Here is a 113,642-nt window from a genome sequence, read left to right as displayed (position 1 = left end):
TGGGTAAGAAAGTCCTGGAAAAAATGCCGACACTGACCGCGCAGTCCGCGCAACTGACTCAGGGCAAGCTGGAAGCAGCCGTGCCCAAGGTCAACCAGCTGTTGGCAGAAATGACCACCAAACTGACTCCAAAGAAGCCCTGAGTGACAGTCCCTATGCCGAAGATCGATTTGTTGCAGGCCGCTCTGGCGAGTCTGCAACCCCAGCACCTCGATGTGCTGGATGAAAGCCATATGCACAGCCGTGGCCTGGAAACCCACTACAAGGCAGTGATCGTCAGCGAGCAGTTCGCTGGCCTGAATGCGGTCAAACGCCACCAAAAGGCCTATGCCGCCGTAGGTGAGCTGATGGGTCAGATCCATGCGCTGGCGCTGCATACCTACACCCCGGAAGAGTGGTCGCAGCAGGGCGTGGCTCCAGCTTCGCCGACCTGCAAGGGCGGCCACTGAGAACCTGCTTACGATCTCGCGAGCTAGAGACCAGCAAGGCGCTACGTCAGTAACAGCCACCGGCTGGTCAAAGCAGGCGAGGAGGCGGACTGGGCTCGCACGCGAGTGTACGAGTTGTACATGAGCATCCGAGACGTCGTGTCCCGGCCTGCTTTTAACGCAGCAGGGCCGACGCGCAGCAGATCGTAAGCAGGTTCTGAGGCAATTCGCCTCTACACGGCGCTTCTCAAGGGCAGTAAACTGCGCATCTCGCCGGCCTCGCGCCGGCGGTTTTGTTTGTGGCCCGCCATCCATGGCGGCCACCCCTGTGGGGCCGTCGCGGAGCGACGTCAAAAATTGCTCCAGACAATTTCTTGTGGTCCGCCAGCAAATTAATTCGCTGCTGGCCATTTTTATATCCCAGTCCGCCCTTTACGTGGGCGACTACTGAAGGACATGCACATGACTGAGAAGATCGTTGTCGCCGCGCTGTATAAGTTCGTTTCCCTGCCGGATTTCCATGAGCTGCGCGAACCTCTGCTGCAAGCCATGCTGGATAACGGCATCAAAGGCACGTTGTTGATTGCTGAAGAGGGCATCAACGGCACCGTGTCTGGCAGCCGCGCTGGGGTCGACGGGCTACTCGCTTGGTTTGGCCTGGATCCGCGTCTGGCCGATATCGACCACAAGGAATCCTACTGCGACGAGCAGCCGTTCTATCGCACCAAGGTCAAGCTGAAGAAGGAAATCGTCACCCTGGGCGTACCCGGCGTTGATCCGAATCAGAAGGTCGGCACCTACGTTGAACCCAAGGATTGGAATGCGTTGATCAGTGATCCGGAAGTGCTGCTGATTGATACGCGCAACGATTACGAAGTGTCGATTGGCACCTTTGAAGGCGCGGTAGACCCGAAAACCAAGTCGTTCCGCGAGTTTCCCGATTACATCAAAGCGCACTTCGACCCGGCCAAGCACAAAAAAGTCGCAATGTTCTGCACCGGCGGTATCCGCTGCGAGAAGGCCTCCAGCTATATGCTCGGTGAAGGATTTGAGGAGGTGTTCCACCTTAAGGGCGGCATCCTCAAGTACCTCGAAGAAGTGCCGCAGGAACAGACTAAATGGCAGGGCGACTGCTTTGTATTCGATAACCGGGTTACCGTGCGCCATGACCTCAGCGAGGGTGACTACGACCAGTGTCACGCCTGCCGCACGCCGGTGTCGGTGGAAGATCGTCAGTCCGAACTCTATACCCCAGGTGTCAGTTGCCCGCATTGCTGGGATTCGCTGCCGGAGAAAACCCGTGCCGGCGCCCGTGAGCGCCAGCGTCAGATAGAACTGGCGAAAGAACGCAATCAGCCGCACCCGCTGGGCTACAACCCCCGACAGAACCGCGAGGCTTAAGCATGCAAGCACGCCTGCTCTATGTGATGGACCCGATGTGTTCATGGTGCTGGGGCTTTGCCCCGGTGCTGGAGTCCCTTGCAGAACAGGCCGCTGAGGCTGGCGTGGGACTGGAGTTGGTGCTGGGGGGGCTACGCCGTGATGGCGTGGCCATCGATGCCGCAGCACGGGTGCGTTATCTGGGCTATTGGCAGGCGGTCAATGCCAGCACCGGGCAGCTGTTCAACTTCAATGCAGGCTTGCCCGAGGGGCTGGTCTACGACACCGAGCCGGCCTGCCGTGCATTGGTCACCGCGCGCAGTCTGGCCCCCGAGCTGGTCTGGCCGCTGACTCAGTTGATTCAGCGGGCGTTCTATACCGAAGGGGTGGATGTCACCCGCGCCAGCGTGCTGGTGGAGTTGGCCGAGCGCGCCGGGATTCCGCGCATCGTATTTGCCGAAGCGTTCGACAGCGCCGCGCAACGCGCAGCAACTGCTGCCGATTTCAGCTGGACTCAGGATCTAGGCATCGCCGGTTTTCCCACTCTGCTCGCTGAGCGCAACGGCCAAGTGGCGCTGTTGACTAACGGCTATCAACCTTTAGATGTGCTGCAGCCTTTGCTTGCGCGTTGGCTGGAGCGGGTTACCCATGCCTGATCGTTTGAGTTGGGCGGAAATTCGCCGGCTGGCCCTGCAACATAAAAAAGCCCTGATCCTGGCTAATCTGGTGGCGGTATTTGCCACTCTGTGTAGCGTGCCGATCCCGCTGTTACTGCCGCTGCTGGTCGATGAAGTACTGCTCAATGACGGTGATGCCGCGCTCAAGGTAATGGACAACTTCCTGCCGGCTCATTGGGAAACCGCCGCAGGTTATATCGGCCTGATGCTGGTGCTGACGTTTTTTCTGCGCGGTGGCGCGCTGATCTTCAATGTGCTGCAGGCGCGGCTGTTTGCCCGGCTGTCGAAGGATATCGTCTACCGCATCCGTATTCGTTTGATTGAGCGCCTCAAGCGGATTTCCCTCGGCGAATATGAAAGCCTCGGTGGCGGCACGGTGACCACTCATCTGGTTACCGATCTGGATACGCTGGACAAATTTGTCGGCGAAACCCTGAGCCGCTTTCTGGTGGCGGTACTGACCCTGGCCGGGACCTCGGCGATCCTTATCTGGATGCACTGGCAGCTGGCGTTGTTGATTCTGTTGTTCAACCCGCTGGTGATCTACGCCACGGTGCAGCTCGGCAAGCGGGTCAAGCACCTGAAAAAGCTGGAAAACGACAGCACCTCGCGCTTTACCCAGGCGTTGACCGAAACCCTCGAAGCGATTCAGGAAATTCGCGCCGGCAACCGTCAGGGCTTCTTCCTTGGTCGCCTCGGTGGCCGCGCTAAGGAAGTGCGCGACTACGCCGTGGCCTCGCAGTGGAAGACTGACGCTTCCAATCGCGCTAGCGGCCTGCTGTTCCAGTTCGGCATCGACGTGTTTCGCGCTGCGGCCATGCTTACCGTGCTGTTCTCCGACCTGTCGATCGGGCAGATGCTCGCAGTGTTCAGCTACCTCTGGTTTATGATCGGCCCGGTCGAGCAACTGCTCAGCCTGCAATACGCCTTCTACGCCGCAGGCGGTGCGCTGACACGGATCAACGAGCTGCTGGCGCGCAAAGACGAGCCGCAATACCCCTGCCGCGTCGACCCGTTTAAAGGCCACGATACGGTGGGTATCGAAGTCAGCGGGCTGACTTTTGCCTACAACGATGAGCCAGTGCTGGATCACCTCAACTTGAGCATCGCGCCAGGGGAGAAGGTCGCTATCGTCGGCGCCAGTGGCGGTGGCAAGAGCACCTTGGTGCAGTTGCTACTCGGGCTGTATACGCCGCAGGCCGGAACCATCAGCTTTGGTGGCAGTAGCCAGGAAGAGATTGGGCTGGAAGCGGTGCGCGAGAATGTCGCCGTGGTGTTGCAACATCCCGCACTGTTTAACGACACAGTACGCGCCAACCTATGTATGGGCCGTGAGCGCACGGACGAGTTCTGCTGGCGTGCCCTGGAAATCGCTCAGCTGGCCGACACCATTCGCGGCTTGCCGCAGGGGCTGGACAGCATCGTCGGCCGCTCCGGCGTGCGCCTGTCGGGCGGCCAACGTCAGCGTCTGGCAATTGCTCGGATGGTGCTAGCCGAGCCGAAAGTGGTGATTCTCGATGAAGCCACCTCGGCGCTGGATGCCGCAACCGAATACGCCCTGCACCAGGCACTCAACCAGTTCCTGCGCGGCCGCACCACACTGATCATCGCCCACCGCCTGAGCGCGGTAAAACAGGCGGATCGGGTGCTGGTATTCGATGGCGGCAGCATCGCCGAAGACGGTGGCCATCAAAAGTTGATCGCCGACGGCGGGCTCTACGCCAAGCTGTATGGACATCTGCAGCACTGATAGCCGCGCTGGGAAAACCGTAGGGTGGATGACGTTCTTTTCATCCACCGTGAGGTCGCATTGGTGGATGGGTGAAGTGTCACCCATCCTACGGCACCTGGCGAAAACAACACTTTCTCGCGGGCCTGGCCCGCTCCTACGGACAAACCCTGATCGTAGGCGCGGGCCATCCCCGCGATTTGTTGCGGGTTTCAACTAGGTTAGAAGCGTTGCTGCCCTGCACCTGGCAGTTAAATCGACCGCTTTGTAAATCTTTCGTTACGCAATGCAGGTGTTTGCAGTCAGCAAACACGCTGTTTTTCTGGGTGTATTGAAAACTTGCCGAAAGCCTGGGCCAAGGCTGCGGCAGGGTGCTCTGGGGCCGCTTGTTAGCGGGGCTGCGCTCGGTTGTTATGAGGTCAATCCGCGCCGTTGCATAACGCAGCGGTTGATCAAAACAACAACGAGGAGGCGCAATGAACGCCGTGAACAAGATCGAACAGCACAACCCTATCGGCACCGACGGCTTCGAGTTCGTCGAGTACACCGCGCCGACCCCGGAAGGCATTCAGCAGCTGCGTGAGCTGTTCACCGCCATGGGTTTTACCGAAACCGCCAAGCACCGCTCGAAAGAGGTCTGGCTGTTCCAGCAGCACGACATCAATTTCGTGCTCAACGGCAGTCCCACCGGGCATGTGCGCGAGTTCGGTTTGAAACACGGCCCGAGCGCCTGCGCTATGGCCTTCCGCGTGCAGAACGCGGCTCAGGCTGCTGCTTATGTCGAATCCCAGGGCGCCAAGCTGGTGGGCAGCCACGCCAACTTCGGCGAGCTGAATATCCCCTGCGTTGAGGGTATCGGTGGTTCGCTGCTGTACCTGGTGGATCGCTTTGGCGACAAGAGCATCTACGACGTTGATTTTGAGTACATCGAAGGCCGCACGCCGAATGACAACTCGGTTGGCCTGAGAGAGCTGGACCACCTGACCCACAACGTTAAGCGCGGGCAGATGGACGTCTGGTCCGGTTTCTACGAGCGCATCGCCAATTTCCGCGAAATCCGCTATTTCGACATCGAAGGCAAGCTCACCGGCCTGTTGTCCCGCGCTATGACCGCGCCGTGCGGAAAGATCCGCATCCCGATCAACGAGTCGTCTGACGACAAGTCGCAGATCGAAGAATTTATCCGCGAATACCAAGGCGAAGGTATCCAGCACATCGCCCTGAGTAGCGAAGATATCTACGCCACCGTCCGCCAACTGCGCGCCAATGGTGTGGACTTCATGGTTACCCCTGGCACTTATTTTGACAAGGTCGACACCCGCGTGGCCGGGCACGGCGAGCCGACTGATGTGCTGCGCGACCTGAACATCCTGATCGACGGTGCACCAGGTGACGACGGCATCCTGCTGCAGATTTTCACCAATACGGTGATTGGTCCGATTTTCTTCGAAATCATTCAGCGCAAGGGTAATCAGGGCTTTGGTGAGGGCAACTTCAAGGCGCTGTTCGAGTCCATCGAGGAAGACCAGATCAAGCGCGGCGTGATCAGCGCCGACTGATCGGCAAACCGTAGGGTGGGGACACGTGGCGCTCACGCACCGCAATAAACGACCCATCAGGGCTAGCGCTGCTAGCCCACCCTACGCCAGCGTTGGATTGAGGAGATACCGGCCATGAGCCGTAACTGGATCAGTTTCCCCCTGCGTGAAGGCGAATGCTCACGCCAGGCGCACTGCGATTTTCCCGAGGGCACCTACGAGCGTGAGATGGGCCGCGAAGGGTTCTTCGGCCCCACCGCTCACCTGCACCACAAGCATCCGCCGACTGGCTGGATCGACTGGCAGGGGCCGCTGCGCCCGCATGCGTTCAACTTCAACGATATTTCCAGTGAGCGTGATTGCCCGCTGGCCGCGCCACTGACCCTGCATAACAGCGATGTGAAGCTGCGCGTGTGGAAAACCCACGGCGCCATGCGCCATTTGGTACGCAACGCCGACGGCGATGACCTGCTGTTTATTCATGAGGGCGCAGGGCACTTCTACTGCGATTTCGGTCATCTGACCTATCGCGACGGTGATTACTTGCTGATTCCTCGCGGTACGGCTTGGCGCATCGAGGCTGATGAGCCGACCTTTATGCTGCTGATCGAAAGCACCGACGGCGCCTATCAGCTGCCGGACAAAGGTCTGGTTGGCCCGCAAGCGATCTTTGACCCGGCGGTGCTCGATCATCCGCGTATCGACGAGGCTTTCAAGGCGCAGCAGGACGAAAACACCTGGCAGATCCGCATCAAGCGGCGCGGCCATATCAGCACAGTGACCTATCCGTACAACCCGTTGGATGTGGTCGGCTGGCATGGCGACAACACCGTGGTACGGCTCAATTGGCGCGATATTCGTCCCTTGATGAGCCACCGCTACCACCTGCCACCATCTGCGCACACCACCTTTGTCGCCAATGGATTTGTGATCTGCACCTTTACCCCGCGACCGGTGGAAAGCGACCCCGGCGCGTTGAAGGTGCCGTTCTATCACAACAACGACGACTACGACGAAGTGCTGTTCTACCACCGTGGCAACTTCTTCAGCCGGGACAATATCGAGCAGGGCATGGTCACTCTGCACCCGTGTGGCTTCCCTCACGGTCCGCACCCCAAGGCGCTGAAAAAAGCCCAAACCGATCCGGCGACCTTTATCGATGAAGTGGCGGTGATGATCGACACCCGCCGCGCCCTGGAAGTCGGCGAAGCCGCTGCTGGGGTGGATGTTCCCGAATATGTAAATTCCTGGCGTGCGCCGGGCAAGGAATCCTGATGAAACTCGCATCACTGAAGCAAGGCCGCGACGGTGTACTCGTCGTGGTATCGCGCGATCTAAGCCGCGCCACCGAAGTCCCGGCGATTGCCGCCACCCTGCAGGCCGCGCTGGATAGCTGGGTAGTTGCCAAACCCAAGCTGGAGGCGGTGTATCAGCGCTTGAATGATGGCCTGGAGCAGGGCGCATTTGCCTTCGATCAGGCGGCCTGTCACAGCCCGTTGCCGCGCGCCTATCACTGGGCCGATGGCAGTGCCTACGTCAACCATGTGGAGTTGGTACGCAAGGCGCGCGGCGCTGAGATTCCGGAAAGCTTCTGGCATGACCCGCTGATGTATCAGGGCGGCTCCGACTGCTTTATCCCGCCGCACAGCCCGATTCAGATGGTCGACGAGACCTGGGGCATTGATCTGGAAGCTGAGATCGCGGTCATCACCGATGACGTGCCGATGGGCGCCAGCGCTGCCGAGGCTGCCGGGCATATCCAGCTGTTGATGCTGGTCAACGATGTGTCGCTGCGCAATCTGATTCCTGGTGAGCTGGCTAAGGGCTTCGGCTTCTATCAGAGCAAGCCGTCGTCGAGCTTCTCGCCGGTAGCGATTACCCCGGATGAGCTGGGCGATACCTGGCGCGATGGCAAGGTGCATCGGCCGCTGGTGTCGCATATCAATGGCGCGTTGTTCGGTCAGCCGGATGCTGGTGTGGACATGACTTTCAACTTCCCGACACTGGTCGCCCACGCCGCCAAGAGCCGGCCGTTGGGCTGCGGCACCATTATCGGCTCCGGCACCGTGTCGAACTACGACCGCAGCGCGGGTTCCAGCTGCCTGGCGGAAAAACGCATGCTGGAAATCATCGAAAGTGGCGAGGCGAAAACCCCGTTTCTCAAGTTCGGTGACCGCGTGCGTATCGAGATGTTCGACGCCGCTGGTCATAGCCTGTTCGGCGCTATCGACCAGGCGGTAGAGCGCTATGAACACTGAGTTGACGCTCTACGGCTACTGGCGCTCCAGCGCAGCCTACCGAGTGCGTATTGCGCTGAACCTCAAGGGCCTGGCGTACCAGCAAGTACCGGTGCACCTGGTCAAGGACGGCGGTCAGCAGCATAGCGCCGAGTATCAGGCGCTAAATCCGCAAGAGCTGCTGCCCTTACTGGTGGACAAAGGCAACGGCGGGGTGCGTATCGCCCAGTCGCTGGCGATTCTCGAATACCTCGATGAGGTATTTCCTGCACCGGCGCTGCTGCCCACTAATCCTGCGCAGCGCGCTCAGGTGCGTGCCTTGGCGCTGCATATCGCCTGCGACGTGCACCCGCTGAACAACCTACGGGTGCTGCAGTACCTGAGCGGTGAACTGGGGGTAGGCGAGACAGCCAAGGATGCTTGGTACCGCCATTGGTTGCATAAGGGGCTGAGCGCCGTCGAGGCTGGGCTGGCGGTCTTCAATGATCGCCTGTCGCTCGGCGAACGGCCCGGATATCTGGAAGCCTGTCTGGTTCCACAGCTGTATAATGCGCGCCGTTTTAACTGTGACCTTGATGCGTACCCACGCATCCTCGCCATGGCGGCGCGTTGTGAGTCTCTGGATGCCTTTAAGCAGGCTGCGCCGGAGGTGCAACCCGACGCCCAGTGATCCCAGCCGGCTTCGCCGCCACTGGGGTCTGGCGAATCCGGTTTTGCAGAGCGTGCTCGGTGGCCAGATCGGCTGCCTTAAACCCTCTGGATGCCTTGCCACTCCGCTGCGCCACAAGCGCTGCGGGTTCTATTTCGTCACAGATAAAAACAAACAGGTGACGCATGACCCGTGAAAAACCCAAGAATCTCTGGCTCTCGCGCTGGGGTTTTATCCTTGCTGCAACTGGCTCCGCTGTGGGGCTGGGCAATATCTGGAAGTTTCCCTACATCACCGGCGAATACGGAGGTGGTGCGTTTGTATTGATGTACCTGGCCTGCATCCTGGCCATCGGTATTCCGGTGATGATGACCGAGATCGCCATTGGCCGACGCGGCCGCGGTAGCCCGATTGATGCTATCAGCCGGGTGGTCAAAGAGAGTGGCGGCAGCCAGCTATGGAAGGCTGTAGGCGGCATGGCCATGCTCGCCGGTTTTATGATTCTGTGTTTCTACGTGGTGGTGGCGGGTTGGGCGTTTGCCTATACGGTGAAAATGCTCGATGGCTCCCTGGCAGCCACTAGCGTGGAAGCCCTCGGCGGGGTATTTGAAGCGCACAATGCCAACCCCTGGCAGCTCGGCGGCTGGAGCGTGCTGGTGGCACTGCTGACCCTGTGGATTGTCGCTAAAGGCGTGCAAAAGGGCATCGAAAATGCCGTGCGCTGGATGATGCCGGGCCTCGCCGTCATGCTGCTGATTCTGGTCGGTTATGCCTTTACCAGCGGTGGCTTCAGTGCCGGCTTTGATTTCCTGTTCACCTTCGATGCCTCGAAAATAACCGGCGAAGCACTGCTGGCTGCGCTGGGTCATGCCTTCTTCACCCTGAGCTTGGCCTCCGGCGCGATCCTCACCTACGGCTCCTACTTGCCGGATGGCCAGTCGGTGGCGCGCACCACCTTTGTCGTGGCCATCTGTGACACCTGTGTGGCGCTACTGGCCGGTCTGGCGATCTTCCCGATTATCTTTGCCAACGGCATGAGCCCAAGCGCGGGCCCAGGCCTGATCTTTATGAGTCTGCCGCTGGCCTTCCAGCAGATGCCGTTTGGTACAGCCTTTGGTGTGCTGTTCTTCGCCATGGTCTCGATTGCCGCACTGACCTCGGCCATCTCCATGATCGAAGCCACTGTGGCCTACCTGAATGAGAAGTACGGCGTGAGCCGCTTCAAGGCGGCGGCGGCTTCTGGTGCGGTGCTGTTGGTGATCAGCTTGCTGGCGATGCTCTCGTTCAACCTGATGTCAGGCTGGACGCCCATGGGTAAAAACTTCTTCGATTGGCTGGATTACCTGACTTCGCGTTGGATGATGCCGCTGGGCGGGATCTTTATCGTGCTGCTGGCCGGCTATTCACTGCGCAGCGACATCATGCGCGATGAGCTAAATCTGCCACCGCTGGCTTATGCGCTCTGGTTGTTTATGGTGCGCTATGTGTGCCCGGTGCTGATCATGGTGGTGTTCCTGCATGCGCTGGGCTGGTTGATGTTTGACCCGGTGGCGCAGTGGTACTGGATTGCTGGTGCAGTCGGCCTATTGGCTGTGCTGGGCGAACTGCTTCGGCCACGTGTCGTGCTGGCGCTCGCCGGGCGTTAATTCAGCCAAGCTAAGCCGCAGTGGAAGAGGGCGTACGGTGAAAACCGTGCGCCCTTTTTGCTGGCGGCGGAAATAGTTGGTTATAACCTCAGTACGTATTTTCTGGCGATAACTCGCCATCCTCGATAAAGAATCAGCGGAAACCTGCCGATAGGTTGGGGGGTTAGCGCTGTGCAATTTGATTGGTTTGTCGCGCAGAACAACCGCCAATGCCTCTAGCTCAGGCCTTGGCGTATTCATCTGCTGCCGAGCCATGCTCTGGCGCAAGGGTTGCAATAAAGCGGGACTAAACTGCCATCAGTAGTTCATGTGCTTGCCTGGCCGCTATCCGCCGCCTTGCTGCGCTCGATAATAAAAATGGAGTCGTTGTTATGTCCTCTTCTGCCGCTCGCCTGTTCGCCGACCTGTCTGTCGGTAAAAAGCTTATGTGTGGCTTCGGCCTGGTGCTGTTGCTCACGGTTGCGGTTACCGGCAGTGGCTTTCTCGCGGTACAAGCCGTGCTGGAGGGGCATAACAGTACCAGTGGCCTGTCGGACATCGACTCGAAGGTGTTACAGGCGGGTCGTGCCGAGCGCGATTTTGCGTTGCGCCAGAACAATGAAACGGCTGTTCAAGTACGTGAGCAGTTGGACCGTGTCGATGTAGCGCTTGCTCAACAGTTGACGGTCGCATCCAGTGCCGATCAGGCACGCCTGAAAAGCATGCAGCAGGCCATCAACGACTATCGCCGTCAGTTCGACAGCTTTGTCGAGCAGCAAGGCAAAGCCCGCGCGGCGCGTACGCAAATGCGCGAAGCGGCCGGTGAGGCGCGTGATCAGTTTGATGTGATTGAACTGGACATGTACGACGCCGTGCGTGAGTTGCGCTTGGCAGGTGACAAGCTGCGCGGCAGTGATCCGCTGACCTTGGCAGAAACCGCCTCGGGCCTGAGTAAGCGCATGCTCGATCTGCGCGGTCATGAAAGCCAGTTCATCATTGATGGTTCGGCCGAAGCGCTGGAGGAATGGACCTATATCAACGATGACCTGCAAACCGTCGCGCGCAGCCTGATGGTCTGGCTCGACGACAGCCAGAAAGGTGCCATCGAAACCGCGTTGCAAGCCCTGACGCTCTATCAGCAAGCGTTCACCAATTACCAGCAGGTGCGCGGGCAGAGTCAACAGAGTGAGGCCGCGATGGTAGAGCGTGCCCAGGCAGTGTTGGCCTTGGTGGATGAAGCCAAGGCCCAGCAAGAGCAGGCAATGGCCGATGACAGCCACCAGGCTCTGTTGATGCTTGGGGCCATGGGCATTGCCGCGGTTATTCTGGGCATGCTGGCTGCGCTGATTATCTCCCGCCTGATTGTTGCGCCCTTGCAGCAGACCGTAGTGTTTGCCCAGCGCATTGCCGCCGGCGACCTGACCCACGATTTACCCCAGGATCGCCGCGATGAGCCCGGCCAGTTGATGGCCGCCATGCAGGTGATGAGTGTGAGCCTGCGTACCTTGGTTGGGCGGATAGGTGGTGGCGTCAGCCAGATTGCCGCCGCTGCTGAACAGCTGTCGGCAATCACCGCGCAAACCAGTGCCGGCGTACAAAACCAGAAAATGGAAACCGAGCAGACCGCCACTGCCATGCATGAAATGGCTGCAACTGTGCAGGAAGTGGCGCAGAACGCCGAACAGGCATCTCTGGCCGCCCGCGCCGCCGATCAGGAGGCGCAGCAGGGTAATCAGGTGGTGCAACAGGCAGTCAGCCAGATCGGCCACCTGGCCACTGAAGTGGATGAGTCCGCCGAAGCCATTGCCGCGCTGAATCAGGAAAGCGCGCGGATTGGTGGTGTGCTGGAGGTGATTCGCAATGTTGCCGAACAGACCAACTTATTGGCGCTGAATGCTGCAATCGAAGCCGCGCGGGCCGGTGAGCAGGGCCGCGGTTTTGCCGTGGTGGCTGACGAGGTACGTGCCCTGGCTAAGCGCGCACAGGACTCTACCGAGGAAATCGAAGGCCTGATCGCCAGCCTGCAGCGCTTGGCCAAGGGCGCAGTGGAGAAAATGGACAGTAGTCGCAGCCTGACTCAACGTACCGTAAGCCTCGCTGGCGAAGCAGGCGCTGCACTGGGGCGTATCACGCAGGCGGTGAGCACTATTGAGCAGATGAATCAGCAGATTGCCGCCGCCGCTGAAGAGCAGAGCGCTGTAGCGGAAACCATCAGCGAAAGCGTGACGCGGGTACGTGATATCGGCGAGCAAAGTGCCAGTGCCAGTCAGCAGACTGCGTCATCCAGTGCTGAGTTGGCACGTCTCGGAGTCGAGTTGCAGGGGCTGGTGGCGCAATTCCGCAGTTGATGCGTAGTTGATTCGCAGGCTGTTGAAAAACCACCTAGGTTTTCAACAGCCTGCTAAGCGTCGTGTTCAGGTCTGAAACTGCAGTACGGCGCTCTGCATGCTGCGCGCCACGCGATCTAGGCTTTGCGCGGCATTGGCCATTTCATTGACGGTGAGGCTGTTTTGCTGTGACATCTGCGCGATGTGTTCGACCTGCTGCGCCACCTCGCTACTGGCGCGGCTCTGTTCACTGATGGTCTGAGATATTTCCTCGACTACCTCGGCCGCGCGGTGTGCGCCGCCGCGGATCTCACCAATAGACTCGCCAGCTTGGCGGGCCAGCGCCACGCCATCGCTCACCCGTGTGACCCCTGTTTGCATGCTGTTTACTGCCTGTGCGGTGCTGCTGCGGATGCGCTCGATCATCCCGGTGATTTCCTGGGTTGATTGCGCTGTGCGCGCCGCCAGGTTTCGGACCTCATCGGCGACCACAGCAAAGCCGCGTCCAGCTTCACCCGCGCGTGCAGCCTCGATGGCGGCATTCAAGGCGAGCAGGTTGGTTTGCTCTGCAATGCTATTGATCACCTGAATGATCGAATGGATCTCCTCTGACGACTCTCCCAGCGCGGTGATAGTCGCGCTGGACTCGTTGACCGCCTCGGCGATCCGGCTCATGCCATCAACCACGCTCATGATGACCTGGCCACCGCTGCCGGCGAGTTGTTCTGATTGTGAGGAGATGTCCTGGGCGTTGCGTGCGTGACCGGCAATCTGGTCAATGTTGCGGATCATCTGTTCCATGGCTGCTGCCATGCTGGCGGCGCTGTCAGATTCATCGCTGGTACTGCGCACAATTCGTTCTGATGCCCCGGCGAGGCTTTGCGCAGTTTGCTGCAGCTGCTCGCCTTCATGGCGGATGCTGCCGATCATTTGTCGCAGGTTATCTTGCATGTCGGCCAGGGCCTGTTGCAGCTGGCCAGCCTCGTCACTGCTGTCGACATTAATCACGCCGCGCAGATTGCCCTGGGCAATGGCGCGGGCAGCCGCAATGACTTTTTCCAATGGGCGCAGTACTGCCCGCATCAATTGGTTGGTGAGCAGGCAGAGCAGGACGCAGACGGCAATAATCCCACCGATCAACAACCAGGCTGCTTGTCTGACGGCTGCCTCGCTGTCGCTGCGGGTTTCTGCTGAGTGGGTTTCGATCAGGCCGCTGAGCGCTTCGTTTTTTTCCTCCAGCTCGCCAAAGCTGGTATCGAAAGCCGCCATTTGCTGGCGCGCCGCTTGCGGGTCACTAAGAGCTAGTTTGACGATGCCCTCGGCTTGCTGGATGTAGGCTGCCAGAGCCGGTTGAGACTCACTGATCGCCTGACGAATATCCGCGCTGAGCGGCAGTTTGGCGTTGTCATTAAGGGTGCGGGTAAACCATTCGCTGTGCTCGCGCAAATCAGTGCGGACCTGCTCGACGGCAGCGCTGTCGGCCGGGTCGATATAGAAGGCAGCGAGTACATCGGCGCGCAGGGCGTCGTGCATCATGTCGCCTTCCAGGTGGTTGCGCAGGGCGCTGACACTCAGCTGGTTTTCATTAAGAGCGCTGGCCAGGCGGGTTTGTCCCCAGAAACCGATGCTGCCCAACAGGGTTGCTGCCAGTACGCTGATCGCACCGCAGGCGATCATTTTCTGCCGGATGTTCATGGTCAGGCTCCAACGGGTAAAGGTTGGAATTCAGCCTAGCCTATGCGTGGCGTATCTGTAGTACCGGCCCCTGCGGGCCGGTAGACGCTGTTATGGCACGCGGCTGCTGGCTAGCGGCGTTTTACGCAGCTCATCGGCCCAGGCCAGCAGCGGTACTTGTACTTCAGGTTGCCAGGTACGTGCCCACAGTAACTTCAGTCGCGAGAGGTCACCACGCTCGGTTGGCAGGCGCTGGATGTCGTCATACACGCGCCATTGGCCGTTTTCCAGGGTCGCGAAGTCGAAACGGAAGGGGTGGAAACCGGTCATGCCCAAGCGGATATCGGTGACGACCAACTCCTCGCCCAGCTGGTCGTAACGCAGTACGCCGTTGGTAAACCAGGCCAGGCGTGCATACGCCGGCGAGTCGGCTAGTGCTGCCGCCAGGTGCGTGCCACGGGGGATGCGTTCCAGTTGCGGCGCAGTTTCGTCGAACCAGCTGACCAGTGCTTCGTGGTAGTCCTCGCCATCCAGCACAATCACTCGCCACAACAGGCTATTGAAAGGCGTCGGTGTGCTGAACAATTGCTGCGCTTCGATGCCCTGGCGTGCCAGCTCAGCTTCCACACGCTGCTCTGCCATGTATTTGCCGCCAAGGGTCGAGGCCAGGTACAGCGAGGACACCAGTAGTGCCAGTGCCGGAGCCTTGGCTGCCTTGTCCCGCAGGCCATACAGCAATCCCAGTGCCACGGCGATACATAGCGGCACGGTGTACAACGGATCGATGATAAAGATGCTCGACCAGGCGGTGGGAATCGGCGTCAGCGGCCACAGCAGCTGTGTGCCATAGCTAGTAAACGCATCCAGCAGCGGGTGGGTAATCAGCGCCAACCAGACCGCCAGAAACAAGCGTTGCGCTGAGTAGCCAGGGTTATGCCGGAAGCGTCGGGTCAACCAGGTTAACAGCAGCGCGACGCCAGTCAGCACAAACAGCGAATGGCTAAAACCACGGTGGTAGGTCATATCGGCCACGGCGTCGCCATAATCAATGACCACATCCAGATCCGGCAGGGTGCCGAGCATGGCTCCATACAGCAGTGCCTTGCGCCCCTGCCAGCGGCCGAGCAGTGCGCCCTGAATACTGGCACCAAGTACCGCCTGGGTTATCGAGTCCATGACTGATCTCTGAGTTAAACAGGCGGCTAAATTAGTCGAACGCCCAGGTTTTGGCAGCGGCTAATGTTCAAGCAAAGGTTTCAATGGGCTGCGGCTGTTTGCGTTGCTAGCTCGCCCAGGCATACCCAGACCAGTGAGAGTGGCCTGGGCATGCCTGGCAAAAGACAGCTAGAGCTTGAAGAAGCTGACCTTGTCAGTCAGGCGATTGGCCAGGGTAGCCAGTTCACGGCTGGAAACTGCCACTTGTTCGGAGCCAGCTGAGGTTTCCAGGGTGGCGCTGTGGATACGGTTGATGTTCTGGTTGACCTCTTCGGCCACCGCGCTCTGTTCTTCCGAGGCGCTGGCGATCTGTGCGTTCATTTCGTTGATGGCGGTGACTTCGCTACGAATCTTGTTCAGCGCCGTTTCAGCCTGACCAGTTTGCTCAACGGTCTGCTGGGCCAGTTGGCGACTGTTGCGCATTACCTCGGCGGCTTTGCCGGCACCGTCCTGCAGTTTGCCGATCATGCCGCGAATCTCCCGAGTTGAGTCCTGGGTGCGGGTGGCCAGGGAGCGTACCTCATCGGCAACCACCGCAAAGCCACGGCCATGTTCGCCGGCCCGTGCAGCCTCGATGGCGGCGTTAAGGGCGAGCAGGTTGGTCTGCTCGGCGATGGAGGTAATCACCTCAATGATTTTCTCAATGCTTTCGCTGTCGGTGGACACTTGCTGCACGCTTTCGGCGGCACTTTCCAGGGTTCGCGCCAGGTTCTGAATGGCGCTGGCGGTAGCGCTGACGACTTGATTGCCGGTGGCCACTTCGTTGTCTGCGGTGCGGGTGGCGGAGGCTGCACTGGCGGCATAGTTGGCCACTTCATTGACGGTTGCTGCCATCTGGTTGATGGCGGTGGCCATCTGCTCAGCTTCGCTGGACTGCAGTCGGATCTGCTGATTGTTGCTGGCGGATGTCGTCAGCAACTGACCTGAGGCGAGGGTCAGTTCACTGGCTGCTCCGCGTACTTGGGTAATGGTATCGGCCAGGTGCTTGACCATGTCTTGCAGGGCGCTCATGACGCTCTCCGGGTAGCGGGTTTGGATGCGTTGGTTCAGTTCGCCATTGGCCAGACGCTGGATAACCTCGGCAACCTCGTAAGGCTCGGCTCCCAGGGTGGATTTCAGCTTGTTAATGATGATCAGCGACACGCCAATGCTCAGGAGTACAGCTGCGGCTGTGACCAGCAGAATTAGCAGGCGGAAGCCGCCGGCGGCCTCGCGTACCGCGCCAATATCATTGCCGATCTGTTGTTCCTGATGGTCGATATAGGCGTTGATGCGCTTTAGCCATTCGCCATAAGCCGGCGAGGCTTGCTCCATCAGTAGGCTTTTAGCCGCGTCCGTATCGCCTTGACTGCGCAGGCTGATTAATTGCTCGGTCAAGGCCAGGGTACTGCGCTCAATAGTCTGAATATCACCCAATAGGCGTTGTTCGGTAGCCGTTGGCGCTTGTTCACGGAGCAGGCTGTCCATGGATCGGGCGGACTCCTGATAGAAGTCTTTAAGCCGTTGAATCTCGCTCAGTTGACGGTTCAGCGCCACATCGTTGTCCACCAGCACCGCATCGCGAATGGCGATAGCACGGTCATGCACGCTGCCACGGAAGTTAATGGCATAGCGTTGCTTGAGTGAGGCACCCTCACTGACTGCGGTAAGGGTCTCGTCGATAAAACCAACGCGCAGCACTCCAATCAGGGTAATCAGGACCATCAGCGACAGAATCAAGCCAAATCCAAGGCTCAGGCGTTGCGCAATGCTCAACTGTGATTGCATGAAATCGACTCCTCTTGCCCCTCAGGGCGGCGACTGCTTACTGCATTAAAGGGGAGGCTCAGCAGGTGGTGAGTACTCTCTTATGCATAACTTATACATATATTGTGATTTGTACAATTTATCATTGTCGTTTGCATAATCCGTGCGATGACCGGTCTCGACCTTGCAGGACAGTCCGTGAAATGGCTGTAATGCCCTAAGCAAAGGCCTTTTTGAGCTTTCATGCTGCCACTTAAAGGTTGTGATTATGCAGGTCGCTGCGCACGGCATGCTTGTACTCAAGTTGTACAAGTCGGCGTGCGAGATGGAATTTGGTGGGTGAGTGCGGAGCGCTTACTGGTCTGGCCATGCAGCGGCGGCGGGTCAGAAGGAGGTGAGAATCCGCCCCAGCACCGCCATTGCCTGTTCACTTTGCTCATCCCAAGAATGGCCGTAGTTCAGTCGGGCGCAGTTGCCGAAGCGCCGGGTGGCCGAGAAGATCGGCCCCGGTGCCAGGCTGATACCCTGGGCCAGCGCCAGTTGGAACAGGCGTAATGCATCGACCTGTTCGGGGAATTCGAACCACAGAAAGTAGCCGCCGCTGGGTCGGGTGACCTTGGTGCTGGCTGGGAAGTGCCGTGCGGCTGAGGCCAGCATCGAAGCCTGCTGTGCTTCCAAAGCATGGCGCAGCTTGCGCAGGTGGCGGTCATAGCCGCCGTGTTGCAGGTAGTCGGCCAGAGCGGCCTGGGCCGGTACTGAGGGCGAGATGGTGGTCATCAGTTTGAGTCGGCTGATTTGCTCGGCATAGCGCCCGCCCGCCACCCAGCCGACTCGATAACCAGGCGCCAGGCACTTGGAAAACGAGCCGCAGTGCATCACCAGGCCGTCGCGGTCGAAGCTCTTGACCGGCTTAGGTGGCTGACTGCCGAAGTACAGTTCGGCATACACGTCATCTTCAATCAACGGCACTTGATGGCGTTGCAGTAGCTGATATAACGCCTCTTTCTTCGCGTCACTCATGCTCGCGCCCAGCGGGTTCTGCAGGCTGCTCATAAACCAGCAAGCCTTGATCGGCAGGCCGGTCAAGCGCTCGCTGAGCACATCCAAGTCGATCCCTTCACGCGGATTGACCGGGATTTCCACCGCCTTGAGCTTTAAGCGTTCCAGTACTTGCAGCGTGGCGTAGAACGCTGGCGCCTCGATGGCCACCAGATCTCCGGGTTGAGTCACCGTCTGTAGGCACAGATTGAGCGCTTCCATGGCGCCGCTGGTGATCACCAGTTCTTCCGGTGACAACATCACGCCGCTGACCATATAACGCAGAGCTATCTGTCGGCGCAGATTGGGGTTGCCCTCAGTCATGTCGGCGATCACCGCTTGCGGCTGCATATCGCGCACGCTTTGCGCCATGGAGCGCGCCAGACGCGGCAGGGGAAACAGTTGCGGGCTGGGGAAGGCCGAGCCGAATGGCACGGTGCCGGGATCTTTCAGTGAGGCAAGCACCGAGAACACCAGCTCACTGACATCCACCTCGGTAGTCTGCGTCGGTTGCTGGCTGGTTTCCGGCTCGGCCAAGGAATGTCGCGCCAGCTCGCGCACGAAATAGCCGGAGCGCGCGCGGGCCTGGATCAGGCCGCGGTCTTCCAGCAGGTAATAGCCTTGGAAAACCGTGGACGGGCTGACCCCATAAGTGCGGCTGGCATGGCGCACCGAGGGTACTTTTTCACCCGGAGCGAGCATGCCGCTGCGGATCAGTTCGGCAATCTGGTCGGCGAATTTCTCGTAGCGTTTCATCGTGTCCATAGGTGCGGCCTGCAGATGACCGCACTCTACGGGGAGTTGCCGTGCCATGCGACTGTCAGCGCCCGCGTGGTGAGAGAAAGATGCTCTGCGTCTGTGCCTGTTCGCTGGCATCGGTCAGGTTATGGATCGCGAAGCGCACGGGCAGGGTGCTGGACTCAGCTTGTTCGCTTTCCAGCACGACGGTCACCGGCACGTCGAGGATTTCCCCAGGGTTCAGCTGCAACTGCTGCGGTGCGTCCAGGCGCAGACCGGGGCTGTCGACCAGCGCCAGGCCATAGCGTTGCGGCTGTTGGGTCTTGTTGATCACCTTGAGCAGGTAGGTGTTCTCGATCTGCCCCAGCTGGTTTTCGCGGAACATGCTGCGGTCTTTGGCCGAGTCGATGGACAGCATCGAGCGGTCACTCAGTGCCCAAACGAAGGCGCCAATCATCAGCACCAGGGCGATGCCGTAACCGATCAATCGCGGACGCAACCAGTGGGTTTTGCCGCCTTGCAGTTGCCGCTCGGAGTGATAGCCGACCAAGCCTCTGGCGTAGCCCATTTTGTCCATGATCGAATCGCAGGCATCGATACAGGCGCCGCAGCTGATGCAGTCAATCTGTAGGCCATCACGGATATCGATACCGGTCGGGCACACCTGCACACACATCAGACAGTCAATGCAGTCACCCAGACCTTCGGCCTTGTGGTCGCTGTCCTTCTTGCGTGGGCCACGACCTTCGCCGCGCTTGGCGTCGTAGGCCACCAGTAGGGTGTCATCGTCAAACATCGCACTCTGGAAGCGCGAGTACGGGCACATATGCACGCAGACTTTTTCGCGCAGCCAGCCGGCGTTGAGGTAGGTGGCTGCCATAAAGAACAGCACCCACACCAGCGTACCGCCGTCCAGTTGTAGGTGCAGCAGGTCACTGGTGAGTTCGCGGATCGGCGTGAAGTAGCCAATAAAGGTCAGTGCAGTGAGCAGGCTGACGCTCAACCAGATTGTGTGCTTGGCACTGCGCCGAACCAGCTTGTTAAGTGACCAGGGCGCGGCATCCAGCTTGATGCGCTGATTGCGCTCGCCCTCGGTGACTTTCTCCGCCCACATAAATACCCAGGTCCACACACTCTGCGGGCAGGTATAGCCACACCACACCCGCCCGGCCACCACGGTGATGGTGAACAGGCCAAAGGCGGCAATGATCAGCAGCGCTGAGAGCAGGGTGAAATCCTGCGGCCAGAAGGTCGCGCCGAAGATGTAGTAGCGGTGCTCAGCTAAATTCCACAGCACGGCTTGGCGGCCGCCCCAGTCGAGCCAGGCGGTGCCGAAGAAGATCAGAAACAACAGACCTGCACCGTACAGGCGCAGATTGCGGAAATAACCGCTGAAACTACGGGTGTGGATCGGTCCGCCAGCTTGGGATGGTGTCAGGCGGATTGGATGGCGCGGGTCGATGGTCTCGATGATCTGCGCGGGAATACGTTCGCTCATTACGGGCCTCGTCGGGCTTTATCAGGCGAGGCGAATGATGCGAGCGCAGCTGTTTGGATAACAGACTCAGGTTTTCCAATAAAAAGCGGATCAGATGATAAATAGGCAAAGACACAAGATGGCGTTGCCGACAGCTATCTCACCGCAGAAGGTTCGCTGATCATCACGGTGCTGGAGTGCGTCAGCATCACTCAAGTGCGTGACTATTCAGTCTCCCGCCGCTGCCAACTGTTCCAAAATGCGTGTGTAGTTCTCGACCCCTTGCGCGCCGGTCACAAGATGGCGGCGGTTGAAGATCACGGCAGGGACCCCACTGATACCTTGGCTTATCCACGACTGTTCAGTCGCACGCACTTCGTTGGCGAAGCGTTGATCTGCAACAACGGCCAGCGCGTCGTCACGATTTAGCCCGATTTCTGCGGCCACATCGGCCAGTACGTTGTTATCCGAGAGATTGCGGCGATGGGTGAAGTGCGCGACGAAAAACGCCTGCTTCAAGTCGTGCATGCGGCCCTGTTGATCGGCCCAATGCAGAAGCTGATGAACGTTGAAGGTGTTGTGCATGCGCATGTCATCGGCAAAGCTGAACTCGAAGCCCAGCTCTGCGCCGGCCTGCGTTATCCGCAGACGATTCTCTTGCGACTGCTCCTTGGTCGCTCCATATTTCTCGGCGAGGTGTTCGCGCAGGTTTTGTCCTTCGGGCGGCATGTCGGGGTTTAGCTCAAACGGCTGCCAATGCAGCTCATAGTCGGTGCCGCTGGCTTGCAGGGCCTTTTCCAGCTGCCGGTAACCGACGATGCACCACGGGCAAACCACATCAGAAACGATGTCGATGTGCAGTTTTTTTGAGTTGAGAGTGGTCATGGCCGCTTCCTCAGCGTGAACTTAATGCCTCGTAGAATAGCCCGGTGGATCGCTTTTCAGCGACCGTATCTGGCGGAACATAGCCGGTGTGAATTTCCATACTGCGCCATCCTGAGACATTAACTGAGTCATCTGCTCCGTATTTTTCCGCTGAATCTGCCGCTGTTTCGGTATCAGAGCCACGGGCATAGTGCGGCCATCGACAATAGCCGAGGCCGCCGATGTACCAATACGATGAATACGACCACGCGCTGGTGCATGAACGTGTGGCGCAGTTTCGCGATCAGGTTGAGCGCCGTATCAGTGGCGAGCTGAGCGAGGAAGAGTTTCTACCACTGCGCCTGCAGAATGGTCTGTACCTGCAGAAGCATGCCTACATGCTGCGGGTGGCGATCCCCTACGGGACGTTGGCGGCACGGCAGATGCGTGCATTGGCAAATATCGCGCAGCATTACGACCGGGGTTATGGGCACTTCACTACCCGGCAGAACATCCAGTTCAACTGGATCGAGCTTGAGCAGGTGCCGGATATTCTCGAACACCTGGCCGAGGTGGAGATGCATGCGATCCAGACCTCCGGCAACTGTGTGCGCAATATCACCACTGAAGCCTTCGCCGGGGTCGCTGCCGATGAGCTGCTGGACCCGCGTCCGTTGGCGGAAATCTTGCGACAGTGGTCGACTATCAACCCAGAATTCCTCTACCTGCCGCGTAAATTCAAGATCGCCTTGTGCGCCGCCGAGCAAGACCGCGCTGCGGTGATGATGCATGACATCGGCCTGTACCTGTATCGCGATGAGGCGGGTGAGCTGTTGTTGCGGGTGATGGTCGGCGGGGGTCTGGGGCGTACGCCAATCCTCAGTCAGCAGATTCGCGAGGCGCTGCCGTGGCGGCATTTGCTGTCTTACGTCGAGGCGGTGCTGCGTGTGTATAACCGCCATGGTCGGCGTGACAACAAGTACAAGGCGCGCATCAAGATGCTGGTCAAGGCGCTGGGGATCGAGGCGTTCGCACGCGAGGTTGAGGCTGAGTGGCAGCACATCAAAGATGGCCCGGCCGAATTGACCCAGAAAGAGTATCAGCGGGTGGCCGATGCTTTCGTCGCGCCGGCCTATGAGCAATTGCCTGAGGTTGATCTGGGCTTCGGCACTGCCATGGCGCAGAACGCTGAGTTTGCCCGTTGGGTGTCGCGCAATACCCTGGCGCACAAGGTGCCGGGTTATACCGCCGTAGTGCTGTCGACCAAACCGGGCATCATCGCGCCGCCTGGTGATGTGACTGCGCAGCAGATGGATGTGCTTGCCGATTTGGCTGAGCGCTTTGGCTTTTCTGAGTTGCGCATTGCCCATGAGCAGAACGTTGTGCTGCCCGACATCCGTAAGGCGGATTTGTATGCCTTGTGGCAAGCGGCGGGAGAGGCTGGCCTAGCAACGCCAAATATCGGCTTGCTCACGGATGTGATTGCTTGCCCGGGTGGCGACTTCTGTGCGCTGGCCAACGCCAAGTCGATCCCAATCGCTCAGGCGATCCAACAGCGCTTTGACGATCTCGATTACCTGCATGACCTGGGCGATATCAGCCTGAATATCTCCGGCTGCATGAATGCCTGTGGCCATCATCACATAGGCAACATCGGCATTCTCGGCGTCGATAAGAACGGCAGTGAGTGGTACCAGGTGACCATCGGTGGCTCGCAAGGCAAGAGCAGTGCGCTGGGTAAGGTTATTGGCCCGGCGTTCAGTGCCGAGCAGATTCCCGAAGTGATCGATGGGCTGGTACGCACCTTCACCGACTATCGCGAAGCCGAGGAGCGCTTTGTCGATACCGTGCTGCGAATCGGCCTGGAGCCGTTCAAGGAACAGGTCTATCGCAAGCAGCAGGTGAGCGCATGAACAATCTGATCAGGCTGATTGATGGCGTGCCGAGCATCGTCGAGAACGACCCTTGGTGCTTATTGGCTGACAACCTTGTGCCTCGTTCGTCCGCGCCGCTGATCTTGCCGCTGAACGCTTGGCTTGAGCGGCAGGACGAGAGCGTTTTGCGGGGTGAGCGTTTCAGTCGAGAGGGCGTTTGCCTCGCGCCAGATGATGAGGTGGAGAGCCTGCAGGCTTATCTGCCGATTGTGCCGTTGATCGCCATCGACTTCCCCAGCTTTCGAGATGGGCGTGGCTACAGTCAGGCTTATTTGTTGCGTACGCGACTGGGCTGGCAGGGTGAATTACGCGCGGTAGGCGATGTGCTACGAGACCAGCTCAGCCATATGCGCCAATGCGGTTTCGATGCGTTCGCCGTGCGCGCGGATAAGTCTGTCGAAGATGCGCTTAAAGGCTTGGCGGGTATGAGTGTGTTGTACGGTCGCTCAGCGATAGAGCCGCGCCCTTTGTTTCGTCGGCGAGCTGAAGACCGCCAAGGATGATGCTCAAAGGCCTTACCTGGCTGGTCCTCCTGCAAATATTCGGCAGTCTCGTCAGTGAGCTGTTGCTACCCGTGCTGCCGGGTAGCGTGATTGGCCTACTGCTGTTGTTTGCCTATCTGCTGCTGAGCGGGCAGGTCAGTGAGCCACTGAGCCAGGCAAGCAGCGTTCTGTTGCAGTACTTGCCGTTGCTGTTTGTCGTGCCCGCTGCGGGAATCATGCTGGCCAGCGATGCACTGCTTGCTGACCTGCCGGCAATTCTCACTGCACTGTGTTTGTCGTTACTGGTCACGGTGCCATTGTGCGGCTGGATGATGCAGCGCCTGGCCATTCGTGTTGAGCAGCGGGAGGAGGGGCGCCATGAGTGAGTGGTCATGGTTGGCTGTGGGACGATTGGTGGTTGATCACCCGCTGTTCCCCGTTGGACTGACGCTGCTGGCGTTCCAGTTTGCCCTGTGGCTATACCGGCGCAGCGGTTGGTTGGTGTTGCAGCCTGTGATGGTTAGCATGTTGCTGGTGGTGGGCGCGTTGTTGGTCTGCGACATGGATTACCCCACCTATCGTCAGGGTGCCGCGCCCATTGCCTTTCTCCTCGGCCCGGTGACCATCGCCCTGGCCGTTCCCTTGTACAACAACATCAAACGCATTCGCCTGCTGGCCTGGCCGGTGCTGCTGACGGTACTGGTCGGCGGCTCGTTGACGGTTACGCTGACGCTGCTGATTGCCCATGCAATGGGGGCACAACTGCCAGTATTGGCGAGCCTGTCGGGCAAGTCGGTAACCATGCCGATTGCCATGCTGGCAGCGGAACAACTCGGCGGCCTTGCCTCATTGGCAGCAGTCTTTGTGATGTTGACCGGGGTTATTGGTACGGCATTGGGGCCTTGGTTGCTGGGCGTGTTCAAGGTGACTCACCCGGCGGCGCGTGGGTTGAGCTACGGCATCAATGCTCACGCAATTGGCACCGCACGGGCGCTGGAGGAGGGCTCCGAGTGTGGTGCCTTTGCCGCTCTAGGCATGAGTCTGCTGGGTGTAATCAGCGCCGTACTCTTGCCATTGCTGGCCGGCTGGGCGCTAGCCGGCTTGTGACATACAGACATAAGGCTTGGCGGAGCTGTGTGCAGCCCAATTGAACCGATTGTTTACTTAGACGTTATAAAGCGAAGCACAGGCGGTAATCAGCTTGAGGCTATGTTTTCCGTCTAGTGGAGATTTTTGATGGCTAGCGGGGTGGTTGCGATGGGCTGGTGGTTGTTTCCGAGCCAAAGCGGTAGGTCGCGATAGGCATGAATCGGCCGATTCTGTTGAAAAAGTCCCGTCGCGATTTTTGCTCATGAAAGAGCGTTAGCGACGTTGAAATCTGGTTCACTCAGAAGACGTAGCTGTCTTGGTTTTCAGGTAGCAACGTCGATATCGAGCGTTTTTTAGCTGCCGAAAAGCAGCGCTCTCAAAAACCGACTTTTTCAACAGAATCGGCCAAAAGTTGCGGGTCAAATTTGTCATGACGTCAGGGGCGATTCGACGTCAGGATTTGTAGTTGTGCGCCTGCCGGCCTTGCAAGGTACTTAGCAGGGCAGCGACCAAATTCAATAAAGCTCCCGCGCCAAGGGCAAGCTGGGGCGCAAAGTCGGCGGGGAACAGGTTAAAGAGCAGCGTCATGATGACTGCGCCAGCAGTTTGTCCAAGTAAACGAGCGGTACCCTGTATCCCACCAGCCGCACCACTTCGGCTTATAGGCGCCGCGAGGAACATGTTGCGGTTATTGGCCACGTTAAAGAGGCCAAAGCCTAGACCGCAGAGCATGGTCAGAGGCACAAGTATCGTGAGGTTTTCTTGCAGAGGCCAAAGCGCAGTTCCAGCTAATCCTGCCGAAAGACAAATGCCTCCTAGCGAACAAAACAAGGCAGTCGGCCATCGGTTTGAAAGACGACCCGCTAGTGGCGCTATTAGCGCGACGGTTAAAGGCCAGGGGATCATATAGAGACCTGTCATCAGCACGTCTTGTCCAAGGTTGTGCTGCAGGTAGAAGGGCAGCGCCACCAAGCCTGCGGTCTGCCCAGCAAAGCAGAGCACCGAGGCAATAACTGAAATACGGAATGTGTTTGATCCGAGCAGATCAAGCGGAATCAGTGGCGCCTCCTTCTGCCTTTCCCGCTTAACCAATAGCGTCAGTTGGATGGCAGAGATGGCCAGTAACGCTGCCGAAAGTGCTGCGTGTTCAGTGATGATTCCAGCGGCTATGACCAGTGCTGCAAAGGTTCCGGCATTTAATGCAATGCTCAACAGATCAGCTTTGCGTGCGGTGCCGCCCACAGTTGGTAGCGAGCGGGACGCTAGCATCACCCAGAGCCCGAAAGGGAGCAGCACAGCAAACAGCCATGGCCAGTCTGCCACGCTGAGAATCGCTGCCCCTATTGCGGGGCCCGTTGCTGATGACAGGGCAACCGCAAGTGCATTCCAACCGATAGCGGCTCCCAGTTGCTGGCTCGACACCACTTGACGAAGCAGTGCTATGGCGAGCGCCATGACTTCTGCGCCTCCAAACCCCTGCAGCAACCGCGCGGTAATAAGCCAAGACAACGTAGGAGCCAGTGCGCACATCAGAGTGGCGACTAGAAAGAGTGCCACGCCCCAGCGGAATACCCGGCGGTAGCCAAGGCTTTCACCTAGCGCTGCGCAGGACAGAAGAGCCATTAGGAGCGCCGCCTGGTTGGCAGTAATGATCCAGATGGACAGCGCGGGAGGCACGTGCAGTGATTGGGCGATCGTTGGCAAGGCCATGTTGGCTATTGCCGTATTGAGCACCACCAGCACCATGGCCGCCAGCACGGAGCTGATGGCAGCCCGGTGCCTCGATTGTGCGCGCACTGACAGCGCGTCCACAGCATGCTCTGATGCGGCTGCCTGTTGCGGTTGTTTGCTGAGGTGGCCGGCTTTGGGAGCTGAACCAATCTTCATGACTTAAACCACTCGGGAGCGCATTGGCTGACTGGGACCCAATCACCATCCTGCTCGATATAGCGAGTCAGCTTGCGGGCCTCTTTGTCTTCCTTCTTCAAATCTCGCTCGGTGAAGCGAAAGAGCAAAGCCGGCCCGGAAATGCAGTGTGTATCGTGAATATCACCCGGCAGGTAGACCTGCGTTTGACCAGCGCTAACCGTTGTACAGCCGCGCTTTACCAGTTTCACCTGCCCATCCGCAGCCAGGACCTTGGCATAGGTGCACATCTCTATTTCACCGTGCTGCACCGCGTAAATGACCCAGCCGCGACCGTGATCATGAGGTGGTCGGTAGAGGCCTTCAGGCTCGGTGTGTGCCAGTAGTACAAATCCGTTTACCTGATCTCGGTACATCTCCTGTTGAGGCAGTGCATCCTGGCTTAGGTCAGCCTGCCACTGTTCAGTCAAAGGCGTCTTCAGGAGTTCATCCAATTGCAGCTGGCAGCCTGCGACCACTTCAGAACTGAGCGGGCCCCAAATCGATTGGACACGCTCAACAAATGTGCTCAACGCGTTCATACATCATCTCCTCATCCACTTCGGTACGAATGTGCCGATGGAGAGAACTGTATGCAGCGTACAGACATGGCGGAAGACGCACTGTTTGCACTTTATTGTTGCGTCTAACGCCATGTATTAAGCGAGTTGGGCTAACATCGGACTATGTCGAATCCAGACCTTAATCTGCTCATCACCCTCGACGCAGTGCTCGCCGAGGGGAGTGTTGTGCGTGCAGCCAAACGCCTGCGGCTCAGTCCCTCGGCGATGAGCCGAGCACTTGCACGGCTCAGAGAAAGCACGGGAGATCCGCTTTTAGTAAGGGCCGGGCGCGGGCTTGTGCCTACTCCCAGGGCGATCGAGCTTCGTGATCGCGTCAGTCAACTTGTGCGGGATGCGCAGGAAGTTTTGCGCCCAGCCGAGCTTCTTGAGCTGAAAGAACTCGACCGGACTTTCGCGATCAGAACCAGTGAGGGCTTTGCGGAGAACTTTGGCCCGGCTCTTATCGCACGTGTTGCGGAGCAGGCTCCTGGTGTACGGCTGTTCTTTATGCAGAAGCCGGACAAAGACAGTAAGCCTCTGCGCGATGGAGTCGTCGATCTTGAAACCGGTGTTATAGATCTGACTTCTGCCCCCGAGCTGAGAGGCCAGTCTTTGTTCAGGGATAATTACGTTGGCGTTGTACGCGCCGGACATCCACTGAGCCGCGGCGCAATTACGCCGGAACAGTATGCAGCAGGCATGCATATCTCCGTGTCGCGGGAAGGGGTAGACAAAGGCCCCATAGATGAATCGCTGCAGCCACTTGGATTAGTGCGGAAGATAGTCACCATCGTCGGTGGCTTTTCAATCGCTCTGGGGCTGGCCCGGGGATCAGACCTGATCGCCAGTGTTCCCGAGCGCCATACCGCGAGTTTGCGCGAGGGCATGCATAGTTTCCCGCTTCCTTTCCGTACTGCGGAGTTCAGTGTTTCATTGCTTTGGCATCCACGGTTCAGTGCTGATCCGGCTCATCGGTGGCTTCGAAGTCTGGTTCTTGGTGTTTGTGGAAAGACTCAATAGCGATTTGCTTCTGTGTATATATCGGCGGGCTATGACCGTTTTTGGCGTTTTCTGCAGCTTCCCACTAGCAGTTAGGGCCGATGACTACCGGTCTTGTCATCCGGGCCCGACCGGAGGCATCCACCATCGAGTGGCTAAGAAGCCTGGTACAACTCCAGCTAAGAACATCTACTGAAATTTTTAGTTCATGTGTTGCGTCAACCGGTTGCGCTTACAACCCAAAGGGTATACTCGGAAAACATGGACTGAATGTATGGCGTTGAATCTATGACCACTGAACGCTCCGCAGCCAACACAACAAAAGCTTTGCGACTTGAACAGATCAGGGTCGAACTTAATCAACGCTGGATTGAGCAGGAACTCGAACGCGTTAATGAGGTTTTCTTCTCTGCGCTCAAAGACGCCGTCGAGCACTGTGAGCAACTGCGCAGTGAACTTGTGAGCCAGCAACTGCTGGAGCAGGAAACCAAAGCCAATCTAACCATTGCTGACAAGTTACGTTTTAAGCTCGGTATTCCTTTTTCGTCTGCAAGTATGTCGGCAGCAGCACAACAACTATCGACAATTAGTGAGCGCATTGAGCAGCTGCAAAATGAAATTCTGCTGAACAGCCCAGGCGCTATAGCCACCTCACCTGACACCAGTTCAAAGTTGCTCACAGCAATAGCGCAAAACGATAGAGCATTACGCCTAGCCAAAGCCAGCAACAACAGCACGCGATCCGCCTGGGTCGAGGAACAACTGCAAAACCAGCTAATTGATGAGCGTGTCCAGTTAGATGCCCGACGTAAACAGGTCACTCAAACCAAAGCCGACCGCAAGGCATTGCGTTCTAACGTTGAGCTGATAGTTACAGTCGAAGGCCAGCGCGGCATGTTGACGGGCGTGACTAAAGACATCTCCGACACGGGCGTATTTGTTGAGTTAAAAGATGCCGATAAAACGTTCACTGAAGGTGAATTGCTTACCGTGCAGGTCAAAGACCTACCTGCAGAATCGACGGCTGTTCGTGGCGTGGCGGTGCGCGTTAGCAGCAATGGCTTGGGTGTGCGCTTGATCTCTACTAAAAACACCCTGCGCATGCAGATTGAAAACCAGGATCACTCACAGTAAGCAATCATCGGCCTGTGGATCGCCCAGAACGAGAATTCCACGTTCTGATTGCAGCGGATGACTGAAATGGCCGTTTTCAGTCATTCACAACTGGCTGAAAACTACCTCTCAGAAGCTGCCCATAGAATTTACTTTTCTGCGCCTGAGAAATTGAGTTCGTCAGTTGATCTGAGATTCTGCAGCGCAACGGCTAGCTCTGCTTAAAGTCCTCAGGGCGACTGGTAATGCGAGCAGGCAACTGCCCTACGTTAGCGTTATCCTGATACCCCCTTTGCCGCACTGAAGCCCATCCATGCTGGTTATTTCCAACAGCGTTCATCTGCCTGACGATGAAGTCGAACTGACCGCCATCCGTGCTCAGGGCGCGGGCGGGCAAAACGTCAACAAAGTCTCCAGCGCGATTCATCTGCGCTTCGACATCCAGGCTTCCAGCTTGCCGCCGTTCTACAAGGAGCGGCTGCTGGCATTGCGCGACAGCCGCATCACCGCTGAGGGCGTGGTGGTTATCAAAGCTCAGCAGTACCGTACCCAGGAGCAGAACCGTAGCGACGCGCTGGAGCGTTTGGCCGAGCTGATTCGCGGCGCCGCTAAAACCGAGAAAGCCCGGCGCCCGACCAAGCCAACCCTGGGCTCGAAAAAACGCCGCCTGGAAGGCAAGAGCATCCGCGGTACGATCAAGGCAGGGCGCGGCAAGGTCGACTTCTAGACTTCTAGTGAGTCAGTGGCCGGCGAAGAGTGTGGCGCAACCTGGTTTGGCGGGGCTTTGATGTTGCTGCTTGCCGCAGGAGTGGTGGGCAGTGGTTGCCGTTTACGGCCCGTTTTGGTCACAGCTGAATAGCGGTACTTGCCATCGGGTATTGCCAATCTGCTTTGTGTTATTCGAACCCTAGCGCTAAATATTTTTCCCTCGCCTGTCGATTTGCCATTTTGCCGTTCGACTACCGTATAGAACCCAGCCTTGGGTTTGCGGTCTGCCATTACAGGGCTAAGAAAACTCCGTAACGGTGGGCTGATCAACGGATCACGCGAGGACAGCGGTATGCGTTTTATGGTGATAGTCAAAGCCACTGCAGATTCCGAAGCCGGCTTTATGCCGAGTGAGGAGCTACTTACGGCGATGGGACGTTACAACGAAGAGCTGGTTGAAGCGGGCGTGATGCTCGCCGGTGAGGGCCTGCAGCCAAGCAGCAAAGGCGCGCGAGTGCGGTTCTCCGGCAACCAACGCAGCGTCACGGACGGCCCGTTTATCGAAACCAAGGAGCTGATTGCTGGCTTCTGGATCTTCCAGGTGGCTTCTCTGCAAGAGTGCATCGACTGGGTCAAGCGTTGCCCTAACCCCATGCCAGGCGATAGCGAGATCGAGATCCGGCAGATTTTCGAGGCTGAGGATTTCGGTGACGAGTTCACCCCTGAGTTGCGCGAGCAGGAAGAGCACCTGCGCACGCGGCTTGAGTCGTAAAACCCCAAACCAGTACTAAGGAGAGTGCAGATGAAAATCCATACCTATTTGAACTTCGATGGCCAGTGCGAGGCGGCCTTTAACTACTACGCCGAGTGCCTTGGCGGCAGTCTGGAGCTGATGCGCATGGGCGAAAGCCCGGAAGCTGGCAATGTACCGGAGCAGTTTCACGATCGCGTGATGCACGTTTGCCTGACGGTGGGTGATCAGATACTGATGGCGTCCGATACCTTCCCTGGTATGCCGTACGAGGGCATCAAGGGCTGTTCGGTTTCTCTGCAAGTGGAGAACGTGCCGGAGGCCGAGCGCCTGTATAAGGCACTGTCCGCGGGCGGTTCGGTGCAGATGGAGTTGCAGGCGACTTTTTGGGCCACACGCTTTGCCATGTTCACCGACCGCTTCGGCGTGGGCTGGATGATCAATTGCGATATTGATGCGCAGATTGGCTAGCAGATCGCTTTGGTCTGGCGGGTTACGTGGCGCAGAGACACTTGGCAGTTGTAACTGCCGAATGTTTGCGCCACGCAACCCACCAAGCGGTCATTGGCCTGGGCTATCTGGTGGGTTACGTCTCAACCGACTATGCATCAGTCAATAGCGCGGCCATGCGCCAAACTCACCGTATTACCCCGCTTTAGACATCGCCTAGCCGACCAGCCCCAGAACGCGGTCGAGCTGATCCTGCGGGTCGCTGACAGCGGCGAGGAACTCATCGCCCCAGCGGCGGATATCGTTGTAGCTGACGATATCGAACAGTTCACGCAGTCGGTCCTGAGCTTCAACTTTTGGCATGTTCAGCGCGACATAACAGGTTTGCACCATGTCCACCGGATCATGCGGGTTGGTCAGCAGCGCGCCCTTGAGCTCGGCAGCAGCGCCAGCAAACTCGGACAATACCAGCACGCCACGCCCACCGAGCAAGCCTTGAGCTGCGACGAATTCTTTGGCCACCAAGTTGAGGCCGTCGCGCAGTGGAGTAATCCACATCACGTCGGCCATGGCGTACCAGGCGCTGACCTCTTCGAAGGGCAGGCTGCGGAAGAAGAACTGCAATGGCGTCCAGCCGATGCGGGCGAAGCGGCCGTTAATCCTTCCCACCGCTTGTTCGATCTGCCCTTGCAGCTCGTCATAGATGGTCATTTCCTTGGCGGCGGGTACGCAGACCGTGACCAGGGTGACCTTGCCTAGCAGTTCCGGGTTTTCTTCTAGAAGGCGCTCGTAGGCGTTGAGTTTTTCCAGAATGCCCTTGGTGTAGTCGAGGCGCTCCACGGAGAGGATCAGTTTGACCCCGCTCAATTCCGCACGCAGGCGCTCCATCATTTCCTTGATTTTCGTTGATTCCAGGGCACTGCTGACACGCTTGATATCCAGGCCTACCGGGTGAGCGCCGAGCTTGACCACGCGAGTACCGGTGTCCACGGCCGTGGTCATGCGTTCCAAGCCCACGGCGCAACCATAGGTGATAAAGCGTGGCGCGCAGTTCTGTCGGCTGACGGTTTGCAATGGCATCACACCGCGAGCGGCATCGACAAAATTCTCCACCTGGCGCGGGATATGGAAGCCGATGTAATCGCATTGCAGCAGGCTGCCGATGATCTGCTTACGCCAAGGCAGCACGTTGAACACATCTGCCGACGGGAAGTAGGTGTGGTGGAAGAAGGCGATACGCAGATCTGGACGCAGCTCGCGCAGGTAGCCGGGAACCATCCACAGGTTGTAGTCGTGTAGCCACACCGTGGCGCCCTCGGCGGCCTCCAGAGCAGTGCGTTCGGCAAAGGCGCGGTTGACCTTGAGGAACACCTGCCAGTCGTCCTCACGAAACTGCGCGCGCTCCCAGAAGGTGTGCAGGGTCGGCCAGAAGGCTTCCTTGGAGAAGCGCTTGTAGAAGATGTTGACTTCTTCGTTGCTCAACGCAACCCTTGCGGCGGTCAGCTTCGGGTAGCGTTCGGCATCCACCGTGGTGTGGCTGTCGAAGATTTCGCCGCTGGCTTCATCATGTTCGGCCCAGGCCACCCAGGAGCCCGCGCGGCCATCGCCGAAGAAGCTCAGCAGGGTCGGAATAATGCCATTGGGTGATGTCGGACGGCGGCGTTGCAACTTGCCATCGGCACCACGGAACTCTTCATAGGGCAGGCGGTGATAAACCATTACCAAGTCGGCTTTGCCCGGATCGGCGACTTGCTTGCCTTCGGCGGCGATGCCCTGTTTACCGAGAAAGCCAAAGTGCACAAAGGCCTCAAGAATGCCGCCACAACCGGCGCGCTCGGCATGAAATACCCGTGAATACTGGCGGGTGGCTTGCAGCAGGCCGTCTTCAGAGGCGCCCACGCACACACCCTTGAACTGGCCGCTGAGCATGGACAGATCGTTAAGCGTGTCGCCAGCAGTGAGTACCTGATCGTTGTCCAGCTCCAGCCAGTCGACCAGCGCCTGTAGGCTGCTGCCCTTGTTGACGCCTTTGGGCAGGAAGTCCAAATAGCGATCGGCGGAGTAGAGCAGGTCGCAACCGAGACTTTCGGCTATTTCCAGAAGCTGCGGGTTGGCCGCCTGCTCGGGGCTGCAGAAGTAGGAGCAACGGCGCACCTGCGGTACGTCCTGGCGTTCCAGTGCAAAGCGTTCGATGGCGCTGGCAACCTGGCTGTCGCCGGGCCAGAGGGCATCGACTGCGCTTTGCAGGGGCTGGATGGGTTGCAGGGTTTCGCCGTGTACCAGGCTGGCGCCGACATCGGAGATGATGAAATCTGGTTGCGGCAAGGTCGGATCGGCCAGCAGTGGCAATACCGACTCCAGGCTACGTCCAGTGACATAGGCCAGGCGGATTTCCGGGTGTGCGGCGATAGTCTGGTAAAGGCTCAAGCGATCTTTGGGATCGCCGCCGAGAAAGGTTCCATCGAGATCGGTGGCAAGTAACATGCGCTGTCTTCCTGTCCAGTTAAGTGGGTGCAGTGACGCGCCGACAAAGGCCGACGAGCTGTGTGGCGAATGCGCAATACTGCGTTCGCCTCTTCTTTTTACCCAGGCGTCTGCGGCGCCGGGTTGTGCGGGTCCTCATGTGAATTAGTTGAGTCTGAATCGTCTGCGGGCGGTGCATCGGGCATCAGCTCGAGCACTGTGTGGCTGGTACGCAGCATGGGCATAAAGTGCCCGGCTGGCGCACTGACCAGGTCGCTGACATGGCGCAGGCGGTACAGCGTGTACGCTGCAAGCAGGCCTAGGGTGGCGGCGAAATACAGTGGCAGTGCCTGCGCGCCGAGGTGCTGCATCAGTAGGCCGGCGAGCAATGGGCCGCACACAGAACCGATGCCGTTAACCATCAGCAGGCTGCTGGAACCGGCGAGGATTTCATCGCTGTGCAATTGGTCGATCAGCTGCGCCACGGCGATGGGGTAGATGGCAAAGGCCAGTCCACCCCAGATAAACATCAGCCCAAGGAGCAGGCGGCCGGCCGGCAGCAGGCTCATCAGCACGGCCACCGCTACGGCCAGCGCGACCACCCAGAACAGCACCAAACGGCGGTCATGTTTATCCGAGTAGATGCCAATCGGCCATTGCAGCAACGCGCCACCGAGAATCGTGCTGCTCATCAGCAAACCCACGCCGGTGGCATCGAAGCCGTTCAGGCTGGCGTAGACCGGGGCCATACCCCAGAAAGCACCAAGCGCAAGGCCCGACAGACCTGCGGCTGCCAACGCCAGCGGGGCGATACCGGCGATCTGGCGCAGGTTGGTGTGCAGGGTGTCCGGTACGCTGGGCTGGATCTGCCGGGTCAGTGTGATGGGCATCAACGCCGCGCTAATCAACATGGCGGCAAGTACGAAGAGCACGAAGTCGCTAGGGGACGCCAGGTTAAGCAGTTGCTGCGCAGCGGCCAGCGCGCCAAGGTTGACCGCCATATAGACGGCAAACACCTGGCCACGTTTATCGTTGGGCACCTGCGCGTTGAGCCAGCTCTCGATCACCATATACAGGCTGACCAGCGCCAGGCCGTAAAGCACGCGCAAACCTAGCCAGACCCAGGGGTTGACGATCAGTACATGCAACAGGGCGGTAATGGCAGCGAGGGCGGCGCAAAAGGCAAACGCACGGATATGCCCGACGCGGCGGACCAGCGGAATCGCCAGCCAGGTGCCAAGGAGAAAACCGACAAAGTACCCGGACATAATCAGGCCGAGCATCGAGGTGGAGTAGCCTTCGGCGACGCCACGCAGGGTCAGTAGGGTGTTGAGCAGACCATTGCCGAGGAGGAGTAACGCAACGCCTCCCAGCAACGAGCTGATAGGGGCAATTAAGGACCACATAGACCCTACCCTAAGCAAAACATGCCCGCTTGGCAAATCGGATAGGGTCGTTAAATCGCTGTGGCTTGTTATTAAGACTATGATTTTGTTGAGGTTAATCTTATTAGTAAGCTCGCTAATTATTTTTCTGAGCGGCTGTTCTGCCTGTTATCGCGAGTAGAGGAATAGGCGGCTTGGGCTCGTTGGTCTGATTGATCCGCTCAATTAGTTGATTGATGGCCTCACGATCACGGCTGTTGTCCAGCTTGTGGTCTGCTGTTTCCTGCACGCTGCGTACATGCCTGAGTAAATCTGTTTTCTGTTGCGGGCGTAGCTGCTGGTAGAGCAGGTTCTTGAAAGCCTGCAGTAGCACGAGCAGTACGCTGGCATCAGCGCCGCCGTAGTTTCGAATAGGGCCGAAGACCAGTAGCAATAACTCATCAAGTGAGAGTTCGTAATGGAACAGGCGGGGCGGCTCATCGTCCAGCGGAGCAATATCCAGGTCCGGCAGGCATAGGCGTTTGCTGAACAGTACGCTGAGCATGTCGATGGCGGTAATCGCGGTACCAGGGTCATTGATGCCTGGGCTGAGAGCCTTGACGGCAATCTCGGAGATTTGCGTGCAGCCAAATAGGTAGTGAGCGTGAGCGTACTCTTCGATAAAGAAATCAAAGCAATCGAGTAGAGCGTTGGCTATTTCTGGGTCGACCTGACGGTCCAGTTTGAATAACGGGCGCCCGCTCATCACAAAAAAACCGCGGTGGATCATCACTGTCATGCGCAGGTCGTGCTGACACAGCAGGGTGTTGATGGCGTTGATATTCAGTTCTTTGAAATAGCCGTTGTGCCGGGAGAACACCTCTTGCCAGTGCTGATCATCCGGCCAACTCGGCATATCGTCGACGCCGGCTAATTTGGTTTCTCTTGCTGTCAGTTTTTCCAGAGTGGTGCGGTAAAGGTTGTTGAGGATGTATTCGACCTGGATCGAGCGGGAAATCGAGTGAATGAAGTGTACGAACAGGCCAAGGCAGGCAATGCCCAGGCACAAGGCAATCAGCACACCTAGGCTGGGTACTTGAGTCGAGTTTTCCTGCTCAATGCTGGTAATCAGTAACAGCGAAAAGAGAATGGTGCCCAGGTAGAAGCCCAGGGTTTTTTGATGGCCTTTATCACTGATCAGGCCTGGTATGACGCGTGGTGACAGTGACGCAGCGGCGTTGTTGAGCACCACCATCACCATGGAGAAGCTGAATACCATCAGCGTCATAATGCCGCCGACCAGCGTGCCGAGAATCAGTCGGGCGTTATCAGCATTCCGCACCAGGCCTACATCTACCATCTGTTTGAGCGACATCAGCCAGGGTTGATACTCGATGCTCATTACAAGCAGGCACAGGGCGAAGAAGCTTAGGGCAATCAGCGTTGGGTAGAGCGCCAGGCTGTGCAATGTGCGCTGGTATAGACGGAAGACAATATTGGAGAGACGGGACACAGGCGGCTCGGCGCGATGGGGGTTTAGCGACTATAGCAAGCCTAAGTAACGTGCGGCGTTTGAGCCCCAGGTGACCTGCGGGGCTCAGTCTCGGTTCAGTCAGTGCAAACCCGAGCAATTGTGCTGGCTAGTTGATCGAGGCGGTTGGCATCTAAACCCGCCATATTGGCTCGACCACTGCCGACCATATACACGCTGAACTCATCACGCAGGCGTTGCACCTGCAAGGGTGTAAGTCCGGTGTAGGAAAACATGCCGCGCTGCAGCGCAATATGCGCAAAACGCTCACTCAGGCCGTAAGGCTGCAGGGCTTCAACCAGGCCTGAACGTAGACTGGCAACGCGCTTGCGCATGGCGTCCAGCTCACTGACCCAGAGGCTGTTCAGCTCGGCGTCCGCCAGAATGCTGGCGACCACTGCGGCACCGTGGGCCGGCGGGGTGGACCACAGATTGCGCGCGATAAAGGCCAACTGGCTGCGCACATCCTGCAGTTTTTCCGCACTCTCGGCGCAGACGATCAGCGCACCCGTGCGTTCTCGGTACAGGCCGAAGTTCTTCGAGCATGAACTGGTAATCAGCAACTCGGGCAATTCAGCAGCAAACAAGCGCACGGCAAAGGCATCTTGCTCCAGGCCATCACCAAACCCCTGGTAGGCAAAGTCGATCAGCGGCAGCAGTTCGCGGGCTTTCACCACTTCCAGCACGCGCTTCCAGTCGCGCGGGGTGAGGTCGAAGCCAGTAGGGTTGTGGCAGCAGGCGTGCAGCAGCACTACATCGCCTTTGGGCACGTGGGTGAGGGCGGCGATCATCGCCTCGACATTCAGCCGATTATCCGCGCCGACATAGGGGTAATGGCCGACGCGTAAGCCGGCGGCAGCAAAGATGCTCTCGTGGATCGGCCAGGTTGGGTCGCTGAGCCAGATACCACGGCCCGGCAGGCATTGGGCGATAAAGTCTGCACATAGGCGCAGTGCGCCGGTGCCGCCTGGAGTCTGGGTAGCACCGGCACGCTCGGGCAGCAGTGGGTTGTCCGCACCCAGCACAAGCTGGCTGAGCAGGCTGCCAAACAGCGGGTCGCCATGGCCGCCGATATAGCTTTTGCTGGTTTCGCTTTCTACCAGCAGCTGTTCGGCAAGCTTTACTGCACGGGGAATCGGCGTCAGGCCCTGTGCGTCTTTGTACACGCCGACACCGAGATCGAGCTTGGCCGGGTTGCGGTCGGCGCGGTAGGCGTCCACCAGCCCGAGAATTGGGTCGCCAGGTACTCGCACAATGTTGTGGAAATGGCTCACTTGCGGCCCTCGGCATCAGCGGCGAGCACATCGGTACGTGCGGCCATGATGAAGTCATTGCGGTGCAGGCCGCGCATCTCATGGCTCCACCAAGTCACGGTGACTTTGCCCCATTCGGTGAGCAAGGCGGGGTGGTGACCAACTTCCTCGGCGATGGCGCCGACCGCGTTGGTAAAGGCCAGGGCATGGCGGAAGGTGCGGAACAGATAAATCCGCTCCAACTCCATATGGTCGCCACGCACTTCGATATTCCAGTCCGGGATTTCACGGATCAGTACGGCCAGCTCCTCGTCGCTGACTTTCGGCGCATCGGCGCGGCAGGCTTCGCATTGGGCTTGGGCAAGTGACATTGGGTTTCTCCAGGGATCAAAAGTGAGCCGTAGGATGGGGCCGGCGACGCTCTGTTGAACATCTCAATCCCATCCTACAAAGGTTATGCCGCTTTCGGCGGAAACTTCGGCGCATGCAAGCCCAGGCGCATGGCCTGCTGCACCATGGCCATGATGTCTTCATGGGCCAGCTCGAACAGGCGCTTGAGTTCGGGCAGCACAAAATACAGCGGCTGCAGGATGTCGATTCGATACGGCGTGCGCATCGCCTCAATCGGGTCGAAGGCCAAGCGCTGCGGCGCATCGGACAGGCAGTAGAGGGTTTCTTTCGGTGAGGAGAGAATGCCGCCGCCATAAATGCGCTGACCCTGGCTGGTGTCGAGCAAGCCGAATTCGATGGTTAACCAGTACAGGCGCGCCAGGTACACGCGTTCTTCCTTGCTGGCGGCCAGGCCGAGCTTGCCGTAGGTGTGAGTGAATTCGGCGAACCAGGGGTTGGTCAGCAGCGGGCAGTGGCCAAAGATCTCATGGAAGATGTCGGGCTCCTGCAGATAATCCAGTTCTTCGGGCGTGCGGATAAAGGTCGCCACCGGAAATTGTTTGCTGGCCAGCAGCTCGAAGAATGTCTGAAACGGAATCAGCGCCGGCACACGCGCGACGCGCCAGCCGGTGGTGGCTTGCAGCACCTGATTGATCTCACCGAGCTGCGGAATGCGCTCATGGGGCAGTCCGAGCTGTTCGATACCGTCCAGGTATTCCTGGCAGGCACGGCCTTCGATCACCTTGATCTGGCGGGTGATCAGGGTATTCCACACCTGATGCTCGGCCTCCGGGTAATGGATAAAGCCACTGTCATCCGGTTCGCGCGCCTGGTATTGCGTGCTCTTCATCACTGCCTCCTGCTGGGGCTTTGTTGTTTTATTAGACTCAGAGATACGCCAGCTGCAGCAGTTGTGCAGCCCTTGGCCGAGCGTGTGCGGGAGCAATTGGCAGTTATTTCGTAAAGAATTGGTTACGTATGCGCATGTATGGCGAAGTATCGTCTTGCTGCTGCGCTAAGCTGTCACATATTCTTGACGAATAATCCGCCGGCAGCGTCGATTCTTTCGCGCAGCGGCCTAAATAAGAAGCCTGATCAGAGCCCTGCCATGCGTATCAAAGTCCACTGTCAGAACCGAATTGGCATCCTGCGCGACATCCTCAACCTGTTGGTCGAATACGGCATAAACGTCGCCCGTGGCGAAGTCGGCGGCGAGCAGGGCAATGCTATCTACCTACACTGTCCGAACCTGATCAACCTGCAGTTCCAGTCATTGCGGCCCAAGTTTGAAGCGATTCCTGGGGTGTTTGGGGTCAAGCGCGTTGGTTTGATGCCCAGCGAACGTCGTCACCTGGAGCTGAATGCCTTGCTGGGTGCGCTGGATTTTCCGGTGCTTTCGATCGATATGGGCGGCAGTATCGTCGCCGCCAACCGCAGTGCTGCGCAGTTACTAGGGGTGCGGGTGGACGAAGTGCCGGGCATTCCGCTGTCACGCTACGCCGAGGACTTCGACCTGCCCGAGCTGGTACGCGCCAACAAGTCGCGGATCAATGGCCTGCGGGTGAAGGTCAAGGGTGATGTGTTTCTCGCCGATATCGCGCCGCTGCAGACCGAGCATGAAGAGAGCGATGCCATGGCCGGTGCGGTGCTGACCCTGCACAGGGCGGATCGGGTAGGCGAGCGCATCTACAACGTGCGCAAGCAGGAGCTGCGAGGCTTTGATTCGATCTTCCAAAGCTCCAAAGTGATGGCCGCTGTGGTGCGCGAAGCACGGCGTATGGCACCGCTCGATGCGCCACTGCTGATCGAGGGCGAAACCGGAACCGGCAAGGAGCTGTTAGCCCGTGCCTGCCATCTGGCCAGCCCGCGTGGACAGTCGCCGTTTATGGCGCTGAACTGCGCCGGCTTGCCGGAATCTATGGCCGAGACCGAGCTGTTCGGCTACGGCCCCGGCGCCTTTGAAGGCGCACGCCCGGAAGGCAAGCTTGGTCTGCTTGAGCTGACCGCCGGCGGCACGCTGTTTCTCGATGGTGTCGGGGAAATGAGCCCGCGCCTGCAAGCCAAACTGCTGCGTTTTCTGCAAGACGGTTGCTTCCGCCGGGTCGGTAGTGATGAAGAGGTGTACCTGGATGTGCGGGTTATGTGCGCCACCCAGGTTGATCTGTCCGAGCTGTGCGCCAAGGGCGAGTTCCGCAAGGACCTCTATCACCGCTTAAACGTACTCAGCCTGCATATTCCGCCGTTACGCGAGTGCCTGGATGGGCTGCCGCCATTGGTTGAACACTTTCTCGACCAGGCCAGCCGGCAGATCGGCTGCGCATTGCCCAAGCTCGCGCCGCAGGTGCTGGACAAACTCGGTCACTACCACTGGCCGGGCAACGTGCGTCAGTTGGAGAACGTGCTGTTTCAGGCCGTTTCCCTGTGCGATGGCGGGGTGGTCAAGGGCGAACATATTCGCCTGCCGGATTACGGTGCGCCACAGCCACTGGGCGAATTCTCGGTGGAGGGCGGGCTGGACGATATTCTCGGTCGCTTCGAAAAGGCCGTGCTGGAGCGCCTGTTCCATGATCATCCGAGTAGCCGCCAGTTGGGTAAGCGCCTTGGCGTGTCACACACCACTATCGCCAACAAACTGCGTCAGCATGGGCTGGGCAAGGAGTAGCGCAGCCAGGCGCTGCGCTTGACGATGCCAAGTCCCGCCACTGCAGCGTAGGGACTTGGCATCTAGATGCTTTAGCGAGGTGTAGTTGGCCGCGCTCTTGGTCCAGGCAGAATACCATTCACCGGATTGCTCGAAAGCAGACGGTTACTGGCGATACCGGCGATTTCATGACCACGATCACTCAAGGTGTTCACCACCTGGTTGACCAGTGCGGTGATCAGAATGCCCGCCAATCCGCCGCCGCTGTTTTGTTGCTGCTCGGCTGTGCTGGCCCGTGCGACGCCTTTCCACAGTTCCTTGCCGCTGCGTAGATCGACCAGCGTTGCTGTGGCCGCGACCGCAACCTCGCTGCTGATGATCATGTAGCTGCTGCCGTATTCGGTGACGTCGATATACAGCACTGTATCCGCGGCAAAAATCTCGTGAAGTTTCTTCGGCGAAACCTCGCGGATTTCATCCGCATTCATCAGGCCATTCTGCTTGAAGGTTTCATCGACCACAGCGACAGGCAAAACATAGTAGCCAGCCTCACTCAAAGGCAGTGTGATATGCGAGTAAACGCTGTAGGACGCTTTGACATCTGGTGACTTGTTAACTGGCGGCAGAACCAGGATAGAGGCTGGGCTGCTTTCTTTGAATGCACTGTAATCGTAGGGCTGTTGCGTGACACAACCAGCCAATGGCGCGGCACAAACCAGTGCGGCGAGCGCTTTAAGTGGGTTTAGAAAAGGCATGCTGATCACTTGGCAAATTTACGCATGAGGAAGTCCATGTACTGGGCGGACTCGGGGAACAGGGTTTTCTCGGTCTCGAATTGCTGGCGCACTTGATCGGCTTTGCCGATTTCGGCATAGAGCATGCCGAGATGAGCGTGGAAGCCAGGCGGCAGAGCACGGTCCGCAGCGCGGGCTTTTTGCAGGCTTTCTTCAAGGGCTGCAATCTGCTCTTCAGCGCTGCTGGTGCTCTCGAAACGCTGGTAAACCTGCTGCTGATAGCCATCCCAGTAATAGAGCGGCTGCGGCTGAGACACGCAGCCGCCCAGAGTGATTGCGGCAACCAAGGCGGCTAGAGAAAGTGCGCGACGAGTGAGGTTCATGGGCAACTTCTCCGTGCTCACTTGGCTGGTCGCCAAGCGCCGCTATCAACGCCACTGACCAGATTGTTCACGGCTTCACGAATCGCCAGATCCAGTACTTTGCCGTTGAGCGTCGAGTCATAGCTGGCTGTGCCACCGAAACCAACGATCTCCCGGTTGGACAGGCTGTATTCGCCCGCGCCCTGAGCGGAATAGACGACTTCGGATGTCAGTACATCGACGATATTCAGGTTGACCTTGGCATAGGCGATCTGCTGCTTGCCGCGCCCGAGAATGCCAAATAGCTGGTGATCACCTACTTCTTTACGGCCAAACTCGGTTACATCACCGGTGACGACAAAGTTTGCCCCACGCACCTGCTGAACCTGTTTGGAGAAGCCCGATTCCTGTTGCAGTTCGGCCAGGTTGTCGCGGTCGAGCACATTGAAGCGGTTCGATTGCTGCAAATGAGTGATCAGAATAGTTTTGGCCTGGCCACCGAGGCGGTCGACATTGTCAGTGAAGATGCCGCGCATATAGCTGGAGCGGTTATCGAACTTGCCTACGGCAATCGGGCTGCGTGGGCCGCTGTAGTGGCTGCTGGCGGTGGTGACTTTTGCAACTTCCAGGGTGCGCGATTGTTCAGTGGCGCAGCCGCTGAGTATTACAAGCAAGCCTGCGAGGCTGGCAGTGATGATTTTGTTCATACGAATCTCATTGAATTAATAGACAGGGAAAGCAGCAACGGGCCGGGAGCCGTGAAGGAATTTCGCATGGTGCTAACGCTGGGAGCGTTTGCCGCCGCATGTGCTGAGTGCGAATGACGGCATAAGTCTATCCATGACGGTAAGTCCAAAAGGTGGGGAGGGGCGCGTCCTGCGGCGGCGATTCTAATCGGCATCCGAACGCTTTGCTAGGAATGCTGGCTATTTGATGTCGTGCATGCTGTGGCGGTGGTTATGGGCAGCGTTATCCACTCTGATTCGAGCTGCGCAGCTGAGTGTGCTGCGTAGCTTTTGTCGCTAGAGTGTGCTGATCAGCCTATGACCTGATGAACCCGCAGCAAGGATTGCCATGCCCAACATAAACCGCAGTGACGCCCAGCAACGTGCCGATGACATTGGTGTTTTCAACCGCGAACTGGCGCGCCTTGAGGCGGAGCAGGTGTTGAACCTGAGTGACGGCCAGCGCGCTAGCCTGCATGGCTACCAGCAGCAATTGCTCAACAACTATCTGGCGGCCTTCGACATTGATCACGATATTCGGGCCCGGCAGCTGTCGCTGGGTATGCGTATCGCCTCGTTCCTCGGCGCGCTGGCGCTGGCGGCCAGTGTGTTTTTCCTGTTCTATCAGTTTTGGGGGTTGTTCGGCACCCAGAGCCAGGTGGTAATTCTGCTGACGGCGAGCATCGCCTCATTCGGTTTGACGCTGTGGGTGCAACGCCTCGATAGCTCGGGCTATTTCAGCAAGCTGGCGGCGTTGGTGGCCTTTACCTGTTTTGTCCTGAACATCGTCATGCTCGGGCAGATCTTCAATATCACTCCTTCAAACAACGCCTTGCTGTCCTGGGCGCTCTACGCGTTGTTGCTGGCCTATGCCTGTGGTGCGCGCCTGCTGCTGGCGGCCGGGCTGAGCTGTTTGCTGGCCTTTGTCGCCGCGCGGATTGGCAGTTGGGACGGCATCTACTGGCTGGGTTTTGTCCAGCGGCCGGAGAACTTTATCCCGCCGGCGCTGCTGATTTTCATGGTGCCGCTGCTGGTCGATCAGCGCCGTTTTGACGGCTTTGCCGTGATCTATAGGGTATTTGGCCTGCTCGGGGTATTTGTGCCGGTATTGGTGTTGTCGCATTGGGGCGCCGGCAGTTACTTCGACTATTCGGCCGAATACATCGAGAACGCCTACCAGATTGGCGGCTTCATCCTCGCGGCCCTGGTGATCTGGCTGGGCGTGCGTCGCGAGTGGGCGGATGTGGTGAACACCGGGCTGAGCTTCTTTGTGATCTTCCTCTACACCAAGCTGTTCGACTGGTGGTGGGAGAGCATGCCCAAGTACCTGTTCTTCCTGGTACTGGGCCTGAGTGCGGTGCTGATTCTGCTGGTGCTGCGGCGCCTGCGTAGCCGTCACGGTTTGCTGGGAGGTGTGCAATGAGCGGCGTGCGTGCGCGTTATCTGATTGCCGGTCTGCTGCTGATCGGGCTGGTCAATGCCATTGTCCTGGCGGGCGTAGCCTGGAATCGCCAGCCGCCCGAGGAAAGCCGCTTGCAACTGTCCGAGCGCGAGTTGGCCGCTACTTATGCCTATTGGCGCAAGGACAACAGCAGCCTGGCGCTGCGCCTGGATTACCGCTGGCCGAGCCAGGCGGACGATGATCACTACTACCTGTCGATCAGTGCCGAGAAGATGGCCGAGCTGGGCTTTCAGGTGCCCACTGAACTGAACGAGCAGACGGTGCGCCGCTATCGTCGTCAGCTGGACCGTGATGCGCTGCTGGTGTTGGAGCTCGATGGCCCGGCTTATCAGCGTGAGGTATCCATGCTGCGCGACGCCCATGCCGAAGCGCAGCGTTTGCAGAAGGCTGTACCGGACAGCCAGGAGCTACGTGAGGCGGCTCAGCATGCAGCGAATGCGCTGGACTACGAGCAACGACGTGCCAGTCGTCTGCTGGCTGTGGATGTTGGGCTGGATCAGCAGGCCTTACGCATGCGTTATCCCGACCGCGCGCGTTACGCCATTGTGCGCAGCATTATCGAAGCGCAGGCGAGCAGTGTGGCGATTGATTGGACGGGAGAGGGCGAGGATCCGCGCCCGGATGACCAGCGCTGGACTTGGCAGCTAGGCGGCTCAGCCGATACCCCGGGATTACACAGCCTCAATCTGCCCCAGCGCTGGCATGCGACCTTTGACAGCCTGCCCCAGCAGGGCGAACAGTCCGTTGTTGATTACCTGAGTGATCAGAAGCTGTTTAGAGCCGAAGTTGCCTTCGGTAGGCGGTTGGAGCCCTGGTTTGTTGATTTAAGTGCCAGAGAGACGAGCGCGCCGCAACCTACGACCAAGGTGCAATAGCTCGGCGCGGCGTGCTGGGCGAAAGTGGCGGCGTTCCAATCCTGCGTGGTTTGGATGCAAGCTTTTCTCCATTCCTCTCCCTGGAATGATTTGGATAGGCGGTCAGATGACCGCCTTTTTTTATGTTCAGCACACCCATGTGCTTCTCCCCTACGGGGCTTGCGCGCCAAAACGCTCCTGGCGTTTTTGTGGCGTGCCATCCCTGGCCGCCACCCTGCGGGCTGTCGCTTTTCGGCGGAATTACCGGTCCTGGCGATTTTTTATCGCGCCCTTTTCTGGTCACCACCAGTGCTAATCGCGGTGCGACGTTAAAAATTGCGCCCGGCAATTTTCGCCCTGGAAAAACGTCTGCAACCATGGTCGCAGAGCGTTAAGACCATGGTCGAATGGCTCAAAGGTGGGGTTGTGGATACAAAATGGCGCATAGAACAACAACTACCCACCGAGGTGTTTCTGATGAGTGCTGCGTCCTTGTATCCCGTGCGCCCTGAGGTGGCGGCCCAGTCGCTGACTGATGAGGCCACCTATAAAGCCATGTACCAGCAGTCGGTGATCAACCCTGACGGTTTCTGGCGTGAGCAGGCTCAGCGCCTGGACTGGATCAAGCCGTTCACCAAGGTCAAGCAGACCTCCTTCGACGATCACCACGTCGATATCAAGTGGTTTGCCGACGGCACCCTCAACGTTTCCTACAACTGCCTGGACCGTCACCTCGCCGAACGTGGCGATCAGGTGGCAATCATCTGGGAAGGCGATGACCCGTCCGAGCACGAGGAAATTACCTACCGCCAGCTGCACGAACAAGTCTGCAAGTTCGCCAACGCCTTGCGTGGCCAGGACGTGCACCGTGGCGACGTGGTGACCATCTATATGCCGATGATTCCGCAGGCGGTGGTAGCGATGCTGGCCTGTACCCGTATCGGCGCGATCCACTCGGTGGTATTCGGCGGCTTCTCCCCCGAAGCCCTGGCTGGGCGCATTATCGATTGCCAATCCAAGGTGGTGATCACAGCCGATGAAGGCCTGCGCGGTGGCAAGAAAACCCCGCTGAAAGCCAACGTCGACGACGCCCTGACCAATCCGGAAACCAGCAGCATCCAGAAAGTTATCGTGTGCAAGCGCACGGGCGGCTCGATCAAGTGGAACCAGCATCGCGACATCTGGTACGAAGACCTGATGGCCGTGGCGTCCAGCCATTGTGCGCCGAAGGAAATGTGCGCCGAAGAAGCACTGTTTATCCTCTATACCTCAGGCTCCACCGGTAAGCCGAAAGGCGTGCAGCACACCACTGGCGGTTACCTGCTTTACGCAGCGCTGACTCACGAGCGGGTGTTCGACTACAAGCCGGGCGATATCTACTGGTGCACCGCTGACGTCGGCTGGGTCACCGGTCACAGCTATATCGTTTATGGTCCGCTGGCCAATGGTGCGACCACGCTGCTGTTTGAAGGCATTCCGAACTACCCGGACATCACCCGTGTGTCGAAGATCATCGACAAGCACAAGGTCAATATCCTCTACACCGCACCGACGGCGATCCGCGCGATGATGGCTCAGGGCGATGCGGCGGTTGCCGGTGCCGATGGTTCCAGCCTGCGCCTGCTCGGCTCGGTTGGTGAGCCGATCAACCCGGAAGCCTGGAACTGGTACTACAAGACCGTCGGCAAAGAGCGTTGCCCAATTGTCGATACCTGGTGGCAGACTGAAACTGGCGGCATTCTGATCAGCCCGCTGCCGGGCGCTACCGCGCTCAAGCCAGGCTCGGCGACCCGTCCGTTCTTCGGCGTGCAGCCGGCGCTGGTGGATAACCTAGGCAACCTCGTCGAGGGTGCCGCTGAAGGTAACCTGGTGATCATCGATTCCTGGCCGGGTCAGGCGCGGACGCTGTACGGCGATCACGACCGTTTCGTTGACACCTACTTCAAGACCTTCAAAGGCATGTACTTCACCGGTGACGGTGCGCGCCGTGACGAGGACGGTTACTACTGGATTACCGGCCGCGTAGACGACGTGCTCAACGTCTCTGGCCACCGCATGGGCACCGCTGAAATCGAAAGCGCCATGGTTGCTCACCCGAAAGTCGCCGAAGCCGCTGTGGTTGGCGTGCCGCACGACATCAAGGGACAGGGCATCTATGTCTACGTCACCCTGAATGGCGGCGAGCAGCCGTCCGAGCAATTGCGTCAGGAGTTGAAAAACTGGGTGCGCAAGGAAATCGGCCCGATTGCCTCACCGGACGTGATTCAGTGGGCCCCAGGCCTGCCGAAAACCCGCTCGGGCAAGATCATGCGTCGTATCCTGCGCAAGATCGCTACCGCCGAATACGATGCACTCGGCGACATCTCCACGTTGGCCGATCCTGGCGTGGTGCAGCACCTTATCGACACCCACCGCGAGATGCAGGCTGCCTGACTTCGGTTGAGTCGCTTGTAAGCAACGCCCTGTTTCGGCCACAAGCCGGGCAGGGCGTTGTGTTTTGTGTGGTGTTATCGATTTTCATCTGGGTATTTAGTTGTCACTTGGATGTAACAGCACGCACTTTTATGGGGTGTGTGGGAACGTTTTGCGCCAGGATGGCGCATTGTTTAATCCGGCTGTAAAAATAAAAACTGCCATCAGGCCCCGAAAACAAAGGCTCTTTTAAAAATTGGCGCGTTAATTGCTTTAGCTAATGGTTAACTGTCTTTTTTGCCTCTTCATAAATATCAGGGGCTGTCAATATCCTCGCTATACCCGTCCGGGTCTTTTGTAATTACTTGTCGCATTGAAGAAATATCGACTTTCGAGCTGTCGCTAGAATGCCGCTCACCCGGCTGGGACCGTCCGGCTTATGCGCAGCGCGCAGCTTGGCGGCGACTCACTACAATTCATGCAAGGCTGGATGCATACCCGAACAATCTCTGCCAACCGATGCCATTCCCATTCGAAGGAGTCACAAAATGAAGAAGATTGCACTTCTCGGCGCACTGGCGCTGTCCATGCTGTCGCCGCTGGCCATGGCTGAAGAGGCCAAGCCTCTGCGTATCGGTATCGAAGCGGCTTACCCGCCGTTCGCCTTCAAAACCCCTGAAGGTGCCATCAGCGGTTTCGACTACGACATCGGCGTCGCTCTGTGCGAAGAGATGAAAGTGGAATGCAAATGGATCGAGCAGGAATTCGACGGCCTGATCCCCGCCCTGAAAGTACGCAAGTTCGACGCCGTACTGTCGTCGATGAGCATCACCGAAGACCGCTTGAAGTCGGTCGATTTCACCAAGAAGTATTACCACACTCCCGGCAAGTTGGCGATGAAGGCCGGCACCGTGATCAACGATCCGCTGGTCGACCTCAAGGGCAAGAAAGTCGGTGTGCAGCGCTCGTCGATCTACGATCGTCATGCCACCGATGAGTTCGAGCCAGCAGGCGTTGAAATCGTGCGTTACAGCTCGCAGAACGAAGCTTTCCTCGATCTGGCTTCCGGCCGTATAGACGCGACCTTGGCCGACGTGGTCAATATCGACGAAGGCTTTATCAAGACTGACGCCGGCAAAGGCTTCGCCCTGGTCGGCCCGGACTTCACCCAAGAGAAGTACTACGGCCATGGCGCTGGTATCGCGGTGCGTAAGGGCGACAAGGAACTGGCGGACAAGATCAGCAACGCCATTGATGCCATTCGCGCCAACGGCAAGTACAAGGAACTGCAAGACAAGTACTTTGACTTCAACGTCTACGGCGACTGATTGAGTTCGCTCCGTCGCTTTCACTGAAAGTGGCGCAAGCTGACTATAACTTGAAGCTTGCGCCACTTTTTCGTTGTACTTCCAGGCGCCGTCCGGCGTTTGCATGAGGTAAGCAGAGCATGCTCAACGGCTACGGCTCGACCATTCTGGAGGGTGCCTGGCTCACCCTGATTCTGGCGCTGACGTCGATGGCAGTGGCTATCGTGTTGGGTTTGCTGGGGGCGGCGTTTCGCCTGTCACCAATTAAGTGGCTGGCGCTGCTGGGTGAAACCTACGCCACGGTCATCCGCGGTATTCCCGATCTGGTGCTGATCCTGCTGATTTTCTACGGCGGTCAGGACATGGTGAACCGTCTGGCGCCGATGCTCGGCTACGACGACTACATCGATATCAACCCGTTTATCGCCGGCGTGTTCACCATGGGCTTTATCTTTGGTGCTTACCTGTCGGAGACCTTTCGCGGTGCCTTCATGGCCATTCCCAAAGGTCAGGCCGAAGCGGGCGCGGCTTATGGCATGAGTGGCATGCAGGTGTTCTTCCGCATCCTGGTGCCGCAAATGATTCGCTTCGCCATCCCCGGTTTCACCAACAACTGGCTGGTGTTGACCAAGGCCACCGCGCTGATTTCCGTGGTCGGTCTGCAGGACATGATGTTCAAGGCGAAAAGTGCCGCCGATGCCACCCGCGAGCCATTTACCTTCTACCTGGCCGTTGCGGCCTTGTATCTGGTGTTGACCAGCGTGTCGCTGCTGGCTTTGCGCTACCTGGAAAAACGTTACTCGGTCGGCATCAAAGCCGCTGATCTGTAAGCGGGGAGCGCAGCGATGATTTTTGACTACAACGTAATCCTGGAAAACCTGCCGCTGTACTTTGGCGGTGTGCTGGTCACCCTGAAAATTCTGCTGATTTCCCTGGCATGCGGGCTGGCTCTGGCCATTCCTCTGGGCTTGATGCGCGTCTCCAAGTCGCCGCTAGTCAACTTCCCGGCCTGGCTCTACACCTACGTGATTCGCGGCACACCGATGCTGGTCCAGCTGTTTCTTATCTATTACGGCTTGGCCCAGTTCGAGGCCGTGCGTGAGAGTTTTCTCTGGCCGTATTTCTCCAGCGCCACCTTCTGCGCCTGCCTGGCGTTTGCCATCAACACCAGCGCCTACAGCGCGGAGATTCTCGCCGGCAGCCTTAAGGCCACGCCGCATGGCGAGATCGAGGCAGCCAAGGCCATGGGTATGTCGCGTTTCAAGCTGTATCGCCGCATCCTGCTGCCGTCGGCCCTGCGCCGCGCACTGCCGCAGTACAGCAACGAAGTGATCATGATGCTGCACACCACCTCGCTTGCCTCGATCGTTACCTTGATCGATATCACCGGCGCGGCACGTACCGTTAGCTCGCAGTATTACCTGCCATTCGAGGCCTTTATCACTGCCGGCCTGTTCTACCTGTGCCTGACCTTTATCCTCGTACGCTTGTTCAAGTTGGCCGAGCGCCGCTGGCTGGCCTACCTGGCACCGCGCAAGGCCTGAGGAAAAGTCCATGCAGCGTATCGACCACCCACTGCCTTGGGGCTGTCCCGGCACGGAGCGCCGTTTGAGCGTATTCCGTTTCGGCCAAGGGCCGTGTAAGGCCTATATTCAGGCCTCTCTGCACGGCGATGAGTTGCCGGGCATGCGCGTGGCGGTGGAACTCAAGCGCCGTTTACGTCAGTTGGAAGCCCAGGGGCGGCTGACCGGGGTGATCGAACTGGTGCCGGTAGCCAATCCGATTGGCCTGGGGCAGATGTTTCAGGCGACCCATCAGGGCCGCTTTGAACTGGGCAGCGGAAAGAATTTCAATCGCGATTTCTTTGACCTGGCCGCTGCCATCGCGCCAGCGCTGGAAGACTGTCTGGGCAGTGACGGCCCGAGCAATGTGCGGCTGATTCGCACCGCCATGCAGGCAGCGCTGGAAGCTTTGCCGCCAGCCGGCTCGGAGCTGCAAGGCATGCAGCGTCTGCTGCTCAAGCATGCATGCGATGCCGATGTAGTACTCGATCTGCATTGTGATTTTGATGCGGCGGTGCACCTCTACCTGCTGCCGCAGCAGTGGCCGCAATTACGTTCGCTGGCCGCACGGTTGCAGGCCGGTGCGGCGCTGACTGTTGAGGATTCCGGCGGCAGCTCCTTCGATGAAGCTTGCGCCTTACCCTGGGTACACCTGGCTCGGCAGTTTCCTCAGGCCGCTGTGCCATTGGCTTGCCTGGCGGTGACCGTCGAGTTGGGCGGCATGGCCGATACCGGCAAACCTGAGGCCGAAGCCAGTGCCGAAAATATCCTGGCGTTCCTGGCCGAGCAGGGCCTGATTGCCGGTGACTGGCCGGCCGCACCCACTGAAAGCTGCGACGCCACGCCGTTTAACGGCGCGCAATACGCCTACGCCCCGCATGCAGGTGTAGTGAGCTTTCTGCAGCCAGTGGGTGCGCGGGTCTTGGCCGGTGATCCATTGTTTGAAGTGATCGATCCTCTGGATGATCGCCACACAACTGTCTGTGCCGTAACAGATGGTGTGATCTATGCGCGCGAGCGGTTGCGCTTTGCTCAGCCCGGTTTGTGGCTGGCTAAAGTGGCCGGTCGTACCCCTATTCGCCAGGGTCGCTTGCTCAGCGACTGATTCAAGAGAGTGGAAACCATGTACAAACTTGAAGTTCAGGATCTGCACAAGCGCTACGGCAGCCACGAAGTATTGAAGGGCGTGTCACTGGCGGCCAAGGCCGGTGATGTGATCAGCATCATCGGCTCCAGCGGCTCGGGCAAGAGTACCTTCCTGCGTTGCATCAACCTGCTGGAACAGCCTCATGGCGGCAAGATTCTGCTCAACAACGAAGAGCTGAAACTGGTGGCCAACAAGGACGGTGGCCTGAAAGCCGCTGATCCCAAGCAGCTGCAGCGCATGCGTTCGCGCCTGTCGATGGTGTTTCAGCACTTCAATCTGTGGTCGCACATGAGCGCCCTGGAAAACGTCATGGAAGCCCCGGTGCATGTGCTTGGCATGAGCAAGAAGGACGCCCTTGAAAAGGCCGAGCATTACCTGAACAAGGTCGGCGTGGCCCATCGTAAGGATGCCTACCCCGCACATATGTCCGGTGGTGAACAGCAGCGTGTGGCGATTGCCCGTGCCCTGGCCATGGAGCCTGAGGTGATGCTGTTCGATGAACCGACCTCGGCGCTTGACCCGGAACTGGTCGGCGAAGTGTTGAAAGTTATGCAGGACCTGGCGCAGGAAGGCCGTACCATGGTCGTGGTAACCCATGAAATGGGCTTTGCCCGTGAAGTCTCCAACCAGTTGGTGTTCCTCCACAAAGGCATCGTGGAAGAGCGTGGCTGCCCGAAAGAAGTGTTGGCAAATCCGCAATCCGAACGTTTGCAGCAGTTCCTCTCTGGCAGTCTTAAATAACCAGCGGCAACATCTGCACGTATCCGAGCTATGCCCATAATCGCCAACAGAGCCTAAACTGCCCCTCATGAATGCCCACCGAATTGGCTTCCTGCTTTGGCCCACCACCAAGCCCCTGACCCTGGCCTTGGCAGAAGAAGCGCTGCGCGTTGCTCAGCGCGTCCATCCCGAGGTGGTCTATGAGCTGGTGTTCCTGCAGGCCGAGGCGCCGATTGAAGGTGCATGGCGGCTGCCGGGGGAATCCTGGGTGGGCAAGCTGGAGGGCTGTCAGAAGCTCTTCCTGCTAGCTGATGAGCCGCCTGGGCCGATGCCGGCCGCGCTCTCCGGTGCACTCAAGCAGCTGGTGCGCGGCGGCTGCGTGATCGGCGCGATTGCTGCCGGGGTCTATCCGCTGGCGCAGCTGGGCCTACTCGATGGCTACCGCGCGTCTGTGCACTGGCGCTGGCAGGATGATTTCACTGAACGCTTCCCCAAGGTGATTGCCACCAGCCACCTGTTTGACTGGGACCGTGATCGTCTAAGCGCCTGCGGTGGCATGGCGGTACTCGACCTATTACTGGCCTTGCTCGCCCGTGACCACGGTGCCGAATTGGCCGGCGCCGTGAGCGAAGAGTTGGTGGTCGAACGTATCCGCGAAGGCGGCGAGCGTCAGCGTATCCCGTTGCAGAACCGCCTGGGCTCCAGCCACCCCAAGCTCACTCAGGCTGTGCTGCTGATGGAAGCGAATATCGAAGAGCCGCTGACTACCGACGAAATCGCCCAGCACGTCTGCGTATCGCGGCGTCAGCTGGAGCGCATCTTCAAGCAGTACCTCAATCGCGTGCCCAGCCAGTACTACCTGGAACTGCGCCTGAACAAGGCGCGCCAGTTGCTGATGCAAACCAGCAAGTCGATCATCCAAATCGGCCTGTCTTGCGGCTTTTCCTCCGGCCCGCATTTTTCCAGCGCCTACCGCAACTTCTTCGGTGCCACCCCGCGCGAAGATCGCAACCAGCGGCGCAGCAACAGCCCATTTGAGTTGACGTCGACACCCATCGAACGTGGTTGAAGCTAACCCTCAGCGCACAAAAAACCGCAGCTTGCTGCGGTTTTTTGTGGCTGGAAGCTTGCTCAGTCCTTGTCGGCTTGCCTTGGAAACAGTGGGTTGCCGCAGCGGGTGCAGAAGGCCGCACCATGCTCATGGGTGTCTTTTGCGCAGCTTGGGCAATCATGGTTCAGCCGGTCTCCGCCGCGCATGGCGTTGGCCAGTTCGGCGGTGAAGATGCCGGTGGGCACGGCGATGATCGAGTAGCCGGTGATCATCACCAGGGTCGACAGCGCCTGGCCCAGTGGGGTTTTCGGCACGATATCGCCGAAACCCACCGTGGTCAGGGTAACCACCGCCCAGTAGATGCCCTTGGGAATGCTGGTAAAACCATGCGCAGGGCCTTCGATCACGTACATCAGGGTGCCAAATACGGTAACCATGGTGGCGATGCAGGCGAAGAACACGATTATCTTCTGCTTACTGCCGCGTAGCGCCGTTAGCAGGAAATTCGCCTGGCGCAGATAGGGACTCAGTTTAAGTACACGAAATACCCGCAACATGCGGATCACCCGGATGATCAGCAGGTACTGCGCATCGGCGAAGAACAGGGCGAGGATGCCCGGCAGAATCGCCAGCAGGTCAATCAGGCCGAAGAAGCTGAATACATAGCGCAGCGGTTTCGGCGAGCAGTACAGGCGTACCAGGTATTCAATGGCAAACAGCGCGGTAAAGCCCCATTCAATACCCGCCATCAATCCTGCATGTTGGCTGTGAATGCTGTCGATGCTGTCGAGCATCACCACAACCAGGCTGGCCATGATCGTCACTAGCAGATAGCGGTCGAAACGCTGCCCGGCTGGCGTGTCGGTGTGGAAGATGATGTTGTATAGCTGCTGACGCAGGTTTTGCGGGGTTTCCATTGTGTTCTAGCTGCTCCGTATACGGTGTTCGCCGATCGCGCGAACAGGTTGGCAGCCTAGGGAGTTTTGTCGTGGCGATGCAAGTCTTTAGCTTTATTGGGCTGCAGCGGTGTGCAGTCGGCCGCAGCTTTACGTAGCAGGCGCTGGGTGGCGCTGATCAGCCAGCAGGTGAGGATAAACGGCATGGTCAGCGCGGGCAGACCCAGTGCGCTGAAGCCGGGTTGCAGCACCAGCGCCAGGGCAATACCGAGAGCCGGTAACCAGGGGCGGCGGTGCACCTGGCTGAGCGCGATGGCCGCCAGGGCGGCGTTATAGCCATACAGGCCGGTCAGCGCGCTGTGCTGCGGTAAGCCTTGGTACAGCGCCAGAGCCAGGCCGCCGGTGGAGCCGAGCAGCGCCCAGCAGGCAGCGCGGCGATCCGCCAGCAACAGGCCGATTAGTAGGTAAACGCCGGCCAATGGCTGATCGAGAAAAATCACCTGGCCCAACCCGCGAGCCATGGCGATCAGGCTTGCCCACCAGTCGAGCGGCTGCGCCTGACTTGGCACGGCCTGCGCAAACTCAAGCTGCAGAGCGGGTGCCAGCCACAACAGCAGCCAGCTCAAAGCAACGAAGGGGAAGGTAAAGGCCGGCAGCCACTGGCGCTCACGCATGCGTTGCATCCAGGCGGCCAGCAGCAGGCTGGAAGACCCGGCGCTGACGATGATCAGCAGTGGCAGCAACGCAGAGCAGGTGAATTGCAGGCTAATCAGCATGCCCAGCAGAACGCCGTTGTAGCCATACAGGCCAAGCTCGATATCGGCTTTGGCATAACCACGACGCTGCGCCGTCAGCGTGCTACTAAGACAACCGAGCAGGGCGCCGCCGAGCAGCTGTGGCGCGCCGATGGCAATCGCCAACAGCACCAGCAAACCGCAACCGGGGCGGGCTTGCAGGAAAATCTGGCTAAAGCCGTTTAGTAGGGCGCGAAAGCCCTGCAACGCGTGGGTGGGGAGCGGTAATGGCGACATACAGACGAACCTGAATAAACAATCACCGGGGGAATAAAAAGAGGCACTCACCGCGGGAACAGTGAGTGCCTTCAAACTGGCAAAGCCAGCGTGGGAGCAGTGTTCTGCGGCGGGTGCTGGCGACCTGCCGCAGAGTTCGATCAGTGGAGAATTTCGATACGCAGGCTATTAGTGCTGCCCGGTTGGCCAAACGGTTCGCCTGCGGTGATGACCACGGTGTCGCCGGTGCACGCCAAACCTGTCGAGCGGGCAGTCTCCAGTGCGGTGCGGGTCACGTCCTCGGCCTTGCTCAGGCGTTCGTTGACTACCGAGTAGACGCCCCAGGCCACGCTCAAGCGGCGTGCCGTATTCAGGCTCGGGGTTAGGCTCAAGATCGGCGCTTTCGGCCGCTCACGCGAGGCCCGCAGGCTGGAGTTGCCCGACTCGGTGTAGTTGACCAGCACCGCCACTGGCAAGATGGTGCTGATGCGACGGATCGCGCAGCTGATTGCGTCCGATGCGGTGGCTTCTGCCTGCGGGCGGCTGACGTCGAGCTGGGCCTGGAAGTCCGGGCCGGTTTCCACCTGACGAATGATCTTGCTCATCATCTGCACGGCTTCCTGCGGGTAGTCGCCGGAAGCGGTTTCCGCCGAGAGCATCACCGCATCGGCGCCTTCAGCCACGGCGTTGGCCACGTCGGTGACTTCAGCACGGGTCGGCGCAGGGGAGAAGCGCATGGACTCGAGCATCTGCGTGGCCACCACCACCGGCTTACCGAGCTGGCGGCAGGTGCGGATGATGTCTTTCTGGATGCGCGGTACGTTCTCGGCAGGCACTTCCACGCCCAGATCACCACGGGCGACCATGATCGCGTCGCACAACTTGGCGATTTCTTCCAGGTGAATGACCGCTGACGGCTTCTCGATCTTGGCCATCAGGAAGGCGCGATCACCAATCAACTGACGGGCTTCGATAATGTCTTCTGGGCGCTGCACAAACGACAGCGCCACCCAGTCCACGCCCAGCTCCAGGCCGAAGCTCAGGTCGCGGCGATCCTTCTCGGTCAGCGGGCTCAGTTGCAGCACGGCTTCTGGCACGTTGACGCCCTTGCGGTCGGACAGCTCGCCACCGGCAATCACTTCAGTAATCACCGCGTCGCTGTGTTTGGCGGTGACTTGCAGGCGCAGGCGGCCATCGTCGAGCAGCAGGCTCATGCCCGGTTGCAGCGCTTCGATGATTTCCGGGTGCGGCAGGTTGACCCGATTGACGTCGCCTGGGGTGCTGTCCAGGTCCAGGCGCAGGGTCTGGCCGCGTTGCAGGTTGACCTTGCCCTCGGCAAAACGACCGACGCGCAGCTTCGGACCTTGCAGGTCCATGAGGATGCCAATCGGGGTGTTCAGCTGCTTTTCGACTTCACGTACCCAGTCGTAGCGTTGGGCGTGGTCAGCGTGTTCGCCATGGCTGAAGTTGAGGCGGAACAGGTTGACTCCGTTCTCGACCAGTTGGCGGATGTCATCGATGGTTTTGATCGCTGGGCCAAGGGTGGCGAGGATTTTTACTTTCTTGTCGGCGTTCATTGGGCAAGGTTCTCAAGGATCAGAATGGCGCGAAAATCGTTGACGTTGGTACGCGTCGGCCCGGTGACGATCAGTTGATCGAGGGCGGCGAAGTAGCCGTAGCCGTTGTTGTCATCCAGCTCATCGCTGCTGCTCAGGCCCAGTGCATGGGCGCGTGCATAACTGTCGGGGGTCATGATGGCTCCGGCGTTGTCTTCCGAGCCGTCGATGCCGTCGGTATCACCGGCCAGGGCATACACCCCGGGCAGGCCCTTGAGGCTGTCGGTCAGGCTCAAGAGGAATTCGGCATTGCGCCCGCCACGGCCATTGCCGCGCACGGTCACCGTGGTTTCACCGCCGGAGAGAATCACGCAGGGCGCTTTGATCGGCTGACCATGCAGGCGCACCTGTTTGGCGATGCCAGCATGCACCTTGGCGACTTCTCGCGACTCTCCTTCCAGGTCACCGAGGATCAGTGTTGGCAAGCCAGCTGCGCGCGCTTTAGCGGCAGCGGCGTCGAGGGATTGTTGCGGACGGGCGATCAACTGGAAGTGGCTGCGGGCCAGGCACGGATCGCCCGGTTTGACGGTTTCCGATGCCGGGTTTTGCAGCCAGGCGCGCACGTTGGCTGGGATTTCGATGTTATAGCGGGCGAGGATCGCCAGCGCTTCAGCCGAGGTGGTCGGGTCAGCCACGGTTGGGCCAGAAGCGATCACCGTGGCTTCATCGCCCGGTACATCGGAAATTGCGTAGGTGTAGACGCTGGCTGGCCAGCTAGCCTTGGCCAGGCGACCGCCCTTGATTGCGGAAAGGTGCTTGCGCACGCAGTTCATTTCGCCAATCGAAGCGCCGGATTTGAGCAGGGCTTTGTTGACCGCTTGTTTGTCTTGCAGGCTGATGCCTTTAGCGGGCAGGGCAAGCAGGGACGAGCCGCCGCCGGACAGCAGGAAGATCACCTTGTCGTATTCGCTTAGATTGCTGACCAGCTCCAGCACGCGGCGCGCCACACGCTCACCGGCATCGTCCGGCACTGGATGGGCGGCTTCGACCACTTCGATTTTTTGGCAGTTGGCGCCGTGCTCGTAGCGGGTAACTACCAGGCCGGAGACCTCGCCTTGCCATTCCTGCTCGATCACTTCGGCCATGGCCGCAGCGGCTTTACCGGCGCCGATGACAATCACGCGGCCGCTGCGATCTTCCGGCAGGTAATCAGCCAGCACCTGGCGCGGGTGGGCGGCGTCGATGGCGCTGGCGAACAGCTCGCGCAGCAGGGACGTTGGATTGAAAGACGGATCGATGGACATGGCGATCTCTCTTGATAGGGCCGGAGCCACTTTTATTACTGAAGCACGTTCGATTCTAGTGCGCAGCACCCTGGGGCAAGGCGCTGCGCACTAGAATCGACCCACCCGGCAGGCAGGCCGTGACACCGCCTGCCGGACAGATCGAAAGGGTTGTTTCAGAGCGGCTGACCCCGCCCTGAAACCTGTTACTTACTCACCACGGATGTTGAAGTTGGCCATATGTTCCAGGCCTTTGATCAACGCCGAGTGGTCCCAGTTGCTGCCACCGATGGCCGCACAGGTGCTGAACACTTGCTGGGCGTTGGCGGTGTTGGGCAGGTTGAGGCCCAGTTCGCGCGCGCCGGCCAGTGCCAGGTTGAGGTCTTTCTGGTGCAGGCTGATACGGAAGCCTGGGTCGAAGGTGCCTTTGATCATGCGCTCACCATGCACTTCGAGGATCTTCGAGCCGGCGAAACCACCCATCAGTGCTTCACGCACCTTGGCTGGATCGGCACCGTTCTTTGCGGCGAACAACAGGGCTTCAGCAACAGCCTGGATGTTCAGGGCGACGATGATCTGGTTGGCGACCTTGGCGGTCTGGCCGTCACCGTTACCACCAACGCGGGTGATGTTCTTGCCCATGGCCTGGAACAGCGGCAGCGCGCGTTCGAAGGCATTCGGGCAACCGCCGACCATGATCGACAGGGTGGCCGCTTTGGCACCGACTTCACCGCCGGATACCGGGGCGTCCAGGTAAGCCGCGCCAGTGGCTTTGATTTTTTCGGCGAAGGCTTTTGTGGCGGTCGGGGAGATCGAGCTCATGTCGATCACTACTTTGCCAGCGCCTACGCCTGCGGCAACGCCGTCGGCGCGGAACAGAACGTCCTCAACCTGGGGGGTGTCCGGCACCATGATGATGATGAACTCGGCTTCCTGCGCCACTTCGCGCGGGTTGGCCAGGCCGATGCCGTTGTTGCCCAGCAGGTCAGCCGGCGCCTTGTCGAAATGCTCGGAGAAGAACAGGGTGTGCCCGGCTTTTTGCAGGTTCTGCGCCATAGGCTTGCCCATGATGCCGGTGCCGATAAATCCGATTTTTGCCATGAGAAATATCCTCTGATTCAGATTGCGTTATGCGCTTTCATCCAGCCGAGGCCGGCAGCGGTGGTGGTGGCTGGCTTGTATTCACAGCCGATCCAGCCCTGGTAGCCAATGCGGTCCAGGTGCTCGAAGAGGAAGCGATAGTTGATTTCGCCAGTACCCGGCTCGTTGCGGCCCGGGTTGTCGGCTAGCTGCACATGGTTGATCACTGCAAGGTTGGCCTCGACGGTACGCGCCAGGTCACCTTCCATGATTTGCATGTGGTAGATGTCGTATTGCAGGAACAGGTTGCTGCTGGCGACCTTGTCGCGAATCGCCAGCGCCTGCTTCGTGGTGTTTAGGTAGAAGCCGGGAATGTCACGGGTGTTGATCATTTCCATGACCAGCTTGATGCCGGCGGCTTGCAGCTTTTCAGCAGCAAACTTGAGGTTCTCAACGAAGGTCTGTTCAACCGTGGCACAGTCATAACCTTGCGGGCGGATTCCGGCCAGGCAGTTGATCTGCGTGTTACCCAGGACTTGGGCGTAAGCGATGGCTTTATCCACGCCAGCGCGGAATTCTTCAACGCGGTCGGGGTGGCAGGCGATACCACGCTCGCCCTTGGCCCAATCGCCAGCAGGTAGGTTGAACAGCACCTGCTCCAGGCGGTTGGTATCTAGACGCGCTTTGATTACGTCGGCGGCGAAGTCATAAGGGAACAGGTATTCGACACCGCTAAAGCCGGCGGCTGCGGCGGCGTCGAAACGGTCCAGAAAGTCCACTTCGGTGAACAACATGGACAGGTTGGCGGCAAAACGGGGCATAAAACATTCCTCGGTTGCGTAGGGTGGAAAACCGCGCAGCGTTTTCCACCGTGGAGTTGGTGGATGTGCTTCGCGACATCCACCCTACGGCTGCATCAGTCCAGCATGGAGATCGCAGTTGGGGCGTCGGCACCGCGCTCAGCGAGGTCTTCGAACTCGTTGATGGCGTTGATTTCCACACCCATGGAGATGTTGGTAACGCGCTCCAGAATGATTTCCACCACCACCGGTACACGGAACTCTTCCATCAGCGCCTTGGCCTTGGCCAGCGCGCCCTGGATTTCGTTCGGGTCAAGTACGCGGATTGCCTTGCAGCCCAGACCTTCGACCACAGCCACATGGTCAACACCGTAGCCATTGAGTTCTGGCGCATTGATGTTCTCGAAGGCCAACTGCACGCAGTAGTCCATCTCAAAACCGCGCTGCGACTGACGGATCAGCCCCAGGTAGGAGTTGTTCACCACCACGTGGATGTACGGCAGGTTGAACTGCGCACCCACGGCCAGTTCTTCGATCATGAACTGGAAGTCATAGTCACCGGACAGCGCCACAACGTTACGGGTCGGGTCAGCTTTGACCACACCCAGTGCGGCTGGAACGGTCCACCCGAGCGGACCGGCCTGGCCACAGTTGATCCAGTGACGCGGCTTGTACACGTGAAGGAACTGTGCGCCGGCGATCTGCGACAGACCGATAGTGCTGACGTAGCAGGTGTCCTTGCCGAAGAACTCGTTCATCTCTTCGTACACGCGCTGCGGCTTGACCGGCACGTTGTCGAAGTGGGTCTTGCGCTGCAGGGTGCGCTTACGCTCGCGGCAGGATTCAACCCAGGCACTGCGATCTTTCAGCTTGCCAGCGGATTTCCACTCGCGGGCCACTTCGATAAAGGCGTCCAGAGCGGCGCCAGCGTCGGAAACGATGCCCAGGTCCGGGTTGAACACGCGGCCAATCTGCGTCGGCTCGATGTCGACGTGAATGAACTTGCGGCCTTCGGTGTACACATCGATGCTGCCGGTGTGGCGGTTGGCCCAGCGGTTACCGATACCGAATACCAGATCGGATTCCAACAGGGTGGCGTTGCCATAGCGGTGCGACGTCTGCAGACCAACCATGCCGACCATCAGCTTGTGGTCATCCGGAATCGCGCCCCAGCCCATCAGGGTTGGCACAACTGGTACGCCGGTCAGTTCGGCGAACTCAACCAGTTTGTCGGCCGCATCAGCGTTGAAGATTCCGCCGCCAGCAACCAGCAACGGACGCTCGGCGTCATTCAGCATGGCCAGGGCTTTTTCAGCCTGCACACGATTGGCAGCCGGCTTGGCCAGTGGCAGTGGTTCGTAGGCGTCGATGTCGAATTCGATCTCGGCCATCTGCACGTCGAACGGAAGGTCGATCAGTACGGGGCCTGGGCGACCGCTGCGCATTTCATAGAAGGCTTTCTGGAAGGCGCGTGGCACTTGGCCAGGCTCCATTACCGTGGTCGCCCACTTGGTCACCGGCTTGACGATGCTGGTGATGTCGACGGCCTGGAAGTCTTCCTTGTGCATGCGGGCACGCGGCGCTTGGCCGGTGATGCACAGAATCGGGATGGAGTCGGCCGATGCCGAGTACAGACCGGTGACCATGTCGGTGCCAGCAGGGCCGGAAGTGCCGATGCACACGCCGATATTGCCGGCATTGGTGCGGGTGTAACCCTCAGCCATGTGCGAGGCACCTTCGACGTGGCGCGCCAGGACGTGGTCGATACCGCCAACTTTCTTCAGTGCAGCGTACAGGGGGTTGATGGCGGCGCCGGGGATGCCGAACGCAGTGTCAACGCCTTCGCGGCGCATCACCAGTACGGCGGCCTCGATTGCTCTCATTTTGGCCATTGTCTTGTGCCTCGTTTGTTATCAGATTGTATACAAAGCAGCTGGCTTGGATTCTATTCATGGCCTGACCTTCCGGTCAACCCGTTTTGTTGTCGAGGCGCTATCTGGCAAAAAATCTTTTAAAACAACCGTTTTAGCTAGGGCGCTTGATCTGCTGCGGAAACGATTGTTGATAACTGTATACAAATGTCCTTTGTATTGTATTCGTCTATTGAGTTTTTTGTTTCTAGTGGGATAGTGGTGTTGAGCTTTGGATTGCCCGTCAGCTGTCAATCGCCCTGTAGGCGCTGTGGTTCCGGGTGTTTCGTAGGATTTATCAGCATCGAGGAAGACCCAACATGAGTACGTTGAATCTGCAAATCGCCACCACCATCAGTAATCGTGCCCTGGCTGTCGGCCGGGAAATTTCTGCAGCACCGCTGACCGTGGCCGTACTGGATGCCGGCGGCCATCTGATCAGCCTGCAGCGTGAGGACGGCGCCAGCTTGCTACGCCCGCAAATCGCCATCGGTAAGGCATGGGGCGCATTGGCACTGGGCAAGGGCTCACGCCTGATCGCCGCCGACGCACAACAGCGCCCGGCGTTTATCGGCGCGGTAAACAACCTGGCCGACGGTCAATTGGTGCCGGCACCGGGTGGTGTGCTGATTCGTGATGCGCGCGGCGAGGTGATTGGCGCCGTGGGCATTACAGGCGACACCTCGGATATCGATGAGCAGTGCGCCGTCAGCGCTGTGGAGTCGGTTGGTCTGAAGCCTGACGCGGGCATCGCCGCGTGATAGGGTGCGGCTTGTGGGAGGCGCTTTCGGTTCTGGCATCCTGCTTCGCCCTACCTCTTGCATCCATGCAGTCGTAGCCGCAACTGTAACGACTCGCCGCTAAAGCGCCCCCACAGGTCTTTTGTATGTGAAACAGAAATTAAAAACGGTGGATGCTTTGCAGCATTCACCGTTCTTTTATTGTGGCCTTAAGCCAAGGGCAGGGCGGATAGACGTGCTTACGTGTTAGTAACCTGCTCGGATGCGCTGGGCTGGGTTTCGTCGATCTCGCAGCCCCTGATAACCAGGCGGATGATGGTCTGCGCGGCGGCTTCGTAGTCGGCTTCATCCAGGTTGGCTTTGCCGGTCACGGTGGAAATCTGCCAGTCGAAGTCGGCATAGGTCTGGGTTGCGGCCCAGATGCTGAACAGCAGGTGGTGCGGGTCAACCTTGGCCATCAGGCCCTGGTCGATCCAGCCCTGGATGCAGGAAATATTGTGTTTGGCTTGGGCATTAAGTTGCGCGGTCTGGTCGGCGGACAGGTGCGGCGCGCCGTGCATGATTTCGCTGGCGAATACCTTGGAGGCAAACGGCAGTTCGCGGGAGATGCGGATTTTCGAGCGTATATACGCGCGTAGTACGTCGGCGGGTTTACCCGGTTGATTGAACGGCGCGGAAGCTTCCAGCAGCGGTTCAATAATGCTTTCCAGCACTTCGCGGTAGAGGTTTTCTTTCGACTTGAAGTAGTAGTAAACGTTGGGCTTGGGCACACCGGCCTTAGCGGCGATATCGCTGGTTTTGCTGGCTGCAAAGCCTTTGTCGGCGAACTCCTCACTGGCTGCGCGTAAAATCAGCTCTCTGTTACGCTCGCGAATACTGGTCATAAGCCTCTTTGCTTCTGTCGAACGCCCGTCGCTGGGCAGCGCCGGGATGGTAGCACCGGCTTTGCGCGACGCTCAAGGCTTGTGGCCTGGGCTCTGGCGGGCTATCTGACTTTTAGGTCAGGTTGTTGTATGCAACATTTAGTTTTTCTGTTTTTATCTCGGCTTATGTACTCATAACAAAAAGTCTCGGCTCGTTGAGCTCCAGGAGACACGTAGTGAACAATCAGCTGGTTGACCCTTTCGGTCGGCGCATCACCTATCTACGGTTATCGGTTACCGATCGCTGTGATTTCCGCTGCACTTACTGCATGAGTGAGGACATGGTGTTCGCCCCGCGCGAGCAGATCCTCAGCCTTGAAGAACTCTATGCAGTGGCGGACGCCTTTATCGGCCTTGGGGTCAAACGCATCCGCATCACCGGTGGCGAGCCGCTGGTACGCAAGAACCTGCTCAGCCTGCTGACCCGCCTGGGCCAGCGCCCGGAGCTGGAAGACCTGGCCATCACCACCAATGGCTCACAGCTGGCTGACCTGGCGCCGCAGTTACACGCGGCCGGGGTTAAGCGCCTGAATGTCAGCCTGGATTCGCTGCAGCGCGAGCGCTTTGCCGCCTTTACCCGACGCGACAAGCTCGATCAGGTGCTCGAAGGCATCGAGGTGGCGCGCGCGGCGGGTTTTCGCAAGATCAAACTCAATGCCGTGGTGCAGAAAGGTCGCAACGATGACGAAGTGCTCGACCTGGTCGAGTTCGCCATGGCGCGTGGCCTGGACATCAGCTTTATCGAAGAAATGCCGCTGGGTAGTATTTCCAGTCACCAGCGCGAGCAGACCTTCTGCTCCAGTGACGAGGTGCGTGAGCGAATCGAGCAGCGTTATGCCCTGGTGCGCAGCAGCAAACTGAGCGGCGGGCCGTCGCGCTACTGGCAGGTGGTCGGCAGCGACACCCAGGTTGGCTTTATTTCACCGCATAGCCACAACTTCTGCGGCGACTGCAACCGCGTGCGCGTCACCGCAGAGGGCAAGCTGGTGCTCTGCCTGGGGCATGAGAATGCCCTGGACCTGAAAAATCTGATGCGTGCCCATCCGGGTGACAGCCAGCGTCTGCGTGATGCCTTGGTGCAGGCTTTGCAGTTGAAGCCTGAGCGTCATCACTTCGAGAGCGATGCCCAGGTACAGGTTATTCGCTTTATGAGCATGACCGGTGGCTAGCCCCTAGCCGCAACTTCATCGCCTTGTGCGGTTCCTTCGTTCCACTCTCATAATTAAACAGGAGGTTTGCTGTGAAGCCCTCGCACGTCTGCAGTTTGTTCGCCGTTGTCTGTTCCAGCGCGGTTAGCGCTGAAAGTTATGTGATCGGTGTAGAGAAACTGGCCTTTGCGCCGCACTACAGCATCGATGCGCAAGGCCAGTACCAGGGCTTTGCCCGTGATCTTTTTGACCTGTTCGCGCGAACCAGCGGGGTGGAGCTGAGCTACAAGGTGCTGCCCGTTGAACAACTGTTGCCCGCATTGCTCAGCGGCCAGGTGGACTTCAAATACCCCGACAGCGAAACCTGGGCACCAGCGCAGAAGGCCGGCAAGACCCTGAGCTACAGCCAGGGCGTGGTCGAGTATGTCGATGGTGTACTGGTTGCTCCGCAGCGCCATGGCCAGCCCATCGAGCAGATCAAACGCCTGGCCATGGTCAACGGCTGGACGCCATGGGGCTATCAGGAGCGTATCGATGCTGGGCAGATCGAGCTGACCTACAGCGATGATCTGCGCCAGATGATCCGCCAGGCGCTGAAGAAGGATACCGACGGCGCTTACTTCAACGTGGTGGTGGCGACTCATTATCTGGACAACATCCGCGCAAAACCGGGTGCGCTGATCTTCGATGCGCAGCTGCCGCACAACCGTGGCAGCTTCAAGCTGTCGACCCTCAAGCACACAGCCTTTATGCAGCGTTTTGACCGTTTCCTGATCGAGCAGCAGAGCGAAGTTGCGGCGCTGAAAGATCAGTACAAAGTCAAGGCCAACCTGGATGCAGAACGCATCGGCCTGGAGCAGTGGAAGCTGGATTTTATCGAGCGCAAGAAGCTCAAGGACGCGCAATCGCAGTAATGTGTTGAGCTAACAAAAACCGCTCCAGGTGAGCGGTTTTTTTCTGCGCGTAAGATAAGAGGGATAGGCGCAATATAAAAGGGGATGGCAACGATGCCATCCCCTTTTTGTTACAGGTTGCCGCCTACCCGGCAACCCGCATCAAGCACATAGGCTTAGAAGTGGTACTTCACCAGTGCTTGCACGGCGGTCTGATCGAAGCCATTGGTGGAGCCGTCAATTGGCTTGATGCCGTACTTGTTGTGCCACATGTTCAGCTCGGTACCGACATACAGTTTGCGCCCTTCACCGAACAGCGCCTTGCCGGCATCCCATTTGATCTGGATCGAGGAGCCGACTGAAGTCTGGGTGCCGGCGTCCTTGGATGGGGCGCGCCAGTCGATATAGCCGTCGACCACGAAGTCCTGTTCGCCAATGGCGAACGGGTAGGCGCCGGCTACGGTCAGCTGGGTGGTGTAACCGTTGCCTTGTTCGCTGGCCTTGAAGTCATGGTCGAAGAAGATGTGGTTGTTGATCTTCACGCGGTACAGGTTGGTCTGCAGGAAGGCGAAGCCCGGCGCGTCCCAATCCAGGCCAATACCATAGAGGTAGTTCTCGGTGCCTGGGCCGCCATTGCCTTTCTCATAGGTGAAGGCGGCCTTGACGTCCTTGATTGGACCTACGGACAGGTCCTGGCCGGTCAACCAGCTGAGGCTGACACGTGGAGAAAACTCCATGTAGTAGAAGCTGTTCTTTTCCTTGACGCTCAGGTTACCGAAGTTGCTGCCGCGCGCCTGCGAATTGTCGGCGTCGATGTAGTCGAGGAAGAAGAAGGTGTCGCCCCAGGTCCAGCCACTGGCGTTTTCTAGGGTAAAGGTGCTTTGCGAGCGCTGCTCTTCAGCGTTGTTGTTGAGGCGCTGAAAGTTGCTGCCATAGAGGTAGGAGAGGCTGGTGTCTTGCCAGAGGAAGGCGTCACTGGCCAAGGCCTGTTGACCGGAAAACAGTCCAGCCGAGAGGGCAATGCCGTGGGGCAGGTGCTTCAGTTTCATCATGGTTTCCTTATTATTGGACTTACAAGGTTTCTCGAACCTGCGGCGAACCGCAGGATCTGTCAGGCAAAGGAGGGTGGTTCAGCTGGTACGTGGGGCCACGTTAAGCTCGTTGCGGCTGCTGCTTGGCACATCTGCGGCACTGTCGTCCTGCGGGTTTTGCAGCACGGTGTGCAGATGGGCTTCGGGGTCGTAGTCGTTTTCTTCCAGCTGCAGATACTCTTCCGGTAGGAAGATGTTCAGCAGAATGGCGCTGAAGGCACCGATGGTGATGGGCGAGCCGAAGATGTTCTTCAGCGCATCGGGCATCTGCGAGAGCACTTCCGGGACGGCCGCAACACCCAGGCCCAGGCCCAGGGAGATGGCCACGATCAGCACGTTTCGACGATGCAGACCCGCCTCGGTAAGGATCTTGATCCCCGCCACGGCCACGGTGCCGAACATGATCAGCGTGGCGCCACCGAGTACCGGTTTCGGCATCAGTTGCAATACTGCGCCTACTGCCGGGAACAGACCTAGCAGCACCAGAATGGCGGCGATATAGAACGCCACGTGACGGCTGGCCACACCAGTCAGTTGGATCACACCGTTGTTTTGACTGAACGTGGTCATCGGCAGGCTGTTGAACATGGCCGCGATGGCCGAGTTGCAGCCATCGGCCAATACCCCGGATTTGATTCGACGCATATAAAGCGGGCCTTTGACCGGCTGCTTGGAAATGATCGAGTTGGCCGTCAGGTCGCCTGCGGTTTCCAACGGGGTGATCAGAAAGATTACCGCAATCGGCACAAACGCTACCCAGTCAAAGTTGAAGCCGTATTTGAATGGCACGGGGATGCTGACCAGTGGCACGTCAGCCATATTGGCGAAATCCACCTTGCCGGTGTACCAGGCCACGCTGAAGCCTAATACGAGGCCGATGATCACCGCCGAGAGGCGCACCACCTGTGACGGGAAGCGGTTGAGGATCACGATGGTGACCAGCACCAAGCCGCCGAGACCCAGGTGGTGCAGGGCACCGAGATCTGCGGCGCCGTAACCGCCGGCGATATCAGTCATGGCGACCTTGATCAATGACAAACCCATCAGACAGATGATGGTGCCGGTCACGACTGGAGTGATGACTCGGCGCAGCTTGTTGATGAACTGGCTGAAGGCGATCTCGACAAAGGCCGCGCAGAAGCACACGCCAAAGATCGTCGAGAGAATTTCCTCTTCGCTGCCGCCACGGCCTTTGACGATAAACCCGGCGCTGAGAATCACGCTGAGAAAACCGAAGCTGGTGCCCTGTAGGCAGAGCAGGCCAGAGCCGACCGGGCCAATGCGCTTGGCTTGGATAAAGGTGCCGAGGCCGGATACGAACAGCGCCATGCTGACCAGATACGGCACATAGGCGCCGAGGCCGAGTACGCCACCGACAATCAGGGTAGGGGTGATAATGCCGACGAAGCTGGCCAGTACGTGCTGCAGTGCGGCGAAGATCGCTGGTGCAAAGGCCGGGGTGTCGTGGAGTTGGTAGATCAGGTCGTTGTTTGCCACAGGCGGAGCTGTGGTCTCTGTGCTGCTAGTCGTGGTCATAGTCAGAGCCTGCCAGTTGTTTTTATACGGTCATGGGCTTGGCGAGGCTTCACGGCGCCTCTGTTCTGTACCTGGGTAGAAGTTGTCCACTTGGTCAGAATGAATCGACTATAGCAACTTGTTCACAGCGATAAAAACAATTTATTTTAAGATTGTGCACAAAAAATGAACTGTCAGTCAGATGACGTTGCAACTCGTCATTTGCGCGCTGGAGATGCCTGTTATAGAGGGTGCGACTGGTTTAGCAGGTCGCGCAAGTAAGCAGCCCGGCGTAGCGGGCTGCTTACTTGCGCGCAAAGAGAGAGGGGTCAGTGCTGCAGGTGCGGATTGTTTAGCGCCGCACGTTCTGGTCCGCCGAGGATATTGAACAGCAGATTGAGCAGTACCGCGCTGATGGTGGCCATGGCGATGCCGCTGTGGGTGATCGGCTCCAGCCAGTGCGGCAGGTGCGCGAAGAACTCCGGGCGCACCACCGGGGCCAGACCCATGCCGATGCTGACGGCGACCAGCAGCTGATTGCGGCGGTCGGCAATATCCGCCTCCTGGAGAATCTTGATACCTGTTGCCGCGACCATGCCGAACATAGCAATGCCCGCGCCGCCCAGTACCGCCGGTGGAATCGAGGCCACCAGGTAGGCGGCTTTGGGCAGCAAGCTTAAGCCGATCAGCAGCAACCCAGCGGCGGCGGTGACATACCGGCTGCGTACGCCGGTCATCTGCACCAGGCCGATGTTCTGAGCAAAGGAGGAGTGGGTAAAGGTGTTGAAGATGCCGGCGAAGAACGATGCGCCGGCATCACACAACAGGCCGCGGCGCAGCATGCTCGGGGTGACTTCCTTACCGGTGATCTTGCCGAGGGCGAGGAACATACCGGTGGACTCAACGAAGATGATCACCACCACCAGACACATGGAGAGAATGGGCGCCAGATGAAACTCCGGCATGCCGAAGTGCATGGGTTTGACCACGGCAAACCAGGCGCTCTGCTGCAGACCACCGAGGTCGACCATACCCAGGACGCCAGCCACCAGGTAGCCGACAAGCATGCCGATCAGCACCGAAACATTGACCCAGAAGCCGCGCATAAACCGATTGATCAGCAGAATGGTTCCCAGCACCAGCGCGGCAATCGCCAGGTACTGCAAGGCGCCGAATTCACTGGCGGCGCTGCCACCGCCGGCCCAGTTGAGCGCCACGGGGAACAGTGACAAGCCGATGGCGGTAATCACCGTACCGGTCACAAGTGGTGGGAAGAAGTGCACGATGCGCGACATGAACGGCGCAATCAGCATGCCGAAAAAGCCTGCGGCAATCGTTGCACCGAAGATTCCCGGCAAGCCGATACCGGGCGAGCCGGCCATGGCCACCATGCTGCCGACGGCGGCAAAACTGGCGCCCATCATCACCGGCATACGGATACCCATGGGGCCGATGCCGAGTGACTGCACCAGGGTGGCAATACCCGCTACCAAAAGGTCAGCGGTAATCAGGAAGGCGATTTCTTCACGGGACAGGCCGACGGCCTCACCGATGATCAAGGGCACCGCCGTACATCAGCAGCACATGCTGGAAGCTCACCAGAATCATTTGCAGCAGGGGTAGGCGTTGGTCGACCGCGCAGGTCGACGTTGAATTCAACGGGGTCATGCAAATACCTCAGGCGCTTTTATTGTTGTAAGTCGCTGTTCGGCGCAGGTGTTTATTGACCTGTACCGGAGAATTCTTGCAGGGTGCAGATAAACAAATGCCGCGCCCTTGCGGGCGCGGCATTCGGTTGCATCAGTTGAGCTGGGCGCCCTGGTCGATCCATGAGCCGATCAGCTCACGTTCTTCCTGGGTCATCTGGGTGATATTGCCCAGCGGCATGATCTGCGAAGCAACGCTTTGTGCGTGGATCTTCGCGGCCTGCGCTTTGATCTGCTCTGGTGTGTCGAGGATCAAGCCGGCAGGCGGTGCGCTGAACATCGGGCTGCTGGGCGTTGCCGAATGACATACGCTGCAGCGTTGCTCAATCACGCTCTTGACCTGGGCAAAGCCGCTAGCGTCCGTTGCGGCTTTAGCAGGGGGGCTGACCTTTGGGGCTTCTGCCGGCTTGGCGGCAGGTTCGGCCGCCTTGGCCGCTTGCGGGTTGCCGCTGATGCCCGTGGCCGGGACCGGGGCGTACTTGATCACTGCAGCTTGCGACTCCTGCGGTGCAGCAGCCTTCATGCTCGGGCCAGTAACGAACGCCAGGCAGATCATGCCCAGTGCGGCGGCAGGTAGGGTCCAGACGTACTTGCTGCTGTCATGACGGGTGTTGAAATAATGGCGCACCAGTACCGCCAGCATCGCGATGCCCGCCAGGATCAGCCAGTTGTATTGGCTACCGTAGGTGCTCGGGAAGTGGTTGCTGATCATGATGAACAGCACCGGTAAGGTGAAGTAGTTGTTGTGGCGCGAGCGCAGCAGGCCTTTGGCCGGCAGGGTCGGGTCCGGCGTGGTGTTGTCTTCAATCGCCTTAACCAGCGCGCGCTGGGCCGGCATGATGGTGAAGAACACGTTACCGACCATGATGGTGCCGATAATGGCGCCGACATGGATATAGGCGGCGCGACCGCTGAAAATCTGGCTGAAGCCATAGGCGGCAGCGATGATCAGCACGAACAGCACGGCGCCAAGCAGAGCCGGGCGTTTACCCAGCGGCGAGTCACAAAGGAAGTGATACGCGATATAGCCCGCAATCATCGAACCGAAACCGATGGCAATGGCCATTTCCGGCGCCAGATCAACGCCCGGCTTGACCAGGTACAGGCTCGGGTTGAGGTAGTAGACCACCAGCATCAGGGCGATGCCCGACAGCCAGGTGAAATAGGCCTCCCATTTGAACCAGTGCAGGTTCTCCGGCATTTTCGGTGGGGCCAGTTTGTATTTTTCCAGGTGGTAGATACCGCCACCGTGAATCGCCCAAAGGTCACCGGACAGGCCTTCGCGGGGATTGCTGCGGTTGAGGTTGTTTTCCAGCCAGACGAAATAGAAGGATGCGCCGATCCAGGCCACGCCGGTGATCATATGCACCCAACGAATGCTCAGGTTCAGCCACTCAATCAAATGTGCTTCCACAATCAGTACCTCATTCCCAGTGCCGGCACGCCGGAGGCTGGGCTTCTCTTATTGGTGGGGGGCGAGGAGCAACAGCTCGTCGTCACTAAAGAAATGCTCATCGCAGTTGTTGCCAGAACCACTGCGATCAACCACCAGGAAGTCATCCCGCTTTTCGATCGTCAGCACCGGGTGGTGCCAAACGCCGCGATGGTAATTAATGCCCTGCCTGCCGTTGCTGCGGAAGGCGCGGACCAACTCTGATTCAGGTGCATCGCCAAGTGGCGCGACCACGATCAGAAAGGGGTTGCCGAGCAGCGGGATAAACGCCTGACTGCCCTGCGGATGTCGCTCCAGCATGCGAATGGTCAGCGGCATATCCAGCGCCTCGGCACTGAAGATGCTGATGATCGCCTTATCCTCTGGCTGTGCGGTCTCGACCGTGGCCAGTTTGTGATAGCGGCGAGTAGAGCCATTGTTGATCATGAAGAATTCACTGCCTTCGGTTTCGATAACGTCACCAAAGGGGGCGAAGGCTTCTTTGCTCAGCGGCTCGATGATCAATGTGCGCATGTTGGTCTTCTTGTTCGTTCGTTAATGCCCCTCTCCCAATGGGAGAGGGGTTTTTGGCTTACTTGGCGACTTTGCCGAACAGGCGCAGACGGCTGATACCACCGTCCGGGAACACGTTCACCCGTACGTGGGTGATCGGGCCGAGTGCTTTGATCTGCTCGCTGAACTCGTGCTCGGCGTGCATCTGCAGCTTCTGGCTTGGCAGCAGTTCGCGCCAGAACAGGCTCTGGGTTTCGATCTGGCTGTCGGTGCCGCCTTTGACGAAGGCCGCCTGGATCGAGCAGCTGTCCGGGTAGTTGCCCTTGAAGTGCAGGGTGTCGACGATGATGCGTTCGATCTCGCCCGGATGGCCGAGGGCGATAATCACCCAGTCGTTACCAGGGGTACGGCGACGTGCAGTCTCCCAGCCGTCGCCCATGTTGATGCCACGGCCCGGGTTGAGGATGTTGCTCATACGGCCGAAGTGTTCGTCCGAGCAGGCCAGGGCGCGACCGCCATTCAGTGCAGAAGCCAGGTCAACTTCTTCGTTGTCACCTACGTTCGACCAGTCACGGAAAGGTACGCCGTAGACGCGCAGACGGGCGACGCCGCCGTCTGGGTAGATGTTGAAGCGCAGGTGGGTGAAGGCCTGTGCATTGGCAATTTCATGGTAGTGGTGGCTGTTGCCTTGCAGTTCGACTGCGGCCAGCACTTCGGTCCACTCGGTAGCGTCGCTCGGGTCGCCTTCAGCCACAAAGCAGCCTTCCAGGGACGCCGACGGCGGGAAGTTACCGGTGAAGAAACTGGTGTCGATGTCCACACCCTTGATCGAGCCCGGCACACCCAGGCGGATTACCGCGCTGTCGTAACCTTCAAAGCGCTTGCGGCGCGATTCCCAGCCATCCATCCACTTGCCGTTGTCATCGAACACGCCCTCCTTCCATACGGCCGGGGTCGGCTGGAACAGACGGTTAACGTCGGCGAACCAGTCGTCGGTGACCGAGATGGCCTTGGTGCCCAGGCGTGCGTCGGCGAGGTTGACGTATTTCTCAAAGGGTACGGCGTAAGCTTTCATGAAATGTCTGCCTTAGATGATGGCGTTGGGGAGGGCGGTGGGCGTGCGGCCTACAGCTGCTGCAAGCGGAACAGCGCGATCTTGTTGATCTCGGCCAGGGCGCAGGCGAATTCCTGCTCCGGCGAGTTATGAATCCGCTCCTCGAAGGCCGCCAGAATCTGGTGCCGATTGCTGCCTTTCACCGCCATGATGAAGGGGAAGCCGAACTTGGCTTTGTAGGCATCGTTCAGTTCGGTAAAGCGGGCGAACTCTTCTGCGGTACAGGCGTGAATGCCCGCACCTGCCTGCTCCGACGTGGAGGAGGCGGTCAACTCACCGCGTACGGCTGCCTTGCCGGCCAGGTCCGGGTGAGCATTGATCAGCGCCAGCTGTGCAGCGTGGCTGGCACTGAGCAACAGGTCGGCCATGCGCTGATGCAGGCCGTTGATTTCGTTGATGCTGTCGTCCTGGCCCAGGTCGAAGGCCTTCTCGGCGACCCAGGGCGAGTGCTCGTAGATGTCGGCAAAGACTTTTACGAAGTCTTCACGGCTTAGGCGGGACGGGGTCAGGGTTTGAAAACGGCTCATTTCGAGCTCTCCTTGGATGGCTCTTGCAGCGGATGGGTCGCGTGCCAGTGTTTGGCAATGTCGACGCGGCGGGCGCACCAGACTTTTTCGTGGCTTTGCACGTATTCAAGGAAGCGCGCCAGTGACGCCAGGCGCGCGGGACGGCCGAGCAGACGACAGTGCATGCCGATCGAGAGCATCTTCGGCGCGCCGGCCATGCCTTCGGCGTAGAGCACATCGAAGGCGTCTTTCAGGTACTCGAAGAAATCGTCGCCCTTGTTGAAACCCTGCACCTGGGTGAAGCGCATGTCGTTGGTGTCTAGCGTGTAAGGGATCACCAGGTGCGGTTTGGCCGCGGTGCTGGCCGGGTCCCAGTAGGGCAGGTCGTCGTCGTAGGTGTCGCTGTCATACAGAAAGCCACCTTCTTCACGGACCAGGCGGCGAGTGTTCGGGCCGAGGCGGCCGGTGTACCAGCCCTGCGGACGCTGGCCGGTCAGTTCAGTCAGGATGCGAATGGCTTCGAGCATATGCTCGCGCTCTTCGGCTTCGCTCATGTTCTGGTAGTCGATCCAGCGGTAGCCGTGGCTGCAGATCTCGTGGCCGGCGGCGACCATCGCCTTGATCGCGTCCGGATGACGCTGCGCGGCCATGGCCACGGCGAAGATGGTCAGCGGGATGTTGTGTTTCTGGAACAGGTTCAGCAAACGCCAGACGCCGGCACGACTGCCGTACTCGTAGAGCGATTCCATGCACAGGTTGCGCTGGCCTTGCAGCGGCTGCGCGGAAACCATCTCGGAGAGAAACGCCTCGGACTCCTTGTCGCCGTGCAGGATGTTGCGCTCGCCGCCTTCCTCGTAGTTGAGAACAAACGACAGGGCGATGCGTGCATCATTCGGCCAGTGCGGGTGGGGCGGGTTGTTGGCGTAACCGATCAGGTCGCGTGGGTAGTCAGCGCTCACTGCAGTCTTCCTTCTTGCTGTTTGTGGCGGTCATTGGGCAGGCACGAATGCGTTGCACGACCGTGATGGGCTAATTGTATACAAAGTGCTTTGCATCTTGTAAATCTAAAATTCACTTATTTTGTGAAATTTTGCCTTAATGCTGAATCTGTCCAGAGCATCAGCTGTTGCTGTGCAAAAGCAGTGCTCGCAAGCACTTATGGCCGATTTGCTGCCCGTTTACGGTGCGCTGAGCAGGCGTAATGATCGATTTATTGTGTACAGTTTTTTATAAAAGTGTCTTATTTTTGAATTTCAGCATGCTATGCTTCAGCTCAGTCGAGGCTGCTTAGCCTGATAAATCTGCCGAATTCAATAAAAGTAGAGGAGGTGCGGCGTCTACGTAGGCTTATCTGCGCAGGTGCCCATAAGCGATGGGACGATTGACCACACACGTACTGGATGCCGCCCATGGTTGCCCAGGCAGCGAATTGAAGATTGAGTTGTACCGCGTTGAAGGGGCTCAGATGGAGCTGCTCAATAGCGTTATCACCAACCACGATGGCCGTTGCGATGCGCCGGTGCTGCAGGGTGACGATTACCGCAGTGGTGTTTACCAGCTGCATTTCCATGCCGGCGATTACTACCGCGCGCGTGGCGTCAAATTGCCTGAGCAGGCCTTTCTCGATGTCGTGGTGCTGCGCTTCGGCATCGATGCCGGGCAGGAGCATTACCACGTGCCGCTGCTGATATCCCCTTACAGCTACTCCACCTACCGCGGTAGCTGAACCGAATGCTTGTCACCCTCTGACTCAATTTAAGAGTCCCTAGCCCGTACACACTGCGGGCTTTTTTTTGCCTGCGATTTGTCGGGTTTCAAGCGCTGGAGTAGGAGCGGGCGGGGCGCGAACCGATATCGCGGGCATGGCCCGCTCCTACAGATGGTGACGTGGATAAGTCTTGGCAGGCTGTCAGCGGCTAAGCAGTGATGCAGCGCCAGCACCGCCAAACAATGCCGCGCTGATGCGGTTGAACCACACCTGACCCTTGCCTGACCGCAGGTAGCGCGCCGCGCCCTGGGCGCTGAGGCCGTAGAATAGTTTGCAGGCCAGATCCAACACTGCCCAGGTGGCGATCATTACCAGCAGCTGGCCAAGCATGGGGCGCTCGGCGCTGATGAACTGCGGCAGGAAGGCGGCGAAGAACAGAATGTCCTTGGGGTTGCTGGCGCCCAGGCCGAAGGCTTTCCAGAACATGCTGCGAAAACCGGGATTGACCGGCTGTTCCTCGGTCTTCACCGGTTTGGCAGCTTGGCGTGACTCCTGCCAGCTTTGCCAGGCGAGGTAGAACAGATACAGCGCGCCGACCAGCTTGAGCAGGCTGAACAACTGCTCGGAGGCCAACAACAGCGCACCAAGGCCGAGCGCCGAGGCACTCAACAAGCAGATCGAGGCCGATACGCCGCCAACGAACGCCGGGGCCGAGCGGCGCAGACCGTAGTTCAGGCTGTTGCTGACCATCAGCAGTGACAGTGGCCCCGGAATCAGAATCACCACCAGTGCAGCGCTTGCGAACAACAGCCAGGTTTCCAGACTCATTCCTATTCTCCAGATGTGCAAAAGCCCCGACGCCATATCAGGGCTTAGGTTTTGCTTGGTTCATGTTCCTTTGTTTTGAAAACGTAGCGAGCGATGACTAGGCAAGGCGAAGTCAGGCGAAAAAGCGGAGTGTACGACTGTACATGAGCATTTTGAGCCTGACTTCAACGCTGCATAGTCGAGCGCAGTAGTTTTCAATTAGAGGAAGGCGAACTTGGCGATAAAAATGATGCATAGAACGTGCAAGCTAAGCGATACCTTGTCGCGCTGGCCGGTCAGCAGTTTCAGTGTTGCGTAGGTCAGGAAGCCCAGGGCAATGCCGTTGGCGATGGAGAAGGTCAGCGGCATCATGACCACGGTGACGATCGCCGGGATGGTGTCGGTGTGATCTTTCCAGTCGATATGCGCCATGCCGCTCATCATCAGCATTGCGACATAGATCAGCGCACCAGCAGTGGCGTAGGCGGGGATCATCCCTGCCAGCGGGGCAAAGAACATCGCGCAGAGAAACAGCACGCCCACGGCAACAGCTGTCAGGCCAGTACGGCCACCTGCCGCAACGCCTGCAGCACTTTCCACATAGCTGGTTACCGGCGGGCAACCGACAAAGGCACCGATCACGCTGGAGGTACTGTCAGCCTTAAGGGCCTTGGACAGGTTCTGGATCTTGCCGTCTTCCTCCACCAGGTTGGCACGATGGGCGACGCCCATCAGGGTGCCAGCGGTGTCGAACATGTTGACGAAGAGGAAAGCCAGAATCACGCTGATCATGGCAATGTTGAAGGCACCAGCGATGTCCAGGGCCATCAAGGTCGGCGCCAGGCTTGGGGGCATGGAAACCAGGCCGTTGTATTCAACCAGGCCCAGTGCCCAGCCAACGGCGGTGACGCCGAGCATGCTGAACAGGATGGCGCCAAACACGTTGCGATGGCTAAGCACGGCAATCAGTAGAAAACACACGGCAGCCAGGATTGCGCTGGGCTCACCGAACGAGCCCATGGTCAGCAGAGTCGCCGGGCTATCGACGACAATACCTGCAGTCTTCAGGCCGATCAGTCCGAGGAACAGACCAACCCCCGCGCCCATGGCAAAGCGCAGACTCATTGGGATGCTATTGAGGAGCCACTCGCGGATGCGTGACAGGCTCATGATCATAAACAGCACGCCGGAGATAAACACCGCGCCGAGGGCGACCTGCCAGCTGTAGCCCATTTCACCGACAACGGTGTAGGTGAAGAAGGCATTCAGCCCCATGCCCGGTGCCAGGCCGACTGGCCAGTTGGCATACAGACCCATTAGGAAACAACCGATGGCCGCACCGATGCAGGTGGCGACAAACGCCGCGCCGTGATCGACGCCGGCCGTGGCCATGATGTTGGGGTTGACGAAGATGATGTAAGCCATGGTGACGAAAGTCGTCAGGCCCGCCAGCAGCTCGGTTTTGATCGTGGTGCGGTGCTCAGTCAGCTTGAAGAAGCGGTCAAGTAGACCGGGTTTGATCAGGTCTTGCATCTGCGTCGCCTGTTGTTCTTGTTTAGCGCTTTCCACAGGGGTACTCCTCATCTCTTGTTGTGTGCCACCCAGAGCCTGTGCTGCGCACTGCTCGACTCTTGAGGTAGGTGGTGTTTTTTGCCTTGCTGGCGTGCTTAGCTGACCTATAGGTCAAGAAATAACGCTGAGGCCGATTATGATGTTGTATACAAAAAAAGCAAATAATGTTTCTGCTTGATATCCTGTATGTGCTCGGTTTTTTCACCTATGCATCACCGGCTATTTTCCTGATGTGTACCGGTGCATTCAGATAAAAGGCCACGCGAGTCAACGCCACCCCTGTGTTCAAAGGGTCTTCGGCAGTAATCAGGGGTATCGCGGTGTGTGTGTCGTGACTCACCTAGACTTTTCCTAAGCAGATTTGCGAACAAGAAAAATGCTGCATATACGAAATGAATCTGCTGCTCGTACGCTCTTTGGCCGAGAAGTGCGACTGTAAAACGCGTGGAAATGCATGTTTGCCTGATCGTTATGCGTTGCTAGCGGTGTACGCGCTGATCACATTGTGTACAATGCAAGGGCTTTTATTTGTGACTTTCTACTTATGTACTGCTTGCCAGAAGGTGGGTAACACGCAGTAGAGTTGCATCAGCAACCGCCGAACCTTGATCACGCGAGCCCCAATGAACGAACAATTGCAGCCCCTTAAGAAGCAGACGCGCGAAGGCAAGAGCACTCGCAGCGGGACTCAGGACGATGTCGTTTACGCCCATATCTTCGATGCCATTCTTGAGCAGCGTCTGGCTCCTGGCACCAAGCTCAGTGAAGAGGCGCTCGGTGAAATCTTCGGCGTCAGCCGCACCATCATCCGTCGCGCTTTATCGCGCCTGGCCCACGAAGGCGTGGTGCTGCTGCGGCCTAACCGTGGCGCGGTAGTGGCCAGCCCGGGTGCGGAAGAAGCGCGGCAGATCTTCTATGTACGCCGAATGATCGAGCGGGCGATTACCGAGCTGGCCTGCATGAACGCCAAGCCGGAACAGATTGCCGCGCTGCGCCAGATGGTGATTGATGAGCGCGATTGCTTCGCTCGTGGTGATCGCGGCATGGGCATTCGCCTGTCGGGTGAGTTCCACCTCAAACTCGCGGAAGCCGCCGGCAACCTGACCCTGCTGGGTTTTCTGCGCAGCCTGATTTCGCAGACCTCGCTGATCATCGCCCTGTACGAAAGCAACAGCCGCACCCATTGCTCGGATGCCGAACATGACCAGGTAATCGACGCGATTGAAGCTGGCAATGTCGAAGTGGCAGTGGACCTGATGATGCGCCACATGGACAGCGTTGACGCCAAGCTCAATCTGGATGGCGAAACTGCATCCGATGACCTGCATGCGGTGTTCTCGCATCTGCTGCCGAGCGCCAAGAAGAAAGTGGTAAGTCGCGGATCTGTGTAACAGGCATAAACAAAAAAGCCCGCTCAATAAGCGGGCTTTTTCTTGGCTCGGATTTAACCTGCCAGGGTTAGTCGCGACGGTGTACCGACTGCCCGGCGGCGAAGGTTTCCTTCATGGCGCGGTCATCGCCGAGCATGGTTAGGGCGAACAGCTTCTCGTCTAGGGTCTTAGCCTGTTGCATGCGATAGCTGATCAGCGGTGTGGCGTTGTAATCGAGCACCACGAAGTCGGCATCTTTGCCGCTCTCGAAGTTGCCGATCTTGTTGTCCAGGTACAGCGCATGGGCACCGCCGAGGGTCGCCAGGTACAGCGACTTGAACGGGTCGAGCTTCTTTCCCTGCAACTGCATCACCTTGTAGGCCTCGTTCAGCGATTGCAGCTGGCTGAAGCTGGTGCCGGCACCCACGTCGGTACCCAGGCCGACGCGTACGCCGTGCTGTTCCAGCTTGTTCAGATCGAACAGGCCGCTGCCGAGGAACAGGTTGGAGGTCGGGCAGAAGGCCACGGCCGAACCTGTTTCGGCCAGGCGTTTGCACTCGTCGTCGCACAGGTGCACGCCGTGGGCGAATACCGAGCGCGCACCGATCAGCTTGTAGTGGTCGTACACATCCAGATAGCCCTTGCGCTCGGGGAACAGCGCCTTGACCCATTCGATTTCCTTGCGGTTCTCGGACAGGTGGGTGTGCATATACAGGTCCGGGTACTCGCCCAGCAGCTTGCCCGCCAGGGTCAGTTGCTCCGGGGTGCTTGTCGGGGCGAAGCGCGGAGTCACCGCGTAATGCAGACGACCCTTACCGTGCCAGCGTTCGATCAGCTCTTTGCTGTCGGCGTAGCCGGACTCAGGGGTGTCGGTCAGGTAGTCCGGGGCGTTGCGATCCATCAGCACCTTGCCGGCGATCATGCGCAGGTTCAACGCTTCGGCGGCTTCGAAGAAGGCGTCCACCGATTGCTTGTGAACGCTGCCGAATACCAGCGCGGTGGTGGTGCCGTTACGCAGCAACTCTTTTAGGAAAATGCCGGCCACGTCCGCAGCATGGGCCTTGTCGGCGAACTGCTGTTCGGTAGGAAAGGTGTAGGTGTTCAGCCAATCCAGCAGCTGTTCGCCGTAGGAGGCGATCATCCCGGTTTGCGGGTAGTGGATATGGGTGTCGATAAAGCCAGGGGTGATTAGGGCATCGCGGTATTCGGTGATATCCACGCCCTTGAGCGTGGGTAGCAGGTCAGCAGCATGGCCGACGTTTGCCACTTGGCCATTGTCGATAACCAGCAGGCCGTCTTCGAAATACTCATAGGATTGCTCAACGCCCACCACGGCCGGGTCGGCAATGCTGTGCAGGATGGCGGCGCGGTAGGCTTTCACTGGGCTAGTCATGTAACGCTTATCTCAATCTATGGAGTTGGTCGTTCAGGCGTGTGTGCGCCTGAACAGATAGTCAGGCCTGGCTTCGGCGAGAGGCGGGCAGCAGCTTGGCAACGCTGGGCTGGCCTTTTTTGCTCTCTTGGCCAAAGGCAGCGTTATAGGTGGCGATTACTTCGCCGGCGATGGACACGGCGATTTCTACCGGCAACTTGCCTTTGACCTCAGCCAACCCCATCGGGCAGCGCATGCGCGCTACCACTGCTGGATCGAAGCCGCGATCGCGCAGGCGGTGTTCAAATTTGGCGCGTTTGGTCTGCGAGCCGATCAAGCCGTAGTAGGCAAAATCATTGCGCTTGAGGATTTCTGCAGTCAGCTCAAGGTCGAGCTGATGGTTGTGGGTCATGACGATATAGTAGCTGCCAGCGGGCATGCGTTCGATCTCGTCGATCACCTCTTCATTGACCACCTTTTCCACCCCGGCGGGGATCTGTTCGGGGAATTCATTTTCCCGCGAGTCGATCCAACGCACCTTGCATGGCAGGCTGGCGAGCAGTAGCACCAGGGCGCGGCCAACATGACCGGCACCGAATACGGCGATCTGTGCCTGGGGCTGGCCCATCGGTTCAAACAGCAATACGGTGGCGCCGCCGCAGCATTGGCCGAGGCTGGCGCCCAGGCTGAAGCGTTCCAGGCGGGTGTCCTGGCTGCGGCTGCAGAGCATTTCGCGGGCCAGCGCCATCGCCTTGAATTCCAGATGACCGCCACCGATGGTCTCGAAGATGCGGTCAGCGGTGACCACCATTTTCGAACCAGCATTGCGCGGGGTTGAGCCGCGTTCTTCGATGATGGTCACCAGCACGCAGGGTTCACTGCGTTGCTGCAGGTCGGCGAGGGCGCTGATCCAGCTCATTTGCTCAGCCTCCATGTGGGTGGCAGTTGTCCGGGGCGCGGTAGGCGCCAGTTACTCGGCGACGGGTCCAGTATCGGTACCGGAATCGGTCGCGGTGTCTGCGGTTTCGTTTCGGTGTGTTTTGTCATTGTTGTACACCTGTCTGTGCAGCGCCTGGGTGGATGAGCACCCAGGCGGGTTGGCGTTATGCCGGTTCGACCTCGGCAGCGGTGGCCGACTTGGCGTTCTGCTGCAGCTTCTTCATCTGCTCCACCCCCCAAAGCACGCGCTCAGGGGTTGCCGGGGCGTCGATGTTCGGTTGTACGCGGTAGTCAGCCAGGCTGGCCACGGCGTCCTTGATCGCACACCACACGGCGATGCCGAGCATAAACGGCGGCTCACCGACGGCCTTGGAGTGGAACACGGTGTCTTCTGGGTTCTTGCGGTTTTCAACCAGGTTGACGCGCAGGTCCAGCGGCATATCGGCGATGGCTGGGATCTTGTAACTGGCCGGGCCGTTGGTCATCAGCTTGCCTTTGCCATTCCATACCAGCTCTTCCATGGTCAGCCAGCCCATGCCCTGGACGAATGCGCCTTCAACCTGGCCGATATCGATGGCCGGGTTCAGCGAGGCGCCGACGTCATGCAGGATGTCGGTGCGCAGCATCTTGTACTCACCGGTCAGAGTGTCGACGATCACTTCCGAACAGGCTGCACCGTAGGCGAAGTAGTAGAAAGGACGGCCGGCGGCCTTGTCGCGGTCATAGAAGATCTTTGGTGTGCGGTAGAAGCCAGTGCTTGAAAGCGATACCTGGCCGAAATAGGCCTTCTGGATCACTTCCTCGAAGCTCAGGAACAGATCGCGTACGCGCACCTGGCTGTTGCGGAATTCGACGTCTTCCGGGGTGACCTTGTACTCGCGCACCAGAAAGTCGACCAGGCGTTGCTTGAGGGTTTCAGCTGCGTTCTGTGCGGCTTTGCCGTTGAGGTCGGCACCGCTGGAGGCGGCGGTCGGCGAGGTGTTTGGCACCTTGTCGGTGTTGGTCGCAGTGATCTGAATCCGCGAAACATCTACCTGCAGCACTTCGGCGACGATCTGCGCGACCTTGGTATTGAGGCCCTGGCCCATCTCGGTGCCGCCGTGGTTCAGGTGAATCGAACCGTCGGTGTAGATATGGATCAGCGCGCCGGCCTGGTTGAGGAAGGTGGCGGTAAAGCTGATACCGAATTTAACCGGGGTCAGCGCCAGGCCTTTCTTCAGTACTGGGCTCTTGGCGTTGAATGCGCGGATTTCTTCACGGCGCTTGGCGTAGTCACTGCTGGCTTCCAGCTCGGCGGTCATCTCGTGGATAACGTTGTGCTCGACGGTCTGGTGGTAGTGGGTGACGTTGCGCTCGGTCTTGCCGTAGTAGTTGGTCTTGCGCACTTCCAGCGGATCTTTGCCCAGGCTGCGCGCGACCGCATCCATGATTTCTTCGATGGCGACCATGCCCTGCGGGCCGCCGAAGCCGCGGTAGGCGGTGTTCGACGCGGTGTTGGTCTTGCAGCGGTGACCATTGATGGTGGCATTACCGAGGAAGTAGGCATTGTCGGAGTGAAACATCGCGCGGTCGACGATCGAACCGGACAGGTCCGGCGAGTAGCCGCAATTGCCGGCCAGTTCGATTTCGATGCCGTGCAGCAGGCCGTTGTCATCGAAGCCGACGTCGTACTCGACGTAGAACGGGTGACGCTTGCCGGTCATCTGCATGTCTTCAACGCGCGGCAGGCGCATCTTGGTCGGTCGGCCGGTGAGGTGCGCGATCACCGCACAGAGGCACGCCGGGCCAGCAGCCTGGGTTTCCTTGCCGCCGAAACCGCCGCCCATGCGGCGCATGTCGATGACGATCTTGTGCATCGGCACGCCGAGCACTTCGGCCACCAGCTTCTGCACTTCGGTGGCGTTCTGCGTAGAGGTGTAGACGATCATGCCGCCGTCTTCGCTGGGCATTACCGAGGAAATCTGGGTTTCCAGGTAGAAGTGTTCCTGGCCGCCGATATGCAGGCTGCCTTGCAGGCGGCGCGGCGCGGTAGCCAATTCGGCTGCGGAGTTGCCGATCTTGTGCTGATGGCTGTCGAGGACGAAATGCTTCTTGCGCAATGCATCGACCACATCCAGTACCGGCTCGAGATCCTCGTATTCGATGATTGCGGCCATGGCCGCCTTGCGTGCGGTTTCCAGGCTGTCGGCGCCGACGGCGATCACCACCTGGCCAACGTATTCGACCTTACCGTCCGCTAGCAGCGGGTCGCCAGCGACCACCGGGCCGATGTCCAGCTGGCCGGGTACATCCTTGCTGGTGATCGCGATGGCCACGCCAGGAATGGCGTAGCAGGGCGCGGTATCGATGCTGACGATGCGCGCGTGGGCGCGGTCGCTCATGCGGGCATAGACGTGCAGCTGATTGGGAAATTCCAGGCGGTCGTCGACGTAGATGGCTTCGCCGGAGACATGCTTGTCCGCGCTTTCATGTTTGACGCTCTTGCCGACGCCGGTGGTGATGTCGGCGCGGAACAGTTCGGCCAGTTCGGCCTGGGTTTTGTGCTGGATGTGGTTAGACATAGGCGGTCACCCGGGTTTCGACTTCGGGAGCTTGCAGCTCGAGGAAGAATTTACGCAGCAGATTCTGTGCAGTGAGCAGGCGGTATTCCTTGCTGGCGCGGAAGTCGCTGAGCGGGGTGAAATCCTCGGCCAGCGCGGCGCAGGCGCGTTCGATCACACCCGGATACCAGGCCGAGCCTTGCAGCGCGGCTTCGCAGGCAGCGGCGCGTTTCGGGATGGCCGCCATGCCGCCAAAGGCGATACGCGCGCTTTGCACCACGCCATCTTCGACCACCAGATTGAAGGCGGCGCAGACAGCGGAGATGTCATCGTCGAGGCGCTTGGACACCTTGTAGGCGCGGAACGCCTGGCTGGCCTGATGGCGCGGCACGATGATCTTTTCGATGAATTCGGCTTCCTGGCGCGCAGTCACCTTGTAGTCGAGGAAGTAGTCTTCGATCGGCAACGTACGGCTCTCGCTTCCTTTGCGCAGGACGATTTGCGCGCCGAGGGCGATCAGCAGCGGCGGGGCGTCACCAATCGGCGAGGCGTTACCGATATTGCCACCCAGGGTGCCCTGGTTGCGGATTTGCAAAGAGGCGAAGCGGTGCAGCAACTCGCCGAAGTCCGGGTAATCCTGGGCCAGGGCGGCGTAGCAATCGGAGAGGGCCGTGGCTGCGCCGATTTCAATGCTCTCGGCAGTCACGTCAACGCGTTTCATCGCTTCGATGTGGCCGACGTAGATCATCACCGGCAGTTCGCGGTGGAACTGGGTGACTTCCAGCGCCAAATCGGTACCGCCAGCGAGCAGGCGAGCTTCAGGGTTGGCAGCATAGATATCGGCCAGGTCGGCGACTGTCAGCGGCAACAGGCATCGTTTGTCGCCGCTATTTAGCTCGGCAGTGTCCTGCGGGGCGATGGCTTTTAGTTGTGCAACGGTTTGCGCTTCGGCTGCGTCAAACTGGTCTGGCTGCTTCTGGCAGCAGGCCTGTTCGGCGGCATCGATAATCGGGCGGTAGCCGGTGCAGCGGCAAAGGTTGCCGGCCAGGGCTTCCATGGTGTCAGCCTTGTCGAAGCCGCTGCTGTTCTTCTGCAGGGCGAACAGCGACATGACAAACCCTGGGGTGCAGAAGCCGCATTGCGAGCCGTGGCAGTCGACCATGGCCTGCTGCACGCTGTGCAGCCTGCCCTGGTGCTTGAGGTCTTCAACCGTGATCAGCTGTTTACCGTGCAAAGAGGAAACGAAGGTCAGGCAGGAGTTGAGGGTGCGATAACGCACGCGCTCGCCATCCAGCTCACCAACTACAACGGTGCAGGCACCACAGTCGCCAGACGCGCAGCCTTCTTTGGTTCCGGATTTGCCGACATGCTCACGCAGGTAATTGAGCACGGTGACATTTGGGTCGAGGGCATGCTCAGTACGCAGCTCCCGGTTGAGTAAAAACTGGATCAAGGACGACCTCCAGGCACTTTATTGTTCTCGTATCAGGCTCTGCTGAAACGACTGAGCACAACGGCGCAGCGTTTCCACACGGCTTGGCATGAGGCGAATCTAGAGTTTTCTGACTTTAGGGTCAACAAATATTTGACTCTTTGGTCAGGCGATTGTCATACGATTCAGTTATGAGCACGAAAAGCCCTGCAGCTCGGTTAAACGCTAGCCGCTTTTATGCCAAACAAGGTGCTACAGAAACAAAAGTGCACGCATGCAAAAACGCCAAGGGTGGGAGCCCTTGGCGCTTTTTGTAGCACGTCTGCGCTTTAGGAGTGAGTCAGCTGCGAATCGGTCAGTTGATGTTCTTCACCTGCGTAGTAGGCACGCACCCGTGGGTCCATCACCGAGCGCCACAGCGGCGGAAACAGCGCCAGGACGATCATTCCGGCATAGCCATTGGGCAGTTGTGGACTGTCGTCGAAATGGCGCAGCACCTGGTAGCGGCGCTTGGCGTAAGCGTGGTGGTCGGAATGGCGCTGTAGATGGAAGAGAAACAGGTTGGTCAGAAGGAAGTTGCTGTTCCATGAATGCGTCGGATTGGTGCGTTCATAGCGACCATTCTCCAGCTTGCGGCGGTGCAGGCCGTAGTGTTCCACATAGTTGACGATTTCCAGCAGGGTGAAGGCGACCACTGACTGCGCAATAAAGAACAGTGCACCGAGCCAGCCGAAGGCCAGGCTGAAACCGAGCAGAAATAGGACGCTGACCGCGTACCAGCCAATCAGCTCATTGCGCCAGTGCAGGGCGGGCAGATTTTTGCGTTTCAGCCGTTCAGCTTCAAGCTTCCAGGCATTGAGGAAGTTGTGCACATAGGCGTGCGGCAGGAAGGCATACAGGCTCTGGCCGTAGCGCGAAGAACTGGCGTCTTCCGGAGTTGATACATGTACATGGTGACCGCGCACATGCTCGATCTTGAAACCGCCGTAGCACACGGCTGCCAGCAGCAGGCCGCCGGCGTTTTGCTCCAGTTGCGGGTCCTTATGGATAAACTCATGGGCCACGGTAATACCGATCGCGCCAGTCACCGTGCCGACGGAAAGTACCCAGCCTAGCTGACCAACCCAGCTCCAGGCCTCATGGTTGACGAATACCCAGCCGGACCAACCGAGCATGCCAAGCAAAGCCGGCACGGTGATCAGGCTGAGCAGGCGGTAATAACCTTGCTGCTCCATTTGCGGCACCTGCACCGCTTCATCGGGGTTGGCCGGATCACGGCCGATAATGAAATCCAGCAGCGGAATAACCCCAAACACCACCAGCACCACCAGCCAGGGCCAAGCGTTGGCGTATTGACTATTTAATGACCAGTAGTAGCTCAAGGGGATGCCCAATACAGGGATCAACCAGAACCAGTAGCCGATGCTTTTAATCACAAGCATCCAGTTGGAGGGCAGGCGTTCGAACATGGTGGCTCCGTACTTATTATTGTTGGAGTAGGGTGTTGGTTGGATTGTAGGACAATCTGTGTTGCTGCCCATCCCCTGGCTGCCCACCTTTTGGTTTGAAAGCAGGGCGCTAGTGGCCTTGGCCCGGTAACACCCTGTGTTACACTCGCGCCGGCGCTCGACCGCTCAGGCCAAGCCTGGCGCGGGTTTAGCCGCTTTAAGCCATCTCCAATAGGTCAGATAGAGCCTAAGGATCATCATGACGTTCAAGGCACCGGATAGCCTCGCTGAGCAGATCGCCCATCACCTTGCCGAACGCATCATTCGTGGTGAGTTGAAGGCGCGTGAGCGGATTCAGGAACAGAAAGTCACCCAGGCGCTGAATGTCAGCCGAGGGTCGGTGCGCGAAGCACTGCTGATTCTGGAACGCCGGCACCTGATCGTGATCCCGCCGCGCCGTGGCGCGCAGGTGGCTGAACTTACGCCGCATAACGTCAAGAGCCTGTACGCCCTGGTCATGGAGCTCTACATCCTACTGGGCAAAGCGGTGGCGGATAGCTGGCAGGTTGAGGCGGATCTCGGGCCGTTCCTGGTTATTCAGCAGCGCCTGCAGGACAGCCTGCAGCGTGAAGATATCAATGCTTTTGTCGAAAGCAGCTTTGACATCATGCGTGCTGCATTCCCGTTCTCCAATAATCCCTACCTACAGGAAACCGTGGAGAACCTGCTGCCGGCCATCAGCCGCACCTATCACCTGGCGCTGGAGCGGCGCAAAGGTGAAATGGGCCAGTTCCTCAATACCTTTGCCGCATTGCTGCAGGCGATCATCGCCCGTGACCACCAGGCCATCCGCGAGGTGTTGCTTGGTTACGGTGAGCACAATTGCCAGCTGGTGCTGGCCGCACTGGCCGACGCTTAAGGAAGGCTGTCTATGCGGCTCAAGTGCATCAAGCTGGCCGGTTTCAAGTCATTCGTCGACCCGACGACGGTGACCTTTCCCAGTAATATGGCGGCAGTGGTCGGGCCTAACGGCTGCGGTAAGTCGAACATTATCGATGCCGTGCGCTGGGTGATGGGCGAAAGTTCGGCGAAGAACCTGCGTGGCGAGTCGATGACCGACGTCATCTTCAATGGCTCCAATACCCGCAAACCGGTGACCCAGGCCTCTATCGAACTGATCTTCGACAACTCGGACGGCACCCTGACCGGTGAGTACGCCGGCTATAACGAAATCTCGATCCGTCGCCGGGTCACCCGCGACAGCCAGAACACCTATTTCCTCAACGGCACCAAGTGCCGCCGCCGCGACATTACCGACATCTTCCTCGGCACCGGCTTGGGCCCGCGCAGTTACTCGATTATCGAGCAGGGCATGATCAGCAAGCTGATCGAAGCCAAGCCGGAAGACCTGCGCAACTTTATCGAAGAAGCCGCCGGCATCTCGAAGTACAAGGAGCGCCGCCGCGAAACCGAGAACCGCATCCGTCGCACCCATGAAAACCTGGCACGCCTGACCGACCTGCGCGAAGAGCTGGAGCGTCAGCTTGACCGCCTGCACCGCCAGGCTCAGTCGGCGGAGAAGTATCAGGAATACAAGGCCGAGGAGCGTCAGCTCAAAGCCCAGCTCACCGCCCTACGTTGGCAGGCGCTGAATGAGCAGGTGGGTAGCCGCGAGGCGGTGATCAGCAACCAGGAAGTCAGCTTCGAAGCCCTAGTCGCCGAGCAGCGCAATGCCGATGCCAGTATTGAGCGCCTGCGCGATGGCCATCACGAGCTGAGCGAGCGTTTCAACCTTGTGCAAGGGCGTTTCTACTCGGTGGGCGGCGATATCGCGCGTATCGAGCAGAGCATCCAGCACGGCCAGCAGCGTTTGCGCCAGTTGCAGGATGACCTTAACGAAGCCGAGCGCGCGCGCCTAGAGACCGAATCGCACCTGGGCCACGACCGCACGTTGCTGGCGACTCTGGGCGAAGAGCTGGCCATGCTCGAACCTGAGCAGGAGCTGACTGCTGCGGCGGCTGAAGAATCTGCGGCCTGGCTGGAAGAATCCGAAACCGCCATGCATGGCTGGCAGGAACAGTGGGACAGCTTCAACCAGCGCAGCGCCGAGCCACGGCGTCAGGCCGAAGTGCAGCAATCGCGGATTGCCCAGCTGGAGCAGAGCCTGGAGCGCCTGGCCGAACGTCAGCGGCGTCTCACCGATGAGCTGCAGCAATTGGCGGCCGATCCGGAAGATGCGGCAATTATCGAACTGAGCGAGCAGATCGCCGCCGGCGAAATCAGCCTGGAAGACCTACAGCTGGAAGAAGAACAGCAGGCCGAGCGCCTGCAGCAGCTGCGTAATGATCTGCAGCACAGCGGGCAAGCCCAGCAACAGGCGCAAGGTGAATTGCAGCGCCTGAATGGCCGCCTGGCCTCGTTGGAAGCCTTGCAGCAGGCGGCGTTGGACCCAGGTAAAGGTGCCGGCGAATGGCTGCTCGAGCAGCAGCTGAGCGAACGCCCGCGACTGGCCGAGGGCCTGCGAGTTGAGGCCGGCTGGGAACTGGCGGTGGAAACCGTACTCGGTGCCGATCTGCAGGCCGTGCTGTTGGATGATTTCCAGGGTTTGGATTTTGCCGGCCTGACCCAGGGCGATCTACGCCTGGCCAGCCCGAGCAAGGGCGGCGCACGGGTTGCTGGCAGTTTGCTGGACAAGGTCGAAGCCAGCGTCGATCTGGCGCCCTGGCTGGCCAAGGTCACGCCGGTGCAGAGCCTGGATGAAGCGCTGGCCGCGCGCTTGAACTTGGCCGAGGGCGAAAGCCTGATCAGCCGTGATGGCTACTGGGTCGGCCGGCACTTTCTGCGCGTGCGCCGCGCCAGTGAAGCGGAAAGCGGTGTGCTGGCCCGTGGTCAGGAGATCGAGCGGCTAAGCCTGGAGCGCGATGAGCGCGAAGCCGCGCTGGCCGTGCTGGATGAGCGGTTGCTGCACTTGCGCGAAAATCAGCGCGCTCAAGAAGAACAACGTGAGCAGCAGCGCCGCCATGCGCAGGACCTGGCCCGTAGTCTTGGTGAATTGAAGGCTCAGCTGTCGGCTGGGCAAGCCAAGGTCGAGCAACTGATACTGCGCCGTACTCGCCTGGACAGTGAGTTGCTGGAGCTGGGCGAACAGCGTGAAATCGAACATGAGCAACTGGGCGAGTCGCGCCTGCAACTGCAGGACGCTCTGGATGCTATGGCGACCGACAACGAGCAGCGCGAAAGCCTGCTGGCCCGCCGCGACAGCCTGCGCGAACGCCTCGATCGCGTGCGTCAGGAAGCCCGTCAGCACAAGGATCACGCTCATCAGCTAGCAGTGCGCCTGGGTTCGTTGAAAGCCCAGCATGATTCCACCCGCCAGGCTCTGGAGCGCCTGGAGTTGCAGGCCGAGCGTCTGCACGAGAAACGCGAGCAGCTCAACCTCAATCTGGAGGAGGGCGAAGCGCCGCTGGAAGAGCTGCGCATGAAACTGGAAGAGCAACTCGATAAACGCATGGCAGTAGAAGACGAACTCAAGCTTGCGCGCCTGGCCCTGGAAGATGCCGACCGTGAACTGCGTGATGCGGAAAAACGCCGTACCCAGGCCGAACAGCAGGCGCAGTTATTGCGGGGCCAGCTGGAACAGCAACGAATGGATTGGCAATCGCTGACCGTAAGGCGCAAAGCCCTGCAGGACCAATTGCTGGAAGACAATTACGACCTGCATGGTGTACTCGCCAGCCTGCCTGCAGAAGCCAGCGAGAAAGTCTGGGAAGACGAGCTTGAGCGTCTGGCTGCACGTATTCAGCGTCTGGGGCCGATCAACCTGGCGGCGATTGACGAATACCAGCAGCAATCCGAGCGTAAGCGTTACCTGGATGCGCAGAACGCTGACCTGGTGGAAGCGCTGGATACCTTGGAAAACGTCATTCGCAAGATCGACAAGGAAACCCGCAATCGCTTCAAGGAAACCTTCGATCAAATTAACGGTGGCCTACAAGCGCTATTCCCGAAAGTATTTGGCGGCGGCAACGCTTATCTGGAACTGACCGGCGAAGATTTGCTGGATACCGGCGTAACCATCATGGCGCGTCCGCCCGGCAAGAAGAACAGCACCATCCATTTGCTCTCAGGTGGAGAAAAGGCGCTGACCGCATTGGCACTGGTATTTGCCATTTTCAAGCTCAACCCAGCGCCGTTTTGTATGCTCGACGAAGTAGATGCGCCACTCGATGATGCCAACGTTGGCCGTTATGCACGCTTGGTAAAAGAGATGTCGGAAACCGTGCAATTTATCTATATCACCCACAATAAAATCGCCATGGAAATGGCTGATCAGTTGATGGGCGTAACCATGCACGAGCCCGGTTGTTCGCGATTGGTGGCCGTGGATGTGGAGGAAGCGCTGGCCTTGGTTGAATCATGATGGCCAGGGCGGTGTAAAGTTATCTTTCGTCGTGCTAGCTTAATGCGCATTGTTATTAGACGTGGCGTTATAACTCAGGGAAAGGCCTGGCATAACATAGGCTTGGCGCCGCGGAAAAGAATTAGCAAAATGGCCCAGGAAGGCCTTTTTCATCACATTTTATTAGGGGTTAAGGTATTCCATGGAATTCGGTCTGCGCGAGTGGCTGATTGTCATCGGCATTATTGTGATTGCCGGCATCCTGTTTGATGGTTGGCGGCGGATGCGCGGTGGTAAGGGCAAACTCAAGTTCAAACTTGACCGCAGTTTTGCCAATCTGCCGGATGATGACAGCGATCCCGATCTGCTCAGTCCTCCACGGGTTATTGATCGCAGTAATGAGCCGGCTTTTGATGAAGAAGACCTACCATCGCTGAGTGTGCGTGAATTGAATCGTCGCCGCAGCGGTGAACCCCAACAGGGCGACCTCAATCTGGGCCTGGAAGAACCTGTGCCGACGCTGCTTAATCCGGTTGATGACGACGTGGTCAAACCCGCCGGTCAGGCCAAGGAAAGCAGCAAGGAATTGCCACCGGTTGAAGAAGTGCTGGTGATCAATGTTATCGCCCGTGACGAGGACGGCTTCAAGGGGCCGGCGCTGTTGCAGAATATTCTGGAAAGCGGCCTGCGCTTTGGTGAAATGGATATCTTCCATCGCCACGAAAGCATGGCAGGTAATGGTGAAGTGCTGTTCTCCATGGCCAATGCGTTGAAGCCTGGCACGTTTGATCTTGACGACATTGAAGGTTTCAGCACCCGTGCCGTGAGTTTCTTCCTCGGCTTGCCCGGCCCGCGTCACCCCAAGCAGGCTTTTGATGTGATGGTGGCAGCCGCACGCAAACTGGCCCATGAACTGGGTGGCGAATTGAAGGATGACCAGCGCAGCGTGATGACTGCGCAAACGATCGAACACTACCGCCAGCGCATCGTCGAATACGAGCGCAAGCAACTGACCAACAAGCGCTGAATTAACCGATGAAATACCAAGAGCAGCCAAGGCTGCTCTTTTCGTTTGAGAGAACACCGTAATGATCGACGCCTCGACTGCTGCCCAGCGCATTGTGCAACTGCGTGCCGAACTGGATTGGCATAACTACCGTTATCACGTACTTGATGAGCCGAGCGTTCCCGATGCCGAGTACGACCGTCTGTTTCGTGAATTGCAGGCGCTGGAAGCTGAACATCCGCAACTGGTGACAGCCGAGTCGCCGACTCAGCGCGTTGGCGCTGAGGCGCTTGCGGCGTTTGGCGAGGTACGCCATGAGATTCCCATGCTCAGCCTGGGCAACGCCTTCGAAGAAGAGGATCTACTTGCCTTCGACCGCAGTGTGCAGAGCGGCCTTGGCCTTTCGGGCGACCTGTTCGGCGGCGGAGCGGATGTTGAATACAGCTGCGAACCCAAGCTCGATGGTCTGGCCGTCAGCTTGCGTTACGAGAGCGGCCAATTAGTGCGCGGCGCAACCCGTGGCGATGGCACTACCGGCGAGGATATCAGCCGCAATGTGCGCACCATCCGCAACGTGCCACTCAAGCTGCAAGGCGAAGGTTGGCCGCAGGTGCTGGAAGTGCGCGGCGAAGTCTATATGCCCAAGGTGGGTTTTGAAGAGCTTAATGCCCGTCAGGCCGAGAGTGGTGGCAAGACCTTCGCCAACCCACGCAACGCAGCAGCCGGAAGCCTGCGTCAGCTCGATCCGAAGATCACTGCCAGTCGGCCGCTGGAGTTCTGCTGCTATGGCGTCGGCCAAGTCAGCGGCGAGCTCGCGACCACTCAGGTTGGCATGCTTGAACAGCTCAAAGCCTGGGGTATTCCCATTAGCCGCGAACTGAAACTGGCCAAGGGCGTGCAGGCTTGTCTGGATTACTACCGAGATATTGGCGAACGGCGCATGGCCCTGGCCTATGACATCGATGGTGTGGTGTTCAAGGTCAATACCATCGAAGATCAGCAGCAACTTGGCTTCCGCGCGCGCACGCCGCACTGGGCGATTGCCCACAAGTTTCCGGCGCAGGAAGAACTGACCGAGCTGCTAGGTGTGGAGTTTCAGGTTGGTCGAACCGGCGCGGTCACTCCAGTAGCGCGGCTCAAACCGGTCAAGGTGGCTGGAGTGATGGTGGCCAATGCCACGCTGCACAATATGGATGAGGTGGCGCGCCTAGGCGTGATGATCGGCGATACGGTGATTATCCGCCGCGCCGGTGACGTAATCCCGCAGGTTATGGCGGTGGTGCCTGAGCGGCGTCCAGCGAATGCCCGGGCCGTGCAGATACCAGAAAACTGCCCAGTGTGCGGCTCCCACGTTGAGCGCACCCAGTTGGTCAAGCGCAGCAAAGGCAAGGAGACCTTCAGCGAAGGCTCGGTGTACCGCTGTGTCGGTCGTCTGGCATGTGGTGCGCAGCTCAAGCAGGCGATCATTCACTTTGTTTCGCGCCGGGCTATGGACATTGAGGGGCTGGGCGACAAGACCATCGAGCAGCTGGTTGATGAGCAGCTGATTGCCTCGCCTGCCGATCTATACAAGCTGAAGTATGAGCAGATCATCAACCTGGAAGGCTTTGCCGAGGTCTCCAGCAACAAGCTGCTGCAGGCCATTGCGGACAGCAAGCAGCCGACCTTGGCGCGCTTTATCTACGCCCTTGGTATACCCGATGTAGGTGAGGAAACTGCCAAGGTGCTGGCCCGTGCGCTGGCCTCTCTGGAACGTGTGCAGCAGGCCTTGCCCGAAGTGCTGACCTACCTGCCCGATATCGGCCTGGAGGTGGCACATGAGATTCACAGCTTCTTCGCTGATAGCCATAACCAGCAGGTGATAGCTGCCTTGCTGGCCCTTGATCAGTGTGGCTTGCAGCTGCAAGAGCAAGGCGAGCTGGGAGCCGAGTTCAGTGCCAGCGCTACCCTAGCCGGGATGCTAGATAAGCTGAATATCCCCTCAGTCGGCCCCGGCGGTGCGCAGAAACTGGCAGATAAGTTTGGCAGTCTTGACGCTGTACTGGCTGCTGACTGGCTGGATATGCGACAAACCCTACCGGAGAAGCAGGCCAAGGCTGTGCGCGAGTTTTTCGATGTGCCAGCTAATGTCGAGCATGCACGTGCTATCGAATTGCAGCTGCAGGACTTTGGCATGCACTGGCACAGCGAGAAAAAAGTTATCGAAGGCTTACCGCTAGCTGGGCAGACCTGGGTGCTGACGGGCACGCTGGAAGTGATGAGCCGTGATACCGCCAAGGAAAAACTGGAAAGCCTGGGGGCCAAGGTGGCCGGATCGGTATCGGTGAAAACCAGTTGTGTGGTCGCCGGACCAGGAGCTGGTTCGAAACTGGCAAAGGCCAGTGAACTGGGTGTGCGGGTAATTGACGAGGCTCAGTTCTTGTCAGCCTTGGCAGACTACGGCCTCTAGAAAAACAGGTTTTCTGTACTGCCCCAAACAGGGTTTGGGGCAGTCCGACAACTTAGTTACCGGTTACGTTCACGCAGGTTTCGCCGAAGAACGGGTAGAAGCCTTTGGTGTGGTAGTCAGCGGTAGCGATGGTGCCGATGTTGCCATTGGCCTTGGCGGCAGCAATGGAAGCGTCGCCTTTGTTGATCAGACCAATGATGGTAGTGGCGCAAGCAGTACCGGTTTTGTTACCGGAAGCGGTAGTGGCAGTGATCGGACCTTTGACGTCGGTGATCAAGCCAACGCTGACTGGCGACATGCCAGTGGCGCAACCGCTGAGCAGGGTAACCAGGCCGACAGCCAGAGCAATTTTCTTCAACATGTTGTGATTCCTTTTCGCTTATCCGTAAGAAGCTTTACCCATCCAGGCAAAGTGCCTAAGCACCCTAAAGCACGGCCTCACTAATGACAAGTTCGTGTTTTTTCTCAAACCAGTTTCAAGGTTATGAAACCTTTCTGTGGGTTGTAGGCGGTTGTTGGATAGTAATCACTGTGTCGGTGTTCGACCTAGCGACAGGCTTAGCCGTGCGCTACTCAATAGCGCTGGGGCTCAGGGAAGCGGACTAGCGCTATGGGCACTATGAAGTGAGCAATCAATCGCCACGGTATTCGCAACCACTGGTGCAGGTTTCGTGGATACGGATGCGCGACAGCTCAGGCAGCAGCGGCTTGAGTTGCTGCCAAATCCACTTGGCCAGCACTTCGCTGGTGGGGTTTTCCAGGCCAGGAATATCGTTCAGGTAATTGTGGTCGAGCTGTTCGTAGAGCGGCTTGAAGATCGCCTTGATCTCGGAGAAGTCGCGAATCCAACCGGTGTAGGGGTCAACTTCGCCCTCGATATAAACCGCGACCTTGAAGGAGTGGCCGTGCAGGCGCCCACATTTGTGGCCTTCGGGGACGTGAGGCAGTCGGTGGGCAGCCTCGAACATAAACTCTTTGAACAATTCCACGGTCTTTCTCTCAGGTGGTACGCGGTTAACAGTGCGTTTGGCAAGGCGCGAATATTACCAGCTCAACGGGTGGTAACCGAGTAGCACAGAGGATTGGATACAGTTTTATGGTTGGTTTCGCTCCAACCGATAGATGCTGACGGCCTCGTAGACCGCCTTTCTCAGGCGGTTGATACCGCCAATCGGACGATGCTCGGGTAGCGCATGCCAAGGATTGAACGACAGGTTGTCGCAGAACAGGTTCTGCTCGCGGCTATCAAAATCCTGTGCGGGCACCTTGATGGTGGCGACGGTTTCGAACGGCGATATAGCTTCGTTCCACTCAACGCTGGGGTCTTCGATGGGCATGTAGTACTCGGCATTTTGCCGCTGCACCTGCAGGGCAAAGCAGGCCGGTACACGGTCCAACGACAGCTGCTGATACAGCGCATTGCGTAGGAAGTTCGGCAGGTCCTGGTTTTGTTCAGGCAGCTGATACTCAGGGCAGGCTTCTGGTTGAGGAATAACCCGGTACTTGATGTTGTGCTCGCCCAGTTTGAATGGGGCGATGGAATTGTAGGTGGTTGCCACCGGTGTTTCGGGGGCAGGGGACAGGGTCTTCAGGGCGATAATCATGTGGCGGATTTCCCAGGTGCTGGGATTCCAGCTGGGAAAGAAAGCCAAGACCTTTTGGCCGTCAGCTTGGGCGGCGAAATTGCTTTTGTACTCGGCCACATCGCGCACGAAAAAGGCCGGGTGATTGAACATCACGAAGTCCTGCTCGCTGGCGTGTTGCGGGCTTTTGCTGAGTTTTTCACCGGGCACATCCAGCAGCTTGATCGCCATCCCTCGCGCATCGCGGGCCCGGTCGAATTGCGGGTAGGCATTGCCATTGGACAGGCGCATCCAGGCCTGCCAGGTTTTGCCGGGCTCACTGAGCACGCCGTGTTGCAGGCTGCTATCGAGATCGGCGCTGACGGTGACTTCGGCCTTCATGCAACCGTGGGCTTTGGCGTGGGCATCACGTAGTACGCGGGTATTGTCGCGGTGCTGTTCGACCACGCGAATGGCATCTTCGATGATGCTCTGGGTCAACGCAGCTTCATCGGCAGGGATCTGCTCTTCAGTGGAGACCGGGCCGGAGAACTTCCAGCCGTAATAGGCCGCACCGATGGCCCAGCCGCCGATACCGATGGCCAGTACAAGCACCAGCAACTTGCCAAGTACGCGGCCGAGCCAGAGCCAGAATCGTTTAAACATGGAGTCAATTCCTTTTAATTATTCTCAGTGTGCGATCAAAGGCAGCGTGCAGTTCAGTTCTGGCAAGACGGGCCTGGTGTCCACTCCTTGGCTACAACAGGCTGTAGCTGTTGTTCCAACTCAGGATTGCCCAGGACCTTGAGGTACTCGATCAGCGCCCAGCGTTCTTCCGGTTGCAGGGCGCGGCCGATCACGCCGTCTTCACGGCAGCCCGCGCGGAATTCATGGCCGCGATTGCTGTTGCCGGTGACCTGGGTGTCGAAGTGGAAGCCGCCGGTGAATTTTTCGCTGTTGTAGCCAATCTGTTTGGGGTTGAACTCGAAGTTGCCCACCCAGAACTGGGTTTGCCGCTCTGAAACTGGCGACAGTAGCTGGAATAGGGTCGGCACCGACCCGTTATGCAGGAACGGCGGGGTGGCCCAGATGCCATCCAGCGGGCGCGCCTTGTAGCCGCGCTTTTCCTGGACGCCAATCGGCAGGCCGAAACCATCCATGCGCCAGCGTTCGCGCTCGGAAATGCCGGCGTCTTGGTAGGCGCGGTTTTCCACGTAGGCAGTGACATAGGCCAGGGCCTTGGCGCTGGAGATGCTGCGCATGTCGATGTCGTCCAGCGTCGCACCAAACAGGCGCACATCCAGCTTGCTCAGCTCGGTTTTGGTCCAGCCCAGTTTGCTGATGTCGAAACGGTGGTCGGCGATGTTGTCGGCGGTGGTTGGGTCGGTGCCGACTACTGACGTAGGGACCACGCGCATACGCCATTCCGGGTTACGCGAGGGGGCAAAGCTGTCCTCGGGCTTCTTCGGGTTTGGGGCGTGGCAGTAAGCGCAGTTCTCGCTAAACAGCGCGCGGCCACGGCTGGCCAGAGGCAGATCGACCTTGCCAAACACCTCTTCCGGCCAAGTTGGCGGTTGCAGTTGCTTGAGGGTTTCTTCCAGGGTGAAGAGGTCGCGCAAGCGAACGCTGGAGGCGTAGCGCTCAGCTTCGACAACTGGGTGGCCGTCGGCATTGAGCAAACGCAGGGTGGCGCCGACGCCCAGGGCTTCGCCAACGTTGCGGGCCATGGGCTGCATGGCTGAGCCGTTCCACTGCACCCAGTCGAATTTCCAGATATCCCAGACCTGCGGGTAGCTTACTGGTGCATCGGCGACTCGGTAGTTACTCGGGTCGATGGCATCACCAAAAACGCTGTTGGCAATACGGCCGAAAGCATCAGTACGACCAAAGCCTTCCTCGGTTGGGTAAAGGCCGCGGTGCCAGTCATTGAAAGCCGTGCCGAGCAGACGGTCGAGCACCACCTTGAAGTCGCGGCGCAGCTGCGCTTTGTGGCTGTCGTACTCATCGCCGAGTACCTGTTTGGCGAAGCGGCCGAATTTCAGCGGGTTGTAATAGGTGAATGCCATGCTCATGCCGAGCGCCTGGCCAAAGCTGCCGCCGCGTAACGTGGGTACGGTGGATGCCAGGGAATGCAGCGCGGCGCCGCCGTCAATACGCACGGCCTGGCCCTTATAGCGCAGCTCGCCGGTGTGGCATGCGGCACAGCTGATATCGAGGTAATGCTCGCCAGTCTCCGCATCCTCATGCTGGGCAAAACCGACCGGTAGGTTGCCGGGGTTCAGCTGCGTGGGCTGTTGGACGGGGTCGATGAGGAAACCAAAGCGCGCAAGATAGTCCGGTGTGGCGAACTTGCTACTGCTGAACGGCAGCTCCAGAGCGTTGAACCATTCATATCGCAGGCCTTTCACCTGGGTACCCTGGGGGGTGTAGTAGTAAGTCTGGCGCTCTTCTTCCGACCACTGATCGAGGTAATGAAGCTTATCGGGCTGTTGGTAAGCCGGCAGATTGGGGTTGGCGATGAAATATAGAGCGACAAGCAGCCCTACCACCAGCAACAAAAGAAGCCCATACAGGGCCCGACGGAGAATGCGCATGGATACTTCCTTGTGGCGTTTTTTATTTGTTGGTTTTATGCCTATTGCAGCAGCCGATGGCAAGCAGCCATTACTACGAATCTCAGGAAATAGTCTTCTTATAGGTCCGGAAATGGCTTTACAGTGCGGTTTATGACGAATTCATCCGCAGGAGTGAGTGCATGCATCCATTTGACGCACCGCAGCCGCCTAAATTGGCGATGTTGCTGGGTTATGCCGGGCTGGTGCCGTTTGTTAGCGGGGCATTGGGCATCTGGGTGACGCCTGAGGGCTGGCGAGTGATGGTTCTGGCGGCACTGCTGGACTATGCCGCGGTGATCCTGGCCTTTATGGGGGCGATTCACTGGGGGTTGGCTATGCGTGCGGAAAATGCCGGTGAGCCGGCGCAGATACAGCTTGGGCTATCGGTGGTGCCACCATTGCTCGGTTGGCTGGCGATCAGTGGCAGCATGCCATCGAGTCTGGCTCTGCCTTTGTGTTTGCTGGCGTTTGGCGGGTTATATGCCGCCGATTTGCGGGCGGTAAAATTAGGCCTGGCGCCGCAGTGGTACCCCAGCCTGCGCCGGCCGCTGACGATTATCGTCTGCCTAAGCCTGCTAGTGGCCTGGGCGAGTGTGCTGTTGCGTTGAGTTGAGCCAGTGCGTCACTGTCGCCAGCGTCTGCTCACGGCGCTGCGCCCAGTCGCCCTGAATGCATTGCACTGGCTGTTGATGCAGCCGTAACCAGTGCTCGCACCGCTGGTAGAACGCCAGGCGCTGGGCCAACTCCGGCTGGCAGCGCTGGCCATCGTCGATCCAGGGCACATCGACGGGGTCGAGTAACAGGTGCAGATGGTAGTCACGTTCGAGCAGGGCTTGTTCGATCCAGGCGGGGCAGTCACCAAACAGTTCGCGACTCCAGAGCAGATTGCTCAGCAGGTGAGTGTCGAGGATCAGTAGCTCGGGGCGCGCCGCCCTGGCTTGATCTTCCCAGGCTAATTGACCCTGAGCGATGGTGCTGATATCGGCGTAGCAGGTATCGCGCTGCTCACGCTCGATGAAGTGCCGCACGTACTCGCCAACCAGCACGCCACCAAAGTTCGCCTGGATATGCCCGGCTAACCAGCTTTTGCCGCTGGATTCCGGCCCAGTGAGCACCAGTACCTTCATGTTCGGGCCTTCATGCATTGACCAGCGCGCGATCACGCCGCCAGGTTAGCCAGCCATTGACCGCCAGCAGGGTAAACAGTCCATACAGTGCGGCAGTCGGGTACAGACCTTGCTGCACAAACAGCGCAACGAACAGCAGGTCGAGGACGATCCACAGCGGCCAGCACTCAACGCGCTTCTGCGCCATCCAGACCTGGGCGACCAGGCTGAACGCACTCAGTGAGGCGTCCTGCCAGGGTGCCGCAGCGTCGGTGAAGGTGGCCATCAGGTAACCGAGCACAAGTGCACCGACTGCACCTATTGCTAAGCTGATCAATATGCCTTGTTGGCTGAGCCTGCTGACTTGTACTCCGCTATGACTACTGCCGCCGCGTGTCCATTGCCAACAGCCGTAACCTTGCAACACGGCATACACGCCCTGCAGCAGCATGTTCGAGTACAACTTGCCGTCATAGAAGATCCAGGCGTACATCAGCACCATCAGCAAACCCAGCGGCCAGCACCAGCGATTTTGCCGCACAGTTAGCCAGACGGCCCAGACACCCAGGGCTGAAGCGATGATTTCCAGAGGCGACATAAAACACCGGTGTTAGAGGGCAGGAATGGCTGGCGATTGTAGCGATTGTGCTCTGCGCCGTCTTGGCTGCACGGCCACGAGTGGTGCCGCAATGACGGTTGAGGTGGTTTTTCAACAGGCTGTAGATGGCTAATTGCTATGGCTTTACCGATATACTCTGCATCCCTTTCAGGAGGCATGGCGTGTTCAGGTCCGGTTTAGCTGTAATTTATGCTGTGTGCTTATTGGCGTTTGGCCAGACTCCTCAGGCCGTCGCAGAAAACTCGCGCGCAGCGGGTAAGGCACCGGCATCGGTGGTGTTCCTCAACCCTGGTTTTTCCGACGAACCATTCTGGGTGGGTTACAGCGACTTTATGCAGGCCGCGGCCGATGACCTGGGTATGCAGTTGCAGGTTATCTACGGCGAACGTAATCCACCGCAGCTACTGGAAAAAGCCCGCAGCGTGCTAGCCCGCGAAAAACAGCCGGACTACCTGATATTCGTCAATGAAATGTACATCGCGCCGGAATTGCTCAGGCTGTTTGCCGATAGTCCGATCAAGCTGTTTTCCTTGCATAGCACCTTAACGCCAGAACAGCAGCAGATAATTGGTGGTTCGCGCGGGCAGTACCGTAACTGGATAGGCAGCCTGATCCCCAATGACGAACAAGCCGGTTACTGGATGGCGAAAGCCCTGATCGCCAAGCTGAAAGGTAAGCCGGGTAGCCTGCTGGCGTTTGCTGGTGTTCGTTTAACACCGTCTTCAAGCCTGCGCGAAGAGGGCTTGCACCGCGCCTTGCGCGAACACCCTGAGATCAAACTGCAGCAGATGTTGCAGGGGGAGTGGAAGCGTCAGCGTGCCTACGAGCAAGCACGGTTGATGTTACCTCGCCATCCCGACGTGCAGCTGGTGTGGTCGGCCAATGATGAAATGGCTTTTGGGGTGATGCAGGCTGCGCAGGAGTTGGGAAAACAACCCGGTAAGGATATTTACCTGTCGGCGCTGAACAACTCGGATGAAGTACTGCAGGCGCGTATCGACGGTAAGCTCTGCGTGCTGGTCGGCGGACATTTCACCCTGGGCGGGTGGGCGATGGTGATGTTGCATGATTACCATGCCGGGGTGGATTTTGCCGCACGCGGCGGCAAGGATCGGGTTGATCAGTTGTTCAGCCTGCTCGATGCCAAACAGGCGGCGCACTTGAAGCAGCGCCTCAAAGTGCCAGGTTACGGCCTGGATTTCCGCCAGTTCAGCGCTGTGTACCAACCGCAGATCAAGGATTACGGTTTCTCCATCAAACCGTTGCTGCAATAAGTCAGACGCCTGCCAGGTGCAGCACCAGTTTGACGATGCCGAAGATCACCAGCACAAACACGGCTGTGAACAACACACCGAGAATGATGAAATGGCTGGGCTTACCCCGTGAGAAATCGCGGCTACGGTTCTTCCCGCTTTGCACACCGAGCGCTGCGCTCAGCACGCTTTGCAGCATCTCCCATAGTGTCAGTGGTTTGTTTTCCTCTTCGCTCATGTGCCTCTCCGTTACTCATACTGACTGTTTGCTTAGTAAAGCCTAGCTAGAGGCTAGGCGTTTGCCGTGGAAACGACTCCTGCTGAAGTCGCTTGAGTCGCGACCCCTAGGCTGAGATTCCATACCTAGCGAGGGGTTTCATCATGAGCAAGCCGGTAATTATTAACACCAGTGAGCGCGGGTGGCTGGATAAAGCCATCCGCATGCGCCTGGTATTTGGTGCAGTGGAGCTGGTCGACGATGCGAACACGGGCGTACAGCCGGAGGACATTGAGGAGTTACTGGAGCTGATTCAGAAGCATCAAGGGCATCACAGCAGCCGACTGCGCACATTACTGGGCGTGGGTGTCGGCTTGTGCCTATCGCTGATGGGCTTGTGGATGATTCACGCAGCCGCCACTGATCCCGTTGCAACCAGTGAGTTATGGGTACTACTGGCCGGTGGTGTGTTTATGGCGTTCTTCGGCGGATTGGGGGTGTTCTATGCCCTGGGGCAGCGCTGGAGAATCAGTGCCAGTAGCGGTGATCGGAACATGACCCTGGGTTCCGACTGATGGTTCGGTGCCGTGGTTACTGCTCACGGCACCATTTTCACTGCGCATAAGGTCTTCAAGTAGGGTTATTAGGCCTGCGCAAACCAGAAACAGTCCCCAGTTGAAAGCTGCTGTTTGCATATGCCGCAGCAGGCGCATCCACTCGCTCTGGGTTTGCGGTATCCACACTATAGGCAGCATAAAACCCAATAGCGCCACCATCGCGTATGACATCAGGCGGATAAATGTTTGTGGTGGTGGCGATTGCTGTTGCATGCCGTAGACCACTGTGGCGACCACCAGAATGCTGGCTGATGCGGACAACACAAGATCAGCGCGCGAGTGCAGTACATCGAACAATACTGCTTCGAACTCCTTGCCTGCTGACGTATCCGGGTGCAATACCAGCGCCGCACCGACTAACTGCACTAGCGCGCCGCCCAGCCATGGGGCCTGCAGCAAGGGATAGCGTTGCAGCAGTGCTGGCATCGCGAGGCTGCGACGCCAGAACAGTAGCCAGGCCAGTGCACTCAAACTGTACATCAGGCCTATCACCATGCTGTACATGATCAGGGGCTGGCAGGCTGAGGGGGCGTTGGTTCGCTTTCAATCACGGCTGGCGTGGGGGCGGCCATTCGAATCGGGCTGATCAGGTTGGTGTACTCCTCGATCAGTCTATGCACGGCCTCAGGCGGCTCGCAGGCCTTGAACTCCATACTGATGGTGATTTCATCTGGGTCACGTTCTTGTCCTTGGCGCTTCTCGCTGCCGAAGGTGACAAAGAACCGCTCGCTTTGCAGTTCGCCATTTTCCAGGGCGTGGCTGGCTTTTTCGAGCTCGGTACCGTGCATCTTGACCGAGAGATCGACCTTCATGCTTTCCAACCCCAGGCCGCGTGGTGCGACTAGAGCTATCAGCGGGATATTCATGGTGTGCTGCTCATCCAGACCAACTTCCACCATCTTCGCCTTCATGGGAGTGCCGAGGTCGTCCGGGTTGTAGTCAAAAAACTGGTCAAACAACTTGATGTACTGCTGGGCAACCAGGTTATGGGTCGCCGCCGCCGCTTGGTGCAGACCGCGGGTGATATGGCTCAAATCACTGGCGCTCATCGGTTGTTTCTTGCTGGAAAACAGTGCCATGGGTGAACTCCTCGCTCACTGATGTAAGGAAGACCCCGCCGAAGCGGGGTCAGGGTGGCGCTTACGGCGCCGGGTTGCCGCCTTTTGCAGGCTCTGGTTTTGGCGATTCCAGGATGGCGTCAGTAGGCAATGGATCAGTTGCAAACGTGGCCTTCTCGCTTGGCATCAACACCGGTTTGGTCGCTGCATCAGTGAGGAAGTCGATCACCCGCATCAGTGCTTCTGGTGGGTCCTGACGGGCAATTTTGGTGCTGATGGCATAGCGCGCACGGGTGTCGGTTTTACGCGTCTGGGTAGACTTGTGGCTGACCGAGCCTTTCACCGTGACACTGAATGGACCCCAGCCGAGTTTGGCTTCGAAGCTGCCTTCGCCAGCCGTTTCGCTGGTGTCTTCGGCTTGCTGGCTGATGGTCAGCTCGAAGTCGATGGAGCCTTCTTCGATGGTGATGTTGGGATGGCTGATGGCTGCCAGCAGCGGAATGCGCATCTTCTTGGTGACGGTGCCCTTGTATACACCGTTCTCGTCGACCAGGGTTTCGTCGTAGTCGAACTGCACGGACACCGCTTTGCCATCCTTGATGCATACCGCCATCAGGAAGTCGGCATAGGCTTTGCTCGCCTGCACCTGAGCCGTAATCATGGCCTGCAATGGCCCTGAAATCATGCGATCCAGCGGCAGTGCGTTGATGACGGAACCGATCAGGCCGGTATCAATCTGGGACATAGTCAATCTCCTTATCGTATGCGCGAAATGCGCAGTCTCAGGCTATGGAGCCTCGTAATTGAGGTTCAGCAGGAACTACTTACCTATGAGTTTCATGCTCTTGGCGGCGGATGTTGCCGATCTGCCGCAGGCTCAAGCCGTACTTGTCAGCCAGGGCGCTGCGGGATAGGCCATCCGAGCTTTGCTGGACGATCTGCAGATTGCGTATCTGTCGACAGAAGTGGTCGGCTTTGGGGATCTCGATAGCGATACCGGCGTAACGCTCGATCAGAGCGTCCAGCGCTTGTGGCGGCAAGAGCAGGGCTAGCGAGGAACGGGCAGGGTATTTAGGAATGTATTTGGGGCGGCCGCCGAATGCGCAGGTCAATCGATATGCGCTTTCCAGACCGATGCATTCGATCAATTCCTGCAGTGAGTGGGGCAGTAGCTTGATGTCGACCTGTTGCAGGTCATTCTCGTCCATGGGGTCCTCCTTGTTGTCTCGTGGACTGCCAAGGATGCTAGGAATAGGACGGGTTGTTTTTTCAGCAGGAAATATCCCCCCTGAATACGCTGGGAAATGCTTCAAGCTGATATGTATTCGCGGCCGGTGATCGACTGCCAATCCCCATCAACGGAGGATTGTCCATGTCTCACTATTCGATTTACTTCAGTTTTATCGCCAACCTAGAAGGCGGACCAGCGACCAAGGGTTATGTGCCTGACGCCGGCAATAGCCGCAGCGGGGTCACCATTGCAACGGGGTTTGACCTTGGGCAGCGCAAGCTGGCTGATCTGCAGGCGCTGGATTTACCTGAAGCACTGCTTGATCGGCTAAGTCCCTACCTTGGCCTGACTGGGCAGGCGGCAGTTACACAGCTGGCCACGCAGCCGCTCAACATCACGGCAGCAGAAGCGGAGCAGATTGATGAGGCCTACAAGGAGCCTTTTATCAATCGCTTGGCGGCCAGTTATGCCAAGTCCGGCGGCGGCGATTTTGCCCAGTTGCCAGCGCAGATGCAGACCGTTATCGCCTCTGTGGCCTTTCAGTACGGTGATCTTGCCTCGCGCACACCGAACTTCTGGAAACAGGTGGTGGCGCATGACTGGAATGCCGCCCATAGCAACCTGCTGAACTTCGGTGATCGCTACACCAGCCGGCGGCGTCAGGAAGCCGAGCTGCTATCTCAGGCCATGTCCTGAATAGCAAACTGCCCAGCCGTTAGGCTGGGCAGTTCTAAAGTGATTAGTTACGACGGGGAATGGTTACTGGCAGGGCTGCACCAGCAGCAGGCTGATACTGCCCATCTGCCCGCTATCATTGGTCGGTGTTTTTTCCGGCAGGCTGCGCCAATCCACGTTCAGGCAGATCGCCGTCAGCGCATCCGGGCCTTCCGCGCCGATCACGCGGGGAGCAAAGTCCCGGCGGTACAGCGCCTGCGTGCTTTTGTTCGGTTTTACACTGTGGGCATCGCTCAGGGTTGTGCTGACCAACTCGGGGATCAGTTTCATGGGCAGTGTGAAGCGGGCTTGGGTGCCGTCCTGGTTGAAATAACCGGCCGCTCGGGTGCGCTGCCAAAGCTGTTGCCATTGGCTGCTGCCGGCCCCAACGGCAAGAGACTGGCCGTAGGCTTTTAGGGTCGATTCAGGTAGGTTTTCCGTGTTCATGGCATGGCTCAAACCGCTGGCCAGGATCAGTAGGAGGGGCAGGTTACGTATCAACATGGTCAAGCTCCGGTGGGTTGTGGAGCTGGCAAGTTGCCCGCACCATCGGCAGCTGTTCAGCGGGAAATACTGCCCATCACGCAGGCCTTCAGATCGCTGCGGAAGTATTTCCTGCTGTAGCGCAAGGTGGCAGGGCGCTGAGATAGGTCTGCCAATTGGCAGCTATTTCACATGGAGAGACTTATATGCCCACTCTGAACCCCGCTATTACGCTTGCAGGCAACCTCGCTGACTTCAACCATGACGGTTTTGAAATCGAGGCGATGAACTTCCTTTTTGATCGTCTTGATCGCGGCAATCTGACGGTTGACGGCGATGCCCTGTACATCGGGCAGCAAGCGGTGCACCACTACACTTGGCGCGACAAGGGACGCAATCGCACCTGCTCGATGTTTTACACCTACGGTAATGCCCCAAGCCATATGACTGTGTACGGCCTGGGCAAGCACTGCGGTGACAGTGACAAGGAGTACAAGCTGTACACCTGGGTCGATAAAAAAGAGCAGCTGTACACCTTGGCGCCGACGCGCAGTGACTCGCGGTTTCGCTCATTGTTAGCGCCAAACTGAGGCTGGCTAAGCGCTCCTTCGGAGCGCTTTTTATTTCGCCTCGGCAACGAGACGACGTGGTCGCTGCAGCAATTCTCCGCTGCAGTTCGGGCAACGCCCGCGCAATGTGTTATAGACGCAGTCGCGGCAAAACGTGCACTCGTATGAGCAGATAAATGCGTCCTGGCTATCGACCGGCAGATCCCGGTTACAGCATTCACATTTTGAACGTAACTCCAGCATGGCAAGCTCCTTGGGTGGGGTGTTCAGGCGAAGCGTTCTGCATATTCCTGTGGGCTGATGCCAAGGTGCTTGTGAAAGGTGCGACGCAGGTTTTCCGGGTGCTTAAAGCCACTCAAACGCGCAACCGTGCTGATTGAAGCTTGCGCGTTCTGTAACAGACTGCGCGCAGCTTGCAGACGCACAATCTCCACATAGCGACCCGGCCCCATGCCCAGTTCCTGGTTGAAGGTTCTCGATAAAGTGCGCGACGTCATATTGGCTTGCGTCGCCAGAGCCGCCAGCGACAGGTCCTCATGCAGGTGCAGCGGTATCCATTCCAGTAGGCTGGCCAGGCGCGGCACTCGGCTCGGTTCCGGGGTCAGCAGTGCACTGAACTGAGCCTGTCCGCCGGGGCGGCGCAGATACAACACCAGACGTTTGGCCACGGCTAAGGCCAGTGGTCGGCCGTGGTCGGATTCGAGAAGAGCGAGCGCCAGATCAATTCCAGCGGTTACACCAGCAGACGTAAAGATGTGGCCATTACCGCCAGGGTCTTGCGGATCATAGGTGTGCAGACAGTCGCCACTGATCGTAACTTGTGGATGTTCTTGTCGCAGAAAGTCGAGGTCGGCCCAATGGGTGGTGACACGCCGACCATCTAGCAGGCCGGCGGACGCGAGAATCAGTGCGCCGGAACAGACAGAACCCACTCGCCTTATTTGCGGCACGGCGCTACGTAACCAGTCCAGCAACTCAAGGTTCTGGCATTGCGCCTTATCACCCTGACCGCCGGGGATCAGCAGAGTATCGATGTGTGCGGGGTCTGCGACCCCCCAAGCCTGTTCGGCCACCAGTTGGAAACCGGCGGAGGTAGGCACCGGCCCTGGCTGCTCGCCGAGTATCAGTAGGCGATAAGCCGCGGGCAAACCCTGGCGTTGCCGTTCGTCATTGGCGGTGGCAAATACCTGCAGCGGACCGGTCAGGTCCAGGCTCATGACATGCGGATAAAGCAGGCAGGCGATGGTTCGCGGAGCATCCATGGAAGCGTCTCGATAAGCGATGGATGCAGTCTGCGCTTAACGAGTAATTGGCAACAAGGACAACAGGCCCACAGATATTGCCATTTCGGCGTCGCCGGAGTGGCGAGGAAAAGAGAGAAGGGCTCTGATAAGAGGGGCCAGTCGGCAGCTCAGAGCCCTTGTTGCAGCAGCCGATTACTCCGGCATGCTCCATGGTTCCAAGGTGAAACCTTGCTGGCTGAGCTGCTCACGGGATTGCTTGAGCAGATCGGCAAATTGCACCGGGTCGCTGTAGATGGTGCTGGACAGTTGAGTGCGGCCGAGTAGGCGAGTGCTGGTACGGTCGATCACACTGAGGCTGAGGTTGCCAGTGCCATCTTGCGGGGCCCAGGCGACGCATTGGAAAGGTTGAAAGGCGCGGTCGGCAATCAGCAGAGCTTCGTTAAAACGCAGCGGTGCGTTCATGGGGTCGGTTTCTCCGAAGTGATCCCAAATACACAAAGGGGCAAACGGTAGATTCACGCTTGCCAGTCATATGTGTTGATGAACGAAGCTGACCGTTAAGTCACATGTGGGCGTAAAAATGCAAGAAATTGTCCGATAAATCACAGTTTTAATTGCGTAAGCCGAGAAACAGGGCGAGGAAGAGAGACTTAGCCCCTCTCTGATCCTTTACAGACCGCCAGCAATTGCTGCAAATAACGGGTGATGTAGCGCTGAAACCCACGGTCATCCCAATAACCGACGTGGCTCAGGGGGGTATGCCGTTCGTACCAGGTGCCCACTGGCATGGCACGGTCTTCGGCGACCACTGCGGCGTAATTGGGCAGTGGCCGCAGCGGGTAACCCAGTGGGTCGGCAGGGGCATAGATGTTGAGCCAGCGCGCCTGCTCAGTCACTGCGTCGGTCAGGCAGTGACCGGGAAAGCGGATCGGCACGACAGGGTCGTAAGCAAAGGTAAACAGCGGGATATTGCAGCCAAAGGTGATCAAGCCGCTCAGGGTTTCCAGGGCCAGAAAAGGATCAAGCGGGCACTCCTCAACCGAGTTGATGCGTTGCTGATCCCAGGCGAAGTTGGAGAAGATATGCCCACCCAACGAGTGTGCGAGCACCACCAGCGGGGTGTCGGCATCGACTTTTGCACGCAAGGCATTGAGGCCGCTACGTAGGCACTGATGGACTTCTTCGTAGGTCGTGTCGTAGGCCTGGCTAACTTGGCGATAGCCGCTGGCATCACCGAGAAACAGCGTGACTATGCGGCGTAACCAACGCCAGCGCACGGGCTGGTCATTCAGTTTGTCGAGAAACGCCAGTTGTCGCTTGTCCAGCACACTGGCCCAGTACAGCGTTTGAAAGGCCACCTGATCGGCTTCTGCGCCCAGGCGTTGGCGTAACCCGGCGATTAGGCTCTGGGCAAAGGCGTGCTGGCCTTCGTCGTCACGCAGGTCGGGTTGCGTGCCGATACCGTGGATAATGGCGACTGCGAGTTTCATCCTGGCCATCCTTGGTCATGCTGTCTTGGTTGTTCGGCCGGCGTCAGTCTTTAAAGTGGCTGCAAACGTTCGCTAAGGCGGCCGCTGTCGGCTAGTTCGAGAAACTCGTCACCAAGGCGCTGGCTTTCGCTCATGGCCGTGCGCCAATAGCGTTCGCGGCCAGCATCATCGCCGAGGTAACGGCTGAAATCCTTGCGGTCGGGGAGTTTGCCATGGGGCAGGCGCGCCAGATAGTCACGTGAGGGTGCCAGCAGCAATACATCCTGCAGACGCCCAGCGTCGCCACGACGCCAGGGCATGCCCTTGTCGAACCAGCCTGGAATGACCTTATCGGTGAAGTGCGGGTAGAGCACGATATCTTCGCCGCTGTAGGGCAGGTCGAGGTGATAGTCGAGCAGGCCGCCATCGCGATAAGTTCCGGGTCCGGCACCGGGAATATCACGCACGCCTTGCATGATCATTGGGATGGAGCCCGAGGCCAGCAGTGCATGACGTAGGTTGCCACTATCGAGCTGCAGGTAGCGCGAGGGAAAGTCGCTGAGCGCACCGAGCGGCGGAGCCAGGCGAGCGTCGTGCAGAATCACCCGTTCGAAATGCTTGGCCAGGCGCGGGCGGCCCAGCAGGTTGCTGCCAATTACCGACGACAGGCCCAGGCCGAGGGCGCCACGATGATCGTGCTGCAGCAGGCCATGGCTTTTCACCACAACGATATTCAAGCGGTAATGCGGGTTGCTGAGGATGCTATCGCTGTCGTTGCCCAGCAGCTGGTCGAGCATCAGGCTGCAGCTACTCGACACCTGCGCCATGCTCACGCCTTTGGCAAAACGCTGCGAGGTATACAGCTCGCCGAGGCGGCGCAGGCCAGCTGCCGCATCCGGTAAACAGGCGCTGGCGAAACGCCAGGAACCAATGGACGCGCCAATCAGCGAGCGCTCGCGGGGCGCACGCTGCAGCCAGTCGCCAAACAGCGCCAGATCCAGCCCCTGAATTCCCAGCGCCTTCGGGCCGCCTGCCGCGCCTGGCAGAATGCCGACGTCGGCTGGCTGTAAGCCGTGCTCGCGAATTCGCGCGAGGGCACGTTTACCGGCCTTGATCGTCAAGGCAGGGGACTTGATTAATATCGCACTCATGCTGGCCTCCATCGCGCAAGGCAGCGATTATAAAGCGCCGAGTTGCTAGGCCAAGCGACTTCAGCATGTGAATGATGGGTGCACGGATTTGGATAAGTCAGCGTTTGCGCGACGTCTTAAGCAAATTCAGCTTGAGTTAAGTCGTGTGCAGTAACTTGGACTGCGTCGAAAGCCAATGCCATAAAGGACTAGAACATGAAAACACTGACTGCCGTATTTGCCGCTGCTGCTCTGACCCTGACTGCCGGTCTGGCCCAAGCCCGTGACTTAGGCCCGGATGAAGCGCTCAAACTGCGTGACGCCGGCACTATCCAGTCCTTCGAAAAACTCAACGCTGCCGCCTTGGCACTGCATCCTGGCAGCAAGACCGAAGACACTGAGTTGGAAGAAGAATATGGCCGCTACATCTACCAGGTCGAAGTTCGCGACGCCCAGGGCGTGCAGTGGGATGTCGAGCTGGATGCCACTAACGGCCAAGTGCTGAAGAACCAACGAGACGATTAATGAACACCACTGCTTGGCTTCCCCGCGCCCTCCTGGCCTGCCTGCTGCTAACGCTGCCGCTCAGCAGCAGTGCGCGTGACCTGGATCAGGATGAAGCACTTCGCCTGCGCCGTGAGGGGCTGATCATGCCCCTCGAGCAGCTGTTGCAAATGGCCATGCAGCGCCATCCTGGTGCAGTTTTGCTGGAAGTCGAGCTGGAAGAAGAGGATGGCGTACTGGTGTACGAAGTCGAGCTGGTGACTGAGCAAGGCGTGGTGCGTGAGCTGGAATTGCACGCCGGCACCGGCGAAGTGCTCAAGGACGAGGTGGAAGACTGAATGCGCCTACTGCTGGTTGAAGACCATGTACCCCTGGCTGATGAGCTGCTGGCAGGCTTGGCCCGTCAGGGGTATGCGGTGGACTGGTTGGCCGATGGCCGTGATGCCGCCTATCAGGGCGCGACCGAACCCTATGACTTGATCATTCTTGACCTCGGTTTGCCTGGCAAACCGGGATTGCAGGTTTTGCAGGAGTGGCGGGCGGGCGGTCTGACCACTCCGGTATTGATTCTTACGGCCCGCGGTTCCTGGGCCGAACGCATTGAAGGACTCAAAGCGGGTGCAGATGACTACCTGAGCAAGCCCTTTCACCCGGAAGAGCTGCAATTGCGCATTCAATCACTGCTGCGCCGCGCCCACGGTTTAGCCAATCAGCCACAACTGGAGGCGGCAGGCTTGCAGTTGGATGAAGGCCGGCAGTCGGTCACGCGCAATGGTGAAGAAGTGCAGCTAACCGCCGCAGAGTTCCGGCTGCTCCGCTATTTCATGCTCCATACCGGGCAGTTGCTGTCGAAGAGTCATCTGGCTGAACACCTGTATGACGGCGAGAGCGAACGCGACTCGAATGTTATCGAGGTACACGTCAATCACCTGCGGCGCAAGCTGGGGCGCGAGATCATCGAAACCCGCCGCGGACAGGGTTATCGCTTCAGCGGGGATGCCGCTTGAGGTCAATTCAGCAGCGTTTGAGCCTGGGTCTGATCAGCGTATTGCTGATTATCGGTTTGCTGCTGGCGCAAAGCAGCCTCTGGCTGTTCGACCGCAGCCTGCGCGGTTATCTGCAGACAACCCTGCAAGACGAAACGCAAACCTTGTTGGGCGCGATTGTGCGTGGCCCCAACGGCCTACAACTGGATGAGCGGCGCCTCAGTGCGGCGTTCAAACGGCCGTATTCAGGGCTGTACTTTCGTATCGATCTTGGCGAGCAGAGCTGGCGCTCACGTTCTCTATGGGATCGTGACCTGCCCCCGGGGCCAGCAGCAGGGCTGCAAGATACGTTAGGCGACGGGCCGCAAGGTCAGCAGTGGCTGGTGTACCGTGCCGACTATCAGCGCTATGGCCAGTCCATCGTGATTCATGTGGCACGTGACTACACACCCATACTCAACAGCTTCAGCCAGGTGCAGAAGATGGTTCTAGGCCTGGGTATTGCCGCGTTGGTGCTGATTCTGTTGTTGCAGCGGCTGACTGTCAGTCGTGCATTGCGCCCGCTGGAGCAGGCCCGCCGGCAGCTCATGCAACTGCAGCAAGGCCAGCGCAGCCAGCTGGACCAACAGGTGCCGTTGGAGCTGGAGCCGTTGGTGGCGCAGATCAACCACCTGCTGGCGCACACTGAAGACACCCTCAAACGCTCACGCAATGCTTTGGGTAACCTCGGCCATGCGCTAAAAACGCCGTTGGCGGTGCTGGTCAGCCTGGCCACCCGGGAAGAACTGAAACAGTTGCCGCAGTTGCGCGAGAGCCTGAATGGCCAGCTGCAACAGATCGAGCAGCGTATCGCCCGCGAATTAGGCCGCGCACGCTTAGCCGGCGAAGCCTTGCCGGGCGCGCATTTCGACTGCGCCAGTGAGCTGCCTGAGCTGTTCTCAACCCTGGTGATGATCCATGGCAACCACCTGCAGCTGGATTGGCAGGCCGAGCCTGGCTTGCGCTTGCCCTGGGACCGTGAAGACCTGCTGGAATTGCTCGGCAACCTGCTGGACAACGCCTGCAAGTGGGCCGACAGCCAAGTAAAGCTGCAGATCAGCAAGGTGGCTGAGGGCTATCAATTAACGATTGATGACGATGGTCCGGGCATCGATGCCGCGCAGCGTGACGATGTACTGAGCCGTGGCAGCCGCCTGGATGAGCAGGTTGCCGGGCATGGTCTGGGCCTGGGTATCGTGCGCGATATCGTCGATGCCTGGGCCGGGAGTTTGCAGCTGGCAGACAGCCCGCTGGGTGGCTTGCGGGTAACGGTCAGCTTGCCGACGAAGCGCACCTGAGTTCATCAGGTGCGCCCAGAGCAATGCTCACATGCCGTTGGCAAATGCCGGATTGCTCATATCGATACTGGCGCGCACCGGAAGTAGGGCGTGCGCGTACTTGGCCAGAATATCCAGCTCGTAATCGATCCGTGCATGCAGGCGCTGATCATCTTCGCTGCTTGGTTCCGGTGTGTTCAGCACCTTCTCGACGCTGCGTACGATCAGGTGTTCTGGCAGGTAGCAGAGGCGGCAGTTCTTGTAGCTAGACGAGCGTAATTCGCTGATCGGGTAAGCCCCGCCAACCCCCGAGGAGACGCCAACCAGCAGCCCTGGTTTGTGCGCCAATTCGGCCTTACTGGCATAGATAAAGAAGTTCTTGATGGCCGGGCAGGCCATGCCATTCCACTCTGGGGAAATGATCACTACGGCATCGGCGGCCGCCAGTTGTTTGCTGTACAGGCCCCAGGGACCGGT

Annotated in this window: 105 protein-coding genes and 4 pseudogenes (2 of these 109 only partly in view); 50 read left to right on the top strand and 59 right to left on the bottom strand. The window is 58.7% G+C overall.

From position 1 onward, the window contains the following. The 12 genes and pseudogenes from ACIGEK_RS11655 to ACIGEK_RS11600 form a co-directional block, all read left to right on the top strand. Positions 1-143: the final stretch of a DUF2059 domain-containing protein gene (locus ACIGEK_RS11655; protein ID WP_397493472.1), read on the top strand. Its footprint begins 358 nt before the window's first position; the window shows 143 of its 501 coding nt (coding positions 359-501); its start codon lies off the left edge, out of view; the stop codon is at positions 141-143. A gap of 12 nt (positions 144-155) precedes the next feature. Next, positions 156-449: a BolA family protein gene (locus ACIGEK_RS11650; RefSeq protein WP_397493471.1), complete on the top strand. Its 294-nt coding sequence runs from the start codon at positions 156-158 to the stop codon at positions 447-449. 441 nt (positions 450-890) lie between these two features. Beyond that, positions 891-1,829 carry a rhodanese-related sulfurtransferase gene (locus tag ACIGEK_RS11645; protein ID WP_397493470.1) on the top strand — a complete coding sequence of 313 codons (939 nt, stop codon included), beginning with the start codon at positions 891-893 and terminating at the stop codon, positions 1,827-1,829. Between the two features lie 2 nt (positions 1,830-1,831). Beyond that, complete coding sequence (locus ACIGEK_RS11640) at positions 1,832-2,464, top strand: DsbA family protein (protein WP_397493469.1); 633 nt, start codon at positions 1,832-1,834, stop codon at positions 2,462-2,464. Then, complete coding sequence (locus ACIGEK_RS11635; RefSeq protein WP_397493468.1) at positions 2,457-4,235, top strand: ABC transporter ATP-binding protein; 1,779 nt, start codon at positions 2,457-2,459, stop codon at positions 4,233-4,235. Before ACIGEK_RS11640 ends, ACIGEK_RS11635 begins: the two co-directional genes overlap by 8 nt. A 455-nt stretch (positions 4,236-4,690) precedes the next feature. Then, positions 4,691-5,773, top strand: a complete 1,083-nt coding sequence (hppD, locus tag ACIGEK_RS11630) for a 4-hydroxyphenylpyruvate dioxygenase (RefSeq protein WP_397493467.1) — start codon at positions 4,691-4,693, stop codon at positions 5,771-5,773. A gap of 114 nt (positions 5,774-5,887) precedes the next feature. Continuing rightward, complete coding sequence (locus ACIGEK_RS11625; RefSeq protein ID WP_397493466.1) at positions 5,888-7,027, top strand: homogentisate 1,2-dioxygenase; 1,140 nt, start codon at positions 5,888-5,890, stop codon at positions 7,025-7,027. Further along, positions 7,027-8,010: a fumarylacetoacetate hydrolase family protein gene (locus tag ACIGEK_RS11620; RefSeq protein ID WP_397493465.1), complete on the top strand. Its 984-nt coding sequence runs from the start codon at positions 7,027-7,029 to the stop codon at positions 8,008-8,010. Before ACIGEK_RS11625 ends, ACIGEK_RS11620 begins: the two co-directional genes overlap by 1 nt. Beyond that, on the top strand, positions 8,000-8,659 hold the full coding sequence (gene maiA / locus ACIGEK_RS11615; RefSeq protein ID WP_397493464.1) for a maleylacetoacetate isomerase: 660 nt from the start codon (positions 8,000-8,002) through the stop codon (positions 8,657-8,659). Before ACIGEK_RS11620 ends, maiA begins: the two co-directional genes overlap by 11 nt. A 164-nt stretch (positions 8,660-8,823) precedes the next feature. Next, positions 8,824-10,284, top strand: coding sequence for a sodium-dependent transporter (locus ACIGEK_RS11610; protein WP_397493463.1), 1,461 nt, complete (start codon positions 8,824-8,826; stop codon positions 10,282-10,284). A 371-nt stretch (positions 10,285-10,655) separates the two neighbouring features. Beyond that, positions 10,656-11,753, top strand: a pseudogene (locus ACIGEK_RS11605) (HAMP domain-containing protein); the annotation flags it as partial. Further along, positions 11,730-12,611, top strand: a complete 882-nt coding sequence (locus ACIGEK_RS11600; protein WP_397494005.1) for a methyl-accepting chemotaxis protein — start codon at positions 11,730-11,732, stop codon at positions 12,609-12,611. The pseudogene ACIGEK_RS11605 and the gene ACIGEK_RS11600, both read left to right, overlap by 24 nt. A gap of 66 nt (positions 12,612-12,677) precedes the next feature. On the opposite strand, the gene ACIGEK_RS11595 is transcribed toward ACIGEK_RS11600, so the two are convergent. The 8 genes and pseudogenes from ACIGEK_RS11595 to ACIGEK_RS11560 form a co-directional block, all read right to left on the bottom strand. Next, a complete protein-coding gene (locus ACIGEK_RS11595; protein ID WP_397494004.1) occupies positions 12,678-13,391 on the bottom strand; it encodes a methyl-accepting chemotaxis protein in 714 nt (237 codons plus the stop codon). Positions 13,392-13,532: 141 nt separating this feature from the next. Continuing rightward, positions 13,533-14,285: pseudogene (locus ACIGEK_RS11590) on the bottom strand (HAMP domain-containing protein); the annotation flags it as partial. Between the two features lie 90 nt (positions 14,286-14,375). Next, positions 14,376-15,440: a metal-dependent hydrolase gene (locus tag ACIGEK_RS11585; RefSeq protein ID WP_397493462.1), complete on the bottom strand. Its 1,065-nt coding sequence runs from the start codon at positions 15,438-15,440 to the stop codon at positions 14,376-14,378. 168 nt (positions 15,441-15,608) lie between these two features. Beyond that, positions 15,609-16,313, bottom strand: a complete 705-nt coding sequence (locus ACIGEK_RS11580) for a methyl-accepting chemotaxis protein (protein ID WP_397494002.1) — start codon at positions 16,311-16,313, stop codon at positions 15,609-15,611. Between the two features lie 417 nt (positions 16,314-16,730). Further along, positions 16,731-17,246 (bottom strand): annotated as a pseudogene (locus ACIGEK_RS11575) (MCP four helix bundle domain-containing protein); the annotation flags it as partial. 363 nt (positions 17,247-17,609) lie between these two features. Continuing rightward, positions 17,610-19,019, bottom strand: a complete 1,410-nt coding sequence (mapR, locus tag ACIGEK_RS11570; RefSeq protein WP_397494001.1) for a GntR family transcriptional regulator MpaR — start codon at positions 19,017-19,019, stop codon at positions 17,610-17,612. A gap of 64 nt (positions 19,020-19,083) precedes the next feature. Further along, positions 19,084-20,499 carry a cytochrome c oxidase accessory protein CcoG gene (gene ccoG / locus ACIGEK_RS11565; protein ID WP_397493461.1) on the bottom strand — a complete coding sequence of 472 codons (1,416 nt, stop codon included), beginning with the start codon at positions 20,497-20,499 and terminating at the stop codon, positions 19,084-19,086. 207 nt (positions 20,500-20,706) lie between these two features. After that, complete coding sequence (locus tag ACIGEK_RS11560; protein WP_397493460.1) at positions 20,707-21,363, bottom strand: DsbA family oxidoreductase; 657 nt, start codon at positions 21,361-21,363, stop codon at positions 20,707-20,709. Positions 21,364-21,584: 221 nt separating this feature from the next. On the opposite strand from ACIGEK_RS11560, the gene ACIGEK_RS11555 reads away from it, so the two are divergent. From ACIGEK_RS11555 to ACIGEK_RS11540, 4 genes are read left to right on the top strand one after another with little or no spacing between them, the layout of a single operon-like run. After that, positions 21,585-23,255 carry a nitrite/sulfite reductase gene (locus ACIGEK_RS11555; protein WP_397493459.1) on the top strand — a complete coding sequence of 557 codons (1,671 nt, stop codon included), beginning with the start codon at positions 21,585-21,587 and terminating at the stop codon, positions 23,253-23,255. Further along, complete coding sequence (locus ACIGEK_RS11550) at positions 23,252-23,779, top strand: DUF934 domain-containing protein (protein WP_397493458.1); 528 nt, start codon at positions 23,252-23,254, stop codon at positions 23,777-23,779. The genes ACIGEK_RS11555 and ACIGEK_RS11550 overlap by 4 nt, the downstream gene beginning before the upstream one ends. Then, positions 23,776-24,144: a CidA/LrgA family protein gene (locus ACIGEK_RS11545; RefSeq protein WP_397493457.1), complete on the top strand. Its 369-nt coding sequence runs from the start codon at positions 23,776-23,778 to the stop codon at positions 24,142-24,144. Before ACIGEK_RS11550 ends, ACIGEK_RS11545 begins: the two co-directional genes overlap by 4 nt. Beyond that, complete coding sequence (locus tag ACIGEK_RS11540) at positions 24,137-24,865, top strand: LrgB family protein (RefSeq protein ID WP_397493456.1); 729 nt, start codon at positions 24,137-24,139, stop codon at positions 24,863-24,865. Before ACIGEK_RS11545 ends, ACIGEK_RS11540 begins: the two co-directional genes overlap by 8 nt. Positions 24,866-25,300: 435 nt before the next feature. Here ACIGEK_RS11540 and ACIGEK_RS11535 read toward each other — a convergent pair whose 3' ends face one another. Both ACIGEK_RS11535 and ACIGEK_RS11530 read right to left on the bottom strand, forming a co-directional pair. Beyond that, positions 25,301-26,734 (bottom strand): MFS transporter, encoded by a 1,434-nt coding sequence (locus ACIGEK_RS11535; protein WP_397493455.1) that lies wholly within the window; start codon positions 26,732-26,734, stop codon positions 25,301-25,303. Beyond that, entirely contained in the window at positions 26,731-27,294 is a 564-nt protein-coding gene (locus ACIGEK_RS11530; RefSeq protein ID WP_397493454.1) for a hypothetical protein, read from the bottom strand. Before ACIGEK_RS11530 ends, ACIGEK_RS11535 begins: the two co-directional genes overlap by 4 nt. Before the next feature lie 144 nt (positions 27,295-27,438). On the opposite strand from ACIGEK_RS11530, the gene ACIGEK_RS11525 reads away from it, so the two are divergent. From ACIGEK_RS11525 to ACIGEK_RS11505, 5 genes are all read left to right on the top strand, one after another. Continuing rightward, positions 27,439-28,335, top strand: coding sequence for a LysR family transcriptional regulator (locus tag ACIGEK_RS11525; protein WP_397493453.1), 897 nt, complete (start codon positions 27,439-27,441; stop codon positions 28,333-28,335). Between the two features lie 267 nt (positions 28,336-28,602). Beyond that, positions 28,603-29,448 (top strand): PilZ domain-containing protein, encoded by an 846-nt coding sequence (locus ACIGEK_RS11520; RefSeq protein ID WP_397493452.1) that lies wholly within the window; start codon positions 28,603-28,605, stop codon positions 29,446-29,448. 292 nt (positions 29,449-29,740) lie between these two features. Beyond that, entirely contained in the window at positions 29,741-30,154 is a 414-nt protein-coding gene (gene arfB / locus ACIGEK_RS11515; RefSeq protein ID WP_397493451.1) for an alternative ribosome rescue aminoacyl-tRNA hydrolase ArfB, read from the top strand. 333 nt (positions 30,155-30,487) lie between these two features. Beyond that, a complete protein-coding gene (locus ACIGEK_RS11510; protein ID WP_397493450.1) occupies positions 30,488-30,907 on the top strand; it encodes a YciI family protein in 420 nt (139 codons plus the stop codon). Between the two features lie 30 nt (positions 30,908-30,937). Continuing rightward, positions 30,938-31,357, top strand: a complete 420-nt coding sequence (locus ACIGEK_RS11505; RefSeq protein ID WP_397493449.1) for a VOC family protein — start codon at positions 30,938-30,940, stop codon at positions 31,355-31,357. Positions 31,358-31,552: 195 nt separating this feature from the next. On the opposite strand, the gene ggpS is transcribed toward ACIGEK_RS11505, so the two are convergent. From ggpS to phhA, 6 genes are all read right to left on the bottom strand, one after another. Next, a complete protein-coding gene (ggpS, locus tag ACIGEK_RS11500; RefSeq protein ID WP_397493448.1) occupies positions 31,553-33,820 on the bottom strand; it encodes a glucosylglycerol-phosphate synthase in 2,268 nt (755 codons plus the stop codon). A 98-nt stretch (positions 33,821-33,918) separates the two neighbouring features. Beyond that, positions 33,919-35,205, bottom strand: coding sequence for an MFS transporter (locus ACIGEK_RS11495; RefSeq protein WP_397493447.1), 1,287 nt, complete (start codon positions 35,203-35,205; stop codon positions 33,919-33,921). A 115-nt stretch (positions 35,206-35,320) separates the two neighbouring features. Next, positions 35,321-36,676, bottom strand: coding sequence for a DUF2254 domain-containing protein (locus ACIGEK_RS11490; protein WP_397493446.1), 1,356 nt, complete (start codon positions 36,674-36,676; stop codon positions 35,321-35,323). Positions 36,677-36,771: 95 nt separating this feature from the next. Continuing rightward, positions 36,772-37,968 (bottom strand): amino acid aminotransferase, encoded by a 1,197-nt coding sequence (locus tag ACIGEK_RS11485; RefSeq protein WP_397493445.1) that lies wholly within the window; start codon positions 37,966-37,968, stop codon positions 36,772-36,774. Continuing rightward, the gene (locus ACIGEK_RS11480) at positions 37,965-38,318 is read right to left on the bottom strand and encodes a 4a-hydroxytetrahydrobiopterin dehydratase (RefSeq protein ID WP_397493444.1); all 354 of its coding nucleotides are present in this window, start codon (positions 38,316-38,318) and stop codon (positions 37,965-37,967) included. Before ACIGEK_RS11480 ends, ACIGEK_RS11485 begins: the two co-directional genes overlap by 4 nt. 83 nt (positions 38,319-38,401) lie before the next feature. Beyond that, positions 38,402-39,187 (bottom strand): phenylalanine 4-monooxygenase, encoded by a 786-nt coding sequence (gene phhA, locus ACIGEK_RS11475; RefSeq protein WP_397493443.1) that lies wholly within the window; start codon positions 39,185-39,187, stop codon positions 38,402-38,404. Between the two features lie 258 nt (positions 39,188-39,445). Here phhA and ACIGEK_RS11470 point away from each other — a divergent pair, with 258 nt between their 5' ends. Next, positions 39,446-40,999: a sigma-54-dependent transcriptional regulator gene (locus ACIGEK_RS11470; RefSeq protein ID WP_397493442.1), complete on the top strand. Its 1,554-nt coding sequence runs from the start codon at positions 39,446-39,448 to the stop codon at positions 40,997-40,999. Between the two features lie 71 nt (positions 41,000-41,070). Here ACIGEK_RS11470 and ACIGEK_RS11465 read toward each other — a convergent pair whose 3' ends face one another. Genes ACIGEK_RS11465 through ACIGEK_RS11455 form a run of 3 tightly spaced genes read right to left on the bottom strand, consistent with a single transcriptional unit; the run spans position 41,071 to position 42,781 of the window. Beyond that, positions 41,071-41,733, bottom strand: a complete 663-nt coding sequence (locus ACIGEK_RS11465; protein WP_397494000.1) for a DUF799 domain-containing protein — start codon at positions 41,731-41,733, stop codon at positions 41,071-41,073. Positions 41,734-41,738: 5 nt separating this feature from the next. After that, complete coding sequence (locus ACIGEK_RS11460; RefSeq protein WP_090386610.1) at positions 41,739-42,095, bottom strand: DUF4810 domain-containing protein; 357 nt, start codon at positions 42,093-42,095, stop codon at positions 41,739-41,741. Between the two features lie 17 nt (positions 42,096-42,112). Next, positions 42,113-42,781, bottom strand: coding sequence for a CsgG/HfaB family protein (locus ACIGEK_RS11455; protein WP_090386608.1), 669 nt, complete (start codon positions 42,779-42,781; stop codon positions 42,113-42,115). A gap of 367 nt (positions 42,782-43,148) precedes the next feature. Here ACIGEK_RS11455 and ACIGEK_RS11450 point away from each other — a divergent pair, with 367 nt between their 5' ends. From ACIGEK_RS11450 to argR, 9 genes are all read left to right on the top strand, one after another. After that, positions 43,149-44,222 carry a DUF2157 domain-containing protein gene (locus ACIGEK_RS11450; protein ID WP_397493441.1) on the top strand — a complete coding sequence of 358 codons (1,074 nt, stop codon included), beginning with the start codon at positions 43,149-43,151 and terminating at the stop codon, positions 44,220-44,222. Further along, complete coding sequence (locus ACIGEK_RS11445) at positions 44,219-45,136, top strand: DUF4824 family protein (RefSeq protein WP_397493440.1); 918 nt, start codon at positions 44,219-44,221, stop codon at positions 45,134-45,136. Before ACIGEK_RS11450 ends, ACIGEK_RS11445 begins: the two co-directional genes overlap by 4 nt. Positions 45,137-45,592: 456 nt before the next feature. Next, positions 45,593-47,548, top strand: a complete 1,956-nt coding sequence (gene acs / locus ACIGEK_RS11440; protein ID WP_397493999.1) for an acetate--CoA ligase — start codon at positions 45,593-45,595, stop codon at positions 47,546-47,548. A gap of 527 nt (positions 47,549-48,075) precedes the next feature. Next, positions 48,076-48,855, top strand: coding sequence for an ABC transporter substrate-binding protein (locus ACIGEK_RS11435; protein ID WP_397493439.1), 780 nt, complete (start codon positions 48,076-48,078; stop codon positions 48,853-48,855). Positions 48,856-48,974: 119 nt separating this feature from the next. Continuing rightward, complete coding sequence (locus tag ACIGEK_RS11430) at positions 48,975-49,664, top strand: ABC transporter permease (protein ID WP_339411096.1); 690 nt, start codon at positions 48,975-48,977, stop codon at positions 49,662-49,664. A 15-nt stretch (positions 49,665-49,679) separates the two neighbouring features. Continuing rightward, positions 49,680-50,378, top strand: coding sequence for an ABC transporter permease (locus ACIGEK_RS11425; protein ID WP_397493438.1), 699 nt, complete (start codon positions 49,680-49,682; stop codon positions 50,376-50,378). Between the two features lie 10 nt (positions 50,379-50,388). After that, positions 50,389-51,501, top strand: coding sequence for a succinylglutamate desuccinylase/aspartoacylase family protein (locus ACIGEK_RS11420; RefSeq protein ID WP_397493437.1), 1,113 nt, complete (start codon positions 50,389-50,391; stop codon positions 51,499-51,501). A gap of 18 nt (positions 51,502-51,519) precedes the next feature. Then, complete coding sequence (locus ACIGEK_RS11415) at positions 51,520-52,284, top strand: ABC transporter ATP-binding protein (RefSeq protein WP_397493436.1); 765 nt, start codon at positions 51,520-51,522, stop codon at positions 52,282-52,284. A gap of 67 nt (positions 52,285-52,351) precedes the next feature. After that, a complete protein-coding gene (gene argR / locus ACIGEK_RS11410) occupies positions 52,352-53,332 on the top strand; it encodes a transcriptional regulator ArgR (RefSeq protein ID WP_397493435.1) in 981 nt (326 codons plus the stop codon). Positions 53,333-53,394: 62 nt separating this feature from the next. On the opposite strand, the gene ACIGEK_RS11405 is transcribed toward argR, so the two are convergent. The 7 genes from ACIGEK_RS11405 to gcl all read right to left on the bottom strand — a co-directional run bounded on the left by ACIGEK_RS11405 (position 53,395) and on the right by gcl (position 61,831). Further along, positions 53,395-54,231, bottom strand: a complete 837-nt coding sequence (locus ACIGEK_RS11405) for an ion transporter (RefSeq protein ID WP_397493434.1) — start codon at positions 54,229-54,231, stop codon at positions 53,395-53,397. Positions 54,232-54,287: 56 nt separating this feature from the next. Then, complete coding sequence (locus ACIGEK_RS11400) at positions 54,288-55,241, bottom strand: urea transporter (RefSeq protein WP_397493433.1); 954 nt, start codon at positions 55,239-55,241, stop codon at positions 54,288-54,290. 140 nt (positions 55,242-55,381) lie between these two features. Next, entirely contained in the window at positions 55,382-56,797 is a 1,416-nt protein-coding gene (pyk, locus tag ACIGEK_RS11395) for a pyruvate kinase (RefSeq protein WP_397493432.1), read from the bottom strand. Beyond that, positions 56,794-58,080, bottom strand: a complete 1,287-nt coding sequence (locus tag ACIGEK_RS11390) for a glycerate kinase (protein WP_397493431.1) — start codon at positions 58,078-58,080, stop codon at positions 56,794-56,796. Before ACIGEK_RS11390 ends, pyk begins: the two co-directional genes overlap by 4 nt. 189 nt (positions 58,081-58,269) lie before the next feature. Further along, complete coding sequence (locus ACIGEK_RS11385) at positions 58,270-59,160, bottom strand: 2-hydroxy-3-oxopropionate reductase (RefSeq protein ID WP_397493430.1); 891 nt, start codon at positions 59,158-59,160, stop codon at positions 58,270-58,272. Positions 59,161-59,177: 17 nt separating this feature from the next. After that, complete coding sequence (hyi, locus tag ACIGEK_RS11380; protein ID WP_397493429.1) at positions 59,178-59,960, bottom strand: hydroxypyruvate isomerase; 783 nt, start codon at positions 59,958-59,960, stop codon at positions 59,178-59,180. A gap of 95 nt (positions 59,961-60,055) precedes the next feature. Continuing rightward, a complete protein-coding gene (gcl, locus tag ACIGEK_RS11375; protein ID WP_397493428.1) occupies positions 60,056-61,831 on the bottom strand; it encodes a glyoxylate carboligase in 1,776 nt (591 codons plus the stop codon). 338 nt (positions 61,832-62,169) lie between these two features. Here gcl and ACIGEK_RS11370 point away from each other — a divergent pair, with 338 nt between their 5' ends. Continuing rightward, the gene (locus tag ACIGEK_RS11370) at positions 62,170-62,610 is read left to right on the top strand and encodes a heme-binding protein (protein WP_397493427.1); all 441 of its coding nucleotides are present in this window, start codon (positions 62,170-62,172) and stop codon (positions 62,608-62,610) included. 218 nt (positions 62,611-62,828) lie between these two features. Here the strand turns inward: ACIGEK_RS11370 and ACIGEK_RS11365 are convergent, their stop codons facing one another. Beyond that, the gene (locus ACIGEK_RS11365) at positions 62,829-63,473 is read right to left on the bottom strand and encodes a TetR/AcrR family transcriptional regulator (RefSeq protein ID WP_397493426.1); all 645 of its coding nucleotides are present in this window, start codon (positions 63,471-63,473) and stop codon (positions 62,829-62,831) included. A 215-nt stretch (positions 63,474-63,688) separates the two neighbouring features. On the opposite strand from ACIGEK_RS11365, the gene moaA reads away from it, so the two are divergent. After that, on the top strand, positions 63,689-64,681 hold the full coding sequence (gene moaA / locus ACIGEK_RS11360; RefSeq protein WP_397493425.1) for a GTP 3',8-cyclase MoaA: 993 nt from the start codon (positions 63,689-63,691) through the stop codon (positions 64,679-64,681). A gap of 71 nt (positions 64,682-64,752) precedes the next feature. Continuing rightward, positions 64,753-65,574 (top strand): transporter substrate-binding domain-containing protein, encoded by an 822-nt coding sequence (locus ACIGEK_RS11355; RefSeq protein WP_397493424.1) that lies wholly within the window; start codon positions 64,753-64,755, stop codon positions 65,572-65,574. Between the two features lie 155 nt (positions 65,575-65,729). Here ACIGEK_RS11355 and ACIGEK_RS11350 read toward each other — a convergent pair whose 3' ends face one another. The 8 genes and pseudogenes from ACIGEK_RS11350 to puuE all read right to left on the bottom strand — a co-directional run bounded on the left by ACIGEK_RS11350 (position 65,730) and on the right by puuE (position 74,389). After that, positions 65,730-66,602, bottom strand: coding sequence for an outer membrane protein OmpK (locus ACIGEK_RS11350; protein ID WP_397493423.1), 873 nt, complete (start codon positions 66,600-66,602; stop codon positions 65,730-65,732). Positions 66,603-66,683: 81 nt separating this feature from the next. Beyond that, positions 66,684-68,180, bottom strand: a complete 1,497-nt coding sequence (locus tag ACIGEK_RS11345; RefSeq protein ID WP_397493422.1) for a nucleobase:cation symporter-2 family protein — start codon at positions 68,178-68,180, stop codon at positions 66,684-66,686. A gap of 308 nt (positions 68,181-68,488) precedes the next feature. Beyond that, positions 68,489-69,827 (bottom strand): annotated as a pseudogene (locus ACIGEK_RS11340) (nucleobase:cation symporter-2 family protein). 132 nt (positions 69,828-69,959) lie between these two features. Then, positions 69,960-71,279, bottom strand: a complete 1,320-nt coding sequence (locus ACIGEK_RS11335) for a urate hydroxylase PuuD (protein WP_397493421.1) — start codon at positions 71,277-71,279, stop codon at positions 69,960-69,962. Positions 71,280-71,327: 48 nt separating this feature from the next. Beyond that, entirely contained in the window at positions 71,328-71,831 is a 504-nt protein-coding gene (locus tag ACIGEK_RS11330) for an ureidoglycolate lyase (protein ID WP_397493420.1), read from the bottom strand. A 58-nt stretch (positions 71,832-71,889) separates the two neighbouring features. Beyond that, positions 71,890-72,885, bottom strand: coding sequence for an allantoicase (alc, locus tag ACIGEK_RS11325; RefSeq protein WP_397493419.1), 996 nt, complete (start codon positions 72,883-72,885; stop codon positions 71,890-71,892). A 50-nt stretch (positions 72,886-72,935) separates the two neighbouring features. Continuing rightward, positions 72,936-73,451: a 2-oxo-4-hydroxy-4-carboxy-5-ureidoimidazoline decarboxylase gene (uraD, locus tag ACIGEK_RS11320; protein ID WP_397493418.1), complete on the bottom strand. Its 516-nt coding sequence runs from the start codon at positions 73,449-73,451 to the stop codon at positions 72,936-72,938. After that, positions 73,448-74,389, bottom strand: a complete 942-nt coding sequence (gene puuE, locus ACIGEK_RS11315; RefSeq protein ID WP_397493417.1) for an allantoinase PuuE — start codon at positions 74,387-74,389, stop codon at positions 73,448-73,450. Before puuE ends, uraD begins: the two co-directional genes overlap by 4 nt. Before the next feature lie 413 nt (positions 74,390-74,802). Between puuE and uraH the strand changes: the two genes are divergently transcribed. Beyond that, positions 74,803-75,156, top strand: coding sequence for a hydroxyisourate hydrolase (uraH, locus tag ACIGEK_RS11310; protein WP_397493416.1), 354 nt, complete (start codon positions 74,803-74,805; stop codon positions 75,154-75,156). A 183-nt stretch (positions 75,157-75,339) separates the two neighbouring features. On the opposite strand, the gene ACIGEK_RS11305 is transcribed toward uraH, so the two are convergent. Together ACIGEK_RS11305 and ACIGEK_RS11300 are read right to left on the bottom strand one after the other, a co-directional pair. Continuing rightward, positions 75,340-75,966, bottom strand: a complete 627-nt coding sequence (locus ACIGEK_RS11305; protein ID WP_397493415.1) for a LysE family translocator — start codon at positions 75,964-75,966, stop codon at positions 75,340-75,342. Positions 75,967-76,164: 198 nt separating this feature from the next. Further along, complete coding sequence (locus tag ACIGEK_RS11300; RefSeq protein WP_397493414.1) at positions 76,165-77,514, bottom strand: NCS2 family permease; 1,350 nt, start codon at positions 77,512-77,514, stop codon at positions 76,165-76,167. Between the two features lie 626 nt (positions 77,515-78,140). On the opposite strand from ACIGEK_RS11300, the gene ACIGEK_RS11295 reads away from it, so the two are divergent. Then, entirely contained in the window at positions 78,141-78,908 is a 768-nt protein-coding gene (locus ACIGEK_RS11295) for a GntR family transcriptional regulator (RefSeq protein WP_397493413.1), read from the top strand. A gap of 67 nt (positions 78,909-78,975) precedes the next feature. Here ACIGEK_RS11295 and guaD read toward each other — a convergent pair whose 3' ends face one another. The 5 genes from guaD to ACIGEK_RS11270 form a co-directional block, all read right to left on the bottom strand. Then, positions 78,976-80,280 carry a guanine deaminase gene (guaD, locus tag ACIGEK_RS11290; RefSeq protein ID WP_397493412.1) on the bottom strand — a complete coding sequence of 435 codons (1,305 nt, stop codon included), beginning with the start codon at positions 80,278-80,280 and terminating at the stop codon, positions 78,976-78,978. 61 nt (positions 80,281-80,341) lie between these two features. Further along, the gene (gene xdhC, locus ACIGEK_RS11285; RefSeq protein WP_397493411.1) at positions 80,342-81,178 is read right to left on the bottom strand and encodes a xanthine dehydrogenase accessory protein XdhC; all 837 of its coding nucleotides are present in this window, start codon (positions 81,176-81,178) and stop codon (positions 80,342-80,344) included. Between the two features lie 184 nt (positions 81,179-81,362). Continuing rightward, complete coding sequence (gene xdhB / locus ACIGEK_RS11280) at positions 81,363-83,759, bottom strand: xanthine dehydrogenase molybdopterin binding subunit (protein WP_397493410.1); 2,397 nt, start codon at positions 83,757-83,759, stop codon at positions 81,363-81,365. Beyond that, entirely contained in the window at positions 83,752-85,191 is a 1,440-nt protein-coding gene (gene xdhA, locus ACIGEK_RS11275) for a xanthine dehydrogenase small subunit (RefSeq protein ID WP_397493409.1), read from the bottom strand. The genes xdhB and xdhA overlap by 8 nt, the downstream gene beginning before the upstream one ends. 308 nt (positions 85,192-85,499) lie before the next feature. Next, complete coding sequence (locus ACIGEK_RS11270; protein WP_397493408.1) at positions 85,500-86,639, bottom strand: alkane 1-monooxygenase; 1,140 nt, start codon at positions 86,637-86,639, stop codon at positions 85,500-85,502. Positions 86,640-86,877: 238 nt separating this feature from the next. On the opposite strand from ACIGEK_RS11270, the gene ACIGEK_RS11265 reads away from it, so the two are divergent. The 4 genes from ACIGEK_RS11265 to ligA all read left to right on the top strand — a co-directional run bounded on the left by ACIGEK_RS11265 (position 86,878) and on the right by ligA (position 94,472). Beyond that, on the top strand, positions 86,878-87,537 hold the full coding sequence (locus tag ACIGEK_RS11265; RefSeq protein WP_275962918.1) for a GntR family transcriptional regulator: 660 nt from the start codon (positions 86,878-86,880) through the stop codon (positions 87,535-87,537). A gap of 12 nt (positions 87,538-87,549) precedes the next feature. Further along, positions 87,550-91,038: a chromosome segregation protein SMC gene (smc, locus tag ACIGEK_RS11260; RefSeq protein WP_397493407.1), complete on the top strand. Its 3,489-nt coding sequence runs from the start codon at positions 87,550-87,552 to the stop codon at positions 91,036-91,038. A gap of 181 nt (positions 91,039-91,219) precedes the next feature. Continuing rightward, positions 91,220-92,044 (top strand): cell division protein ZipA, encoded by an 825-nt coding sequence (zipA, locus tag ACIGEK_RS11255; RefSeq protein ID WP_397493406.1) that lies wholly within the window; start codon positions 91,220-91,222, stop codon positions 92,042-92,044. A gap of 61 nt (positions 92,045-92,105) precedes the next feature. Further along, complete coding sequence (gene ligA, locus ACIGEK_RS11250; RefSeq protein WP_397493405.1) at positions 92,106-94,472, top strand: NAD-dependent DNA ligase LigA; 2,367 nt, start codon at positions 92,106-92,108, stop codon at positions 94,470-94,472. 52 nt (positions 94,473-94,524) lie between these two features. On the opposite strand, the gene ACIGEK_RS11245 is transcribed toward ligA, so the two are convergent. The 4 genes from ACIGEK_RS11245 to ACIGEK_RS11230 all read right to left on the bottom strand — a co-directional run bounded on the left by ACIGEK_RS11245 (position 94,525) and on the right by ACIGEK_RS11230 (position 98,628). Next, positions 94,525-94,833, bottom strand: a complete 309-nt coding sequence (locus ACIGEK_RS11245; RefSeq protein WP_397493404.1) for a TRL-like family protein — start codon at positions 94,831-94,833, stop codon at positions 94,525-94,527. Between the two features lie 271 nt (positions 94,834-95,104). Continuing rightward, positions 95,105-95,461 (bottom strand): 6-carboxytetrahydropterin synthase QueD, encoded by a 357-nt coding sequence (queD, locus tag ACIGEK_RS11240; RefSeq protein ID WP_090241991.1) that lies wholly within the window; start codon positions 95,459-95,461, stop codon positions 95,105-95,107. A gap of 105 nt (positions 95,462-95,566) precedes the next feature. Next, a complete protein-coding gene (locus ACIGEK_RS11235; protein WP_397493403.1) occupies positions 95,567-96,700 on the bottom strand; it encodes a catalase family protein in 1,134 nt (377 codons plus the stop codon). Positions 96,701-96,753: 53 nt separating this feature from the next. Next, positions 96,754-98,628: a di-heme-cytochrome C peroxidase gene (locus ACIGEK_RS11230; RefSeq protein ID WP_397493402.1), complete on the bottom strand. Its 1,875-nt coding sequence runs from the start codon at positions 98,626-98,628 to the stop codon at positions 96,754-96,756. Between ACIGEK_RS11230 and ACIGEK_RS11225 the strand changes: the two genes are divergently transcribed. Both ACIGEK_RS11225 and ACIGEK_RS11220 read left to right on the top strand, forming a co-directional pair. After that, on the top strand, positions 98,627-98,764 hold the full coding sequence (locus ACIGEK_RS11225) for a hypothetical protein (RefSeq protein WP_397493401.1): 138 nt from the start codon (positions 98,627-98,629) through the stop codon (positions 98,762-98,764). The two genes, ACIGEK_RS11230 and ACIGEK_RS11225, sit on opposite strands and share 2 nt — an antisense overlap. A 25-nt stretch (positions 98,765-98,789) precedes the next feature. Then, complete coding sequence (locus ACIGEK_RS11220) at positions 98,790-99,257, top strand: DUF3429 domain-containing protein (RefSeq protein WP_397493400.1); 468 nt, start codon at positions 98,790-98,792, stop codon at positions 99,255-99,257. On the opposite strand, the gene ACIGEK_RS11215 is transcribed toward ACIGEK_RS11220, so the two are convergent. Both ACIGEK_RS11215 and pnuC read right to left on the bottom strand, forming a co-directional pair. Continuing rightward, positions 99,225-99,776, bottom strand: coding sequence for an AAA family ATPase (locus tag ACIGEK_RS11215; protein WP_397493399.1), 552 nt, complete (start codon positions 99,774-99,776; stop codon positions 99,225-99,227). The genes ACIGEK_RS11220 and ACIGEK_RS11215 overlap by 33 nt on opposite strands. Positions 99,777-99,786: 10 nt before the next feature. Beyond that, positions 99,787-100,353, bottom strand: coding sequence for a nicotinamide riboside transporter PnuC (gene pnuC, locus ACIGEK_RS11210; RefSeq protein ID WP_397493398.1), 567 nt, complete (start codon positions 100,351-100,353; stop codon positions 99,787-99,789). A 182-nt stretch (positions 100,354-100,535) separates the two neighbouring features. Here pnuC and ACIGEK_RS11205 point away from each other — a divergent pair, with 182 nt between their 5' ends. Next, positions 100,536-101,648 (top strand): ABC transporter substrate-binding protein, encoded by a 1,113-nt coding sequence (locus ACIGEK_RS11205; RefSeq protein WP_397493397.1) that lies wholly within the window; start codon positions 100,536-100,538, stop codon positions 101,646-101,648. Position 101,649: 1 nt separating this feature from the next. On the opposite strand, the gene ACIGEK_RS11200 is transcribed toward ACIGEK_RS11205, so the two are convergent. Beyond that, positions 101,650-101,865: a DUF2970 domain-containing protein gene (locus ACIGEK_RS11200; RefSeq protein ID WP_397493396.1), complete on the bottom strand. Its 216-nt coding sequence runs from the start codon at positions 101,863-101,865 to the stop codon at positions 101,650-101,652. A gap of 143 nt (positions 101,866-102,008) precedes the next feature. On the opposite strand from ACIGEK_RS11200, the gene ACIGEK_RS11195 reads away from it, so the two are divergent. Continuing rightward, positions 102,009-102,419, top strand: a complete 411-nt coding sequence (locus ACIGEK_RS11195) for a hypothetical protein (protein WP_397493395.1) — start codon at positions 102,009-102,011, stop codon at positions 102,417-102,419. 548 nt (positions 102,420-102,967) lie between these two features. Here the strand turns inward: ACIGEK_RS11195 and ACIGEK_RS11190 are convergent. The 3 genes from ACIGEK_RS11190 to ACIGEK_RS11180 form a co-directional block, all read right to left on the bottom strand. Continuing rightward, positions 102,968-103,540 (bottom strand): DUF2589 domain-containing protein, encoded by a 573-nt coding sequence (locus ACIGEK_RS11190; RefSeq protein WP_397493394.1) that lies wholly within the window; start codon positions 103,538-103,540, stop codon positions 102,968-102,970. 61 nt (positions 103,541-103,601) lie between these two features. Continuing rightward, positions 103,602-104,264 (bottom strand): DUF2589 domain-containing protein, encoded by a 663-nt coding sequence (locus tag ACIGEK_RS11185; protein ID WP_397493393.1) that lies wholly within the window; start codon positions 104,262-104,264, stop codon positions 103,602-103,604. Positions 104,265-104,343: 79 nt separating this feature from the next. After that, entirely contained in the window at positions 104,344-104,727 is a 384-nt protein-coding gene (locus tag ACIGEK_RS11180) for a Mor transcription activator family protein (RefSeq protein ID WP_160014328.1), read from the bottom strand. 164 nt (positions 104,728-104,891) lie between these two features. Here ACIGEK_RS11180 and ACIGEK_RS11175 point away from each other — a divergent pair, with 164 nt between their 5' ends. Beyond that, positions 104,892-105,446, top strand: a complete 555-nt coding sequence (locus ACIGEK_RS11175) for a pesticin C-terminus-like muramidase (protein ID WP_397493392.1) — start codon at positions 104,892-104,894, stop codon at positions 105,444-105,446. A gap of 63 nt (positions 105,447-105,509) precedes the next feature. On the opposite strand, the gene ACIGEK_RS11170 is transcribed toward ACIGEK_RS11175, so the two are convergent. Beyond that, a complete protein-coding gene (locus tag ACIGEK_RS11170) occupies positions 105,510-105,968 on the bottom strand; it encodes a hypothetical protein (RefSeq protein ID WP_397493391.1) in 459 nt (152 codons plus the stop codon). 185 nt (positions 105,969-106,153) lie between these two features. On the opposite strand from ACIGEK_RS11170, the gene ACIGEK_RS11165 reads away from it, so the two are divergent. Next, entirely contained in the window at positions 106,154-106,537 is a 384-nt protein-coding gene (locus ACIGEK_RS11165) for a hypothetical protein (RefSeq protein ID WP_397493390.1), read from the top strand. A 30-nt stretch (positions 106,538-106,567) separates the two neighbouring features. On the opposite strand, the gene ACIGEK_RS11160 is transcribed toward ACIGEK_RS11165, so the two are convergent. From ACIGEK_RS11160 to ACIGEK_RS11140, 5 genes are all read right to left on the bottom strand, one after another. Beyond that, the gene (locus tag ACIGEK_RS11160; protein ID WP_397493389.1) at positions 106,568-106,759 is read right to left on the bottom strand and encodes a DUF1272 domain-containing protein; all 192 of its coding nucleotides are present in this window, start codon (positions 106,757-106,759) and stop codon (positions 106,568-106,570) included. 23 nt (positions 106,760-106,782) lie between these two features. Continuing rightward, positions 106,783-107,778 carry a GlxA family transcriptional regulator gene (locus tag ACIGEK_RS11155; RefSeq protein ID WP_397493388.1) on the bottom strand — a complete coding sequence of 332 codons (996 nt, stop codon included), beginning with the start codon at positions 107,776-107,778 and terminating at the stop codon, positions 106,783-106,785. Positions 107,779-107,952: 174 nt separating this feature from the next. After that, on the bottom strand, positions 107,953-108,222 hold the full coding sequence (locus ACIGEK_RS11150; RefSeq protein ID WP_233684952.1) for a hypothetical protein: 270 nt from the start codon (positions 108,220-108,222) through the stop codon (positions 107,953-107,955). 188 nt (positions 108,223-108,410) lie between these two features. After that, entirely contained in the window at positions 108,411-109,250 is an 840-nt protein-coding gene (locus tag ACIGEK_RS11145) for a hypothetical protein (RefSeq protein WP_397493387.1), read from the bottom strand. 50 nt (positions 109,251-109,300) lie between these two features. Beyond that, a complete protein-coding gene (locus ACIGEK_RS11140; protein WP_397493386.1) occupies positions 109,301-110,380 on the bottom strand; it encodes a patatin-like phospholipase family protein in 1,080 nt (359 codons plus the stop codon). A gap of 195 nt (positions 110,381-110,575) precedes the next feature. Between ACIGEK_RS11140 and ACIGEK_RS11135 the strand changes: the two genes are divergently transcribed. From ACIGEK_RS11135 to ACIGEK_RS11120, 4 genes are read left to right on the top strand one after another with little or no spacing between them, the layout of a single operon-like run. Then, positions 110,576-110,884, top strand: coding sequence for a PepSY domain-containing protein (locus ACIGEK_RS11135; protein WP_397493385.1), 309 nt, complete (start codon positions 110,576-110,578; stop codon positions 110,882-110,884). Further along, a complete protein-coding gene (locus tag ACIGEK_RS11130; RefSeq protein WP_397493384.1) occupies positions 110,884-111,201 on the top strand; it encodes a PepSY domain-containing protein in 318 nt (105 codons plus the stop codon). Before ACIGEK_RS11135 ends, ACIGEK_RS11130 begins: the two co-directional genes overlap by 1 nt. Continuing rightward, the gene (locus tag ACIGEK_RS11125) at positions 111,202-111,870 is read left to right on the top strand and encodes a response regulator transcription factor (protein WP_397493383.1); all 669 of its coding nucleotides are present in this window, start codon (positions 111,202-111,204) and stop codon (positions 111,868-111,870) included. Then, positions 111,867-113,186: a sensor histidine kinase gene (locus tag ACIGEK_RS11120; protein WP_397493382.1), complete on the top strand. Its 1,320-nt coding sequence runs from the start codon at positions 111,867-111,869 to the stop codon at positions 113,184-113,186. The genes ACIGEK_RS11125 and ACIGEK_RS11120 overlap by 4 nt, the downstream gene beginning before the upstream one ends. A gap of 27 nt (positions 113,187-113,213) precedes the next feature. Here the strand turns inward: ACIGEK_RS11120 and ACIGEK_RS11115 are convergent, their stop codons facing one another. Then, positions 113,214-113,642, bottom strand: the 3' portion of a protein-coding gene (locus ACIGEK_RS11115) for an NADPH-dependent FMN reductase (RefSeq protein WP_397493381.1). The gene runs 168 nt beyond the window's last position; the window shows 429 of its 597 coding nt (coding positions 169-597); the start codon falls outside the window, past its right edge; its stop codon occupies positions 113,214-113,216.

Source organism: Pseudomonas sp. NPDC079086 (assembly GCF_044542155.1).
GTDB lineage: Bacteria > Pseudomonadota > Gammaproteobacteria > Pseudomonadales > Pseudomonadaceae > Aquipseudomonas.
The sequence above is the reverse complement of the archived record's forward strand: the minus strand, read 5'-3'. Positions and strand labels throughout refer to the sequence as shown.

Bases quoted from the DNA above. Each gene is read 5' to 3' on its own strand.
- ACIGEK_RS11650 (WP_397493471.1), top strand. From the start codon at position 156: ATGCCGAAGATCGATTTGTTGCAGGCCGCTCTGGCGAGTCTGCAACCC.
- ACIGEK_RS11645 (WP_397493470.1), top strand. From the start codon at position 891: ATGACTGAGAAGATCGTTGTCGCCGCGCTGTATAAGTTCGTTTCCCTG.
- ACIGEK_RS11640 (WP_397493469.1), top strand. From the start codon at position 1,832: ATGCAAGCACGCCTGCTCTATGTGATGGACCCGATGTGTTCATGGTGC.
- ACIGEK_RS11635 (WP_397493468.1), top strand. From the start codon at position 2,457: ATGCCTGATCGTTTGAGTTGGGCGGAAATTCGCCGGCTGGCCCTGCAA.
- hppD (WP_397493467.1), top strand. From the start codon at position 4,691: ATGAACGCCGTGAACAAGATCGAACAGCACAACCCTATCGGCACCGAC.
- ACIGEK_RS11625 (WP_397493466.1), top strand. From the start codon at position 5,888: ATGAGCCGTAACTGGATCAGTTTCCCCCTGCGTGAAGGCGAATGCTCA.
- ACIGEK_RS11620 (WP_397493465.1), top strand. From the start codon at position 7,027: ATGAAACTCGCATCACTGAAGCAAGGCCGCGACGGTGTACTCGTCGTG.
- maiA (WP_397493464.1), top strand. From the start codon at position 8,000: ATGAACACTGAGTTGACGCTCTACGGCTACTGGCGCTCCAGCGCAGCC.
- ACIGEK_RS11610 (WP_397493463.1), top strand. From the start codon at position 8,824: ATGACCCGTGAAAAACCCAAGAATCTCTGGCTCTCGCGCTGGGGTTTT.
- ACIGEK_RS11600 (WP_397494005.1), top strand. From the start codon at position 11,730: ATGGCCGCCATGCAGGTGATGAGTGTGAGCCTGCGTACCTTGGTTGGG.
- ACIGEK_RS11595 (WP_397494004.1), bottom strand. From the start codon at position 13,391: ATGGAACAGATGATCCGCAACATTGACCAGATTGCCGGTCACGCACGC.
- ACIGEK_RS11585 (WP_397493462.1), bottom strand. From the start codon at position 15,440: ATGGACTCGATAACCCAGGCGGTACTTGGTGCCAGTATTCAGGGCGCA.
- ACIGEK_RS11580 (WP_397494002.1), bottom strand. From the start codon at position 16,313: ATGGCAGCAACCGTCAATGAAGTGGCCAACTATGCCGCCAGTGCAGCC.
- mapR (WP_397494001.1), bottom strand. From the start codon at position 19,019: ATGAAACGCTACGAGAAATTCGCCGACCAGATTGCCGAACTGATCCGC.
- ccoG (WP_397493461.1), bottom strand. From the start codon at position 20,499: ATGAGCGAACGTATTCCCGCGCAGATCATCGAGACCATCGACCCGCGC.
- ACIGEK_RS11560 (WP_397493460.1), bottom strand. From the start codon at position 21,363: ATGACCACTCTCAACTCAAAAAAACTGCACATCGACATCGTTTCTGAT.
- ACIGEK_RS11555 (WP_397493459.1), top strand. From the start codon at position 21,585: ATGTACCAATACGATGAATACGACCACGCGCTGGTGCATGAACGTGTG.
- ACIGEK_RS11550 (WP_397493458.1), top strand. From the start codon at position 23,252: ATGAACAATCTGATCAGGCTGATTGATGGCGTGCCGAGCATCGTCGAG.
- ACIGEK_RS11545 (WP_397493457.1), top strand. From the start codon at position 23,776: ATGATGCTCAAAGGCCTTACCTGGCTGGTCCTCCTGCAAATATTCGGC.
- ACIGEK_RS11540 (WP_397493456.1), top strand. From the start codon at position 24,137: ATGAGTGAGTGGTCATGGTTGGCTGTGGGACGATTGGTGGTTGATCAC.
- ACIGEK_RS11535 (WP_397493455.1), bottom strand. From the start codon at position 26,734: ATGAAGATTGGTTCAGCTCCCAAAGCCGGCCACCTCAGCAAACAACCG.
- ACIGEK_RS11530 (WP_397493454.1), bottom strand. From the start codon at position 27,294: ATGAACGCGTTGAGCACATTTGTTGAGCGTGTCCAATCGATTTGGGGC.
- ACIGEK_RS11525 (WP_397493453.1), top strand. From the start codon at position 27,439: ATGTCGAATCCAGACCTTAATCTGCTCATCACCCTCGACGCAGTGCTC.
- ACIGEK_RS11520 (WP_397493452.1), top strand. From the start codon at position 28,603: ATGACCACTGAACGCTCCGCAGCCAACACAACAAAAGCTTTGCGACTT.
- arfB (WP_397493451.1), top strand. From the start codon at position 29,741: ATGCTGGTTATTTCCAACAGCGTTCATCTGCCTGACGATGAAGTCGAA.
- ACIGEK_RS11510 (WP_397493450.1), top strand. From the start codon at position 30,488: ATGCGTTTTATGGTGATAGTCAAAGCCACTGCAGATTCCGAAGCCGGC.
- ACIGEK_RS11505 (WP_397493449.1), top strand. From the start codon at position 30,938: ATGAAAATCCATACCTATTTGAACTTCGATGGCCAGTGCGAGGCGGCC.
- ggpS (WP_397493448.1), bottom strand. From the start codon at position 33,820: ATGTTACTTGCCACCGATCTCGATGGAACCTTTCTCGGCGGCGATCCC.
- ACIGEK_RS11495 (WP_397493447.1), bottom strand. From the start codon at position 35,205: ATGTGGTCCTTAATTGCCCCTATCAGCTCGTTGCTGGGAGGCGTTGCG.
- ACIGEK_RS11480 (WP_397493444.1), bottom strand. From the start codon at position 38,318: ATGTCACTTGCCCAAGCCCAATGCGAAGCCTGCCGCGCCGATGCGCCG.
- phhA (WP_397493443.1), bottom strand. From the start codon at position 39,187: ATGAAGAGCACGCAATACCAGGCGCGCGAACCGGATGACAGTGGCTTT.
- ACIGEK_RS11470 (WP_397493442.1), top strand. From the start codon at position 39,446: ATGCGTATCAAAGTCCACTGTCAGAACCGAATTGGCATCCTGCGCGAC.
- ACIGEK_RS11465 (WP_397494000.1), bottom strand. From the start codon at position 41,733: ATGCCTTTTCTAAACCCACTTAAAGCGCTCGCCGCACTGGTTTGTGCC.
- ACIGEK_RS11460 (WP_090386610.1), bottom strand. From the start codon at position 42,095: ATGAACCTCACTCGTCGCGCACTTTCTCTAGCCGCCTTGGTTGCCGCA.
- ACIGEK_RS11455 (WP_090386608.1), bottom strand. From the start codon at position 42,781: ATGAACAAAATCATCACTGCCAGCCTCGCAGGCTTGCTTGTAATACTC.
- ACIGEK_RS11450 (WP_397493441.1), top strand. From the start codon at position 43,149: ATGCCCAACATAAACCGCAGTGACGCCCAGCAACGTGCCGATGACATT.
- ACIGEK_RS11445 (WP_397493440.1), top strand. From the start codon at position 44,219: ATGAGCGGCGTGCGTGCGCGTTATCTGATTGCCGGTCTGCTGCTGATC.
- acs (WP_397493999.1), top strand. From the start codon at position 45,593: ATGAGTGCTGCGTCCTTGTATCCCGTGCGCCCTGAGGTGGCGGCCCAG.
- ACIGEK_RS11435 (WP_397493439.1), top strand. From the start codon at position 48,076: ATGAAGAAGATTGCACTTCTCGGCGCACTGGCGCTGTCCATGCTGTCG.
- ACIGEK_RS11430 (WP_339411096.1), top strand. From the start codon at position 48,975: ATGCTCAACGGCTACGGCTCGACCATTCTGGAGGGTGCCTGGCTCACC.
- ACIGEK_RS11425 (WP_397493438.1), top strand. From the start codon at position 49,680: ATGATTTTTGACTACAACGTAATCCTGGAAAACCTGCCGCTGTACTTT.
- ACIGEK_RS11420 (WP_397493437.1), top strand. From the start codon at position 50,389: ATGCAGCGTATCGACCACCCACTGCCTTGGGGCTGTCCCGGCACGGAG.
- ACIGEK_RS11415 (WP_397493436.1), top strand. From the start codon at position 51,520: ATGTACAAACTTGAAGTTCAGGATCTGCACAAGCGCTACGGCAGCCAC.
- argR (WP_397493435.1), top strand. From the start codon at position 52,352: ATGAATGCCCACCGAATTGGCTTCCTGCTTTGGCCCACCACCAAGCCC.
- ACIGEK_RS11405 (WP_397493434.1), bottom strand. From the start codon at position 54,231: ATGGAAACCCCGCAAAACCTGCGTCAGCAGCTATACAACATCATCTTC.
- ACIGEK_RS11400 (WP_397493433.1), bottom strand. From the start codon at position 55,241: ATGTCGCCATTACCGCTCCCCACCCACGCGTTGCAGGGCTTTCGCGCC.
- pyk (WP_397493432.1), bottom strand. From the start codon at position 56,797: ATGAACGCCGACAAGAAAGTAAAAATCCTCGCCACCCTTGGCCCAGCG.
- ACIGEK_RS11390 (WP_397493431.1), bottom strand. From the start codon at position 58,080: ATGTCCATCGATCCGTCTTTCAATCCAACGTCCCTGCTGCGCGAGCTG.
- ACIGEK_RS11385 (WP_397493430.1), bottom strand. From the start codon at position 59,160: ATGGCAAAAATCGGATTTATCGGCACCGGCATCATGGGCAAGCCTATG.
- hyi (WP_397493429.1), bottom strand. From the start codon at position 59,960: ATGCCCCGTTTTGCCGCCAACCTGTCCATGTTGTTCACCGAAGTGGAC.
- gcl (WP_397493428.1), bottom strand. From the start codon at position 61,831: ATGGCCAAAATGAGAGCAATCGAGGCCGCCGTACTGGTGATGCGCCGC.
- ACIGEK_RS11370 (WP_397493427.1), top strand. From the start codon at position 62,170: ATGAGTACGTTGAATCTGCAAATCGCCACCACCATCAGTAATCGTGCC.
- ACIGEK_RS11365 (WP_397493426.1), bottom strand. From the start codon at position 63,473: ATGACCAGTATTCGCGAGCGTAACAGAGAGCTGATTTTACGCGCAGCC.
- ACIGEK_RS11350 (WP_397493423.1), bottom strand. From the start codon at position 66,602: ATGAAACTGAAGCACCTGCCCCACGGCATTGCCCTCTCGGCTGGACTG.
- ACIGEK_RS11345 (WP_397493422.1), bottom strand. From the start codon at position 68,180: ATGACCACGACTAGCAGCACAGAGACCACAGCTCCGCCTGTGGCAAAC.
- ACIGEK_RS11330 (WP_397493420.1), bottom strand. From the start codon at position 71,831: ATGCGCACATTGATCATCGAGCCGCTGAGCAAAGAAGCCTTCGCCCCC.
- alc (WP_397493419.1), bottom strand. From the start codon at position 72,885: ATGAAAGCTTACGCCGTACCCTTTGAGAAATACGTCAACCTCGCCGAC.
- uraD (WP_397493418.1), bottom strand. From the start codon at position 73,451: ATGAGCCGTTTTCAAACCCTGACCCCGTCCCGCCTAAGCCGTGAAGAC.
- uraH (WP_397493416.1), top strand. From the start codon at position 74,803: ATGGGACGATTGACCACACACGTACTGGATGCCGCCCATGGTTGCCCA.
- ACIGEK_RS11305 (WP_397493415.1), bottom strand. From the start codon at position 75,966: ATGAGTCTGGAAACCTGGCTGTTGTTCGCAAGCGCTGCACTGGTGGTG.
- ACIGEK_RS11295 (WP_397493413.1), top strand. From the start codon at position 78,141: ATGAACGAACAATTGCAGCCCCTTAAGAAGCAGACGCGCGAAGGCAAG.
- guaD (WP_397493412.1), bottom strand. From the start codon at position 80,280: ATGACTAGCCCAGTGAAAGCCTACCGCGCCGCCATCCTGCACAGCATT.
- xdhC (WP_397493411.1), bottom strand. From the start codon at position 81,178: ATGAGCTGGATCAGCGCCCTCGCCGACCTGCAGCAACGCAGTGAACCC.
- xdhB (WP_397493410.1), bottom strand. From the start codon at position 83,759: ATGTCTAACCACATCCAGCACAAAACCCAGGCCGAACTGGCCGAACTG.
- ACIGEK_RS11270 (WP_397493408.1), bottom strand. From the start codon at position 86,639: ATGTTCGAACGCCTGCCCTCCAACTGGATGCTTGTGATTAAAAGCATC.
- ACIGEK_RS11265 (WP_275962918.1), top strand. From the start codon at position 86,878: ATGACGTTCAAGGCACCGGATAGCCTCGCTGAGCAGATCGCCCATCAC.
- smc (WP_397493407.1), top strand. From the start codon at position 87,550: ATGCGGCTCAAGTGCATCAAGCTGGCCGGTTTCAAGTCATTCGTCGAC.
- zipA (WP_397493406.1), top strand. From the start codon at position 91,220: ATGGAATTCGGTCTGCGCGAGTGGCTGATTGTCATCGGCATTATTGTG.
- ligA (WP_397493405.1), top strand. From the start codon at position 92,106: ATGATCGACGCCTCGACTGCTGCCCAGCGCATTGTGCAACTGCGTGCC.
- ACIGEK_RS11245 (WP_397493404.1), bottom strand. From the start codon at position 94,833: ATGTTGAAGAAAATTGCTCTGGCTGTCGGCCTGGTTACCCTGCTCAGC.
- ACIGEK_RS11235 (WP_397493403.1), bottom strand. From the start codon at position 96,700: ATGTTTAAACGATTCTGGCTCTGGCTCGGCCGCGTACTTGGCAAGTTG.
- ACIGEK_RS11225 (WP_397493401.1), top strand. From the start codon at position 98,627: ATGGATACTTCCTTGTGGCGTTTTTTATTTGTTGGTTTTATGCCTATT.
- ACIGEK_RS11230 (WP_397493402.1), bottom strand. From the start codon at position 98,628: ATGCGCATTCTCCGTCGGGCCCTGTATGGGCTTCTTTTGTTGCTGGTG.
- ACIGEK_RS11220 (WP_397493400.1), top strand. From the start codon at position 98,790: ATGCATCCATTTGACGCACCGCAGCCGCCTAAATTGGCGATGTTGCTG.
- ACIGEK_RS11215 (WP_397493399.1), bottom strand. From the start codon at position 99,776: ATGAAGGTACTGGTGCTCACTGGGCCGGAATCCAGCGGCAAAAGCTGG.
- pnuC (WP_397493398.1), bottom strand. From the start codon at position 100,353: ATGTCGCCTCTGGAAATCATCGCTTCAGCCCTGGGTGTCTGGGCCGTC.
- ACIGEK_RS11200 (WP_397493396.1), bottom strand. From the start codon at position 101,865: ATGAGCGAAGAGGAAAACAAACCACTGACACTATGGGAGATGCTGCAA.
- ACIGEK_RS11195 (WP_397493395.1), top strand. From the start codon at position 102,009: ATGAGCAAGCCGGTAATTATTAACACCAGTGAGCGCGGGTGGCTGGAT.
- ACIGEK_RS11190 (WP_397493394.1), bottom strand. From the start codon at position 103,540: ATGGCACTGTTTTCCAGCAAGAAACAACCGATGAGCGCCAGTGATTTG.
- ACIGEK_RS11185 (WP_397493393.1), bottom strand. From the start codon at position 104,264: ATGTCCCAGATTGATACCGGCCTGATCGGTTCCGTCATCAACGCACTG.
- ACIGEK_RS11180 (WP_160014328.1), bottom strand. From the start codon at position 104,727: ATGGACGAGAATGACCTGCAACAGGTCGACATCAAGCTACTGCCCCAC.
- ACIGEK_RS11175 (WP_397493392.1), top strand. From the start codon at position 104,892: ATGTCTCACTATTCGATTTACTTCAGTTTTATCGCCAACCTAGAAGGC.
- ACIGEK_RS11170 (WP_397493391.1), bottom strand. From the start codon at position 105,968: ATGTTGATACGTAACCTGCCCCTCCTACTGATCCTGGCCAGCGGTTTG.
- ACIGEK_RS11165 (WP_397493390.1), top strand. From the start codon at position 106,154: ATGCCCACTCTGAACCCCGCTATTACGCTTGCAGGCAACCTCGCTGAC.
- ACIGEK_RS11160 (WP_397493389.1), bottom strand. From the start codon at position 106,759: ATGCTGGAGTTACGTTCAAAATGTGAATGCTGTAACCGGGATCTGCCG.
- ACIGEK_RS11155 (WP_397493388.1), bottom strand. From the start codon at position 107,778: ATGGATGCTCCGCGAACCATCGCCTGCCTGCTTTATCCGCATGTCATG.
- ACIGEK_RS11150 (WP_233684952.1), bottom strand. From the start codon at position 108,222: ATGAACGCACCGCTGCGTTTTAACGAAGCTCTGCTGATTGCCGACCGC.
- ACIGEK_RS11145 (WP_397493387.1), bottom strand. From the start codon at position 109,250: ATGAAACTCGCAGTCGCCATTATCCACGGTATCGGCACGCAACCCGAC.
- ACIGEK_RS11140 (WP_397493386.1), bottom strand. From the start codon at position 110,380: ATGAGTGCGATATTAATCAAGTCCCCTGCCTTGACGATCAAGGCCGGT.
- ACIGEK_RS11135 (WP_397493385.1), top strand. From the start codon at position 110,576: ATGAAAACACTGACTGCCGTATTTGCCGCTGCTGCTCTGACCCTGACT.
- ACIGEK_RS11130 (WP_397493384.1), top strand. From the start codon at position 110,884: ATGAACACCACTGCTTGGCTTCCCCGCGCCCTCCTGGCCTGCCTGCTG.
- ACIGEK_RS11125 (WP_397493383.1), top strand. From the start codon at position 111,202: ATGCGCCTACTGCTGGTTGAAGACCATGTACCCCTGGCTGATGAGCTG.